The following is a 115,343-nucleotide window of genomic DNA, read 5'->3' on the forward strand; positions in this document are numbered from 1 at the left end:
TCAAGGCTGCTTTTTCGTTTACACCAACTCCGATTGTTTCCTTAACAGTTTATAGGGATGATTCAATAATTATTTTTGAATGAAAAAAGGTGCGAAGCACCCTAGTCCGTCCAGGGGTTCAAATGGTCCGGTGGACCATTGCTCTGAACCGACCGGAGCGGAGCGAAGACCCAGCGGGCCCATAGATGTGTTGTGACACATCGTATTGGGTTATTATCTGTCACGCTTCGCTCAGATATCGTAGCTTTGCTACGAAAAGAAAAATTGAATTTGTGAAGAAATCAGCAAGGGCTGAAAAAAGGAATCGAGAAAATCGGTTCCTTTTTTTATGCCCGGAAAAGGAGAAAATTGAGATGGAAAAGAAAAAAGTGAGAGCAACTAGGACAAATGGTCGCAAAGACAGTAATGGTGTATTCAAGGCAGGTCATAATGACCGGTCATTTAATCTTGAAAATGCAGGGCATGTTGATGCTGACAGGAGCAAATGGAATGTTTACTGGGACTATCTGCAAGGATATAACCTTGTGGATGAAAATGGAGTCCGACCGGAAAGAAAATATTTATTTGATGAAGTTGAATACCTTTATTATCACAAACAATTCGGAGATTCCATAGATGCACAAAATGAGAGGCATGAGAAGTCCAGACATACGGAAAGAATAAGAAATGTCAGGCAGATCATGGAGGATTCACGCACCTGTCCCGAAGAGACGATTTATCAGCTTGGAACCAAAGATGGATATGAAGATCCGGCAGTTTTTGTTAAGGTGGCAGCGGAATTGTTTGAGGTGATACAGGAGAAATATGGATCACATATGCAGATTCTTGATTGGGCTTTGCATATGGATGAAGCAACACCCCATATTCATGAACGTCATGTTTTCTTTGCAGATGATGGTTATGGCATGAACTTCCCCAAGCAGGAGAAAGCATGTGAAGCAATGGGCTTTCATCCTCCAAAACCGGATAAAAAGAAAAATAAGACCAATAATTGCAAAGTAAGTTTTGATGAAGAAGTCAGGCGTCTGTATATTGAAATTGCAGAAAAATATGGTGTGATAATTGAGAAAGATCCATTGACAGGAAAAAAACACTTGGAGAAAAATGATTTTATTATAGCCAGACAAGAAAAGGAAATCGAGAGTCAAAAGAATAAATTAGAGGAACTTACATTAAAACTGAATGATATTGATATTCTGGCACAGGAAGTGGCTGAGAAGGCATATGAACGGGCTTGTGAGGTGGTTACAGATACTGTGAGGACGGAAACAACTCTTGAAGATATTTCGACCATAGAAAATATGAGGGACAGGCTGACCGGCAAAAACTCATCTTTATCATCAGGTCAGAAGAATTTCTCAAAAAATATATTGAATCGTCTGGTTGATCTGATTTCGAAAAAATCAAAGGAAATCACGGTTGCCATTTCACAGAAGCTGTTATCTCCGTCAATTAAGCAGAAAAATGAGAAAGAAATTGCTTCTGTGGCACGCTCCTCAATAAAAATGAGATTGGCTGAGATGAAAAAAAAGGCTGATCAGAAAAATGACGATCACAATCAGAAAAAGCAATCGGAAAGAGAGGTGCGTTGATGGATGTATTCCGTGTTGTTAAAGATAATGTTACCGCCAGACAGGTGGCAGAATATTATGGTATGAAAATCGGTCGAAATGGGATGGCTTGTTGTCCGTTCCATGATGATAAGCATCCCAGTATGAAACTGGATAAAAGATACTATTGCTTTGGATGTGGGGAAAAAGGAGATGCAATTGATTTTGTTGGTAAGTACTTTGGTATGACATCCAAAGACGCTGCCATGAAAATAGCAGATGATTTTGGCTTGGAATATAAATCTGAAAAGTACAAGCCTCCGCAAAAGCCGTTAAAACCAAAGAAAACTTTGGAACAGGAATTTCGTGAGGCACAGGATTATTGTTTTAAAGGTTTGTCGGATTATCTGCATCTATTAAAAGAATGGAAAATTAAATATGCACCTAAGAGTATGGATGAGGAATGGCATCCACTCTTCTGCGAAGCTCTGGACAACATTGACCAGACGGAGTATCTGCTGGATACCCTGTTAAATGGCGATGTTCGTGACAGAGCTTTTTTAGTGCAAAATCAGGGAAGAAAGGTAAAAAGTATTCATGAACGAATTAGAGAATTTAACAACCGCAGAGAGAAATGCATTACAGGAGGCTCTGAAAGAAAACAGAGAGCCCATGAGCGTGAACGAGGTTAAGGAAATGCTGCTTCGGACAGAAAAGGGAGCTGTGAAAAGCACGATTGGAAATTGTCTGATCGTGCTTCAGAATGATCCATATCTGACAGGAGCACTTGCTTATAATCTTCTGGCGGTAAAAACATATATCGTGAAGCCATTATGGTATCAGCGCCCGGAAGGAAGTGCATTGAACGACACGGATCTTGCATATATCCGTTTATATATGGAAAGTAACTATGGACTTACCTGTGAGAAGAAAATCGAAGATGCCGTTACACTGGCGGCACATGAAAATTCATTTCATCCGGTCAGGGAATATCTCAAGGAACTTGTGTGGGATGGAAAGAAACGCATCCGATATTGTCTGCATCATTTTCTGGGAGCCGACATTGATGAGTTCAATTATGAGATATTCAAATTATTTTTGCTGGGTTCTATTCACCGGGCATTTCATCCGGGATGCAAATTTGATGTTATGCTTTGCCTGGTAGGTGGACAAGGTGCTGGGAAAAGTACCTTTTTTCGATTTCTGGCGATTAAGGATGATTGGTTTTCAGATGATCTCCGCAAATTGGATGATGACAGTGTCTTTGAAAAATTACAGGGATATTGGATTATTGAGATGTCAGAAATGATTGCAACTGCAAATGCAAAAAGCATTGAAGAAATAAAGTCATTCCTGAGCAGACAGAAGGAAAATTATCGTATCAGGTATGATAAGTTTGCGTCAGACAGGTTACGGCAATGTGTGTTTGGTGGTACTTCTAATACAATGGATTTTCTGCCTTTGGACAGATCTGGAAACAGACGATTTTTACCGGTTCTTGTCAAGACGGAAGAAGCTGAGGTACATATTCTGGCTGATGAGGCTGAATCAAGAGCCTATATCAAACAGGTATGGGCAGAGGCAATGGAAATCTATCGTAGGGGACAATGGGAATTGAAACTGCCATCGGACATTCAGAAAATGCTCAAGGACAGGCAGCAAAATTTCATGCCGGAAGATACCAAAGCTGGAATGATACAGGCATTTTTGGATGCATATAATGGAAATACGGTTTGCTCTAAGTTATTGTATAAAGAGGCTTTAGATCATCCATATAACGATCCACAGCATTGGGAACTTCGTGAAATATGCGACATCATGAATCAGAGTATTGTTGGGTGGAAATATTTTTCCAATCCAAGAACATTTGCCGGGTATGGTCGTCAGCGTGGATGGGAACGGGATATTTCTGTAACAAAGCCGGACAACAGCGGAGGTATTACACAGGAAAAATTATTTGATGAATTTATTAGTGTAGAAAATCAAGAGGAACTGCCCTTCAAGTAGGCTTTTGTTGTAGGCCGTGTGCATAGTGTGTTGCGGGAATGTTGCCCGGTACAAGCTCTGATTTATCTGGCTTTTCTGTACTTTAACAACAGAAACAACAATAAATATCTAAAAAATATTAGTAGGAAAACAACATATAATTTTGATAAGGAAAGTTTGATGAGCCTTGTTGCAGTATTTTGTTGCAGGGCATTCTCAAACAGACGGTGAAGGAAGAATTGAAGAACAGAGTAAAAGAAAAGGAAATTATACCAGCATTACTGAATATAAAGGAATTTTGTGATTATCTGGGCATTGGAGAGACAAAAGCCCGGGAATTGCTTCATGATCCGGGGAATGGTTTTACTGTGAGGATAGGGAATCGGCTGTACGCTCACAGGGGGAAAGTGGATCAGTGGCTGTTAAAACAACTGTTTATTTGATTTATATGAGAACGTACAGGGTTTAACATATTTTAGGGAATTGAAAATAAAAAGCACTATTTTTATTTGAGGAGAGAATGTATAATAAACTTATCTTATTTGTGAATGATGCTTCATAAGGAGGTGATTTCTTGAATCAGATAGAATATTATATGGGATTACCATGTGATTTGTCTGGTAGCAGATCAAAAAATAGATTTCGATTAGAACTATTGTGGGGCATTAGCAGGATGCTTGAACTTATGGAATCTGCAAATGATTTTACAATTGTTTTTGATTTAGTGTGTGATATTGAAGTACATTTGGATAATGGGTTTGAATTTTACCAGATAAAGACGCACAAAGAGAGCCAACCTAAATATACGGCTAAAAGTTTAGTGAAGGTAAAAGAGGGAGAGCAGGGGTCTATTTTAGGAAAACTGTTTGTGTTAAATACAATAAGTACTGTTCCAGTAAAAACAGTACTTGTTTGTAATGCTCCATTTAAAGCACTTTCTAGTGAGCCGGGAGAAAATTGCCTTGACAGTTTGAGTCAGAGCAATAAATCAGTAATTATAGAAGCTATAAAAAAAGAGTTAGGAACAAAGGATGTGGATTTATCTAACTCATATTATCTTTATACGCCAATGAATTTATTACAGCCTGAGAATGAAATTAAAGGACAGCTTATGGCAACTTTTGAAAAAGTTAAAGGAAGTGAGCCGGTAAATCCTAATGCTTTATATCGGTTGGTGTTCGATGCGGTATCTGAAAAAGCTTGTTATGAATTTGATGCAAATGATTATGAACAAATCAAAAAATTTAAGGGTATTTCTCGTAATGAGTTTGACAGGATGTTAGATGCACATTTATCGAATGAAAAAACAGGAATCAATCAAACGAGAGATTATATTAATCAAATTAAAGGAATTCATGAGAAAAAAAGTTATAAGGATGCCTTAAATTCTTTATTACCTAAGATGGCTCGTTCACGGGTTCTTCAAAATATGGAAATCATGATGGCAAAAACATTGATGGAGTATTCTGAAATATCAGATGTTGAAGAGGCGATAGATATATTAACCGATTCATATCATGATAAATTTCCGGTTGAATATAGTAATGCAGAAAAAACAGTATGTTATATGATAGTAATTCATAAATATGTGGAAGGAGGATATGATAATGAGATTAATATTTAGAGAGTTGTTTATTTTTTCCCCTTCAGAAAAGAAGGCAAAGAAGGTAGAATTTACAGATGGAATAAATATCATTACCTCCAGTCAGGAAGATGGAACGGACAGAGGAAAATCTGTAATAATGAGAAGTCTTTATCATACTATGGGAGCAGAAGGTTGTTTTGAAAAAAATTGGGAAGGCAAGGATAAAGTATATGTATTGAAAATTGATATAGATGGTATAGGGTATTATATTTATAGATCAGCAGAATTATTTAAATTTTTTAGTGAGAATAAAGAAGTATTATTTACATCGGTAAGTAGCAGAGAATTGTCAGAAAAACTTAAGCGTTACACCAATTTTGCAGTACAGCTGCCTAATAGAAGCGAAAAATTAGAAGTGACACCTCCTGCATACAATTATTTACCATTTTATATAGATCAAGATCATTACGAAGGAAATAATTATGCTGCATTTAAAAATTTAGGACAGTATGTGGGTTTTAGAGAAAATGTTTTGTTTTATCATTTAGGTGTATATAACGAAGAATATTTCGAACTAGTACATAGTCGAGATGAGATAAAAGAGAAAAAAGCACAGAGTGAATCGCAGCTTGAAATATTTAAGGCAATGATTGAAGGTCTTGACAAAAAACTTGCAGGAGTATCGGTTTCTTCTAGTTATGAGGCATTGAGAAAAGATGTTGCTATATATCAGAAAGAGTATGCAGAGGTTTTGGATAAGTTGAGTAAGAGCAAAAAGAAGTTAATTGATTTGAGAAATCACTTATACGAAACAGAGCAGATGTTGAAGGAGATTGAGGATGTTTCTAAGGAGAGTGAAAAGAAAATAAAGAAACTTCGTAAGCATATATGCCCGGAATGTAGAACGGAATTGGCAGATACTATTCAGTTAAAAAGCAAAAATTATAATTTAATAGAAGATGCAATTTTGATAAAAAATGATTTGCAAATCTCTCTTCTTGAATATCAGAGGCAAATTGAAAAAGAAGAAAAAATGTATAAAGAACTCTTAGAACAAATGTCTGCATACGAAAAAAAACTAAAGATTAATAATGAGAAAACAGATGATGTCCTTAGACAAAAAGGATTGTCAGAATTAAGGGATGAGGTTGTTTCAGAGCAGATTGAAGTGATTGATGCAATAGAAACTGCTAAGGCAGAACTAAAGGCTGTAGGAACAAAAATCAATGCTTATGGAACAAAAAAGAAGCGGGTAGAAGCGCAGTACTATGAGCATATGATGACAGCGAGAACACAATTTGGTTTAAATGAGTTATCTCCAGATAGCTTTAAAAAGATTACCAATTCCGTAAATGCAAGTGGTAGTAATAAGAATATAGCTACAATAGTATGGTATATTACTATTTTGGAACTCAGAAAAATGTTTAATAAAGAGGCTATAGAGTTTCCAGTGGTGTTTGATAGCCCAAACAATGTAGAAACAGACAATCAAAAAAAGTACGGATTAGTACAGTATATTACTAATAAATGCGATTCGGGACAATTGATTTTATCATTACTGGGATTTAATGAAAAAGATATTGAGCCAGATAAACAAGTACACATTATCACACTTACCAATGATAAGTACAAATTGTTAGATTCAGAGTCATATGAATTATATAAAGATTTATTAGATGAATTGTGTGATGCATCATAGTAGCAAATATGGTGGAATGTGGTTGTGTAGCAAATTATTAAATAAATGCTTGAAAGGCGGTAGGTCGTGGCAGATCTACTGCTTTTTTGTTGCAAAACTATTATCTAAAAAGGCATGGAAAAAGAATAGTAAATGCGTTAAACTTATGGAGATAGAACATACACGTTTTTCCCATGAGTTTTTTTATTGGAGGACAACAAGTGGGAAAGACAAATAAAGGAAAAGAACTGGGAAATGCCATCTATCAGAGAGCAAATGGCACTTACGAAGCGAGATATATTGATCGCTTTGGAAAACAGAGAAGCGTGTATGGCAAAACAATCACAGAGGTGGGAAGAAAACAGAGAGAGAAAATCTTTGAGAATGAAAAGCAGATCAATGTCATAGATACAAAAATGACGTTGGATGAATGGTATGATAAGTGGATCACTGTATGCAAGAAGCATTGTCGTACCACTACCAAAAGAACTTATGAGATACAATATAATCGGTTAAGAGAAAGTCTTGGATGGAGAAAATTGACAAGCCTTAATCTGATCGTATTACAGGATGCTTTCAATGAATTGGGTTCGGATAAATCAAGAAGTGACTGTAAGGCTTTGATTGTGGATATTCTGAATCGTGCCGTAGAAGCTGATCTTCTTCTTAAGAATCCGGCAATAGGTATCAATCCTATCATTGATGGAAAAGTGAAATCAGAAAAGCGTATCTTATCAAGAGAAGAGATGGAGATTCTTCTGGAGAACTCCCAAGGTGGGATGATGTATCCAATTTTTGTAGTGGCACTCGGTACAGGGATGCGTATTGGTGAAATCCTTGGATTAACATGGGATTGCATTGATTTTGATAATCGTGTTATCACAGTCAAACAGACCCTTGCTTATCTGCCGGGGGATGGACACAATGCACAGTATGAGTTTCATCAGCCTAAGACACAGGCAGGATTTCGCAAGATTCCAATGATTAAGAAAGTATATGATGTACTTGTGTATCAACAGACCTACAGGAAAGATATTGATACTCGTTTTTCGCCCAGGGAAGGATTTGAAAATCTGGTATTTACGTCTAAGACAAATAATCCAATCAATGCGGCGAATGTCAAAGATTCAATCAATTATATTGTTGCCCGGATTAACAGAGAGAATCCGGATCAGTTTTTTGAACATCTGACACCTCATGGATTGCGTCATACCTTTGCAACGAACTGTATCGAAAACGGAATGGAGCCTAAGACATTACAGAAAATATTAGGTCATAATTCTTTGCAGATGACGATGGATCTGTATTGCCATGTACGAGAAAGTACGCTGACGGATGAGATGGAACGAATAGCGAATTTTATGTAGCCAAAATATGAGTGGTAAGCGAGTGGTAAGATAAGAAATCGAGTGCCAGAAAACCCAGTAAAATCAAGCATTTATTCAAATAACACTTGAAGTTTTTTATGTTCCAGGTTGTGGATGAGATGTAAAATTTTTTGAAAGTGGCAGGTCCTAAGTGGATTGCCACTTTTTTGTGTGTAAAAACACATTGATTTGTACGGAAAAATGTAATATAATACATTAAAAGACACGATGATATTTTGAAGAAGGGAGAGAGCACACATATGAAGCGTAAAATAACTGCTAAATTATATGAATGGAAAAATATGAAAAAAGGCAGAATGCCGTTACTTATTTATGGTGCAAGACAAGTTGGAAAAACGTTTGAAATGCGTGAATTTGGAGCATTATATTATAAAAATACAGTCTATGTAAATTTTGAAACGGACGAAAGAATTGGGAAGTATTTTGATACAGATATTCATGCAGATTATATCATCGCCATATTAGAAAAATATTATCAGGTAAAGATTGTACCGGAAAATACGCTCATTATTTTTGACGAGATACAGATGTGTGAAAGAGCATTAACTTCTTTAAAATATTTTTCAGAAGAGACACCGGAATACCATGTAATAGCTGCCGGAAGTCTGCTGGGTGTAGCAGTCAACTGTGAAAAATATTCATTTCCGGTAGGAAAAGTTCAGATGGTTACCATGTACCCGATGGATTTGGAAGAGGTATTGTGGGCTAAGGGAAAGCAGATGCTTTCGGATACCATACGGGAACATTATGAAAATAATCAGCCGTTAGATGAGATATTGCACGAGGAAGCTTTGCAGGAATTTTATCATTATTGCATCGTGGGAGGAATGCCGGCAGCAGTAAAGGCAGACCTTGCAAAAGACAGTCCATTGGAGCAGACGGAAATTCGTCAGATGCTGTTAAATTCTTATATTGCAGACATGATAAAATATGCAAATCAGACGGACACCGTGCGTATTTTTGAAGCATATGATTCCCTGCCGGCACAGTTAGCAAAAGATGCAAAAAAATTTCAATACAAGCTGATAAAATCAGGAGCACGGGCATCTCAATATGGAGATGCAATTGATTGGCTGATTCGGGCTGGAATTGTGAATAAATGCATGAAGTGCAGTCAGGGATTTTATCCGGTTGCGGCATATCAGGATGTAAGTGCATTCAAATTATATTACAGTGATATGGGTATTATGTCTGCAAGAATAGGAATGACGTTGGAAGCATTACAAAGCATGGAAACAGAGCATTTTCGTGGCATACTGACAGAAAACTATGTTGCAATTGCTTTGAAAACAAATGGTTATGATCTTCATTATTGGGAGTCTGATAATACGGCGGAAGTGGATTTCCTGATACAAAAAGAAAGTCACGTTATTCCGGTAGAGTGTAAGGCTGGTAACCATGTAAAAGCCAAAAGCATGATGGTTTATATGGAAAAATATAATCCTTCGTATGCAATCCGGATTTCAACAAGAAATTTTGGGATGGCAAAAGGAATAAAATCAGTTCCACTATATAGTGTATTTTGCCTCTAAAGTTTTAGTTGCCTTATCGTACAGCAACAGTAAGTTGCTTTTCTGAAACTGAATTTACCGGTATGATATGGATAAAGGAGGTAGCAACGATGGAGACAAAAAATATTATTCAGGAACTTCGTACACAAAGAGGAATGTCCCAGAATGAGCCGACGGGACATATACCTATAACAATATGGATGAATTAATCGACATATGCGTTAAAAACATGGTAAGCGATGATTTTACAGAGGAGCAGGCGCGCGCATATATGAAAGAAATGCTCCCAAAGTTAGATTATTGGAAAAAATATGATGAACTTAGCGACAATGGAGAGTTTGAGGAGTTTAAGCAACAGCTAATAAAGGAAATAAATGAACTTCACATAGACAGGCTTCCTAAGGTTGAAAAATTAAATGCACTGGTAGGAAAATGGCGAAAATCCGGAATTACTTCTTTACAAAAAGAGATGATTGCAGTTTGACTGAAAAAATTAAATAGTGTGAAATGCTGAAGGAACGTCGGTACAGCCTGTATCGGCGTTTTTGTGTATTTGTAAGAAGCTGCAAGTAGCAGGCTCGGCAGGTGCCATTATTTCGCATTTTATTTTAATTCATTTATGAAAATATTTCTGCAATAACCATAGAAAAAGGCTGCTAAATGCGTTAAACTAAAAAACAGTATAGTATTTGAAAAAATAAGGAACGGTACAGGAAATGAGAAAGCCAGAAGAGAACAATAAATTTAGAAAAAAGGAAAATGCAAAAAAGCAGCATGGTTCAAAATCGGAACGTCCGGAAAAACACATCTGCCCACCGGGAGAATGTGACCTTGCAAAAAAATGCGGCGGCTGCCAGTATCAGGGAATGGATTATGAAAAGCAGCTCAACAAGAAACATCGGGAAGTAAAAGAGCTTTTAGGCAGCTTTGGAAAAGTGGAGCCGGTTATCGGAATGCAGGAGCCATTTCATTATCGGAACAAGGTCAATGCTACATTTCAGCGGTTGAAAAACGGAACAGTGATTTCCGGGGCATATCAGCAGGGAACACATTCAGTGGTAAAGATTGATGAATGTCAGATTGAGGATAAGATTGCAGACAGCATCATTTATGATATTCGTGGAATGCTTCGCTCCTTTAAAATAAAAGTATATGACGAGGACAGCGGGTATGGATTGCTGCGCCATGTTCTGGTAAGAAGAGGTTTCCGTACCGGCGAAGTTATGGTTGTTCTGGTGCTGGCATCCCCAATTCTGCCGTCAAAAAACAATTTTGTAAAAGCACTTCGTGAAAAGCATCCGGAAGTTACAACGGTGGTGGTAAATGTGAATGACCGGCGCACCAGCGTTGTCTTAGGGGAGCGGAATATTACTATTTATGGAAAAGGATTTATCGAGGACGAGCTGTGCGGACTTCGTTTCCGCATTTCTCCATCCTCATTCTATCAGGTGAATCCGGTACAGACAGAAATCCTTTATGGCAAAGCCATTGAGTTTGCCGGACTGACCGGAAAAGAAAAGGTAATTGATGCGTATTGCGGCATTGGTACCATTGGCATGGCAGCAGCAGGCAAAGCCGGCTCTGTCATTGGCGTGGAAGTGAACCGTGATGCGGTGCGTGATGCCGTGACCAATGCGAAGCGCAATAACATGAAAAATATCACATTTTACAATGAGGACGCCGGAGAATTCATGGTCAAGATGGCAGCACAGGGCGAAACTGCCGATGTGGTATTCATGGATCCGCCTCGTGCCGGAAGTGATGAGGCTTTCCTATCTTCACTACTACAGCTTTCTCCAAAGCGTGTGGTCTATATTTCCTGTAATCCAGTCACTCAGGCGCGGGACCTGAAGTATCTTACAAGCCAGGGCTACCGGGTGGAGCGGTGCCAGCCGGTGGATATGTTCCCGTGGACGTATCATATAGAAGTTGTGTGTGTGCTTTCAAAACTTAAATCAGGACATCATATATCGACAGAAGTTAACTAGATGATATGAACATGATTTGTGCAGAGAAAAAAGCAATATATGAAGAGCAGATTTAACGTAATTATTAAAATAAATTTTAGTGAGAGGAAACTTTAAAATTTTGTGGGAGGGATGGAATTATGCCATTTGAAAAAGGTGGAAGAGCAGACAAACAAGGGAATAGATATGAGATAAACTGTATAATTTATGAACTTCTCAAAATTTTGAATGAAACAAATTATAGTGTTATTGTTGAAGCACTTGGTATAGATGAAGTTGGTACTGATATATTAGTAACGACTTTTGATGGAAAGAAAGAGCATCAACAATGTAAAGCACGGAATGCAAGTAAAGAGTATTGGGATATTTCGGATTTAAAAGGGAAAGGTATATTTTTTTCGTGGAAGACTCAGTTAAATAGGGATAACAATAGAAGAGTGTCATTAGTTAGTCCTATGACGTGTTCCTTTTTGTTTGATTTACATAATCGAGCATGCAATACTAGTGGTAATGCAGAAGATTTTTATGATATACAAATCATGAAAAGTAGTAAAGAATTTCGAAAATTCTACAAAAGTTTTTGCAAGGAAATGGATTTGAATAGTGAAAAAGAAGTTGATGTCTTAAAAAGTATTGATTATTTGAAGAGAATTTTTTATAAGCAGATATCAGAATACGAGTTAGAGGAACGTATAAGTCAGAATATACAATATTTGTTTAACAGTGAACAAAAATTAGTTTACAATGCATTACTTTCATTTGCTACAGCAGAGAATATATTAGGAAAAGAAATTACACAATCCCTATTAAGCGACTATTTTATAAAACAGGAAATTATTCTTCGACTAAAAGAGGGAGATAAAAGAATCGCACCGAGAATTGAGGAGATTAATCAAGAGTATAGGGAAAATTTCAGGGCATTGCAAGGTACTTTGATATATAGAGATGAATTTGATGATTGCATAAAATCTATTGAAAATGAAAAATCAACTATTATTTCTGGAGGTGCTGGTTCTGGAAAAAGTGGGTGTACAGAAGCAATTCTAAATTATTGCGAAGAAAGGAAAATTCCACATATTGCGATAAAACTTGATCAGAGAATACCTTATAAAAATTGTGAGATTTGGGGAAAAGGGTTAGGACTTCCCAGTTCAATTGCTCATTCTTTGCACTGCACTTCAAGAAATGAAAATGCAGTAATTATTTTAGATCAATTAGATGCTTTAAGATGGACACAGGCAAATTCTAGCGAAGCACTTGCAGTTTGTTTAGAGTTAATTAGACAGGTAGAATACTTAAATTATGAAAGAAAGAAAAAAATAATTATAATATTTGTCTGCAGAACATATGATCTTGAAAATGATAATAATATAAAATCTCTATTTAAAAAGAAGGAATCTTCAGAGAAGGTTTGGAAAATAATTAAAGTAGGTGATTTTAAAGAAGATGTTGTAAAAGATATTATTGGTAAAAACTATGAACAATTGTCATTTAAATTAAAAAGACTATTAAGAATACCAAGTAATCTTTATATCTGGCAACATTTGGAAAAAAAAGAAATTTATGGGGATGGTTTAACTACCAGTCATTTGATAGATAAATGGTTTGAGCAAATATGTAGAAAAAGTATAACCATGGGATTACAGCAAAGAACTATTACTGAAACGAAAATAAGAATTGTTGATGTTTTGGAGAAAACAGGACGTTTGTATGTTCCTAAACAAATACTGAATGTTGAAGAAGCTGGATTAGATTATCTGATATCATCAGAAATTGTTGTGATTCAAAATGATAGGGTGGGCTTTGTGCATCAATCGATTTTAGATTATTTTATGTCGCAAAGAATGATGGAAAAATATTTTCAGGTGCAAAAGCTGGAAAATATTATAGGCGAAAAATGCAGACAAACGCCCGGAAGACGATATCAGGTACAGATGTTTTTGCAGAATCTTTTGGAATATAATAGTGAAGACTTCATCATATTTGGTAAGGAAATGTTAATTTCAGATAACATAAGATATTATGTCAAATATGTTTTTTATGAGATTTTGGGACAAATTCAAGAACCAGATGATAATATTATTCAATTTATTATAGATAATTGTGAAAATGAGATTTATGGAAATTATTTGCTGAATAATGTTATTTTTACGAGAAAGCAATATATAACTATATTAAGAAATCAAGGTGTTTTAGAACGATGGTATTCGATGGAGGAGAAAAAAAGTATTGTTTTTAATTTGTTGACGAGTATTGCACCAAATTTAGATGTTGAGGATATTTCTTTTATTGAAAGACATGCTTTTAGTGATAAAAGTGATGATGAGCAGTTTATGCGATGTTTTCTTCATGATATAACACAGGAAAGTGATGAAATGTTTGAACTTCGGATGATGTTTTATGAACATTATCCGAAGTACGCAAAAGAAATTTATATAGATGTCAAAACAATGATGAATCAATTTGAAGGGAGAACGATACGGCTTATTTCATTTTTGCTAAAAAATAAAATTAAAAGTCAAGGGAGATATGTATATCGTTACGAGGAAGAATTAGTGGATTCAGATAATTCTTTTTTAGTGGATAACGGGGAATATATACTTAAAGAATTGCTTCAATATATACCAAAGGAGTGTGGGTATGAAGTAAAGTATGGCGATTGGTCAGGAGTACATATGTATAAAAGTAGTATTGAAAGGACTTGTGTGGAGTTAGTTAAAAAGGCGACCATAGCTTTGTGCTACAAATCTCCAGAGTATTTTTGGAAATGCTATGAACCATATATGGGGCAGGGGTATTATGTGTTTAATGAAATTATTCTAACAGGATTGACAGTTGTGTCTCCTGAATATAGTAATCGGATAATGCGTTATCTCTGCAGTGATATGGACAAAAATATTTTTGATTACACGAGTGGAGCAGAAGATGAATTAGGGCTTGTAAAAGAGGTTCTAAAAATTCATGGGAATAGTTGTGATAAAGAAGAATTATTAATGATAGAAAATGCAATTTGCCGATATATTTCTCCAAAGGCGTCTGAATGGTATAAAAGAAGAATTGAGCAGAATGAACGAAAAGAATGTCAACCTGTGTATTGGAGTTTTTGGGGAGATTTGCAGTATGAATTATTACGATATTTACCAGAAGAGAGAATTAGCAAAAAAGCAAAAGAATTATTGCGTATACTAGATAGGCGTTTTCATAAAGAACCGTTGTGCTATTATAATAAGAATGGACATGCGGGATGGAGAAAGTCTCCTGTTTCAGGTAAAAATATTAGTAGGGGTCAGTGGCTTCAAATTATTACAAACAACAAGTTGAAGAATCGAGATGGTCGTAGATGGATTGAAGTAGAAGGCGGATTTATTGAAAGTTCTTATGAAGCCTATGCAAGTGATTTTCAATTGGTGGTAGAACAACATCCACAGGAGATGATAGAACTTGTTTTAAAGAATAAGGAACGAGTGTTGCCTGCTTTTGTAGATTCGCTGTTTTTAGGAGTGGAAGTATCGGAAAAGTTGGATGAGGTTGATTCTGTAGTTATAGAGAGGTTATTGGTTGAATTTCCGTGTGACATGAAAAGTTATAGGGCTTTGTATTTTTGTAAGATAGTTGAAAAAATAAGTAATGTTAATTGGTCACCGGAGGTAATGGAACAATTAATGAATATTGCTTTGAGACATTGCAATCCAGAATTAGATAACCCAATGGTAACAAATTCAGAAGATAAAGAAATGAAGAGTTGCAATATGTTGCATAGCAATGCATTAAACTGTGCGAGAGGCAGTGCAGCAATGGTGATAGGACATTTGCTCTGGGAAGATCAGGAAGCGTTTTTACGATTTAAAGATGTTATTGAAGGATTGATGAAAGATGAAAATCCTGCAGTGCGTTTTGCTTCATTGTATGCTTTATGGCCATCTTATAATATTGATAGAGAATGGGCTGCGGAAAAGATATTGCATTTGTATGAGTCAGACATTCGAATGGCAAGTTTTTGTGATTCGAAAAATATGTTCTTTCTCGTATATCCCCAATATAAAGAAAGAGTTATTCGCATTATCGAGAAATGTTTTGAATCTGAAGATAAGCAACTTGTAGAGTTAGGAGGATATGCTGTCTGCGAATTTTATATACGACATAATGAATTTGAAGCAACTATAATGGCTGTTCAATCTAAAAGTGAAGAGCAAATCAAGGTTATATTAGATATGGCTGTAATTTATTTGAACGTCAATGATTATCGAAATAAAGCCCAAAATATAATACTTACTTATAAGAACGTTGATGCAGATGTAGAATTTCCATTAGCCAAAATGTTTTATGATAAGTATGTTGATGCCGAGCGTGATAAAGTGTTTTTGCAGGAATTTATGAAAACTAAAGTAAGTAGAAGGTTGGTAAGGGCATTTGTTCGTTATTTGGAGGAAAGTGCAGTTTTTGTCGTTGATTATGCAGATATTATAATACAGCTTTGCGAGAATGTTTTAAAGATGGAGATTAAAGAGTTGAGAAAACAATGGGGCATAGAAAATGAGCTTTCAAAGTTGATTATTTCTTTATATGATAAGACCGCTAATTCTAGTAGAATGACAGATAAACAGATCGCTGATAAGTGTTTAAACTTATGGGATATCATGTTTGAAAGACAACTTGGATCAGTAAGAGAAATTAGCAGACAATTGATGGAACGGTAAAGAGAGAGAGGGAGCCAAAGAAAATATAGAAATGCAGGTGATAAAGTTATGTTAAAGTTAAAAGAAGGATATCATGTCCCATTTCCGGAGAAACTTTCGGAAGGATATGAAATGGAAGAAAATAGTATCGTTGCAAATGTGGGAGTTGACAAATTAGAAGAGGTAATACAGCATTTTATTGCAATTAAGGATGAACCATTATTTTTTATTCTTGAATTGCCGGCTTCTGGTGAAAAGGAGTCACCAAAAGCTTCGGGAATTGTGACAGCACTTCATAAAGACATTTATTATATTGATGGATGTAGTGTTGATGCGGCACTTATATTATTTGAAAGAACAAAAGATTTGCTGTTAGCAGATGGAATGTGCCAATTTGGCTTTGGATGCCATGAATCACATGATGAAATAATGGTTGAGAAGTACAATGTTGTTTCTATATATAGTCAGGATATAAAAAAATATAATGATTTTTATGAACCACATAATATTAGAGAAGCAGAAAATTTCATTACAGCCTGGGATACATTTTCACTGGAACATCCGGGTTCATCGGAGAGGATAGAGAAAAATGGAAAAACAGTATACGATTTACCGGAATTGTTAAAAGAGTGGGGAATCTATTTAGCTGAAACTGTCGAAGAGTAGCAACTGAGAAATTTATGGCATGGTTAAAAAATGCTCCATTGACAATCACCCCACCCTGCCGTATACTAACCCTAGATTTAATTTTGAAGGGAGAGTGTCCAATGAGAAAATAATTGACTTTTGAGAGCATGAAGATTTTAACTGCGGTAATCGTACCGCTATTTCGTGTTGCCAAAAGTGGATTATGTTCTCATGACCACTCTTTTTTTGTTGCACTTAATTAGCATATTATAAGAAACTGCTGGTGACAGAACGTAACCACTATTTGGTGACAGATAGGAGGCTATATGTCACAGATTAGAGTAAATCATTTAACATTTGCATATGAGGGAAGCTTTGATAATATTTTCGAAAATGTTTCTTTCTCTATTGATACGGACTGGAAACTTGGATTTATCGGAAGAAATGGAAAAGGAAAATCCACGTTTTTAAATTTACTGATGGGAAAATATGAATATACCGGTTCTATTACTTCGAATGCCGTTTTTGATTATTTCCCATATGATATTTCAGAGGAAAAATGGGAATTTCCGGCGGCGGAATTTGTAGAAGAATTCAAGGCAAATCTTGAATTGTGGAGAGTTTATGCGGAGCTTTCGAAGCTGCAGGCAGATGCAGAAATCATGTATCGGCCATGGAAAACACTAAGCTTTGGAGAGCAGACCAAAGTTATGTTGGCAATCCTGTTTTCGCAAGGAAATGATTTCCTGCTGATAGACGAACCCACCAATCATCTGGATGATGGGAGCCGGGAAATGGTAAAACAGTATCTTGCATCGAAAAAGGGCTTTATCCTTGTTTCCCATGACAGGGATTTACTGGATGCCTGCGTAGACCATGTGCTGGTGCTGAATCGCAGTACCATTGAGGTGCAGGCGGGCAACTTTTCCTCCTGGTGGGAAAATAAAGAGAAGAAAGACAATTTTGCAGTAGCGGAAAATGAAAAGCATAAAAAGGAAATAAGTAAGCTCAACGAAGCAGCAAAGAGAGTGCGCAACTGGTCGGAAAGGAGCGAGAACAGCAAAATCGGTTTTGACCCCATAAAGGAAAATGACCGGAGCATCAGCACCCGGGCATATATCGGTTCGAAAACCAAGAAAATGCAGGCAAGAGTAAAGCAGATGGAGCAGCGGATACAGACTGAGATTGCGGAAAAAGAGGGATTGCTGGTGGATTTAGAACAGCCCATTGATTTGAAACTGAATCCCCTGACACATCATAAAGAAGTACTGGTGTCGGCATATCAGTATGGTTTGCGGTATCAAGATGCCGATAAAATGCTGTTTGAAAACCAGACCTTTGAAATCAGAAACGGAGACCGTTTATTTATCAGTGGAAAAAATGGAAGCGGAAAGACCAGCCTGATAAAAGCAATTTTAGGAGAAAAAGAAAATTTTTTGGAACAGGGAGATTTAAGAATTGCGTCCGGAATAGAGATTTCTTATATCAATCAGGACACTTCGCATCTTAGAGGAACCGTGCACTCTTTTTGCATGGAGCACCAGTTAGAGGAAAGTCTGCTTTGCAGTATTTTGCGGCAGCTTGATATCGGACGGGAACAATTTGTCAAAAAGCTGGAAGAATATTCCGAAGGACAGAAGAAAAAGGTAGTGATTGCAGCCAGCCTTTTGAAACCGGCGCATTTGTATATCTGGGATGAACCGCTGAATTATATTGATGTTTTTTCAAGAATGCAGCTTGAAAATCTGATTCTTAAATATCAGCCAACTATGTTGGTGGTAGACCATGATGTGCGGTTTCGGGAGAAGATTGCAACGAAAACAGTCTGGTTGTAAAATGTAACTATAGTTTAGAAAAGAGGACCCACCATATGACCAAAGAAGAATGGTACCGGCAGCTTTTTGAACATTTATCAGCCTCTAAATTCAGAAGCAGCTTTCATTTAAAACAAAAAGATATTGCATATATAAAGGAAAAAGGACTGGATGTAATCCGGGAGCATGCCAGGGATTTTATTGCCAAAAGGGAGGCATCGGCAGTAATTCCAAACGATGGAAAGCAGACGCCCATGCGGGGGCATCCGGTTTTTATTGCCCAGCATGCAACGGCAACCTGCTGCCGGGAGTGCATTCGAAAGTGGCATAAGATACAGCCGGGGAAAGAACTGAGTCAGGTGCAGCAGGCTTATCTGGTGGATGTGATTATGACCTGGATAGAAAAAGAGTTGTCACATTATGATAGCCAAATGTGAAATTAAATGTTAAAATACCACAATAGGGTTATTACGAAGAGAGAAAGGTATTTTATAATGGTAGTTTCAATTATTGAAAAAGTGTATTCATTTTTATGGGGAGACTGGATTAAAATTCCGCTTCCGGGGGGAGGAAGTCTTGGCATTTCACTGCTGATTATTTTGTTAATTCCAACAGGAATTTATTTTACGATTCGGACAAAGTTTTTACAGATAAGACTGTTCCCGGATATGGTGCGGGCACTGGTAGCAAAGAAGGAGCATAAAGACAGTCTGTCAACTTTTCAGACGCTGATTGTGTCCACGGCAACCCGTGTGGGAATGGGAAATCTGGTAGGTGTAGTTGCAGCAGTGTCGGCGGGTGGAGCCGGAGCAGTATTCTGGATGTGGATTACAGCGCTGATTGGTTCTGCTACAGCGTTTATTGAAGCAACTCTGGCACAGCTGCATAAGGAAAAAGATCCGCTGTATGGCGGTTACCGCGGTGGTCCGGCATATTATATCCATCATTTTTTTGAAGAAAAGTCAGGAAAGAAGAAAAAACATGTGCTGGTGGCAGTGTTATTTGCCATATCCGGTCTGATTTGCTGGTGTGGAATCAGCCAGGTAATCAGTAATTCAGTGGTATCTTCTTTTGAAAATGCATTTCATATTCCACCCTTGTATACAACAATTGTTCTGGTGGCAGTTGCGGCAGTGATTGTATTGCGGAAAAATGCAACGGTAAAAGTACTGGATATGATAGTACCGATTATGGCAGTGTGTTATTTCTTTATTACATTATTTATTATTATCGTAAATTTCCGCAGTATTCCGGGCGTATTTGGCAGGATTTTTGAAGAGGCATTTGGTATCCGGCAGGTAGTATCCGGTGGATTTGGAGCAGTGCTTATGAATGGAGTTAAGAGAGGACTGTTTTCTAATGAAGCAGGTTCCGGTTCAGCACCTTGTGCAGCGGCAGCAGCGGAATGCGATAATCCGGTACGTGCGGGACTGACACAGGCATTGGGCGTATTTATCGATACGATTATCATTTGCAGTTGTACCGCTATGATTATGCTTATTGCACCGGAAAAGATAATTGCAGGAAAAGCTGGTATGGATTTGCTGCAGTCCACCATGCAGTATCATCTGGGCAGATTCGGAGTTATCTTTATTGCACTGACCTTATTTCTGTTCAGCTTTTCCACATTTCTTGGAATATTGTTTTATGCCAGAAGCAATGTGGCATATTTATTTGGAGATAAATGGATCTGGCAGACCCTTTATAAAGTCGTTGCACTGATTATGCTTTTTATCGGCGGAATTGCAACCTATACCTTCGTATGGGATTTAGGCGATGTGGGAATCGGACTGATGACGATATTTAATATCGGAATGCTGTATCTTATGGGGGGACAGGCATTGAAGGCACTGTCGGAGTATGAGAAAGAGAAAAAGACTGAAAGCGACAGTAATCAAAATCCAGCAGCGGGAATTATTTTTTTTGAAGAAGAGAAATAGTAAAAAAGAAGTAGTTATCAAAACCGGTGATTCCATGTTATACTAGGGAGAAAACTACAAAAGGAGAAATTTATAGTTATGGGTCGTGAATCATTTAAGTCCCGTATGGGATTTATACTAGTAAGCGCAGGATGCGCAATCGGAATTGGAAATGTGTGGAGATTTCCGTATGTGGCAGGACAGAATGGCGGAGGAATTTTTGTACTGTTTTATCTGATATTCCTGATTGCCATGGGACTTCCGGTACTGACAATGGAATTAGCAGTCGGAAGAGCCAGCAGAAAAAGTGCAGTTTTAGGATATAAGGCATTGGAGAAGCCAAATAGTAAATGGCATATTCATGGCTGGGTGGCAATTTTCGGCTGTTATATGCTGATGATGTATTATACAACGGTTTCCGGCTGGATGGTAACTTATTTCTATAAGTTTGTAAAAGGTGAATTTACCCCGGGAATGGATGCCGAGCAGACCGGAGCTGTGTTCAGCAATCTTTTAGCAGATCCCAAACAGATGGCATTCTGGATGATACTGACGGTTGTGGTGGGATTCTTTGTATGCAGCCGCGGCTTGCAGAACGGATTGGAAAAAATCAGTAAAGTTATGATGAGTGCATTGCTGATACTGATTATTGTCCTTGCAGTACACAGCCTGACACTTTCCGGAGCCGGCGAGGGATTAAAGTTCTATCTGGTGCCAAATATGGACAGTGTCCGGGAAGTCGGTTTGAAAAATGTAATAACCTCTGCCATGAATCAGGCATTCTTTACTTTGAGCCTTGGCGTGGCAGCAATGGAGATTTTTGGAAGTTACATGGGAAAAGACCATACGCTGGCAGGAGAAGGAGTACGTATCTGTGCACTGGATACCTTTGTGGCGATTATGGCAGGATTGATTATTTTTCCGGCATGCTTCAGCTATGGCGTGGAAGTAGGCGTAGGACCAAGCCTTATCTTTGTGACACTGCCAAATGTCTTTGTAAATATGGGTGGCGGCAGAATCTGGGGCGCACTGTTCTTCCTGTTCATGACATTTGCAAGCTTTTCTACGGTAATTGCCGTATTTGAAAATATCATGTCCTTCTGCATGGATATGTTTGGCTGGAACCGCAACAAAGCGGCACTGGTAAATGGAATCATTATTCTTATTGCCAGTCTGCCATGTGTTTTAGGATACAATGTGTGGAGCAATCTCCACCTGATTGGCGGAAGGGATGTGCTGGACAGCGAGGATTTTATAGTAAGTAACCTGCTGCTGCCAATCGGTTCTCTTGTTTACCTGCTGTTCTGTGTGACGAAGTGGGGCTGGGGATTTGACAACTACTTAGAGGAAGCAAATACCGGAAAAGGCATTAAGATTGCAAGAAGATTAAAACCATATTTCCAGTTTATCCTTCCGATACTGATTCTGTTTATTTTGATTCAGGGATTATTATAAAAGCGGAAAAAGTGTGTAATTGCAGGAAGCATATGCGATTGCATCATTAAAAATAAAGTGTGCACTGCGGCGTATAAGGTAGATGTCGCAAGCGACCGCCGCAGGCGCGAGAATGTGCCAAGGCACATTCTTTTTAATTTTTATTTTACCAGTGCTTCTGCATAATCCAGTGCATCCACAATATTGTGATGGAAATTTTCTTTTCCAACTAATTCAATAAAACCATCTTTTTCCATCACGCGCATTGGCTGCTCATTGACATGGGAGAATACCAGCGTGATATTTTTGCGTTTTGCACGGTTGGCAAGCTCATGGAGAGAACGCATTGCGCTGGCATCAATGGCAGGAACGCTACGCATACGGATGACAACAACCTTCGTATGATGGTTACTGTTGATATTAAGAATCTGGTCTGCTGCGGCGAAAAACATCGGACCGCAGATTTCAAAAACACTGATGGAATGCGGGATGTCACGTAGTTTTTCCGCTTCACCCGGTGTAATGTCAGGAGAATCTGTGTATTTCCATGCTTTGATATCAGCTGTTTCTGCCATACGTTTCATAAAGAGCAGAGCTGCTAATACAACACCGATTTCGATGGCAACCACAAGGTCGAAAAATACCGTTAAGAAAAAGGTTGCAACCAGAACGATGATGTCACTCTTAGGTGCCATCTTACAAAGGCGGAAGAAAGAGGACCAGTCTGCCATGTTAGCGGCAACTACTAAAAGTACGGCAGCCAGTGTTGTCATAGGAATCAGTGCAGCCAGCGGCATCAGCACCAGAAGAATAATGGTTAAAGTGATACAGTGGGTGATTCCGGCAATCGGAGTACGTCCACCGTTTCGGACATTGGCAGCAGTTCTGGCAATGGCTCCGGTGGCAGGAATTCCGCCGAAGAGACCGGAGAAAATATTTCCAAGCCCCTGTCCCACTAACTCAGCATTGGATTTATGGGTATCGCCAATCATACCATCGGAAACAACAGCAGACAGTAAGGACTCAATTCCAGCTAAGATTGCAATGGTAAATGCCGGGGACAACATTTCCTGTACCAGCTTCATGGAAAGGGATGGAACATGAAAACCTGGAAATGCAGAATTTAATTCCCCGTAAACACTTCCGATGGTATTGACCGGAAGCTTGGCAAAATAAACCACTGCTGTTGTTACGATAATCGCAATCAGAGACCCCGGAATCTTATCGGTAACCTTCGGCCAGAGCAGCATAATTGCAACAGCCGCAATGCCAATCAGGGTTGCAGTCAGGTTGATGGAGCGGATATTTTTTGCATATACAATTACTTTATCTAAGAATTCAGAAGGAACAGAGGCAATATCCATACCGAAGAAATCCTTTAACTGTCCTACAAATAAAGTAACTGCGATTCCACAGGTAAATCCGGTGGTAATGGTATAGGGAATGTATTTAATCAGGGAGCCAAAACGGCAGATTCCCATAATCACTAAGATAATACCGGCAAGAATGGTAGCAACAATCAGACCGTCGGTTCCATACTCTGCAACGATGCCATAGATGATAACAACGAAAGCGGCAGTCGGACCGCCAATCTGTACACGGCTTCCGCCAAAGAATGAAATAAAAAATCCTGCGATAATTGCAGTATAAAGCCCCTGTTCCGGACCAACACCGGATGCAATCGCAAGGGCAATCGATAGTGGCAGAGCGATGATGGCAACAATGATACCGGAAATGATATCCTTCATCAGCTGCTCCTTCGTGTAGCCCTTCATCACATCAAAGAGCTTTGGTCGTAGTTCGTTCATAATAAAATCTCCTCATTTGTTCCTTTGTTTATGGTGGAAGATGAAATTTCTGTTTTGTCAGGATATCTGCACAGATATTCTAGAATACAGCGAAAACTTCACCTTCCCCCACTAAACACGCAATTCAAAAGTTTAGCACTCTTATAGTCTTATTTCAATGACAAAATCCAATTTTCAGCCATTTGGTCAACAAATTTGAAAAAATAAAATTTTTTTGGAAATTTTAAAACCTCATCCATTTTTCATCCGTCTAGCAAGTGAAAGGAGGAAGAGCAATGCATGAGATGGAAACTTTTATAATGATGGCAAAAGAGGATATCAAAAATCAGAAGTTTACATAATGGAGTAGACTATAGTATGGTTTTTGATTATAATTATTATATTAGTAACAATGGTGATACAAAGGCAGCTTTTGGGAATGATTTTAAGAGTTACTATATGCATTATATGTCCAATGGAAAAGCAGAAGGAAGAACTGCTAAATAGTGTGCCAGGAACAAAGGAGAATGAAGATGTGGAAAGAGTTTAAGAAGTTTGCAGTAAGAGGAAATATGTTAGACCTTGCAGTCGGTGAGATTATCGGTGGTGCTTTTAATTAACTGGTAAGCTCGCTGGTAGACAATGTAATTATGCCGATTCTTAGTCTTGTAGTTGGAAGACTGGATTTCAGTAACTGGTTTATTGCACTGGAAGCAACACGCTGTCCACATTGTACAAGCATGCTTGAAATCGAAGGGTAAGATAAAAAGCAGAATTTGAAAACAGAATTGAAAAATAAAATAAAAAACAGGATGTACCAATGAAACTATATTTAGCTCCCTTAGAGGGAATTACAGGATATGTATACCGGCAGGCTTACCATGCATGCTATGAAGATGCCGACAAATATTTTACACCATTTTTAGCACCACATACGAAGCGGAGCTTCAATGCCAGAGAAAGAAATGATTTAATCCCGGAGCATAATGCCGGCATGTATACCGTACCACAGGTGCTGTCAAAGAGCGGAGAAGATGTGGCAGCAATTGCAGAAGAGCTGAAAGCATTTGGCTATCAGGAAATTAATATCAACGCCGGATGCCCTTCCGGAACGGTAGTATCGAAGGGAAGAGGTGCCGGACTTTTAGATGATGAAAGAGCCTTGCTTCATTTCCTGGATGAAATGTTTGAAAAGACGGATGCAGAGATTTCCATTAAGACAAGACTTGGCATGGAATATCCGGATGAATTTGAAGGCATTTTAAAAATATACAATCGTTTCCCGATAAAGGAGCTGATTTTACATCCCCGTGTCAGAGAAGATTATTATAAAAATAAGCCGGATTGGACGATGGTAGAGTATGCACTGGAGTACAGCAGGAATCCGCTGGTTTACAATGGAGATATTTTTACAGTGGAAGATTATGAGCGGTTTACAGAACGTTTTCCAACGATAGATGCCATTATGTTAGGGCGTGGTGTTATAAGAGACCCGGCACTCATAGAGAAAATCCGCTCCGGTAGCACAATAGACAGGGCTGCTGAATTAAAGCGGCTTTATACATTTCACAATAAGCTGGTTGCCGGCTATCAGGAAGAAATGTCCGGGGAGAAAAATGTCCTCTTTAAAATGAAAGAATTGTGGTTTTATCTTGGCACACAGTTTACCGGAATTGAAAAACCGTTGAAGAAGATAAAGAAAGCAAACAGCCTGATAGAATATCAGGCTGCTGTTTCAGAGATATTTTCAACTGGTGCTGGAAAATAACCGAAAGAGTCAAATGACATAGAATCATGATGTAATATCAATTGATATGCAATAAAAATTATCACACGATATAAATTGCTATTCGGTATAAATGGGTGAAATAGAAACATCGTCCCCATCCAAAGTCAGAATAGCGATAGTACAGGAGGAACCACTGCGGCTTCGACCGGCACTGCCCGGATTGATGAAAGTAGTGGTTCCCCTTTTGCTTACTTCATAATGGTGGGTATGCCCGGTAATAATAAAATCTGCTTCCGGTTGTGGATAAGGCAAATCGCTTTTCTTATGGATGAGATAGAAAATCTTCCCACCAATGGGAGCCGCCAGAGTCTCCGGCAGATATTTCGTCCATTCGCCCTTGTCACAGTTCCCCTTGATAATATAAAGCGGAACATGCAGTTCTTTTAAAGTTTCATAACATTTGAGACTTCCAATATCTCCTGCGTGCAGAAGATAATCACAGCTTTGCAGCTCGTCTAAAAATGTATCCTTTAATACACCATGTGTATCTGATAAAATTCCAATTTTCATAAAATGTACCTTTTTGTATGTGTCCTATTAAATTGCGAGAGCGGGATTACTGGTTTGGGGTTACTTTTTCATTTTATAACGGTTATAATGAAATAACAAGTGTCCGATGATTGGGAGAGGGGAAAAGACATCGATAAATCATTGGAATAGAAAGAGAATTTGATTTACTTTAAAATGCCGTAGTTCTAAGACACAAGTTTTTCTTTTGACGATAAGAACAGTCTTTCCAATGTTTGACAAAAAACACTGCATTGTTCGCCGGAACGCGGATACCTTATGATGCTTGCTAGGGGCACTTGGAATTTCGTCTGGTAATAGGCAACGCTGGCACAGGGACGTGCCAGCGAGGTGCATTTGAGCATGGATGCGAATATGCACCGGTTGCCGGAAAATATATATAATCATGCCGAAATGCTTAGTGCCCCTTCCAAGCATCATCTGGCATCCGTCTCCGACGGACGATGCAGTGCTTTTGGTCAAAGCAACGGAAAGACAGTTTCCCCATCAAGAAAAACCTGTGTCTAAGAACTACTGGCATTTCAAAGAGAAAAACAAAATTCTCTTTCTATTCCAATATTTAGAAATCCATTTCCCCATTTCCCAATCACCGAACCACGGGATAATTAGAATTTTTAGAGTCATTATAAGGATTATAATTTTTGGAACCCGTGCCAGCGAGGTGCATTTGAGCATGGATGCGAATATGCACCGGTTGCCGGAAAAGCCAATAAGCAGAACAAAATTCATAGTGCCACTTGCAGACGTTGTATCGCATCTGGCTTCAATGGACAGGCTGACACGGATGAAATAACAATAGTTTTATAACCCAAAATTGATTGAACGTAGGAAAAGGAAAAAGGAGAAAAATATGTTTCGAATCGGTTGTCATTTATCATCATCAAAAGGCTTCCTCGCTATGGCAAAGCAGGCAGAGGAAATCGGAGCCAATACATTTCAGTTTTTTACCAGAAATCCAAGAGGCGGCAAAGCAAAGGATTTAGATGTGAAAGATATAGCTGCATATCAGCAGTATGCTGTGGAGCATGGCATCGGGCAGATTCTTGCCCATGCACCCTATACGATAAATGCCTGCGGCAAAGATGAGCGGGTACAGGAGTTTGCCAGAGAGACCATGGCGGATGATTTGCGGCGTTTAGAGGAGATACCGGACTGCAAATATAATTTTCATCCTGGCAGTCATGTGCAGCAGGGAGCGGAAGTCGGAATTGAAAAGATTGCAGGAGTCTTAAATGAAATCATGTGGCAGGAGCAGAAAACAACAGTGCTGCTTGAGACCATGGCTGGAAAAGGAACAGAAGTAGGAAGAAACTTTGAAGAACTGCAGGAGATTTTAAGCCGGGTAAAATATCCTGAGAAAATGGGAGTCTGTCTGGATACCTGCCATGTTTTTGATGGCGGCTATGATATCAGCGGACATTTAGAGGAAGTATTAGAAGAATTTGACCGCATTATCGGACTGGATAAGCTGTGTGCCATTCATTTGAATGATTCGAAAAATGTACTGGGCAGCCATAAAGACCGTCATGAATGTCTGGGTGCAGGCAATCTGACCATGGATGCCATTGTGCGGATAATCAACCATCCGGCATTGAAAAAACTGCCGTTTTACCTTGAAACACCGAATGATTTAGAAGGCTATGCCAGAGAGATTTCCATGTTAAAAGCGGCAAGAAAGGATTAGCTTAAAGGTTAAGTTTTTCGGAAAAAAGAACGATATATCAGGTATAAGACGGCATGGAGGCAATTTTGTCTTAAAATTAGGAGGAGAAACATGATTCGTGTAACAGGAAATAACAGCCTTTTGATGAGTTCACTGAATACGGACACAGACAATGATACAAAAGTGGTGGACCTGTTAAAAAAGAGCAGTGAGACAGAGAAGAGCAGCAAAACAACCGGGAAAAAGAGTGAAGAATATGACAGTGTCAAGAAGTCTGCATCCTCACTCAAAGCAAGTGCAGCAGTATTAAGTGAAACAGGAGAGGATTCCATTTTTGCCAAGGCAGAAGAAAGCGGAGATTATTCCGGTTTGATTTCACTGATAGAGCGTTTTACCGGAGATTATAACAGTCTTTTAGAAAGTCTGTCAGACCTTGATACAGACAAATCTGCAAATTACAGCAAGGAATTAAAAAGCATTATTTCCGGTCAGAGTGAAGCGTTACAGAAGGTCGGTATTACCGTAGACAGTAATGGAAAACTTGTAATAGATGAGGAAACTCTGAAAAATGCAGATAAGAAGGAATTAAAAGACCTGTTCCAGGGAGAAAATTCCGTTGCAGGAAAAGTTGCTGATAAAAGCATTTACATCGGAGCAAATGCTGCGGCTGACCAGTATGTGGACAGTTGTGCCAACTATACAGCAGGTGGTACATCCGCAGAATATGTCCAGATGGCAAATCTGATAGGCAGTTACTTAGACTCTCTTTCTTGAGATTAAAGTGTCACTAAGTCAGAAAGAAGCGGTTCAAAAATAACACCCTGCAAAGTATCATCCGAAAGTGACTGCGAATAGGAAATACAGGAAGCAATAAAATGAGCTGCCTGTGTGGTACATTCTTGTAAGGAGAAGCCCCGTAAGGTAAGTGCAGATACAATACTGACGAAGATGTCGCCGGTTCCGGGATACCCCGGACCGGCTTTTTTCGTGGAAACAGTATCCACATTTCCGCTGCTATCGGAAATATAGTTAAGGAAAGTGTCGCCTTTTGGACAGCCGGTAATAATACATTTTTTCACACCTAGTGCATGAAGCTTTTTGGAAATGGCAGAAAGCTCCGAATCGGTGCAGTCATGCTCCGGATAAGGCGTATCTGTTAAAAGGCAGGCTTCCGTCAGATTTGGTGTGATAATATCACCCCGGGATACAAAGTCTTTCATGTGATTGCAGAATTCCGGCGTAATATGCTGATAGGCTCTGCCGTGGTCACCCATTACCGGGTCTATAATAAAAAGAGGTTTTTCGGTGAGAGAATCATAGTAATCGGAAATGGCATGAAGCTGTTCTTTTGCACCAAGGTAGCCGCAGTAGATGCCGTCCCAGTTCATGGAAAGAATATTCAGTGCAGCAAAATAATCCTTAAGCTGTCCGGTTAAATCAATTTTCAAGTGGGTAGGGAAACCGGTATGATTGCTGAAAACAGAAGTAGGCACAGGGATTCCCTGTACCTTACATGCACTTACCACCGGGAGGGACACGCTCATGGAGCAGCGTCCCACACCGGATATATCATTGATGATCAGAAGCTTTGGTGGTAAAGTATTTAATTTCATGCACATGCGTTTTCCTTTCCAAGACGTGGCAGCATATTAGATTTTGCCAGTACCGGACGCAGTGCCATGTATACAGCAGTCGCTACGATAACGGATAATACTGCATTGATGCTGGTTGCTGCAATGTTAATAGAAAGTGTAACTTCTGCTGCAGGTTTTCCTAAGATAACCAGTTTGTAGAAGTAGCCGAACAGTGGGTCAAATACAACGTTGAATAACAGTCCGCAGATACTTGCGATGACAACCCATTTGAAAATGTGCCTGCTATCTTTGGAAGTGGAAATTTTACCAATTTTGTGAGCAACCAGACCGGTAATCAGGCCGATGCAGAATTTTAAGATAAAAGTCTTTGGTGCGTATACAATGTAAATCGGGTCTAAAAGGTCGCCGATTGTCATACCGATGGCACCGCCGATTCCGCCATAAACACCGCCTAACAGTAATGCACCTAATACACATACCGCGTTTCCGAGGTGGATAGATGTGGCATCTCCGCCAGGAAGTGCGATTTTAATCTGTAAGAATGTGAATACCACATAGGAAAGTGCTGCCATAAGAGCAGTCAGTACAAGTTTGTAGATTCTTTCGTTTTTCATCATAAAGTCCTCTTTTCTTTCTCTTTGTTGCGGTTTATCATAAAACAGAAATGGCATTATAAAAACATCCAATTTTGATAAAAATGACCATGCCAGTTTAAAGATGAAGAGCAAGTTTTTTATGAACGTAATAATAAAAGAGTCCAATGGAAAGGCATATGGTAAGGCGTATAAATAAAAGTCTTTTCAATTTATGTAGAGAAAGGTATAATAAAATTGCTGGTAAAGTTCAAAAATTACAGTTTATATATGTTATATATGGGAGGATGAAAGAATTGACAGAACAAGGAAGAGTAAATAAGACTGCAATGACAGGGCATACAATTATGGGAATCTTATTGGCACTGGTTAATTTTTTGGAAATTTTCAGAACTTCCAAGAATGTAGTTTATGTGGCGGCGCTTATTGTGCTGGCACTTGGACCGGTGGTGGCAGAATGGATTTGCTATAGGAAAAACCAGGAGACAAAAGCAATCAAGCATCTTTTGGGGATTGGATTTGCAGTATATTATACAGTAGCACTGATAGGTGCCGGCAATCAGTTGGTTTTTGTATATGTAATACCGATGTTTATTTTGATTTCTGTATTTTCAGATTCGAAATATGCATTGGAGCTTGGAATTGGAGCAACTATCGTAAATTTTATTTCTATTGCAGTGCATACGATGAAAGGTCAAGGTGAGGGACCTACTTTCTATGGAACAGAGATTATTATACTGATTTTGACAACGGCATTTTCTTATTGCAGTTCTGCTGTTTTGCAGAAATCGTTTTTATCACGGCTGGGTGAAATGAATCAGGCAAAGGGACAGTCTGATACCATGCTTCAGAAAATTTTAGAAGTATCTGATGCCATGACAAAGAAAATTAATGGAATGTCGGATGAAGTAGAGTTACTTGGCAGTGGTGTCAGCGATACCAGAAATGCCATGGAAGAGTTGACCGGTGGAACAACAGATACAGCGGAGGCGGTGCAGAATCAGTTAAGCCAGACAGAAGCGATCCAGGAAAAAGTAATGCAGGTAACCCAGGCTTCTGACAGCATTGCTGAGAGCATGACAGTTACAGCAGAAGCATTGAACGCGGGTAAGAAAAATATTGAACAGCTGGTATCGCAGGTGAGTGTGACTGAGCAGACGAACAGTCAGGTGGCAGCAGAACTTACTTCTTTAAAAGAGTATATGGATAAAATGTATTCCATCATTGAGATTATCAATAATATTACTTCAGAAACCAGCCTGCTTTCATTAAATGCGTCAATTGAAGCAGCCCGTGCAGGTGAAGCAGGAAGAGGTTTTGCTGTAGTAGCATCTGAGATTTCCGGGCTGGCAACCCAGACACAGGAAGCAACGGTCAGTATTGAAGAACTGATAAGAAATGTATCGGAAGAACTGGAAAAAGTAGTGACCATCATCGAAAGCATGATTTCACAGGTTGAACATCAGAATGTAACAGTCAATGAAACTGCCGGCAGCTTCCGTACAATAGAGGATAATTCGGACCGTGTACAGAGCCAGTCGGATGCATTGTCCGGTATTGTGAAAGAATTAGAAAGTGCCAATGCAGGTATCATGGATAGTATCCAGACAATTTCCGCTATTTCAGAAGAAGTAGCAGCTCATACAAATAGTACACTGACAACCTGCGAGAAGAACCAGAAGAGCGTAGAACATCTGATGGCAGAGACTGAAAATTTAATTGAACTGACGCATCAGCTTCAGCAGTAAAGATATTTATTATATGAGCAGGGAGCAGAAAATGGGAGCATATCATAATCTTTCAGAAAAATTACAGCAGAGAATCATAGAAGACAGAAAAGAGCATAGGGCAAATCCATATGCTTTTTCCGAAGAACAGGTTTTGCGTCGGGAGATGAATCATGACAGGGCGAATCTCTGGAGGCCTCCCTTTGTCCGGGACATTGAGAAAATCATGCATCTGCCTTATTATAACCGTTATGGAGACAAGACGCAGGTATTTTCCCTTTACAGAAATGATGATATTTCAAGACGGGCGCAGCATGTGCAGCTCGTTTCAAGGATTGCAAGGAATATTGGAAATGTATTAAATCTCAATCAGGATTTAATAGAAGCAATTTCCCTGGGACATGACATCGGACATGCACCATTCGGACATGCCGGTGAGAGAATTTTAAGTACACTTTTGCGGGGAGAGACCGGACGATATTTTAACCATAATGTGCACAGTGTGCGTGTGCTGGATGTACTGGGACAGAGAAATATCAGTCTGCAGACTCTGGATGGTGTCCTATGTCATAATGGTGAAATGGAACAGCAGGAGTATCAGCCGAAAAAGGCGAAGACCTTTGCAGATCTGGATACAGAAGTAGAAATGTGTTATCAGAAGGAAGATGGAATTAAACATCTTGTGCCGGGAACCCTGGAAGCCTGTGTAATGCGGATTTGTGATATTATAGCCTATCTTGGCAAGGACAGACAGGATGCTGTACGCCTGCATCTTCTGCCGGATGACAGAGGTTTTAACGGAGATACTATAGGCAGCAGCAATGCGGAAATCATCAATAATATGGTAGTTAACATCATTGAAAACAGCTATGGAAAACCATATCTTTCCATGGATGAAGCATATTTTCAACAGTTGAAGCTTGCAAAGACTGAAAATTATGAGTATATCTATCACAATGAGAAAATCGAAAAAGTCATCCGGGAAAATCTGAATCCGATGTTTGAAGAGATGTACTATCAGTTATTGAAAGATGCAAAGGATAAGAATGAAAAATCCTGGCTCTACCGCCACCATATTGCATATGTGGCAGAAAACAATCGGTTCAGCAGAACCTTTTCGAAGGAACAATACATGGAGACAGAACCGAACCAGCTTGTGGTGGATTACATCGCAAGCATGACGGATGACTATTTTGTAGATTTGTACCATGAAATGTTCCCGAAAGGAAAGCATGATGTAAAATACATCGGCTACTTTGATGAAGATTAACTATTTTAATGGCGAGGCTGTTGCCCGGGAAACCATCCGGTCAACAGCCTTCAATTCTTCTAAGAAAAGCTGCTGGTTATAACTGGAAAGAGTATGATAGATACTTAGCAGTTCACCCTCACAGCTGTTGAGATGCGTCAGACTGGCATTGCGGATGTTACTGTGACCGAGCAGATAGTCGGTGGAAGTATGAAAATAGTCGGCTATTCTTACTAAGGTTGCATAGTCAGGTTCTTTCCCCTGATTGATATATCCATTCAGAGCAGAGGGAGAGATATGTAGTGCATCTGCAAGCTGCCGCTGGGTAATGTTAGCTTCTTCAATCAGGTATCGTAACTTAGAACCGATATTCATATACAAACCTCATCTTTCGTAAATAATACCTCTATTTTAAAACATGTTAAAAAACCAGTGGCAAAAATAAACGAAAGATAAATTATATCAACGGAGCACAAACTATTCACATATATAAATTAACACCAACCACCATCTAAGGTAATAATCTGACCGGTGAGATATGGACTTTGTGATACGATAGCATAAGCAAGTTCAGCTGTTTCCACAGGTGTACCATATCTGCCGCAGGGAATTTCGGATTCTAAGTCAGCACGCTCTTCGGCAGAAAAACAGGCGTTCATGGAAGTATCAATGGTGCCGCAGGCAATGGCATTGACAGAGATTCCACTGGGTGCAACCTCTTTGGCAAGTGCCTTTGTAAAGGAATTAACAGCTCCCTTGCTGGCGGAATAAGCAACCTCACAGGAGGCACCTACATTTCCCCAGACAGAAGAAATGTTAAGAATCCGGCCTGATTTTTTGTGCAGCATATCTGGCAGAGCATATTTGCAGCAGGAAAAAACAGAAGAAAGATTGGTGTTTATAACGTGCTGCCATTGTTCATAAGTCATATCCTGCAGCAGGCCGATGTGGGAGATTCCGGCATTGTTGATCAGAACATCAACCGAAAGGGACTGCTGGTGAATTATGGCAAACATATTGGCAACAAAATCCGGATCACTGACATCTCCGATAACCGGAAGAACCGTGACATGATATTTGTCCGAAAGTTCATCAGACAAAGCCTTAAGAGCAGTTTCGGAATGACAGCAATTTAAAATGAGCTGATAACCGTGGCGGGCAAATACTTCTGCAATAGCAGCACCGATGCCCCGGGAAGCTCCGGTAATTAAAACAGTATTCATAAGAAACAAATCCTTTCTGGTTTTTATCTGCCTTAGAAAAATGATAGCACAGATGAAAGCGTTAAAAAATACAGTTATATTTTAGACTTATTTTAGAATACAGGCAATCCCTTTTGAAAAATCCTGCAGATTTCCCGCTTTCAGAAAGATATTCGAAAAATTCTCTAAAAATACAGTAAATATTGCACAAAAAACTTGTAAATATTCGTACAAAATAGTATAATAAAACCATGATATCAGTCTGTATCAAATAAATGGCAAAGGGGTTGGACATCATGCGTATTACTATTTCAGGAAGAAACATCGAATTGACAGACGGTCTTAAGGCAGCAGTTGAGGACAAAATTGGAAAACTGGAGAAGTACTTTACTCCGGACACAGACGTATTTGTAACTTTGAGTGTAGAAAAGGAGAGACAGAAAATCGAGGTTACGATTCCTGTACCTGGACACATTATCCGTTCAGAGCAGGTAAGCAATGATATGTATGTATCGATTGATCTTGTAGAAGAGATTATTGAGAGACAGCTTAAAAAGTATAAGAATAAGATTATTACAAAACAGCAGAGCAACAGCAATTTCCGTAAGGAATATATTGAAAAAGAAGTGGAAGCAGATGATGAAATTAAAATCATCCGTACCAAGAAATTCGATATGAAACCAATGTATCCGGAAGATGCATGTGTTCAGATGGAATTATTAGGACATGATTTCTTTGTATTCGTAAATGCAGAGGATGACAATGTAAACGTTGTATATAAGAGAAAAGGTAACACCTACGGTCTGATTGAACCGGAATTCTAGATATATAACGAAAAAGACTATCACCGGCAGTTCCTTATGGATAACTGGTAATAGACAGCGGTATCGCAGTTAACGTTTTGACAACAGGCTTGACAAAACGCCAATAGCGGTACCGCTATTTTTATGCTACAGTAGTTATAATATATCGATAAGACATTTCTATGGAACAGTCAATACGATGGGTTATGAGAAAAGGGAGGTTAGGAATTGGCTTGTTACAATCTTGGGGATTATATATGTGAATCCCGCAAACAGCTTGGCATTACACAGGAAGAACTTGCTTTTGGCATCTGTTCAACTGGAACTTTATCAAAAATTGAAAACGGATTTGTGGTACCAAAGCGGAAAAATTATGAAGCTATTATGCAGCGTCTTGGAAAGACGATGGGTATATGCAATATTCATGCAACGGCGGAAGAAATGGAATTATATGCCTATATGCGACAGCTGGTGCATGCAGTAGCAAATAATGATATGGAAGGCAGCAGGGAACTCTGGCAGAGACAACCGGAACATAAACAGGAGGATAAACTGACCAGACAGTTCTTTTCATACATAAAGGCGGTGCTGGACAGTAAGGAAGGAGTCCGTCCGGAACTTGTATATGCAAAGCTGGAAGAAGCGTTACATCTGACGCATCCGGCGGGGCTGGCAAATCTGGTGCAGAAGCGGATGTTTACCTTTGAGGAAATCAACATTATCAACAGTATGGCGGTACAGAAACAGCGGCTTGGTGAAAGAAAGCAGGCACTCCGCATCTGGATGCAGTTATCTGATTATCTGGAAGTAAGAAAAGTAGATGATGAAGAAAAAGAAAAGGTATATCCGATGATACTTTACAATGAAGCTAATCTTTTGTATGAGATGGAAATTTACAGAGAGGCGCTGGAATTATGCAATAAGGGTATCGATTATTGCACAAGGAGCAATAAATATATGGTATTGCCATATCTTTTGCTCTGCAAGTCCGGAATTTTAAAATGGATGGAGCAGCCGGAAGAAGCCATGGATGTACAGCAGTGTGCAGAGCATCTTTTTCAGGTGTTTGAAAATCATAATGCAAAGCCCGGAGAACCAATCTTGATTGCTTTGTGAGATTCTCTTGTCATTCTAAGAAAAAAAGGTATAATATACATATTGAAAAAAGAGATGTAATATACATATTTGAATCTGAAAGAAAGAAGGACATTAGAGAATGAATATCGTAGTTTTGGCAGGCGGCTTGAGCACAGAGCGTGATGTGTCTTTTAAAACAGGAGATATGGTAACAAAGGCATTGCGGAAGAATGGACATCAGGTTATTCTTCTGGATGTGTTTATGGGATATGGAGAAGAAGAACAGGATATTACTGGAATTTTTGAACATTCAGAAGAAGCAAGTGTAAAAGTAGCGGATATACCGGAGACGGCTCCAGATCTTGATAAGGTAAGAAAGAGTAGAAAAGACCAGTCTGCCTGCTTCTTTGGACCGAATGTAATCGCAATGTGCCGTATGGCAGATATTGTATTTATGGCATTACATGGAGAAAATGGAGAGAATGGTAAGATTCAGGCAGCCTTTGATTTGTTTGGAATCCGTTATACCGGAAGCGGCTATTTAAGCAGTGCGATTGCCATGAATAAAAATATGGCAAAGCAGTTTTTTGAAGCCAATGGAATCCCATGTCCGAAGGGCATTTATATGAAGAAAAAGGACAGAAAAGACAGTCTGGCTGAAATCGGAATTACGCTGCCTTGCGTGGTAAAGCCATGCTGTGGTGGTTCCAGTATCGGTGTTTCCATTGTAAAAGAAGAAAGCAATTTTACAAAAGCATTGGATGATGCATTCTTTTGGGAAGATGAAATCTTAATTGAAGAATATGTAGAGGGAAGAGAATTTTCAGTAGGTGTCATCAAAGGAAGAGCATTGCCGGTTATCGAGATTGCACCAAAAGAAGGATTTTACGATTATAAAAATAAGTATAAGGCTGGAAGCACAGTGGAAACCTGTCCGGCAGATATTAAAGACAGTGTGGCAAAAGAGATGCAGAAGCATGCAGTAAAAGTTGCGGAAGCGTTAGGCCTGGACACCTATTCCAGAATCGACTTCTTAGTCAATGCAAAAGATGAAGTATACTGCTTAGAGGCAAATACATTGCCTGGTATGACAGCAACCAGCTTACTGCCGCAGGAAGCCAAGGTAGAAGGAGTAAACTTCGAAGAGTTATGCCAGCAGCTGGTTGATATTTCCATGGAGAAATACGGAGCATAAGAAAGGGCAGAGAAGGCAGATATGAAGGAACTGACATTAGCACAGATTGCAGAAGCCTGCGGTGGAACATTAATAGGTGGGAATGAAGCAAAAGAATATACCGTAACCGGAGTAGAGATTGACAGCCGGAGAGTAAAGGCAGGAAATTTATTTGTTGCCATTCCGGGAGAAAAGGTCGATGGTCACAAATTTATTCCGGATGTATTAAAAAAAGGAGCATATGCACTGTCCCAGCAGAGTCTTGATGTAGATGGAGCTTATATTCTGGTGGAAGATACCGTAACTGCCATGAAGCGTCTGGCACGTTTCTATCGGAGTACTCTTGACGTTAAAGTAGTGGGAATTACCGGAAGTGTTGGAAAGACCAGTACCAAAGAAATGATTGCATCTGTACTGGGCACAAAATTCCGGGTACATAAGACACAGGGGAATTTTAATAATGGAATCGGTCTGCCACTGACTATTTTTCAGATTGAAAAAGAGCATCAGGTTGCAGTTCTGGAAATGGGAATTTCTGAATTTGGCGAGATGCATGAACTGGCAGATATGGCGCAGCCGGATATTATGGTTATTACCAATATCGGTTTATGTCATCTGGAGAATTTGAAAACCAGAGATGGAATCTTAAAAGCAAAGACAGAAAGCTTTGCCCATTTGAAACCGGATGGTGTTGTGATATTAAATGGAGATGATGACAAACTTTCAACTGTAGAGCAGGTGGCAGGAAGAAAGCCTGTATTTTATGGAATCAAGGGAAGGAATCTCTGCGAGACTTCTGTCTGTGCAGATGCAGTTACAGAGCATGGCTTAGAAGGAATGACAGCAGAATTCCACACTCCACAGGGAGACATGGAAGTATTTATTCCAATTCCGGGAGAACATAATGTATATAATGCACTGGCAGCAACCTGCGTGGCAGAACAGTTAGGCCTTTCCATGGATGAAATTAAATGTGGAATTGCTGCCGCTTCCACCATCAGCGGAAGAACTAATCTGATTCACACAAAGGGCATGACGGTTATTGATGACTGCTACAATGCGAATCCGGTTTCCATGAAGGCATCTTTGGATGTCCTGTCTAAGGCAGGGGGACGAAAGATAGCGGTTCTTGGAGATATGGGTGAATTAGGCGAGGATGAAAAACAGCTTCATTATGAAGTGGGAACCTATGCCGGAACACTGCCGATTGATTTGTTATTCTGTGTTGGAACATTATCCGGGAAACTGGCAGAAGGAGCGAAGAAACAGAATCCGGCTCTGACCGTAAAACACTATGCAACCCGTGAGGAGATGACAGAAGAACTTCTTGCTACCGTAAAAGAAGGAGATACTGTTTTAGTCAAGGCATCCCATTTTATGGAATTCCCGAAAGTGGTGGCAGCATTAACTGAAGCATAAGAAAATGTTTTTTTTAATGGTAAATACAGGAAGTGTTTGATAATAATATAGAAAAATGAAAAAAGAAACTGTAACTTTGAAGTATAGTCATCAAAGCTACAGTTTCTTTTTTCGTCAATATTTGCTATTTAAAGATATTTCTGGTTATCTGCCAACAGCTCATGCACCGTATTCTGTGTATAGGTAGCAAGATGTTTGCGGTCATCAGCAGAAAGCTGATCTAAATAAATCGGAGTACCATACTGCAGGATAACATGGGTAGGTTTTACCTTTGGAAAATGATTTTCCAGAATATCAGCAGAATTGGTGATTGCCATAGGAACAATCGGACATCCGGTTTTCTCAGAGAGCTTTAGGCTTCCGGCTTTGAAAGGAAGCATTTCGTCCTCAGTCTTGTTTCTGGTACCTTCCGGGAAGATACACATGGAAATGCCGGCTTTAATCTGGTCGATACCGGTCAGGATAGTTTTTAAGCCCTTCTTCATATCGGTACGGTCTAAGAAGAGGCAGTAGAGCCGTTTCATCCAGATGTTTAAAAGAGGAACTTTTCCCATGGTGTCTTTGGCAATGTAACCGGTGAGTCTCGGACATCTGGAATAAGTGATAATAATGTCAAAATAACTTCTATGATTTCCGATATAAAGAACCGGAACATCTTTTGGAACATTTTCTTCCCCGATTACAGTCAGTTTAACGCCACAGATAAACATAATCACACGGAATGCCCACTGCACCATGCGAAGACTGCTGATATCGGCGGCATGGCGGTTGCATTTACGGATAATCCATTCTACAAAGAGAACTGGAATACCAAGAATCAGGTAAAGAACAGCAAATAAAAGTGCAAGAATTGCTCGTATCATAGAGATAGAATTCCTTTCTGGATATAAATTTCAAAAACAAAATACTGATTTCTTTCCCTATTATAGCGGTAAAACTTAAGAATTACAACATGATAATCCGGATTTTGGAATAGAATGAAAAGAATAAAAACAGGGAGAAGAAAGTGAAACAGAAAACAATAGAAGCAAGGAAAGCTGTCCGGAGTGTCATCGGTCTGCTTGCGGTAGCATGGATTGGACTGGCAGCAGCAGGCTGCGGTATCGAAGATACCAATGGCAGTAAAATAGAAGACGTGGAATTTACCGTGTTAGAAGAGGAAGCAGTGCCGGAAGAATTGAAGCAGGAAATTGAAGAACGAAAGGAAATGGATTTCAAGCTGACTTATGAAGATAACGGAAAACTCTATATTGCAAGGGGTTATGGAGAGAAGGAAACGGGAGGCTACAGCATTTCCGTAAAAGATGTTTATCTGACGCAGAATGCCCTCTGTTTTGTTACAACGCTGATTGGTCCGGGGGAGAATGAGACGGTGGCAAAGGCACCAAGTTTCCCATATATTGTGGTTGAGGTGACAAAATGTGACAAGAACGTGGTGTTTGAGTGAAAAAATGGTACTTTTTTCCCTTTGACAGCATTTTAACACGGTGATATACTAAAGGACGTGGATAAAAAGGAGGAACTGGTATATGCAGAGAGCAGATATTAACAGAGTCCGGGCATCCGTGCATCAGCAGTGCGGTAGCAGTGTAATGATTCAACTGGACAGAGGTCGTAATAAAGTAGATGTACAGCGTGGTGTAATACAGAATGCTTATCCGAGTGTATTCACGATTCTTGTAGATGATGAAAGAGAAGGCAATCCGCCACAGTTATTATCTTTCAGTTATACAGATATCATCACAAGAGATATTCGAATGAAATTATGTTAGAAGAATAAAGTCCCTTTTTCCTGAATAAAATGAAATAACATTCAGGAAGGGGATTTTTTTAGTGGAAATAAAGAAACAGAACATACATATGAATTATGAAAAAGCCAGTGCCATGAGTCAGATTACTCTGGATGATGATTACAATCTACCGGATTATCGGCCGGATATTGTAAAAGTACTGAAAGAAAAAGGTGAAATCCGCTTTGATGAGATACAGGTAAAAGAAGGACGTATTTATGTGAAGGGGAATCTTATCTTTCATGTGCTCTACCGTAGCGATATGGAGGAGCATAAATTAGACTGCCTGCGGGGACAGATTCCATTTGAAGAAACCATCAGTATGGATGGAGTGAATGAATTAGATCCGGTGGACGTCACAGCAGAACTGGAAGACATTAATATCGGGATTATTAATTCCAGAAAATTAAGTGTTCGTGCACTGGTGATGCTGAAGGCAGAAATGCGGATGCGCAAGGAGACGGAACTGATTACGGGAGTAGCCATGGAACATCCGTTGGAAATCCTTCAGAACAGGCATAATATTCTGGAATTGGAAACCTGTAAGAAAGATAATTACCGGTTGAAACAGGAAATAGAGTTGCCCCAGAGCAAGCCAGATGTAGAACAGATTTTATGGAAAAGTGTGCAGCTTCGGGGTGTGGAAACGAGGTTACGAGAAGAAAAAATCCAGCTTACCGGAGAAATAAGGCTGTTTTTGCTTTATTATGCCCAGAAAGAAGAACGCCGGTTAGAATGGTTAGAAGAGACGATACCACTGAACGGAGAACTTGCCTGCGAGGGATGCAGTGAGGAAAAAATCTATCGGATTCAGGTAACACCTGCCAGTGTGGAAGTAGAGGTCAGACCGGATTATGATGGAGAAGACCGGAAAATCAGTCTGGATATGACGTTAGAATTAGATATCTGTATCTGGAAGGAAACAGAGGCAGATGTGGTAGAGGACGTATATTCGCTGCGGGAAGAGATGACACCAGCTTATGAAGAAGTTACCATGAGCAGGCTGCTGGCAAAGAATTATGCAAAATGCCGGTTGACAGACCACATGAATTTAAAGAAGAATCAGGAGAATATCCTGCAGATTTGTTCCTGCGAAGGAATGGCATTTATTGACCATGTGGAGCCACAGGCAGACGGTCTTAAAGTGGAAGGAAGCCTGAATGTGGAAATCCTTTATGTAACCACGGACGATGCCATGCCGATTGGAACCTGCCGGGAGACATTTCCTTTTGAACAGCTGATTGAAGTCCCGGAAATGACAGACGATATGAACTATGAACTGGAAGCGGGAATTGAGCAGTTGTCAGCGATTCTTTTAGACAATACCCAGATTGAGGTAAAGGCAGTACTGAATCTGAATCTGATTGCATTTTCACAGGAGAACATCCAGAAAATGGATGAAATCAGAATTACAGAACGGGATATGGAAGAATTACAGAGACAGCCAGGAATTACCGGATATATTGTAAGAGAGGGGGACAGTCTCTGGAAAATTGCCAAGGCAAATCATACGACTATTTCCCAGTTAATGGAAACCAACGACTTAAAGAGTGAAGAAATTCAAAAAGGCGATAAATTGTTAATTGTAAAGATGGTATCATGATGTTATACTAAGATGATAGGAAATACACAAAAGTGGAAGGAGCAGAAATATGCACAGAAAAAAACATATGTGGAAAATGCGGTTGGTTGCAGCAGGACTGGTAGCAATTCTTGGAATTTCATGTTTTCAAAGTGCGTCAGCAAGCGCTCTTTCAAAGGCTAAAAACAAGAAGAGTGAAGCACAGACCGCATTGGATAATGCCAATTCGGATATAGAGAATATACAGAGCCAGCAGCAGGAACTGCAGTCCCAGATTGATGCACTGGATGCAGATCTGGTAAATATTATTATGAACTTAGATATTCTGGAAGGGGAACTTTCGGATAAGCAGACTGAACTGGATAATGTGACAGCACAGCTTGCACAGGCGCAGGAAGATGAACAGAACCAGTACGATGCTATGAAAAAGCGTATCGTATATATGTATGAGAATGGGGATGACAGTTATATTGAGGCACTGGTGGGTGCAACAGATTTCTCTGATTTACTGAATCGTCTGGAATATGCCCAGCAGATTTATGATTATGACAGAAATCTGCTGACGCAGTATCAGGAGACAGTGCAGCAGGTAGCTGACCTTAAGAGTCAGGTGGAGACAGAGAAGGCAGAGTTAGAGGAAGTGCAGCAGTCTTATCAGGAACAGCAGGCTTCTTATGAAAGCATGATTGCAGAGAAACAGTCTCAGATGTCTGATTTTGATACCCAGCTTGCATCAGCCCAGAGTCTTGCAGCCCAGTATAAAGCTACTGTTGATGAGCAGAATGAAATCATAAGACAGGAGCAGGCAGCTGCAGCAGCTGCCGCTGCTCAGAATAATAATAAAGGTAATAATACAACAACTGCTAACAATAATAATGGAAATACAACGGGAAATAATAATGGCAGCAATACCGGAGGTGACAGCACTACTGGTGGCAGTACAGGGGGAGGTGGATTGAATCCTCCTTTTAGTACATCAGTAAGTGGAAGTGATGTCGTATCTTATGCCTGCCAGTTTATTGGAAACCCGTATGTATGGGGCGGCGAGAGTCTCACCAATGGAGCGGACTGTTCCGGATTTATCAAGAGCGTTTATGCCAACTTTGGAATCAGCCTGCCACACAGTTCTGTGGCATTGCAGCGGGCAGGAAGTGAAGTGAGCTATGAGAATGCCCAGCCAGGTGACATTGTCTGCTATGCCGGTCATGTGGCAATTTATATGGGCGGAGGGCAGATTGTCCATGCAAGTTCACCGTCTACCGGCATTAAGACAGGCTCAGCAACTTATCGAAGCATTATATCTGTCCGGCGTGTATTGTAAAAAGTTATCAATAAAGAAGAAAAATGATAAAAATTCCCCGCAGTAAGCAAACTACTGCGGGGTTTTAAGAACTTGTAAAATCTTTCAAGTTGCGTATAATGAAAAAGTAGAAAATATTTTAGGAGGAATAAGAAATGCAGATAGAACAGTTACAAAAAGAAATGATAGCGGCAATGAAAGCAAAAGATAAACCAAGAAAAGATGCAATTTCTTCGCTGGTTTCTGCAGTGAAGAAAACAGCAATTGATGAAGGCTGTCGTGATGACATAAAAGAAGAATTAGTAAACCGTGTGATTTTAAAAGAAATGAAGACCGTAAAAGAACAGATTGATTCCTGTCCGGCAGAAAGAACAGATTTACTTGCGGAATATCAGCAGCGTTATGACATTATGAGCGAATATGCACCGGCAATGCTTTCTGAGGAAGAAGTACGTAAGATTCTGACAGAAAAATTTGCAGATGTCATTGCAACCAAAAATAAAGGTCAGATTATGAAAACAGTTATGCCGGAGTTAAAAGGCAAGGCAGATGGAAAATTAATCGGACAGGTTGTAGCAGAGCTTTGCAAATAGGATAGTGTATGAGTGAAAATAAATCACAGAAGAAGCGCATATGGTTCATTACAATACTGATTCTACTGGTACTGTTATTAATCAGTCTCTTTGCTTCCGAACGAAGGGGGAAGATTGTATACAGGGAGTATCTTTCCGAAGATATCCTGACAGTAGATGGAGAAAAACTGCAGCTTGGGGATCTGGCAATGTATATCGCTTATGAGGAACTGAAGGTAGAAGATGAGGCAGCAGCCTATGATTATTATGATACGAATAAGTATTGGAATCTTCATACCAGTGGAAGGTTTGTAAAAGAAGTAGCAAAGACCCATGTCATCGAAATGGCAGTACATGATGAAATCTTTTACAGGCAGGCAATGGCAGAGAAACTGACGCTGGATGAAAAAGAAGAAGAACAGCTTCGTAGCCGTCAGGAGGATTTCTGGACGGATATGACAGAGGAACAGCAGGAAAGATTGGGCGTTGATAAAGCAGAGATAGATCGTCAGTTAGAGAAAGCTGCATTGGCACAGAAATATCAGAATCAGATAGCAACAGAGAATAACAGTGATTTTGACGGTTACAGTGCCGGGGCAGAGCCATATGAGCAGATTTTAAAAGAACATAAGTATAAACTGAATGAGAAGCTCTGGGACAGAGTGGATTTTGGGAATATCATATTGAATCATTAGAATGGAAGGAAATAGAAATGTCTGTAAAAATAGGTAGAAATGATCCCTGCTGGTGTGGCAGTGGAAGAAAGTATAAGACATGCCATCAGTCATTTGATGAAAAGATTGAAAAGTATCGTGAGGCAGGCTGTATTGTGCCAACCCATGATTTGATTAAGACACCGAAGGATATCGAAGGTATCAGGGAAAGTGCCAAAATTAATGTGGCAGTACTGGATTATGTGGCTGAGCATATCAAAGCTGGCATGAGTACAGAAGAAATTGACCGTATGGTATATGAGAAAACAACAGCCATGGGTGGAATCCCGGCACCGCTTAATTATCAAGGATTTCCGAAGAGCGTCTGTACGTCAATTAATGAAGAAGTATGCCATGGTATTCCATCGGAGGATATTATTTTAAAGGATGGCGATATCATTAATGTGGATGTTTCCACAATATTAGATGGATATTTTTCTGATTCCTCCAGAATGTTTCTGATTGGAGATGTCAGTGAAGAAAAGAAGCGTCTTGTCCAGGTAACGAAAGAATGTGTGGAAGAAGGCTTAAAAGCGGTAAAACCATGGGGCTTTTTAGGAGATATGGGTCAGGCAGTGCATGACCATGCTTATGAAAATGGCTATACTATCGTAAGAGAAATCGGTGGACATGGTGTTGGAAAAGAATTCCACGAAGAGCCATGGGTTGGCTATCACAGCAAGAGAGGAACCGAGATGCTCTTAGTTCCGGGCATGATGTTTACGATTGAGCCAATGGTAAATATGGGAAAAGAAGCTATCTACATAGATGATGAAAATAACTGGACCGTGTATACAGAAGACGGACTTCCAAGTGCCCAGTGGGAGATTCAGGTTCTGGTAACCGAAGAGGGAACCGAAGTTATTTCCTGGTAGGTATCTCTTAAAAAAGCTATTTTTGAAAGAAAAACCGGATGGAAAGTTTCTCATTCTGGTAAGCGCAAAGATGCTTATAGATAACAAGCAGTGCAATTCCAAGGCAGGCAAAGTCAATGGAGAGAACCGGCACAAAGAGAAAGACCAGAAGGCAGAATACGCCAAAGGTAATAATGGACCGGAAAAGATGTGGCCGGATAATTAAGACCACAGAAAAAAGAATATAAGCAGCAGCAAGGAAAAGAACCGGCAGAACAACCGGAAAGATTCCAAGCAGTACACCAAAGGAGACGGCAATGGCTTTGCCGCCTTTTTTGTTACTGTTTTTCGGATGAAACTGCAATGGGAACGCATGTCCGAGAACCGGTGCTATCAGAATCGGAATCATGTATGGAGTGTCAATATCCAATGTCCGTAGGGCGAGTACAACCGGGAAAAAGCCCTTGAAAAGCTCCAAAAGGAGCGCAAGAATACCAGCCCGGAATCCGCCGTACACAAAGGCATTGGCAGTGCCGGGATTTCCATCCGGACTTAATGCACAGATATCTTTCTGGAATAATATCTTTGGAATCCAGTAGGCATAGAGTATGCTGCCGCTGAGATAGCCGGCGATGGAAAAAAAGATGCAGGTGATAATTGACTGGTTCATATAAAGGCTCCTTTTCTTTTCGATAAACAGGTGATTGCGGAAGGAGATAGATTTTGCTGGAAAATATTACGGGATTCGCAGGGGAGTTATCTTTGTGCACTATGAAATGCCAACAGTTCTTAGAATGCGTGTTTTTCTTGCATGTAAACTGTCTTTCCGGTTGCTTTGGCTGAATAGCGGTACTGTCCGTCGAGGGCAGATGCCGCATAATGCCTGCAAGGGGCACTGGGAATTTCGATATAATGCCAAGTTCATCTGGCAACCGGCACAAATTCACATCCTTGTTCAATTGTGCCTCGCTGGTACATCCATGTACCAGCGTTGCCTGTTGCCAGACGAAATTCCCAGTGCCCCTAACAGCCCTTATCAGGCATCTGCACTTCGGCGAACCGTGCCGCTATTCTGACAAACATTGGAAAGACTGTTTTAATCACAAAAAGAAAAACACGCATATTAGAACTGTGGTATTTCGTAGAGAAAGATAACCTCCTGTGAATCAGCGTAATATTATGGGGCAAATCGTCTCCTCACGCTTTCACAATCGCTTGTTCGGTCAAAAGTTACGGTCGTTATTTTTCAGACAGTGATTCTAACAGGTCTACAATGCGTTCTGCTGCATCGAATTTTTGCTCCCGGAGCTGTGCAGTATGCATTTCCTCCTGCAAATCATGGCTTCGCATCAGCAGCTTTCCAAGGCGAATCTGTTCTATCATGTATTTAGAGGCATAGGAAATGCCACGGTCTACGAAAAATGCACTGTTTGCGGTTTCACAGCCTGGAATCGGTGCGGTATGGATAGTTGGGATTCCTTTTACTAAAGTTTCGGTGGAAGTAAGTCCGCCCGGTTTGGTAAAGATGACATCACAGGCATCCATATAAAGGGAAACATGTCTGGTGTAGCCTAAGACATGAACCCGCGGGCAATGTCTGAATTCTTTGGTGAGAACTGACTGTAATTTCTTATTGTTTCCGCAGATAATTACAATGTGTTCGTCATTTTTACACTGCTTATAAAGTGCCATGGCAAAGACTGCAAGCTTTCCAAATCCCATACTTCCACTCATAATGAGAAAGGTCGGGGCATCAGCATCTAGGTGGCATTTGCGGCGGGCAATATCTTTTGGTGTATGATTGGCAAAGGCGTGGCGTACCGGAATACCGTAAGGCAGTAATTTCTCTTTTGGAACACCACGTTTTATATATTCGTCTACTAAATCCTCATGGGGAATAATGTAGTAGTCGCAGTTGGTTTCCTCCCAGAAAGGGATGCAGGTATAATCGGTTCCGATAGCGACTGCTTTTACCGGCAGCATGTTGTGTTTCTTCATATAAGTAATCGTCTCTGCCGGGTAAAGGTGCGGCATCACCACAATGTCATAATTTCCTTCTTCGATGAGGGATGCAAGCGGTTTCGCCAGCTTTGCATTTGCCCAGTAAACCGGAGATTTGAAATGGCGGTTACTGATAAGCATTCCCAGTTTATAAATGAAACCGAAAAACCACGGCAGATGCTTTACAATCCCAATATAAAGTCCGCTGATAAGGCGTGAAGTATGTCTTTTGCCAAGCTGCATGGCATCAACGAAATTTACTTCGTGTCCTCTTGCTAAAGCTGCTTCTTCCACGGCATGACCGGCGGCGTTATGTCCTTCTCCTGTGTTGCAGGATAAAATCAGAATTTTCACAAAAAATCCCCTTTCCGAACTTTTCTTTCGTATAGAACATCTTAATATATTTGCAATAAAATAGCAACTTTTCATAAAATTTTATAACCAAAAACGAAACATTTTATAAAAAATTGCTTGTATTTCTGGCAGTATAAATTTATAATAAAAAAGTGTTTTTTTAAACAGAGGGCAGTAAATAGAAAGAAGGGTATTAAGATGAAAAAAATAGAAGAATATGTAAGAAGTATACCGGATTTTCCAGAGCCGGGAATTATTTTCAGGGATATTACTTCCGTATTGCAGGATGCAGACGGACTTCAGCTTGCAATAGATTCCATGATCAAGCTTTTAGATGGTGTGGAATATGATGTAGTTGCCGGTACAGAATCCAGAGGATTCATTTTCGGAGTACCAATTGCTTACGAAATGCATAAACCGTTTGTACCGGTTCGTAAAAAAGGAAAATTACCATGTGAGACCATTTCACAGTCTTATGATTTAGAGTATGGACAGGCTACCATTGAGATGCACAAGGATTCCATCAAACCGGGGCAGAAGGTTGTTTTAGTAGATGACTTAATCGCAACCGGCGGAACCATTGAAGCTGCTATCAAATTAGTAGAGCAGCTTGGCGGTGAAGTAGTCAAAGTCATTTTCTTAATGGAACTGGCTGGATTAAAGGGAAGAGAACGTTTGAAGGGTTATGATGTTGCTTCTGTAATTACATATGAAGGAAAATAATTTACAGAAGAGAAGTTTACCATGACTTATTGCCAGAGAGGCTGGCTTTAGGTATAAAAAACAATTTGGAGGAAGAAAAATGTTAGAGAAAATGTTCAAATTCAAAGAGAACAACACTAACGTCAAGACAGAAGTAATTGCAGGTCTTACCACATTTATGACAATGGCTTACATCCTGGCAGTTAACCCGAACCTGTTATCTGCTGCTGGCATGGATCCTACTGCAGTTCTGATTGCAACCTGTCTTGCATCCTTTATCGGAACACTTGCAATGGCTTTGATGGCTAACTATCCATTTGCATTAGCTCCTGGTATGGGATTGAATGCATATTTCGCATTTACAGTATGTGGAAATATGGGTTATGACTGGAGAGTCGCATTAATGGCAGTGTTCATTGAAGGTATCATCTTTATCGTACTTTCACTGACCAACGTACGTGAGGCAATTTTCAATGCCATTCCTGCTACACTGAAAAAAGGTGTAAGTGCCGGTATTGGTCTGTTTATCGCTTTCATCGGTTTACAGGGTGCTCACATTGTTGTTGACAACAGCTCTACTTTATTATCTTATGTTAAATTTACAGAGAACTGGCATACAGAAGGAATCTGTGCTTTACTTGCACTGATTGGTTTACTTCTTACCATTATCTTATATGTAAAAAATGTAAAAGGTTCCATCCTTATCGGAATCCTTGCTACATGGATTCTTGGTATGATCTGCCAGGCAGCAGGTATCTATCAGATTGATGCAGAAGCTGGATTCTATTCTTTATATCCTACATTTGCAATGACAGACTTCACCAAAATTGGAGAAACCTTTGGACAGTGTTTCAAAGCTGACTTTACCGGTGTAGGTATTGTTAACTTTATCGTAGTATTATTATCCTTCTTATTTGTAGATATGTTTGATACCATCGGAACCTTAATCGGTGTTTCTGATAAAGCTGGTATGTTAGACAAAGAAGGAAAGCTTCCAAGAGTTAAAAATGCATTATTAGCTGACGCTATCGCAACATCCGCTGGTGCTGTTCTTGGTACTTCTACAACCACAACTTTTGTAGAGAGTTCTGCTGGTGTAGGTGCAGGCGCCAGAACCGGTTTTGCATCTGTTGTAACCGGATTCATGTTCCTGATTGCAATCTTATTTGCACCAATCTTTACAGCAATCCCAGGATTTGCTACCGCTCCTGCATTAATCTTCGTTGGATTCCTTATGGTATCTGCAATCGTTAAGATTGACTTCAACGATATTACAGAAGCAGCTCCTGCATACCTTTGCTTAATCGCTATGCCTCTTATGTACAGCATTGCAGAAGGTATCGCAATCGGTGTTATCTCTTACGTTATCATCAACTTAATCTGTGGTAAAGCTAAGAAGATTACTCCGCTGATGTATATTCTTGCAGTATTATTCATTTGTAAGTATATCTTCCTGTAAGAGGAGATTCAAAATTAAATAAAATAATTATGAAGAGCCAGATATCTTTGTTTTAAGGTATCTGGCTCTTTTACTAATATTTGAGTGTTAAGACATCAGGATGGGGGCAAAATGAAGTAAGTTATGTTGTAATTGAAAAAATATAAATGGTATTTTGCATAGTTGAAATTCCCTTCTCGTCAAAATACACAAATTCAGGAAACCAATTTTGGTAATTCAGTTTCTTGTAACGGAAATCCCAAGGTGTTACAATTAAGGAAACCGAAAAACAAAAAATGGTTTCCACAGAGAACAGGGGTAGTGAAAATGGAATTGAGAGAGAAAATATTGCAGGGCACGATGCAGGCATTTAACCAGAAGGGATTGAAATTTACCATGGATGATATCGCCCGCATTCTTGGTATCAGCAAGAAAACAATTTATCAGGTATTTGCAGATAAAGAGGCGTTATTTCTTGCCATGGTGGATTATCTGTTTGACTGCATCAAGGAAAGTGAACGGGAAGTTATGGCAGACGAAAGCCTTGGCACTTTAGAAAAAATACGGAAAATCCTAGGGGTAATGCCGGAGAGCTATAAGGAAATCGATTTCCGGCAGATGTATTTATTAAAAGATAAATTTCCGGAAATTTATCATCAGGTGGAACTTCGGTTAGAGACCGGCTGGGAGACCACCATTGCGTTATTGGAACAGGGCATGGAGGAAGGCGTAATCCGCCGCATCAACATACCGGTTTTAAAGATGATGCTGGAAGCCTCCCTGGAACAGTTCTTCCAAAGAGACATCCTGATTCAGAGTAAACTTTCCTATGGTGAGGCATTAGAGGAAGTAGTGGATATTCTGGTGGATGGAATTAACACGAGACAATAGACATGTGCGAATAGAGATGCATGAATAGAAATACACCAGCAGAAAGAGCGAGGAAAAGGTATGAGAGAAAAATACTATTTGGACAATGACTGGTATTTCAGTGAGAAATGGGAAGCGGCGCAGGGCAATGCAGAATATGACGAAGCAGCGATGCAGAGTGTACGGATTCCCCATACGGTAAAGGAACTGCCCTTTCACTATTTTGATGAGCATGCGTATCAGATGGTAAGCGGCTATCGCAGACACCTTTTGGCGAAGAAAGAGTGGGAAGGAAAAGTGGTACGGCTGACCTTTGAGGGAGTTGCCCATGACAGTGAAGTCTATGTAAATGGAAAGAAAGCAGGCGCACACCACTGCGGATATACGGCATTTACCATTGATATTTCAGCACAGCTTCACTATGGGGAAGATAATATCATTGCGGTGCGGGTGGACAGCAATGAGAATCTGAATGTTCCGCCCTTTGGATTTGTCATTGATTATATGACCTACGGTGGAATTTACCGGGATGTTTATCTTGAGATAAATGAGGAAAGCTATCTTGCAGATGTATTTTTAAAACCACAGGTGGAGCTGGAGACAAAGAAGGGAACACTGCTATCAGAAATTACGCTGGCAGGAAACGAAGAAAACCTGTTGCTGCGGCAGTACATCCGGAAAAAAGGTGAAGAGGAATACCGGCTGATTGGAGAGGAAACGCTTGCTGAAATTCCTGCACAGGAGGGAAAGAAAACACTTGTATTTCCGGCAGGAATTGTATCTCTATGGGAAGTAGAGAATCCGGCGTTATATGAAGTAAAGACCCAGCTTGTAACCGGAAATAATATAATCGATGAGACCGTAACGACGGTGGGATTCCGCCAGGCAGTATTCCAAAAAGATGGCTTTTACTTAAATGGACGGAAGCTTAAAATCCGGGGTTTGAACCGTCACCAGAGCTATCCATATGTGGGTTATGCCATGCCGGCTTCCATACAGCGGATGGATGCGGAAGTATTAAAGAAAGAGTTAGGGCTGAATGCAGTGCGGACATCCCATTATCCGCAGTCCCAGGAATTTATAAACCGGTGCGATGAGCTTGGGCTTATGGTATTTACCGAGATTCCGGGCTGGCAGCATATCGGTGATGAAGCGTGGAAAGCACAGGCGGTGGAAAATGTAAAAGACATGGTGATGCAGTACCGCAACCATCCATCCATTATTCTCTGGGGTGTGAGGATTAATGAATCACAGGATGATGATGAATTTTACCGCCGCACCAATGCAATGGCACATAAGTTGGATGATACCAGACAGACCGGTGGTGTGCGGGCGCATAAAAAGAGCAGTCTTTTAGAGGATGTATATACCTATAATGATTTTGTGCACAATGGTCTGAACAAAGGCTGTGAGCATAAGAAATATGTGACATCCGATGTAGAAAAACCGTATCTTATCACGGAATATAACGGACATATGTATTCCACCAAATCCTTCGACTGGGAAGAACATCGCATGTGGCATGCTCTCCGCCACGCCAATGTACTGGATGCAGTAGCAGGAGAAGAGGATATTGCCGGAAGCTTCGGATGGTGTATGGCAGATTATAATACACATAAAGATTTCGGTAGTGGAGACAGAATTTGCTATCACGGAGTCTTAGACATGTTCCGTAATCCGAAAATGGCGGCAGATGTGTATGCCTGCCAGCAGGAAGAAAGACCGGTATTAGCCTTAAGTTCAACGATGGATATTGGAGAACATCCAGCCTGCAACCGGGGCGAGACTTATATTTTTACCAATGCAGACAGTGTTAAAATGTACAAAAATGACCGGTTTACAAAGGAATATAAGAAAACGGATTCTCCATATAAGAATCTGAAACATGGTCCGGTTCCAATTGATGATTACATTGGAAATGCCATCGAAGAGGGAGAGGATTTCGCACCGAAACAGGCTGCAATGGTAAAAGAAGTTTTGAATCTGGCGGCACGCTATGGCATGAATCATCTGCCGAAAAGAGCATATTATCTGGCAGCAAAACTGATGCTTTTTTATCATATGAAGATGGAGGATGCGGTTGCACTTTATAACAGGTATGTCGGGGACTGGGGCGGACAATCCGTGGAATATAAGTTAGAAGCCATAAAGGATGGTAAGGTGGTCAAAACTTTAGTAAGAGAACCGGTACAGAAGGTGCAGTATCAGATTACGGTCAGCAGTCAGAAATTAAAAGAAACGCATACCTATGATGTGGCTGCGGTAAGAATACAGGCAGTGGATGAAAATGGAAATCTGTTACCATATTTTCAGGAGCCGGTGCAGCTAAAATGTGAAGGAGCATTAGAACTCATCGGACCGGACATCATCAGCCTGCAGGGCGGTATGGGTGGCACTTATGTAAAGACCATAGGAAAGACCGGAAGCGGAAAACTTATGATAAGCAGCCGCCAGGTAGGAACCAGAGAAATTACATTTGAAATAGAATAAGGGAGTATAACGATAAGGAGGGTATCTATGAAGGAGAAATCAAGGGAAATCTTCGGAAACAAAATGCCGCAGAAGGTGTACCGGAAGGCGGTAAAGAGTAAGAAGAAATTTCAAAAGAAATTTGGGGATGACAGTAAGACAGATTATCCGGTAGTGTTAAAAGAAAATGCACATATCGGTGATGCACTTGGCGTTGTGGATGTGCTGCTGCCAGAGCAGAAAGAGGCTTCAAAACTGGAATTTGACAAAGAAAAAGGCATTATCGTAGGAAATATCCGTATGGGTTTTGGACATTACCGTATTTCCATGGCAATCGCATCAGCAGCAAAATCCATGGGTTATATCCCATACTGGATGGACTTGAATTCCTATAAGCAGACGACCTGCACCAAAGTAATCGGCGCACAGAATGATTTGTATTCTCTGGGTTCTAGACTTTCCGGTAAGAGTAAGCTCTTTAATAAACTGGTGTGGGAGCCAATGAACTATGAGGGATTCCGGAAGCTTTCCTATAATGCCTCCGACCAGAAAAATGCAGAGCTTATGGCTCCGGTTTACCGGAATGTACCAAAGGAAATTCCGGTGGTAGCAACCCATGTGTGGCCGGCACAGGCAGCTATACATGCCGGCATGAAATATGTAGTCAATGCGATTCCGGATAACTGGCCGATGGCATTGCATTTATCCGAAGGAAGCCTTCATACGGTGCAGACTCATTATGCGTATCAGGGTTATCGGATTTTAAATGGCATGCAGGGAAAAGATGTCTTAAATCCAATGCCGGAAAAAGACCTTGTATACACGGGACATTATATTGACCATGAGCTGGTAAGCAACATTGAAGCTGACTGTGAAGCAAGAATCCAAAGAAAGCATGAGAAGAAACCGATGCGTTTTCTTTTGACCATCGGCGGAGCAGGAGCCCAGAGAGAAATTTTTGCAGCTATTATCAAATATCTGCTGCCGGCAATCCGGGAAGGCAAGGCAGCACTTTATGTCAATGTAGGAGATTACCGGAATGTCTGGGAAGAATTATTACAGGAAATTCCGGAACTAAAAAATGCAGCAACGGAGCATTTTGATGACTGGGAGAATACAAAGCAGTTTGCCGAAGCTGCACTGGATGGGGAAGTAATCGGAGTCCATGGCTTCTACCATAAGAATATTTTCGAAGCAGTGTACTGCACGAATCTTTTGATGCGAAGCTGTGATGTGTTGGTGACAAAGCCAAGCGAACTGGCATTTTATCCGGTGCCGAAGCTCTTTATCAAAAGAGTGGGTGGTCATGAACAGTGGGGTGCCATCCATTCCGCAGAGATTGGGGACGGTACCCTGGAATGCCGTGATATTCCACATACCTTGCAGATGTTGGAATTATTCCAAAGCTCAGCCCATCTGCTTACCGATATGTGTGAAGCAATTATGGAAAATAAGAAACAGGGGATTTACGATGGCGCATACAGGGTAGTGGAACTGGCAATGGGCTTACGAAAAGGAGGAGAAGGACAATGAGATTAACAACAAAAGAAAAAGTAGCATATGGCCTTGGTGCAGTTGGCAAAGACATGGTATACATGCTTTCTGCAAGTTACATTTTATATTACTATCAGGATATTTTGAATGTCAGTGCCATTGCGATGGGAATTATCCTGATGGCAGCAAGAGTATTTGATGCATTTAATGATCCGGTTATGGGAATTATCGTAGCCAAGACGAGAACCCGCTGGGGTAAGTTCCGTCCGTGGCTTCTGATTGGAACCATAACCAATGCAGTAATCTTATATCTGATGTTTGCGGCACCACCTGCATTAGATGGCAGCGGACTGGTTGCCTATGCGGCGGTAATCTATGTGTTATGGGGCGTTACCTATACCATGATGGATATTCCATTCTGGTCTATGATTCCGGCATTTACCGAAGGCGGCAAAGAAAGAGAGGGACTTTCTACCCTTGCCCGTTCCTGTGCAGGCGTGGGCTCCGCACTGATTACGATTATCACGGTAAAATGTGTGGTTTTATTAGGTCAGGGCAATGAACGTGCCGGTTTCAAATGGTTTGCATTAATCATTGCAGTGTTATTTGTGATTTTTATCACCATTACCTGTATGAGCATCAAAGAAAAATCCACCGTAAATGTGGACTCTCCGTCAGTGGGACAGATGTTTAAGGCATTGTTACAGAATGACCAGGCAATGACCGTTGTTATTACGATAGTGCTGATTAACTGCTCTCTTTATATTACTTCAAACCTTTTGATTTATTTTTTCAAATATGATTTTGGCGGGGACGCGTGGTATAACAGCTATACTTTATTCAATACCTTTGGTGGTGGAATCCAGATTATTTCCATGATGATATTCTTCCCACTGCTGCGTAAATTCTTAAGTGTCTTGAAGGTATTTTATGTAAGCTTTGTTATGGCAATCGCAGGTTATGGTGTATTATTTATACTGACACTGACAAATATGTCAAACTTATTGTTGCTATTTATTCCGTCATTCTTTATCTTTACAGCCTTTGGAATGCTGACGGTACTTACCACCGTATTTCTTGCAAATACCGTAGACTATGGCGAACTGAAAAATAACCGGAGAGATGAGAGCGTTATCTTTTCCATGCAGACCTTTGTGGTAAAACTGGCATCCGGAGTAGCTGCACTGGCAGCTTCCATCTGCTTAAATCTCTGCCACTTAAGTAATGATACTGCAGAAACAGCAGCCGCAGCTGCTGCGTCCGGCAGCTCCCTTTTAGGACTCCGCATGACGATGGCAGGAATTCCGATTATCGGCTTACTGATTGCAGTGCTGGTATTCCGTAAGAAATTTATCCTGACAGAAGAAAAAGTGCAGGAAATCACAGAGCAGATTAAAGGGAAGGAAAATTATCGATGATTCGTAAGGAAAAGGATTATTTTATTCTGGATACCGACCATACCACCTATTGCTTCCGGGTACTTCCTACCGGACAACTGGAACATCTTTATTATGGCAGAAAGCTTCATATCGAGGACGAAGCAGATATGCAGCCGCTGGTGGAAAAGCATGTCTTTGCACCGGGTAATGTGAATCTGTATAACGAAGAGCAGAAAGCATATTCCTTAGAGGATATGCGCCTTGAAATGTCCTCCTATGGAAAAGGAGATATAAGAGAGCCTTTTGTGGAAGTGGTGAATGCCAATGGAAGCAATACGATAGATTTTGTATACAGGGAAGCAGAGATAACCAAAGGTAAGGAAGCCTTTGCGGAACTGCCGGGTTCCTATGGCAGCGAAGAGGAAGTGGAGCAGCTTTGTATCCGGCTTGCGGACGAAGGAAATGAGCTGGCACTGGAATTGTATTATTATGTCTATCCATCCTGTGACATCATCAGCCGCAGTGCGAAATTCTATAATAACGGAAAGAAAGCTGTGCAGTTGAAACGGCTGATGAGCCTGCAGCTTGACTTTGATGGGCATGATTATGCATTTACTACATTTCATGGAGCCTGGGCAAGAGAAATGAAGCGGAGTGATATGCCGGTAATAGCAGGAAAATTAGTAAATGCTTCCTATACCGGAACCACCTCCAGCCGGGCCAATTCCTTTGTGATGCTAAGCCGGCCGAAGACTACAGAGGATGCCGGGGAATGCTTTGGTTTTCACCTTATCTATTCCGGTAATCACTATGAAGCAACAGAAGTAAACAGCTTTGGCAAAATGCGTCTGGTGACAGGAATCAATCCACAGGCATTTTCCTATGAAGTGGTGCCGGAAGAAAGCTTTCAGGCACCGGAGGCAGTGATGGCATATGCAGAAAACGGATTTAACCAGATGAGCCAGAGGCTGCATCATTTTATCCGGGAGCATATTATCCGTGGAACCTGGCAGAAGAAGGAGCGGCCGATACTGCTTAACAGTTGGGAGGCTTCCTATTTTGACATCAGTGAGAAGAAGTTACTGAAGCTGGCAAAGGAAGCAAAAGAAGTTGGCATAGAATTATTTGTAATGGATGACGGCTGGTTTGGCGAGCGGATGGATGACAGCAGTTCCTTAGGAGACTGGGAAGCAAATACGAAGAAACTGCCGGGCGGTCTTAAGGGCTTATCTGATAAGATTCATGGACTGGGACTGCAGTTTGGAATCTGGGTGGAGCCGGAAATGGTCAATGTGAAAAGCAAACTTTATGTGGCTCATCCGGACTGGACGATTGAGATTCCGGGGCAGCCTCATTCGGAAGGAAGAAACCAGCGGATTTTAGATTTGGGAAGAAGAGAAGTACAGGATTATATTATTGAGAGCATGAGCAAAGTCTTTTCTTCAGCGGACATTTCCTATGTGAAATGGGACATGAACCGGACCTTCAGTGATTATTATTCCACAGCACTTCCACCGGAACGGCAGGGAGAAGTGGCACACCGTTATGTGTTAGGATTATACCGGTGTATGAAGGAACTGACGGAACGGTTTCCGGAGATTTTATTTGAAGGCTGTGCGGCAGGCGGCAACCGTTTTGACCTTGGAATCTTATGTTATTTTCCGCAGATCTGGGGCAGTGATGATACGGATGCATTGTGTCGGGCGGAGATAGAAGAAAATTATAGTTACGGTTATCCGTTGTCGGCGGTCAGCGCTCATGTGTCCGCCTGCCCGAATCACCAGACGCTGCGGAATACGCCATTAGAGACAAGATTTCAGGTGGCATGCTTTGGAAGCTTCGGCTATGAATGCAACCTCTGCGATATGAAAAAAGAAGAAAAGGAAGCCATGAAGGAGCAGATTGCATTATATAAGAAATGGCGGAAGGTGTTGCAGCAGGGAACCTTTTACCGGGGCAGAAGCTTTTATGACGGAACACAGAGTGGAATGGGCGGCAGCGTTTTAGCGGATGAAGCCGGTAATCAGATGGAATGGACCTGCGTATCAGAAGATGGCACGAAGGCAGTGGGTATGCTGATGCAGAAATTGGTGGTGCCGAATATGCAGCAGCAGACCTATTATCCGAAGGGATTGCTGCCGGATGTCCGTTACCATTTCTACAACCGGAAATTAAAATATAATATCAAAGAATTCGGTGATCTGGTAAATACGGTTTCGCCGGTTCATATCAAACAGGATTCCCTGACCCATCAGGTGCTTTCGAAATTGGTAAAAATGGATGGCGAGACGGAAGACTTCCATGCATATGGAGATACCTTAATGTATGGCGGCGTTCATGTCAGTCCGGCATTTGGCGGAACCGGATACAATGATAAGGTAAGGCACTACCCGGATTTTGCATCCCGCTTATATTTTATGGATGGAGAAGTAAAAAAGTAGGGAGACAGAAGTCCATGTTTGTGCTAAGATGAACATATCCATAAACACAAACAGGAGCGGATATGAAGAATAAATCAAAGTTAAAGAAAATAAGAGAAAAGAAAGCAGGCACAGCCACCGTTACCAAAGAGTGGCTTTATATGAATCCAAATTCCATCATAGTAGCAGAGATTGAAGCTGCATTAGAGGGAATGGATGGCATCGAAACAGAAATCTGGAAAGAGGCGGGAGTATTAGAGGTGGAGGTTCCGGAGCATCATTCCATGGATATCGAGGAGATTGCAGTTGATTTAAAGGATGAATATGCCAATGCTTATTTAAAAGAGCATGACATTCATGCTCTTTTTGCTGTCACAATTGACACAGAAAACTATGCATTTATGCAAAAAATCATGCAGAAAATCATCGCCGGTGCAGGAGGCTTCTTCTGCGGTGATACAGAGGATTTTACACCGGTAGTAAAAGAGTAAGAAGTGAAATAAAAATGCGAAAGATAAGATTATATGATGCAACGAAATTAGACCGGGAACATATGATGTTTTCCAATAAGCAACTTATTACGCTGCTTCTGCCGATTATGGTAGAGCAGCTTTTGAATTCCTTTATGGGAATGGCGGATACCATGATGGTAAGCAATGTGGGAAGTGCGGCAATCTCTGCGGTATCACTGGTGGATTCCATCAATGTACTGGTCATACAGGTATTTACGGCATTAGGAGCAGGAGCAGCAATTATCTGTTCCCAGTATCTTGGAAGGGGAGACAGGGAGTCCAGCAATGAGGCTGCAAGACAGGTAACTTTAAGCGTACTGACGATTTCTACGGTATTGTCTATATTCTGTATTATATTTCGTGGACCACTGCTGCATCTGATTTTTGGCCAGGTAGAAGAGGCTGTTATGGATAATTCCATGATTTACTTCCTGCTGACTGCAATTTCATTTCCGTTCATTGCACTTTTTGATGCCGGTGGAGCTTTTTACCGGGCAGCAGGAAACAGTCGTTTTCCAATGATGATTTCTGTCCTTTCCAATGGACTCAACATTGCCGGAAATGCAGTGCTTATCTTTGGATTTCAGATGGGGGTGGAAGGAGCAGCCCTTTCTACATTATTTTCCAGAATCTTTTGTGCAGTAGTCATTTTCTGGAATCTGCGGAAACCGGATCAGGTGATTGTGGTAAATCATTATCTTAAGATCCGTCCCAATTTCCCATTGATTGGAAAAATTCTTTCTATCGGAATTCCATCCGGAATTGAAAACGGAATGTTCCAGTTCGGAAAGCTGGCAATCCAGTCCAGCGTATCAACCCTTGGAACGGCAGCCATTGCCGCGCAGGCAATGACTATTATACTGGAAAATTTAAATGGAATCGGAGCCATTGGAATCGGAATCGGACTGATGACAGTAGTAGGACAATGTATTGGAGCCGGAAAAGTGGAAGAGGCGCGTTATTATATGGTGAAACTCTGCGGCTATGCAGAAATTGTTATTCTGATTTCCTGTGCAGTGGTATTTTTATTGACAAAGCCGGTTACATTTTTAGCTGGAATGGAAGCAGAAAGTGCCTCCCTCTGCATGGAAATGATAATAGCAATTACGATTGTAAAACCGATTGTATGGGTGCTGGCATTTATCCCGGCTTATGGCATGCGTGCCGCCGGAGATGTGAAATTCTCCATGATTTTATCCAGCCTTACCATGTGGTTCTGCCGTGTGGCACTGTGTGTATATCTGATCCGCAGCTGTGGTTTCGGACCAATGGCGGTGTGGATTGGCATGTTTGCCGATTGGACGCTTCGTGCTATCACATTCAGCGTCCGGTATCTAAGCGGCAGGTGGAGCCGGATACATGTCATTTAGAACATGCTAGCGGAAGCAGTACCTGGGTAATAAATTTACTTTTGTCTTTATGCTGTGGCGGTCCCTCTAAATAGCAGTGGCGGAAGATGCCAACCGGTGTAAGCTTTTGCTCTCTGGCATAGGAAAGAAGGATATCATGAACTGCTGGCAATTCTTCATACGCTCCATGATGATAGAGGCAGACTGCTTTCTGGGCAGGGAGATTTAAGATGTGCTCACCCTTGCTTCCTGCCGGGACAACAGCAAAAAAGGACATATCCTTTGCATCCGTAATGGGAGCTTCCGTAAAATAAATCTGCCCGGTATGTGCCGGCCCATAGTTCTGCAGTGCTTCCAAGGCAACCTCTCTTAACAAATTCGTCTTTTCTGCGATGCTGTCACTTTCCGTTTTGCGGCAGTACACCGTCTGTGGTGGAATTGTAATGATTTCCATTGATTCAAATCCCTGATTGATTCTTTCGTATAAGGCTTTGATATTGGCATTTAATTCATCCCGCAAAGCTTCCAGCCTTCGAACCATGGATAAAAGGTCGTTGGAGTTGTCAAAGTAGCCATGGATTTCATCCAGTGACAGGCCAAGATTCTGCAGCGAGCGGATGGTTCGAATCTTCGTCAGTGTATCAATGGTATAGTAACGATTGCCGGATGGGTCTTCTTTTACGTCCGGAAAAACCAGTCCATGAGCTTCATAATTTAAAATAATTCTTCTTGTGATGCCCACAAAGTCTGCGGCATCTCCAATTGAAAACAGTTCTTTCAAAATTTTTCCCCCTTTTTATTTATTCGGTGATTGTGAAAAGAATGGATTTAGAAATTTTGAAGAAATAAAGTCGGCTGCATCACTTCAAAACACCGTAGTTCTAAAATATATGTTTTGCTTTTCTCTATGAAAGCCAGTCTTTCCAATGTTTGACAGTCTGCACCGGTTGTCCGCCTGCATACAGATACATAAACAAGCCTGTTAGGAGGTCTTGGCATTCTGTTATGCAACCGGCAATGCAGGCACAGGGATGTGCCTGCAAGGCGCAGTTGAATATGGATATGAATTTGCGCCGGTTGCCGGAATCATAAACTTATTTGCCAGAATGCCTAGACCTCCTTACGGGTTTGTGAAAGTATCTGTAGCAGACGGACAACCGGGCAGCCGGTCAAAGCAACGGAAAGACAGCTTACAAACAAGCAAAACATACATTTAAGAACTGCTGGTGTTTTGAGGCAAACCAGCCGGTCTTTATTTCACACAAAATTTTCATATCATATATTTTTTCACAATTACTGACAAAATTTGTAAAATGATTGCATCGTACATTGATGTACGGTGTAAAATAACAGTGTAATTGTAACACAGCATTGAGAGTGTGAAAAGTGAAAAGTGAAAAAAGGTAATTTAAGAAGGGAAGGATGTACATGAAACAAAAGAAGAGTTTATTTTCCTTGTTACTTGCGTTGATGATGATGGCAGGTCTTATGCAGGGGATGACAGTTGAGACAAAGGCAGCTACAAATTCGGTTCAGGCAGGACCATTTACGTTGTCAAGGGATTCGGGGACGCTTGTAGAAGGAGTCGATTATACCTATGTAAAATATGGATCTGGAAATAGAAATTCGCTTACCATTTTGACGGATGACATTACGATTGCAATGGATGAAAACGCAGAACCTACATCAGATATTATTGAGCTGGGAGAATTTAATAACCCCCCACTTGACAGTTTTTCTAAGGTAACATTTTCAAATTTAAAAATGAAATCTTATTATAATAATATATACAGTAATGTAGACCATATTCATATTACATTGGTTGGAAGCAATGAACTGGTCAGCATAAAAAGAGACTCTGAAACTTATGGTAGTTTTGCAATTTTTGGACATGGAAGTGTAAGCATTGAGAATAGTCCAAACGGTTCTCTTTATGCAACTGCAGATGGACTCGGCTGGGGTGCCATTTCTGTATCAGAAGGATATGGAAAAAGTGATGCATGCATTACAGTTGGAGATGCCATGTCAATGAAAAGTTCTACAGCTATGATGGCAGATATTTCGGAATTGACAGATACACCGAAGACATGGACAAATTGTATTGCAGTTAATAACAATGAGGACTATAGAGAGCGAGGATTTGCCAAAACACTCCTGATTGGTATGTGGAAGCACAGTCACACATGGAGTTATGCAGTGGATGAAGGCAAAGATGGAAGCCGTATTCTTGCAGCCTGCAGCGGCTTGGGAGATTGTGATGAGAAGGATGCATCTTTATGGTTATCCTTATCAGCTGAGAATACAGACTATGATGGAACAGCAAAAGCTGCCAATATAACAACATCCGAAGACTGGAAGAGACTTAATCTTCCGGTTCCGGAAATCGTATATTATCTGAGTGGAACAGACACAAAGACCAACAGTGACAACAGTGGAGCAGAAGCCGTTGGAGGTGCACCAAAGTTACCGGGCAGTTATAAGGCACAGATTACAGTTGGAACAGATACGAAAGCAACAAAAGAATTTACAATTACATGCAAGCATGGTGAATGGGTGGAAACAGTATCAGATTCCTATCTGAAAACAGCAGCAACCTGTACGGCACCGGCAGTTTACTACAAATCCTGTAAGCTGTGTGGGGCAAAGGGAACAGAGACATTTACCAGCGGAAATCCATTAGGACATGATTTTAGTAACAACGCAGAAACCTGCAGAAGAGAAGGCTGTAACGAGAAGAATCCAGATTATAAACCGGCAACACCTGTTATTATTGAAGGTGCCGGTGGAGAATGGACAAGGGAAAGTGGTGCAACGCTTCGTTTCCGCAGTGACGCCGGTATCAGCAGCTTCCTTCGTGTAGAAGTGGATGGTGTCGTAGTAGATGCGAAAAATTATACGGTAACAGAAGGCTCTACCATTGTTACTTTCACAGCAGAATACTTAGAAAGCCTTGCTACCGGAAAGCATACGGTTGCGATTGTGTCCTCTATCAGTGGGGAAGAAAAGAAAGCAACCGCCGAATTTACCGTTGCGAAGAAAGCTGATACAACAAATGGAAGTAATAATGCAACTGCAGACCAGACCACAGCACAGAAAACAAAAGTATTGAAAACAGGTGATGAATCACCGATTGGATATCTGCTTGCACTCTTGGCATTATGCGGAGCGGCAGTAGTATTCACAGGGAAAAAGGGTTATTTGAAATAGAATATAGATGAAAATTAAGATGCATATAAGGGATGATAGATATAATCTGGAATCTTTTATATGCATCTTTTTATGAAAAAATAAATTTGAAAATACAATACTATAGATAATTATGTTGACGAATTAAACCATTTGTGTTATATATTAAAAAGTAGAAAACCATACTATATGTTATTTGAATACATCATAAAAGATTAATTTTTATAATTAGTGTTATTGGCTTAGAGACATCTTGATTAGTTCAATTCTGATACTGATTAGATATTAAAAGTTTATTTTAGTACCTAATCAGTATCAGAAAGAGTTATCATGAACAGTTAAGGTGTTATTTTTGTACCTAAATATGTGATAGTTTTGCTTGCTCTTTTCTGACTGAGGAAAGGAGGAAGCTTTTTTGTTATTAAGAGATAGTAATAGTAGAAAAAATGCAGGAGCAAATCGGAGACTAATTTAAAAAGTTAAGGAGAAACAAATAATGAGCAATCAAATTCAAAATTTAGGAGACTATAACAAAGTAAGAATTGATTTACAGAAAGCAGGTGGGAGTAGAGAAAAATTATATCAAAGTATTGGAAAGGCAGAAGTAGAAAAAGCAATTTCTGTATGGAAAGAAAAAACGCTATTGGTGGCTGCCTTGGGAGGTGTTATAGGGATGATAGTTGGCATTAGGTATTGTAGGAAAAATGAAGTGAAAGAGAGTGAAGCACAAAATTCTTGTATAAAAAAATTTCAAGAAGTGATAGAAGAGGAGGTTTTGAATAGTTCCAGCTATAAGGCGAAAAATCATAAGGAAATTGGTTTAGTATGTGAAAGACGAAACGAAATAACGGAGGAAGAAAAGAAATTATTATTCAAATTGAATAAAGGAAATTTTGATGGTATGGTAGGTGATAGAGTAGTTACAGCTAGAGGCTCGGCTGTTTTTGTAATGATACAGAATGGTATGCCGATATGTTATGAACGAGGACCGGCTATAAATTTTTTTAATGGCAAAGAGCGTGAACGTCAAGAAGGAAAATTACTTGTTCTAAAAAAATGGGAGACTAATAGTGAAAAAATAGAATTTCTTAGATCATTGGGATGGTTGATAAATGATAAAGAAGCAAAAAAGTACAGCAAAAAATGGAATAGTGAAAGTGAGGAAGAAAAATGATGAGATTAACAAAAAAGAATCGAAAAAAATTATTGGAACAAAATGATGGCTTTTCTAAAACCACCAATTATGATTCGAGAAATAGTAGATATGAAAGAGAATATCATATATCTGATGGAAAACTATATATTCAAGAAAACGGAGAAACATCTTGGGCAGATAGTAGATATGATAGATCTTGGTTTGCTTCGGATGAAGAAGAACATAGATTTCTATATAAATATTTAGAAGAATTGGATAAAGAAGAGCTAGATTAAGGAGAGTAAAAAAAGAGCGAAAGTTTTACTAATATTACTTGGCAGTGTAATATATGAATTTAGCTATATGAAAAATCGGAAAGAGAACGGCTAGTTTGCTGGTAATATTTGCCTTGGACTGTGTAAAAAGCCATACATAAAAGCAAATCCTCTGCATACAATGTAAAAACAAGTATTGCAGGGGATTTTCTTTGAAAAGCTATATAGAAGAAAGAGCCGTAGAAATAGCCAAATACATTATAGATAACAATGCGACAGTGCGTCAGACCGCAAAGCAGTTTGGAATCAGTAAGAGCACGGTACATAAGGACGTAACAGAGCGCTTGTCCCAGGTGAATCCAACCCTGGCGCGGGAAGCAAGGAAAGTACTGGATGTCAATAAGTCAGAGCGTCATATCCGTGGGGGACTGGCAACGAGAGAAAAATATCTTCATCAGCATGTGACAGGTTGATATGTTTGAAACAAAGAAAACGTAATATTGTGCCCGGCGTTGGGAAAAATCAGTGCGGCGGCACAATCAAAAAGAAATGCCAGTATCAGCAGCGTAAGAAAAATGCGTTGCAGTGGTACTGGCATTTTTTTCCATAAATGAGATGCAATCCGTGCAAACACGCAGACCCAGAGCACACCTGCAATGCCAAATCCCAATGCAGAATAAAGACAGATATAACCGCCAAGTTGCAGTGGATAATCGTGATAATCCCAGTAACGCAGGTGGAAAACTTGGGCGAGGAACCATCCGATAAAAAGTTCTACGAAAGAGCCGAGAAGCACTGCAAGAAAAAAGACTTTGACCGGATGCTTCTGAAAGCGTCTTAAAATAAGCAGCATCAGGACAGCCCCCACACCATAGACCGGAAGCCATGGACCATAGAGAAAGCCACGGTTACAGAAAACCCCATCCTGTACATAAAAAAGCAGCACTTCCCACAGGTATCCAAGGAATGCTCCCAGAAAGAAAAAGAAAATATATTGTGTGATTGATTTTATAAGATAATCTTTACGCATACAGGGAGTATTTCCATATAATAAAGAATTATGTGCTGCCCTAAATAACAACTCAGAATATCTTGCGAAAACAAAATAGGGCTTGTCTTTCCAGGGTGGCTCAACTATAATAAAATTTAGACGCTGGGCGAGTCTCAGCAAAAATTAGGAGGAAAAACGTCCATGGATAAGGAAAAAGTTATTGTCATTGATTTTGGCGGACAGTACAACCAGCTGGTTGCAAGACGTGTCCGTGAATGCAATGTATATTGTGAAATATATTCTTACCGCACGGATATCGAGACAATCAAAGCGATGAACCCAAAGGGAATTATCCTGACCGGAGGTCCAAATAGTTGTTATGAGGCAGATTCACCAACTTACAGCAAAGAGCTTTTTGAACTTGGTATTCCGGTTTTAGGACTTTGCTATGGCGCACAGCTCATGATGCATGTGTTGGGCGGCAAGGTAGAAAAAGCACCGGTTCGCGAATATGGTAAGACAGAAGTAATGGTAGATAAGAATTCACCATTATTCCAGAATGTAGAAGAAAAGACCATTTGCTGGATGAGCCATTTTGATTATATTTCAAAGACAGCACCTGGTTTTGAAATCGTAGCACATACTGCAGATTGCCCGGTGGCAGCCGCAGAAAACCGTGAAAAAAATCTCTATGCCATCCAGTTTCACCCGGAGGTACTCCATACCAAAGAGGGAACCAAGATGCTCCACAACTTCGTGCGTGGTGTCTGTGGCTGTGCCGGAACATGGAGAATGGATTCCTTTGTGGAAAATACCATCAAGGAAATCCGTGAAAAAGTCGGCAACGGAAGAGTTCTTCTGGCATTGTCCGGCGGAGTGGATTCTTCTGTGGCAGCAGGTCTTTTATCCAGAGCAATCGGAAAGCAGCTTACCTGCGTATTTGTTGACCATGGCCTTCTTCGTAAAGACGAGGGAGATGAAGTGGAAAATGTATTCGGATCGAATGGTCAGTTTGACTTAAACTTCATCCGTGTAAATGCCCAGGAGCGTTACTATAACAAGCTTGCCGGAGTAACAGAGCCGGAAGCAAAACGTAAAATTATCGGTGAAGAATTTATCCGTGTCTTTGAAGAAGAAGCAAAGAAAATCGGAGCCGTTGATTTCCTGGCACAGGGAACCATTTATCCAGATGTGGTAGAAAGTGGTCTTGGCGGAGAATCCGCTGTCATCAAATCCCACCATAACGTAGGTGGTCTTCCGGAATATGTTGATTTCAAGGAAATCATCGAGCCATTGCGTAACCTCTTCAAAGATGAGGTTCGTAAAGCCGGTCTTGAGCTTGGAATTCCGGAGCATCTGGTATTCCGTCAGCCATTCCCGGGCCCGGGTCTTGGTATCCGAATCATCGGTGAAGTCAATGCTGAGAAAGTCCGCATCGTACAGGATGCCGATGCCATCTACCGGGAAGAAGTGGACAAGGCAGTAGCTGCTTACAAGAAAGAAAATGGCGAAGCTCCATCCTGGATGCCGAACCAGTATTTCGCAGCCCTGACCAATATGCGTTCCGTTGGAGTAATGGGCGACGAGAGAACCTACGACTACGCAGTTGCACTGCGTGCCGTAAATACCGTCGATTTCATGACCGCCGAAAGCGCAGAGATTCCATTTGCAGTACTGCAAACAGTAATGAGCCGAATCATCAACGAGGTACGCGGGGTAAACCGTGTATTCTATGATCTGACGAGTAAGCCACCTGGAACGATTGAGTTTGAATAACGGACATTTGAGCCACGAATCCTTATTTTACTGGGATTGTGGCTCTTTTGTTTTGTTCCGTGATGTTAATGTGATGTTAAGAATGATGTGCCATTACTTTTCCTACTTCAAATGGACATTATTCTGATGATGTGCAGCTTCCTGTCAAATGCAGGGAGTAAATAGAAAGAGCCGCCCCAATCTGGAACGGCTTCTGTGATTTAATTCTTGCGAAACTGGTTCAATCGGTCAGCCAGCTTCTGATCTTTATCCGGATAAAGATGTGAGTATGTGTCGAGAGTGGTCTTTATAGATTCGTGACCTAGCCGCTCCGCAATCTCCAATGGAGTAAAACCGAGTTCTATCAGCATGCTTGCATGAGAGTGCCGCAGGTCATGAACTCTGATCGGCTTCAGACCAACCCTTTCTGATACCCTTTTCATTTCTTTTTCGAGAGCTGTCTTCTGGAAGTAAAATATCCTGTCGCCATTTCCGATACCATATAGCTTGGAAATGTATTCTTGAATATCATCATATAAGAAATCCGGAATGGAAATACATCTTTTTGCCTTTGGTGTCTTAGGCTCCAGGAATAGCTCCTCACCTTTAATTTTTGCATAGTTCTTATTGATATCAATTCTTTTTGATGAAAGAATGTCTGCAGGTGTGAGTGCCAGAAGCTCTCCGGAACGCATACCGGTATAAAAGAGAATATCAAAAGCAAGCTTCATAGACGATTTGCTAATTGCATTTGAAAACCTCTCATATTCTTTCTGCGTCCAGATGTTCATTTCATCCGCTTTGCTCTTTCCCATACTGCCGGCCGCCCTGCATGGATTGACAGGCAGGCGGTAATGAGATACAGCATAATTCATTATTGCTGATAACTGGTTGTTCACAGTTTTTAAATATGTTTGGGAGAATGGCTTTCCATCATCATCCCGATAGGAGATAAGCTCATTCTGCCATTTTCTGACCTTTATTGTATCAATGTCACAAATCTTCTGTTTTCCAAAGTAGGGGAGCAGCTTCGTGTCGATAATAAACCGCTTATTCTCCATTGTCGTAGGCTTCAAGCGGTGTTCCATATCTTCAAGATAATTTGCAACGAGGGAAGAAAAGAGTATGTCGCTTGAACTGCTTTGCTGATCCAGAAAGGACCTCTCATAATCTTTTGCTTCCCTCTGTGTTTTGAACCCTCGTTTACAGATATGCTTCTTTTCTCCAGTCCAGTCGGTGTAATAGAAATTGGCATACCATAGTGTTTTACCACTTTTGAGAGTGTATTTGTATGCTGGCATTAGATGTCCTCGGATGAATTAACCACACGAGCCAATATCTGATAAATATATTCCGGCTGACGGGTTTCCAAAGGATACTGTTGATCGCCGAACTGGAAAGCAATGCCATTCTGATAAGGAGTTACAGCTGACAATGCCGAAATCTTCTTATCGAAAGCTCCTTTGTTTGCTGAAAATACAACTCTCTTATTCGTAATAGAAAGAACTCCCTGTGTACGCTCCTGCACGTCACCACGAATTGGAGCCGCTTTTTTCGCTCCAAGATGTACTGACATTCCCTTTGCAATACGGACACTGGTGCCGCGGCTTCCTCCGGAATATCCTACAACCACATTCTTTGTTTTAACAAAAGTAGCTGGTCCACAGTAATGACACACTTCTCCGTTTGCAAGCATTACATTTGATGGCACAACTGGTAGTGGAGCATCTGCTGAAATCTGCATTGGTCTGTTGCCCTGGATGCGTTCCCCATGAAGTGCGGCCAGCAGGTACCGGATGCAGTCAACAAACCATCCGATACAAAACAATCCGAATGTACATAGGTAAAGGATACCCATGCCAATTTTCTTTTCTCTGAATTTATGAACCCCAAGCCATCCAAACAGGAGGCAGATAACAAAATCGGTCCAAGCTGCAGTCCATACCATAATATTCCTCCAATCGTTCTGTTATTTTTTTTAAGCCCCTTTTCCTTCGGTACCACTCGAAGGAAATGATTTTTTTTCTTCGTCTGCGTATTTGCCATACTCACCAGCTGCAACTGCCGAGATACCCTCTACGCACAAAACACCTGCCTTTGCTAATAAATATTGCTGGCTATCTTCGTCACAGCGGTTGAATTTTTGAAGGAGCGATTCTTCCTGTGAACTTATTCTCTTTCTGCTTGAAATGTTCAAAAGATAGTCCGTCGAAACATTCAAAGCACCAGCTATTTTTATTAAGTCTTCAATAGATGGCATTTTGTTACCATACAAATATGCGTCCTTTTCTTCTTTATGAAATCCTACCCTTTGAGCAAATTCATCCTCCGACATTTTTTGCTCTTCCATTAAATCTCGAATTCTCATTTTGAAATCAAGAACAAACTCTGGAGTATCCATTTTGAAGTTTGCGTAATCAATATTTGGAACTCCATGGTCATACAATTGTGCGACTGACACTCCGAACAATTTGGAAAGTTCAGATAATGTCTCACTATTTGGTTCAGAAACATTATTTTCCCAACTACTGATAGTTTGTTTTACAACACCAAGCTTCTTTCCTAATTCGCCCTGAGTAAGTCCAGCTTCTTTTCTGAGCTGCTTAATTATGTTGCCGTTTACAGCCATATAGCCAACCTCCTTGCGTGTTTATATTTTAGTCCAAAATCATTGGACTTTCAATGGCAAAACAGATAAGTCCAAAAAATATTGACAAAATCTATTGACAATCCAATATCAATGGACTATTATGTAAATGTACATAGAAAATGGACTGAAAGGAGGATACAAAATTGGATACCAGCACAATCAATATTGCAGAAAGAGTAAAAGATGCTCGTAGGGATGCCAAATTAACACAGACCGAGCTCGGAAAGAGAATTGGGAAATCTAAACAGTGGGTATCCGAACTGGAGCGTGGAAATATTAAATTAAGTTTTGAGATGGCTGTAAGTATCTCCAACGCTTGCAATAAGACGACTGAATTTTTTTGCCATTAAAGTCCATAAATAATTGACTTTAATTTCATTATAAATCGTGGAGGTGAAAATCAAAATGGCAAATGTGACAGCTAAGACAAGCTCCAACATCTTTTACAAAGCCCGTTGCGAAGCGGCAACACACAATGAGCAGTTGAGCAGTAGAGAAGGAGCTGCAGATTACATGTCAATTGACAGAGGGAGACTTTATCGAATAGAGAGTGGCATTGCAGTTCCTTATCCGGAGGAAATAAGACTGATGGCAGATTTATACAATGCTCCGGAATTGGAAAATTATTTTTGCAGAATGATGTGTCCGCTCGGATGCGAAATGCCAAAAGCGGAACTGGCGAATTTGGACAGGATCACAGTCAGAACGCTTTCGGTTTTTCGGAAGATAGGGAAAACAAAAGAAATGCTTCTCGACATCACCGCAGATGGTGTGATTGATGAAAGTGAAAAGCCGGAGCTTGATGAGGTGGTAAAAAACTTAGAAGAGGTAGAGGAAATTGCACAAAGCATGAGACTTTGGATTAAGAAGAATATGTAAGAAATAGGCTTGAATGGTCGGCAGTATCATTGGACAGAGCGGAAGCAAGGACAGTCTGGCGGTGCTATTGGCAGAGTAGAGCTTAATAATTTTTTATTTACGTTCTGCGGACATTTGACAGCAAGTGACAACAAATGTGTCCGTAATCCAATCCAATCCGAATCCAAATCCGAATCGGGAAACCAATACAATATTTGCTCGGAGCAACCAGTAGCTCCAAGCCGGCAGGAGGTGACATTTTGTATTTAGCAGAAAACTTAAAGTTTCTTCGGGAGCAGAGAGGGAAGACACAGCAGGAGTTGGCAAAACTTTTTGGAGTTGAACAAAAGACATTGTCTTCGTGGGAATGTGGTAGCCGCACACCGGTAATCGGCATGATTGTTGAAATGGCAAAGTATTACGAGGTATCACTAGATGATTTGGTTCTGACAGATATGAAACCGCCTATACCTGTATATGCACTTAATATTGCATATCTCCGCAAAAAGTACGGAATGACACAACAGGAACTGGTAGAAATCGTTGGACTAAAACATAAAAGCAGTATCTCTTTGATTGAAGCTGGAAAATACGAACCTTCCATTGAAAAACTGGAGAAACTAGCAGATTTCTTTGGTGTAACTATGGACCAGATTGTTAAACAAGATTTATCGCAGGAGGTGAGCGAATGAACGCATTGGCGACAGCACCGGGTGTTATTGCGACACCGGGGAAATATTACATAGGAGCACAAGAAGTAATGGAATATCTTGACTGCAAGGAAAACAAGGCTTATGAGCTGATAAGGCAGCTTCGGGACGAGCTGGTAAAGGCAGGAAAGCTGACACCGGCATATCCAATTGGCAAAGTTCCGAGAAAGTATTTTTTTGAGAGATGCATGATTGAAGAATAGGAGGTGCAAGATGGCATATTACAATGTTTGCCCACATTGCGGTTGCAATCTGGATCCAGGAGAGAAGTGCGATTGCGAAAGCATTAAGGCGAGAGAACAGGAGACGAGCAGGATTTTCTACAGTCAGATTTTGATGACTGATGAAAAAGGAGGCCAGATGGCATTTACGTTCGACCATCCAAAAGGAGGTGCGGTGTCAGCATGAGAAACAAATGTCTTTTTAGTTTAGGGTTGGTGTTTGTGATTTCGCTGACATCAATGGTTGCCTTTGCTTTCAGCTTTGTAGGAACTCCGGCAGATGAGGTGGATAGCAGAGATATTATTGTTCAATCAATGATTTCTGATGAAGCGAATGCGACACCGACTGCAACATCGGTTGCAACAACTGCTCCAGAGCAGGAAACAGAGAAAGCAGAGCGGTCAAAAATCGGCAGTATGGACTGGGATTCGGATGATGCGTACCGACTGGCCAAGATAGCAATGGCTGAAGCTGAATCCGAGGACACAGAGGGAAAGGCTCTTGTAATGCTTGTGGTCCTCAATAGGGTTTGGAGCGATGAATTTCCGGACACAATCGAAGATGTTATTTTCCAGAAGGGGCAGTTTAGCCCAATCAGCAATGGAAGATATGACGAGGTAGAGCCGGACGAGGACTGCTATAGAGCATTGCAGCTTATTCAGACTGGTGGATGGGATGAAAGCCATGGAGCAACTTACTTTGAGAGCAAGAGCGATTCTACATGGCATAGTGAAAATCTTACTTTCCTGTTTAAGCATGGAAAACATTATTTTTACAAGGAGTGAGGACAAATGAGGAAGACGCTGAAAAGAGATTTGATAGCGGTTATCTGGACGCTGCTTGTCACATACGCTATCGGGAAATGGGCTTTTCATCTTGCCTATATTGAGAGAGGATACGAGGCTGTCGGAGGTGAGTATTTGTTGATTCTGGCAGTTTACTGGGGAGCATGGAAAGCAATTAACTGTTTATTTGATTCACTGGAGGAACTGGAAAATGAAAGAAATCGTAGAAAAAAAAGAAGTAGAAGAACTGCTCGGATGTGAAATTACAGATGAACAGTTTGAGGAGGCATTGAAATATGCCAGACACAAGCAGGAGTACATATACCAGCGTGAGCGAAGACAGGTTGTGTTACAGCATTGGTATCTTGTGAAGCTCACAGAGGAATATGTGAGAAGCCTTGCTTTTTCAAAATTCACTATGGATTTATGCAGAACATTGCGTGATATGGAAAAAGAGCACTCGATCAGAAATCAGAGTGCCCCTACGGATAACCATATTGTAGCAGTTCCTGCTTTATAAATCAAGCAAATATTACACAATATGGAGGTTTTATCTATGAACAATTCAAATGCTTTGGCTGAAATTCAGTCCAAATATCCAAACTGCAATCTGCTGTTACCAGCAGCTACATCAGTGCAGATCAACCCATTTTATAAGTGCTCCGTTATGGAAGTGGTGGCGGACACAGCACCAAGCTCAGGAGATATCTTCTCGGTCGGAAAGGTAAAGACTGGAGAGGATGGAAAAGGAAAAGCCATATATGAGGAAGTTTTCTCACCTGCAAAGCCGCTTCTTATGAAGCTTGCAACTGCGGCAGGAATCCAGTTTCACCCTGAGTACACAACAGTCATAAGAGAGAATACGAATACCTATGTCGGAAAGGCATATGGAGCAGTAAGACTTCCGGATGGAAGCTACAAGACACACATGGAAACAAAGCGTATCTGCCTTGATGATGAAGAATCGAAGTACCGCCTTGAATTTATGGATAAGTCAATCATGGGTATTCATGACTGGCGAGCTTCCAAGGCCGCCGCTGAAATGTTCAAGGGGGAATGGAAACAGGAAGCAGAACCAAATCAGTACGGAAAGTATGACAAATACTATGTAATTGCTGACAGCGACAGAGAGAAGTATATAGAGAGATCGATCCTTGTAAATATGACACTCCTTAGAAAGACTGCTTCTGAAAAGGCACAGACAGGAGCAATTCTTAGAGTTATCAGAGCTTTGCTTGGAATCAAGGGAACATATTCAAAAGCAGAGCTGGAAAAACCATTCGTTGTTCCGACAGTTACATTTGCACCAGACTACACGGATCCAACAGTAAGAAATGCAATGCTTCAGCAGGGAATGAACTCTATGGGAAATATGTTCGGAGCTTCATCCACACCACCGGCAATTTCCACAGCGTTTTCCGGAGAAGCGTTTTCAACAGACTTTAATCCGGAAGATGAAGTGGACAATCCGGCATTTGCCTCAGATCAGACAGAGGATGATGCGGTCGCAGGAGAGCAGGAGAAGAACTGGTTCGACCAGGAACAGCAGACACCACCACAACAGGAGCCGGTCGAGAATGAATCGACAGGATATTATTGTGACGGATGTGGGGCGGAAATCAATGCGAGAGTATATGAATACTCGCTAAATAAGTTTGGAAGACCTCTTTGCATGAAGTGTCAGAAAGGAGCTGGGAAGTGATGAATCTGATTAAGATTTCAACGGATTTGGAATTATCCGTACATGAGTTTCCGACAGGAACACATGAGGAACAGAACAATAAGCTTCGAGAGCTGATAGGAAATGACTGCAGATTATATGAGCATGTGATGCCAAAGCGATTATATACAGAATTACACCAAATGGACCATCCGACTAAGGTCAAGGGGCAGTGCGTAAGTATGCTAATTGACGAGGAGGGATTGTTGAAAGAAGTAATCATCCCGAATCTCATAGGCAGTTACCTTTATGAAACTGATAAACACAATATTCCAATAACAGGAAACATACTGATTGTTGGGGAAGAATGGACCGGTGATGGCATTGATTTTTGCGGCATTGAGGAATCGGTATTTAAGGTATTAGAGCTGCAGCTAAATAACATGATTATGGCGATGAAAGCAACAATGGAGGTGTTGAAATGAAGATATTACATACAGCAGACTGGCATCTTGGAACATTCCGAAGCCCAGTTAAGGACGGAGTAAATCTCCGAACAGAGGACACGAAAAGATGTCTGGATGAACTGATCAGAGTGGCAAATGAGGAAAAACCGGATTACTCGATTGTAGCTGGTGACATATTCCATGTTGGCCGCCTGTGGTCCGACAGGTGTTGTGAGGAAATCATAACTGCAATTCATTATATCAGAGAACTTGCGGCAGTATCAAAGCAGGTTGTTGTCATGAGAGGTACTCCAAACCATGATGGATCAGGGCAGTTCAACGTCCTCTCTGAAATGTTTGCAGATGTTCCGAATGTTCATGTGGTGATTACCCCACAGGTAATTTCATTTGATGATGTTGATATTGCGGTGCTCCCGGGATTTGACAGGGGAGTGTTCAGAGCTAATCATCCGGGATTGTCAAGTGATGAAGAAAATGTGGTGTTTACCAATGAATTATCAAATATTGTAACAGGGTTGAAAGCACAATGCTCTCCAGAAAAGAAAAGTATTCTGATGGCACATTACACGGTGCCTGGATGCAATACCGAGAGTGGACAGACAATGATGCTCACACAGTTTGAGCCAATCATTCCGCAGGAGGCTTTATTGGCGGCCAATTACAATCTGGTTGCTTTAGGACATATTCACAGACCACAGAAGATAATGCACAGAGACTGGTATTATTCCGGTGCGATAAATGCCATGAACTTTAATGATGAGGGACAGCAGAGGGGCTTTTGGATTCACAACTGGCACGAGCTGGGAACATGGCAGAGTATTTTCCATGAAACACCTATCAGAGAGTTTGCGACCATTGAACTCAATGATGATGATGTGACACAGATAAATATGCAGGCTATGGATTTTGTTGCTACTGAGAAGTGGAGAGGGCAGATTGATGGAAAGATTGTCCGTGTTCATTATAGTTGCACCGCAGAAAACAGCAAGGCTCTGAACAAGGCAACTTTGGAAAGAGAGCTTCTGGAAGACGGAGCATTTATGGTATGGGAAATCCTTCCAGACAAGATAGATGAATTCGCCAACAGAACACAGCTTGAAAATGCCACGGATCCAGAAGCAAACCTTATTAAGTATCTTGAGGAAAAGCAGGTACCGCAGGAAAGAATACAGGAACTTGTATTAAAGGCAAGACCGATTATTGCTGAAGCTGAGGCAAGTATGACAGCGACAGCAAATAGCGGAACATTTGAACCTGTAGAAATTGCTGTTAAGAATTATCGTAACTACGAAGAGGAAACATTTAATTTCGAGGATATCACTTTCTGCACAATCAACGGTCAGAATGGAGCAGGAAAGAGCAGCTTGTTTATGGATGCGATTATCGACTGCCTTTATGAAGAACCGAGAGAGGGTGTAATCAAGGATGATACAGGAAAGGCACCATGGCTTAGAAATGATGAAAGCGTCCGTTCCGGTTCGATTATGTTTACATTCCGTATCGGAGAGAAAAAGTATCGTGTCACAAGAACCAGAGCCCGTTCCGGAAAAGGAACTTTGAATATCTCTCAGTTTGTTGAGAATGAATGGAAGGATTGCTCAAAGGAAAGATACAACGATACCCAGCAGGAAATCTTAAACATTCTTGGAATGGACAGCTTCACATTCAAGTCCTGTGCTTTGATTATGCAGGATCAGTACGGATTATTCTTACAGGCAAAGCCGGAGGAAAGAGTTGAGGTGCTCGGCACACTCCTTGGGCTTGGGGTATATCAGATAATGGAAAAAATTGCTTCGGACAAGGCAAAGGTGAATGGAGCAAAGAACAGGGAATTGAAGCAGGAAATCACTATTCACAATGTAACAATCGCTGAGTTTGGAAAGCCGGATGAGGAATTGGAAAAATGCAAGACTGAATTGGCGGAGCAGGAAACCAGATTACAGGCAAAAGTGAATGAGAGGGATCAGAAAAAACTTGTCCTGTCGAATCAGCAGGAAGCCGCAGATAGGAGAAAGAGAGCACTTGCAGCTGTTGCAACTTTACAGGCGAAAAAGACTATTGCAGAGCAGAATAAAGCCACACAGCAGGCAATAGCAGATAGTAGTTCCGCAATACTTGAAGGAAAGACCGAGATTGAAGAAAAGATTGCTGAAAGAAATGCTCTGCTGAAGCGAGAACTGGAACTTGCCGGACAATCGGCACTATATACAACAAAGAAACAGGAAGCTGAAACGCTTGCAAGGCAGGCTGAAAGTGAGCAGAAGGCTATCTCGGATTTACAGATTACCTTGAAAACTAAACAGGATGAAATGAATGCAATGATATTGGATTCTGCCAATGACGGAGAGGTTCGAGAAAAAGCGGATAAATACAACCGCAAGAAAGCAGAGCTGGAAGCCATGCAGGAAAAGGCAGTTGCATATCAGAAAGCAAAGACGGAATATTCTGCGGCAGTTTTCCGTGACAACGAGACCAGAGCAAGTTTTGACAGAGAAAAACAGAAAGCGGACGAGCAGAAACATGTACTTGAAAAGAAAGTGGCAATCTTGAATGAATCTGGATGCGTGGATATAGAAAATGCACATTGTAAATTCTTACAGGATGCCATCGAGGCAAAAGAGCAGCTTGCTATGGTTGAGGCTTCTTATGTTGATATATTTGCACGCAGAGATTGTGAAGTTGCGAAGTGCGAATATGAGATGTCTACAAAGAAAGCAGAAATGGAAGCTATAGGATTTGATGCAACTGCTTTGGCAATGCTCCAAAGCGAATGCACAACGCTACTTCCGTATGTGGCTCAGCTTGAAGCAATCTCACAGAGAGAAAACAATTTGGCTTTAATTAAGGCTTCTTTGAAACACTTACAGTCAAATATATCCGAGGCAGAAAACAGGCTTGAAGAGGTCAAATTAAAGGGCACACAGGCAGAAACAGAGCGTGATATATATGCCAAAGCGTTTGAAGAACATGTGCATGTGCTTAGTGCCATTACTGCTCTTGATCCGTGGGTAGAAAAGGAAAAAATGCTCCCAGTAGCAGAGGAAAGAAATGCAACAGCATTGAACAGGGTTCTGGAGTTGACAGCAGAAATTACCGGTATCGATGATGAAATCTCAGAGAGACAGGCAGAGGCTGATAAAGAGATACTTGCTATGGCGGGAATGGAAGAAGCTCAGGCGATTGTAAACGGACTGGATACAGAAGTGAATGCCATTAACAGCATGGTAAAGGAAAAACAGATGCGAATTGGAGCTTTACAGCAGAAATCGGAACAGATTGCAAAGTTGAAGCAGGATATTGCAGCTTTACAGGACAAGCAGGTGGAATATGCCAAGGAGACAGCTGATTACGATACATTGAAAGTCGCATTTAGCCAGAGCGGTGTGCCACATCAGATTATCCGTTCTATTATTCCACAGCTGACAGCTACAGCAAATACCATTCTTGGACAGATGACTGGCGGAAAAATGGGAGTGGAGTTCAGACTGGAGAGACTCCAAAAAAATGGAAAGGAAAAGGTATCTTTGGATATTTACATCGAGGAATATGGTAAGTCGGTGCTTCCATACCTTTCAAAATCCGGTGGAGAGAAAGTCAAGTCTTCATTATCGGTAATTCTTGCATTGGCAGAGATTAAATCATCTTCGGCAGGAATCCAGCTCGGAATGCTCTTTATTGATGAACCTCCATTCTTGGACGGGGACGGAATACAGGCATATTGCGACGCATTGGAGACAATACAGAGCCGATACAGCAACATTAAAATAATGGCTATCACTCATGATCCGACAATGAAAGCCAGATTCCCTCAGAATTTGGATGTAGTCAAAACGGAAAATGGTAGCAAGGTAATTTATTAAGTCAGGAGCTGGAGGGGGGCACTCTCCAGCATCCGAAAGGAGGATGATCGAATGCCAAACAGGATAATCAAGGAGAGCATCTGCAGGAGCGAAGAAATAGATTCTTTATCTTGGTTCGAGGAAGTTCTGTTTTATAGATTGATTGTAACCTGTGACGACTTCGGCAGATACGACGGAAGAGCAAAGATAATCAAGGGAAGCTGCTTTCCTCTGAAAGATATTACGGAAAAAGATATAGATAAGGCGCTTGGTAGGTTGTCGGCGGTGGGCTTGGTCAGAGTGTATGAGGCACAGGGAAGACCGTACCTGCAATTGGTAACTTGGGCGGATCACCAGAGAATTCGTAATCAAAAGAGCAAGTATCCCGGATTTTCAGAGGATTGTGAATTGCTGACATTTGACAGCAAAGGTCAGCAGATAAAAACATCAGACAACAAATGTGTCCGTAATCCAATCCAATCCGAATCCAAATCCGAATCGGAAACCAATACAAATATATGCTCCGAGCAGACAGTAGCTGCGGAGCCGCCAGTAATAGGTATCATGATGAATACTGGTGAAGAATACCCGATTACACAGAGTTATGTTCTTGAACTCGCAGAATTATATCCTGCTGTTGACATTATGCAGGAACTAAGAGCAATGAAAGGCTGGTGTGATGCTAATCCAAGGAAACGGAAAACAGCAGGAGGAATGAAACGATTTATCAATGCTTGGATTTCAAAGGTCCAGAACAGAGGCGGAACACCTGGTTATACGCAATCTTACAATCAGACAGCCGGCGGCTCAAAGGTAGAGCAGTTTGCACAAGGAGCAAGGGAGTGGGCGAATGGATAAACAGCAATTTGCGACATTGGCAATCGGAATTAAATCCGCATATCCAGCTTCAAAAATACTCGAAGATAATGCCTCAATGGATTTTTGGTATATGACACTTAAAGATATTCCGTATGAGATTGCTGAAAATGCTGTTATGGAGCATATTTGCACCAATATTTATCCACCCAACATAGCTGAAATCAGAAAGCTATGCATGGAAAGATGTAAAACACCAATTTTGAGTTTTGACGAAGCATGGGGAGTTGTCCGAAAAGCAATGTCCGATTATGGGTGGTATCATCCGCAGGAGGCTTTTGCAACCATGGATGAGCTCACATTGGCTGTAGTTAAAAATCTTGGGTGGAGCAGGCTGTGCCAGAGCGAAAATCCAACTGCGGATAGGGCAAACTTCCGTGAAGCTTATGAGAAAAAAGCTGCTGAAGCACAAAATACAAATGTACTTCCGGATTTCGTCGCTAAAAACAAAGTGCTGTTGCAAAAGCAGTATGTACCGGCAATTGAGAAGAAAGAGCCTGTAAGGATAGAACAGGAGAAAGAACCAGAACCGAAACCGCTCACAGAGGAACAACGAGAAGAAAGGGCTCGCAAATTTGAAGAAATAAGGAGGAAGATTTTAGGTGGTGAAGCAGAGTGAAGTAATACAGGGAACTGAAAAAGAATTCTTAAATGAATTTCGTAAACTCTGCTATTCACGAAGCTCTTGGCAGGTTTGGGCGGATTTGATGGCAGCTATAGCATGCTCAATAAGTAATGTGGCAGACAGAAGCCCAGAGCATTATGAGAGCAGAGAAAAAGAATATGCACAATGCATAGAGAGACTTGGTTCTGTGGAGATTCCTGCAAAAATGCTTGCAATCATTGTTGAAGCCTTGGAAAGAAATCCAGAACAGGATTTCCTTGGAGAAATGTATATGCAGCTAAATCTTGGAAATCACTGGAAAGGGCAGTTTTTTACACCCTACTGTGTGTGCAAGATGATGTCTGAAATAACCTGTGAGGATGTTGACAGCCATATAGAAAAGCAGGGTTACTTATCCATTTGTGATCCGGCTTGCGGAGCAGGAGCAACATTGATAGCTGCCGCAAATACCATGAAAAAGTGCAAACATAATTTTCAAAATCATGTGGTTTTTGTTGCACAGGACATAGACAGAATAACCGGGATGATGTGTTACATACAGCTTTCACTTTTGGGGTGTGCAGGATATGTGTGTATAGCAAATACGATTACAAATCCTTTGACGGGGCATGTACTGTTCCCTAATGAAAAAGAGGGACAGGAACTCTGGTATATGCCAATGTTTCAAAATCAAATATGGACATGGAGAAGATTGTTCCAGTCAATGGGCGGTCTTGGTGGAACTGCAACCACCGAAAAAACAGTGGGAAAAGAGCACTTTTATATGTTTTTCGATTTCGATAAAAAGGAGGAAGCCTATGGAAACAGGTAGAAATGTAATGCACTACGCATTAGGAGATAATCAAGATTACGAACACGAATGGAGCAAAGCTGTTCTTGAGTATCTGGAAAACGGATATTCTTCGGAGGATAGCAAGAGCGAAGTTGAGGTAGGGAATACTACCTACAAGATATTAAAGAGAGAGAAAGTAACCGCATTCTATGACGCTGACGGTAACACATTGTTTGATATAGAGAACGACAGATTAAAAGAAGAATATGAGGCTATGGATTTTTCGGCATCCGAGCCGCAGTCGGAAATGGGAAAGGTTATTTCAAACATCGAACAGCATGCATTTGAGCAGGCGGTTAATGATGATATAGATGCAGATGATACGGTCCCGATGGGAACAGCAAGTCTTAAAGAAATTGTGGAAGGAATTCCGGCGCCTACACCAGAGGAAGTTGAAACAGCAAAGAAAAATAACAGTACTGTTTATATCGGAGTTGTTGGGGCAGTTACGAAGTTGCAGGAGGAATTGAAAAAGGCTAAGGATAAGTCGTTTGCAGATCCAATAATCAAACATCTGATTGAAAGGTGCAGGGAATCAGAAAGTCTTGCTTCGGATGTATGCCAAGACCATAAGACATGGGAGAAGTGCTACAAATACATTTACGAGCAGGCAAGAAAGCAGGCGAAAGGTAGTAGCTGTGCAGTTCTTGACGATGTGGTTTATGAATGGGCTGAGGACTATTTCCATAAAGATGATAAGGCTGAGGAGGATAAAAAAGCTAAAGAAGCTGCGGAGAGAGAAAAGAAGCAGAAAGCTGATCAGCAGAAGCGTCTGGACGGCATGAAGAAGCGTGCAGAGAAAAAGGCGAAGGCGGTTGAAAAAGATAAGGCAGCCCAAGAAGCTCCAAAGCCGGAAGCAAAGGCGGAAAAAACAAAGAAAGAGCCAGAGAAGAAAGAAACTCCTAAGAAGAGGTCGAATGAACTTGAAGGGCAGATGGATCTGTTCTCAATGATGGGGCTGTAAGGAGGGATGTACGATGGAAAAAAGAAAGCTGTCTGCATTGCCTAGACCAGAGGCAACAGCAGAAATGGTTGAAATAGCAGATAGACTGGACGGAATGGAGCACATTGTGACTGCGGAGCTGGTTGATGATAACAAAATACTGCTTCTGAATTTCTATGAGGTGTCGAAGCTCAAAAAAGGAAAAACGGAAGCAGCATTTAGGACATTTCTGTCGAGTGATGATTATATCACGCAGGACCTGTCACAGTCAAAGGTTAAATGGCTTACAGCTGCATTTGATAATATGCAGGGTTTCCGGCTGTGGGAGTACAAATGGGATCAAAAAACATGGAAAAGCGAACACATTCCAAAGGTGTTTATCTGGACAGCAGAGGACAAGGGCATCATGGAGAGCTTTTTCAAGGTTTACCGCAAAGACACTGACGAGAACGTATGGAATGCTATTGACAGATTCCAGGACAAGGTCAAGGCAGAACGACTGGAAGAGAAACACAGAAAAGTCCTTGCACCGATTGATCTGCGGATGGAGCCGATAGGAGAGCCTTCACAGGATTTTACCGACTGGGTATGGGAACATGGCATGAGTTTCAGTCGGTACGGAATTTATAAAGAGACATCCAAGGGAAGGGCTGAATTTGAGTGTACACACTGCCAGCGGACAGGAATCGTTGACCGGAGTAGGATAAGGCTTCGGAACAATGAAAAGGGGGAATGTCCTTTCTGCGGAAGCAGAGTGACATATAAGGCAAGAGGGAAAATGCCATGCCAGATAGTAGATGAAAGATGGTTCATATATGTGGATCGGCAGGAGGAAGGTTTTTTACTCCGGTACTTCAAAGCATGGAGACACATAAAGAATGACGCAATGATAGCAGGCAGCATATGTAAGAAACGCATTGAAGAAACCATGCATGAGTACAGCCGCTGTTTCTGCACATTCTTCGGCGAAAAGCTTATGAAAGAAAGCTATGAATGGGGAGTGTATCACCAGAAAGGGAATTCTCGCTGGATTCCGGATGAGGGAAATATTGCTTGTATGGAATCTATACTCTATCCGGGAAATCTTCCACAGGCATGGGAGCACACACCGATGAAGTATTCCGCACTGGAAATTCTAGCACAGAACATCCCGACCACAGCTTTCAGATATGAGGATGCCCTTGATGTTTATCTGAAATTCCCGAAGCTAGAGTGGTTCTGCAAAATGGGCTTGAACCAGCTGGCAAAGGATGTGGTAAGAGGCTACAACTACAGCGGGAACATGACGGGGAAGGTCAATTATAAGGCTGACACCATCTACGAAATCTTAGGGCTGAATAAGGTCAATACGAGGACACTACAGGCAATAGACGGCAATCATTACGAACTCCGACTGTTGCAGGTGGCACAGCAGCTTGATATCCAGATGAAGCCGGAGCAGTTAAAGGAATTTTACGAAACCTTTGAATGCAACACAGATCTTCTGAAGGAGAAGAACAGAAGGGTATCGCTCCATAAGCTCTGCCGGTACATAGACAAGGAAAGCGAGAGATACCCGATCGGAGAAAAGAATGCTTGCATGTGGGGCTATTCCTACAACAGGTACAAAGAGAGAACAGATCCACGAATAGAGAGAAAACAGAATATGGCACATGACTGGCTTGAGTATATAGGATGGTGCCGGGAGCTGAAATACGATCTGGATAACAAGTTTATCTACATGCCAAACAATTTCAAAAAGGTACATGATAGAACTGCGGAAGAATATAAGGCATTGCAAGATAAAAAAGCTGCAGCTGAAAAGAAACGCAGAGAGAAACTTGCCGCCAAGAAAATGGCCGAGACAAAAAAAGCGATGGAAGAGATATTTAGCAGAAATGATGGGGTAGATGCTTTCCAGATAAAGGGAAAAGGCTTGATGCTGGTGGTACCTCAGAGCGGAGATGAAATCCGTAAGGAGGGCGAGGCTTTGCATCATTGTGTCGGAGGATATGTCGATAGAGTGGCAAGAGGAGAGACAAATATTTTCTTCATCAGAAAAGCAGATCATCCAGAGAAATCTTATTTCACTATGGAATGGAGAAATAACAAAATTATTCAGTGCAGAGGATTTAAAAACTGCGGAATGCCGGCAGATGTTCAAGCCTTTGTAAAAGTATTTGAAAAGAAAATGAATGAAGCTATACAAGGTGACAACAAGAAGAATGCCAAAAGAAAGGTGGGATGATAAATGGCAGACAATCAGAGACACAGAATAAAGAATTTACTCCAGAAGCTCAATGACGAGGATAGAAATTCCCTCTGTTGCTTATTAGTGAAAGCTGGCTATGCGGTAAGGATTGGAAAAGAGCGGCCGGGAGGAAAAGGACAGACAATGTACTTTGTAGAGTATTGGGTGGAGGGAGATGATACAAATGCTGAAACAGGTAACTAGCTTGATAATACCGAAGTTTATTGCAAGGAAACCCAAAATCAAGCACGGAACATACAACAAGTATGGCTTTGTTATTACGCTTCATCAGTATTGTATCTGTCCTAGATGTAACCATATCCTCAATGCTGGTCCAGATTATCAGCCGGATTATTGTAGTAAGTGCGGACAGCATGTTAATTGTTCAGATGTTCCATGGGAAGAGGAAGTTCAGCTTGGATATGTCAGAAAGGAGGAACGCTGTGAATAAATCAAAAATTGAGTGGTGTGATCACACATGGAATCCTATTACCGGATGCCGGCACAATTGCTCATACTGTTACGCAAAAAGAATGACAGCAAGATTTGCGGGAGATGTAAGACTGAATCTAATGGCGAAGAAAGATTACTCAACAGAGCCTGCGGCAGATAACTCAGAAAATGTATTCATTCTGGATAAACCTATGCTAAATGAAACGGGAAATACATTGGTTTATCCATTTGGATTTGAACCTACATATCACAAGTACCGCATGGATTATCCGGAAAAGCTAAAAATGGGAAATAACATTTTTGTTGGAGCAATGGCTGACATATTTGGGAAATGGGTTCCAGGCGAATGGATCAGAGATGTAATGGAAACCTGTTTGGATAACCCAATTCACAATTACCTATTTCTCACCAAGAATCCGGAGAGATATACGGAAGTTGGAGTGCCGGCGGGACTGGAAAATATGTGGTACGGAACAACCATTACCTGCGATGCGGATGCTGATAGATTTAATTATCTTCCTGCTGGATGTAATACGTTTGTCAGCATTGAACCACTAATGGGGGACATTGTTTCTAAGCATAATGTGATGTTTCGACAGGTTGATTGGATAATCATCGGAGCAGAGACGGGACGTAACAAAAATAAAATAGTGCCAGAACTACAATGGATAAAAGATATTGTTGTAAAAGCTGATTATAATTCTGTGCCAGTTTTCATGAAAGACAGTCTGATTCCGATTGTCGGGGAAGAAAATATGCGCCGAGAATTTCCAAAGCAGCTGCAACATTCGGAGATTAGCCCGAAGCTGAAAGCAAAGTTGTTTGATGGCTGTGCATCATGCAAGGCTCATTTGAGAAAAAGCGAAATGATAACCCTGCTGGCAAGGTCAAAAAGAGGCGAACAGCCCAAACAATTCGGGTTTATGTGCAGGGATTGCTTCAAAGAGTTTTGCAAAGACCTTGGATTAGATATACCGGAGCTTATTGGATTGGCAGAGAGCGTAACGATAGGTCCAGGTGATGAAGATGAGTAAATGGAACGCAAACAGAGAGGGTTATGCTGACAATACCGCCAGCATAGCAATCCAGAGAGTGTCAAAAGAAGAAAGGAAGAACGATATGGCAAAGAGAAGCTGCAGACGAACAACTGACGAGAATGCTATTCACAATAAGGCTGTAAAGATAAGAAAAATGACAGATGAGCAGCTGGTACATTACATTGAGGACAGAGTGGAAAAGGCGAGAAGTGAAGGTTTTAATTGTGGAAAAACACAGGCACCCAAACATAAAACTGTGGATATTACAGGAATTATCGAGGAAATTAGCTCTGTGAAAGGAATTGGAGCAACTAAATTGGCTGATATAAAAGCTATTCTTGAAAAACATCTGGAGGTGAGAGCTGATGCCTGATCCTCGAAGACAGCTTGTTGGCAGGAGAAGCAAAGTATCCGGAGAGACGTTCGAGAGGTGGATTTCAAATGCGTGCGAATTCTATCTGCGAAACGGATGGGCTCACATAGAAAAGACACCAGAGCCATTTCATATCACAGGCAAGGATAGGGATGGAACTGTCAAAGGATATTACGAGAAGAAAGGACAGCCTGATTACAAAGGAATCCTCTGTGATGGAACTGGGATTATGTTTGAAGCGAAGCATACTGACGGTGACAGAATCAGACAAAATGTTGTGACAGATACGCAATGGGAGAGCTTGGACATATACGAGAAGTTCGGTGCTCATTGTTATGTGATGGTATCGCTAGGACTAACAAAATTCTATAGAGTGCCATGGGCGACTTGGAAAAAAATGAAAGAATTGTTTTGCCACAAATTTATGACAGAACAGGAATTGGAACCTTATAGGTTGCAGGAAAAACAATGTACGATTCTTATCTTGGAAGGAGTTGAATTGAAAGATGAAAATACAGAAAACGGAGCTTGCGGCAAAGCTCAATCAGATTAAGGGAGTTGTTCCCAAAAAGACTACAATGCCTATCTTACAGGGTATTTTAGTGAAAGAAGGGTATTTAATCGCCAATAACTTAGAAATGACCGTTAAGGCGAAGTTAGAGGGCACAGAGGATGAATGCTTTATCATTCCGGAGAGAGCATTTGACCTTATTAACAATTTGCCGGACGGAGAGATTGATATCACCATTTCGGGTGGAAACACAATGACCATCAAGGCAGACAAAATCAAAAATAAGTATCAGACAATGGATCCAGGACCATTCCCGGTATCAGATATTGAGGGTGAGGGAAGTGAGTTTACGATTAAAGCAGGACTTTTGTTGGAATCTGTAAGGAGAGTTTCTTATGCGATTCCACAGCAGGGAGGAAATGCCACCATGTCAACCATGTGTCTGCAGGCTAAGGACGGACAGTTGAATTTCGTAGGACTTGATGGACATGTCCTTGCTTGGGACAAGATTGATTATGACGGAGAGTTTGAGCTGCTTATCCCTAAGAATACAATCGATAAGCTGAAAACGCTTGGATTGACCGGGGATATAAGAATCCGACACAGTAATGCAATGGCTGTATTTGCAACAAAGGATTTTGAAATCTGCACAAGGCTTGTGCAGGGGGAGTATTACAAATATCAGAATATGTTCAAAGAGCTGCCGCTACATACCGTTATATCCAGAAAAGAACTTCTGGATGCTATGGTACGAGCAAAGATGTGTACTGCTGAAAAATGCCCGGTTAAATTTGAACTGTCTGGAAGCCAACTGAACCTGAGCATTAAGGACCAGACAACGGATTACCATGAGATTGTTGATTTACAGGAAGATATATCGGAGGAATTAACAATAGGTTTTGATGCCAGATTGGTAATTGAAACACTAAAAGCATTTGATTGTGACAATGTAGGAATTTCTTTGCAGGGTCCTAAAATGCCAATGATTGTAGAAGCGGAGGATAGCGATTTCAAGACAATCGTTCTCCCTGTGGCTATAAAGTAAGCACCATGTAACTATAAACAAAAATTCATATGCGTTATCTGATTGGTCTCGGATAAGGAATATATCACACTAATAAAAGGGGCGGCAGGTGCTTCCGCCCGGAAAGGAGAAACAAATGGTGTTCAAAATAATACTGATAATAATTGCGTTTGTTATGCTTTGCGGAATGGTCGCTGATGAAAGCAGATATAACAAGAGAACATATTGTATCGGATTTGTGGCTTGCATTATTGCAAGCGCAATTTTGGAAGGAGGATTATTTTAGTGAGAGATTATAAGAAAGTTTGTAGATGCAGGGACTGCGGGAAGATATATGATAAGGGCATTCCATATATATGTTCAAAATGTGGGGCAGAGATTGGAAGACCTACACCAACAATTTTACAGATGATGGGAAGCGGAGAAGTTACACTTACAGAAAAATGCGAGAAGGTTGTTGCTAAAAAAGGTTTGTTTGGATGGAAGGTTAGAGAACCGCAGGATCCCGAGGCTATCCAGGAATGACACCAAAGGAGATGTGTAACAGCTGCACCCATGAAAATTACTGCATGGGTGCATATCGCAAAGACCATTGGTGTGGAAATTATACCAGAAAGGACAGAAAAATGCCACGCTGTAAAGACTGTAAAAACAAAAGGTATATAAATAATCGTTACGGAAATGAAAGTATATATGTGCAGTCACCTTGCTTTATGTGTAAATGGAATCCTACAGATAATAGGGTGATAATGTACGAACCAATAAACCGACAAACAAAAAAATAGAGTCTCATATACACACTGCCATAGTGCGAAAATCACACCAAAAAGGAGAGAAAATATGAAGTGTCCAAGATGCGGAAAAGAGGCAAAAAGACTGTTGGCTCTGTCGAGAGCAGACAACAAGACAATGATATGTGATGAGTGCGGAACAAAGGAGGCACTGGATGATGCAGGGCTGACCGAGGGAAGTTCGGTAAGAAAGTCCATACTTGCGTGTGTTGGAAGAGGCTCTACACCACAGGAGAGAATCAGAGCAAAGGTGCAGGCTACAGGAAATAAGTGGGCTATGGAGAATTTTAGAGATACGCATAACTAAGAGTGATGGAGGAAGGACAATGGAATTAAAAGAATTTGCGAATTTAATTGATGGAAGACAATATGACTATCGAATGTTTACCAAAGAAGAATTACAGCTTGCCAAAGATAACAGAATTGTAATTGTTACAGGTGCAAGTGATGACCTGGTTGAATTAGAGGGAGCAATAACAGATGAGGGGGATTGCTGGGAAGGTGGCAAAATATATGTTAAGGCTATTCCTAATGGTGGAATAGTACACAACTGTGAGCGTTCGGATGTATTCGGATTTACTGCAAAATGGTGCGAAGAGAAAGATAAGAACGGAAAGATAATATCATGGACATATGATGTTCCAATAGAACATGAAACATTTGTGATTTATGAAGATGATGAACCTTACTGCAGGGGATTTGTATTTAGGGTTTAGCCTAAAATGAAATTTAGGAGGCATATTATGACAAAAGAACAGATTCACGAAGCACTGTGCAAAGCTCCAGATGAAGATAAAATGAGGCTGGCTATAGCTTGTCAGATGAATGGTATTGACGTTCGGGATATAGAGACAGGGTTGGCAAATGTGCTTACAGGTGTACAAAAAGCTATAAAACCAGCAATCGAATATTATAGATATTTAGGAGGAAAATAGTATGGCAAATTTTGATGAAGATATTAAGAGAATCACAGATGAAATCCTATCGGATGGAACTGTTGACCAGATTATTAGAGAAAAGGTGACGGATGGAATAGAAAAAGCAATAGCTAGTTCATTTAATTATGGAAAGCTTGAAAAGGCGGTCAAAGAAAGAGTTGAGCAGGTTTTAGTTCCGTTTATTGAAAGCTACGACATGAGTGGATACGTTGTAAAATTGGACACACTTCTTACGGAAATGGTCAATAAGTCTGTCCTTACTGACAACAAAAATTTGCTGGAAAATTTTAAGTTTATGATGGAAGAACCGCAGGAAACAGATATAAAGATATCTGATTTGTTCAAGGAATACAAGAAGTTTGTTGCCGGTGATATGGAGGTAGAAGGCCGAGAGATTGTGATAGAGGATAATGCTGAATACGAGGCGATGGATGTACATTTTGAATTCGAAGAAGAGGGTGAGAGAAGCTGGAGCTCATTCAAGTATGCAACTATTGACTTTACAGTGGATGATGAAGAACAGCAGGATGAATTAAACAGAACAGTACGTCTTTCGCACTGGACAGGGGATAGAAAAGCCGGATGGGAAATTAGAACAGACACAAATCCTGACATATATTCACTTAGGCACATGAATAAGTTTGATTTGCTTCTTGCGAAACTGCAGAGAGCGGATGCACGAATTATCATAGACGAGACTGCAGACGAGGATTCTGTTTATTCCGATACAAAGCCAGAGCCGACCTATGAATAGCCATGAACGGTCAGCTAACATTTGATAAATTTATGAATATAACAGAGGAAAAGCCATCGGAACATAAGCAAGAGAGAGTTCCGATGGTGGATCCATGTTACTACTGTTTATGCAGGTCGTGCATCAATAATGCAGAGAGCCTTACTGTCAATCCGGAAGAAGTGCCATACGACTGGCACCCGTGTTTCTTTTGCGATATATGCAATAATTTTGATGGAGAAAGTCCCGAAAATATGGAAAGAGAGGAATGCCATGAATATGTGATAGATGATTATCATGCAAGGCAGAATAGGAAAAAATTTAGAATTGTGAGGTAAAGATTATGAGTATAGAACTTAAAACGTGTCCGTTTTGTGGCGGGAGGGCAGTAATGAAGGCTGTCAATAAGAAATACGGGTTCACTATTTGGTGTCAGTGTAGAAAATGTGGCGCGAGAACCGAGGGATATTGTCCTGATATGAACCATGAAGACAATACTATTACCAGTATTGAAGAGTGCAAAGATAGGGCTGCAAAGATATGGAATAACAGGGCGGAAAGTGCAAATGAAACTGCGGAAGGTGGGGAAGCCTCTTGATGGAAAAACATGAGAAAGAAAATGTGTGCATTGACTGCAAACATTATGAAGCCTGTGGAAAACCAGAACGATTTATGAGGTGCTTGGGATATGAGAAAGCAGTAAATACAGAAAGGAAAGACAATGATAGATGAACTTATGGAAAAGTTGCTGGAAGAGCCGGTAGTAGATAATAACGAAATAGTGTTTACGAGCAGGGCTGTGGAACTGATACATGAAATTTCGGAGAAGTGTAAAGGTATTCAGATTGTAGAGCAAACGAGGGAACAGGCGGAGGAATATGCTAAGGATTTATCTGCAGAGCAGGTGTACGTTGATATGCTATGTAAAATTGTAGATGCTCCAACAACATTGCATATGAAATGCTCGGTCAGAATGCTTATTCCAATCATTGATCGCAAGCTGAGAGAAAGGGGATTGTGATGGATAGAAAGAAAACAACGGAATTTCTTGGAAATCTTCTTGTGTCAGATAAATTCGGAGGATTTGGAAAGTATTGGGCGAGTGAGGTTAGTATTGATCCGTGGGCCGCAAAAGGAAAACCTAAAAGAGTTGACTTTATGCAGTTTATTCCTGCCGGACAATGTTCCATATCTGAAATCGAAAAAGGAATATTTGTTTGCTATGAAATAAAAAGTTGCAAGCAGGATGTTTATTCTGGAAATGGATTAAATTTCATTGGAGAAAAGAATTACATAGTAACAACAATGGAGTGTTATAAGGATTTGTTACCAGATATGAGAGATGGGAAGTTTTATAAACATCTGCATGAGGTTTCTCCAGATTCATCAGGACACTTCGGAATAATGGTAGCGATTCCTTATATGTCGGAATTAACGGATGAGTTTGAAAACCCGACAGAGTTAGATTTTGAAAAAAGCAGATGGAAGCTTGCTGTTATAAGTAACTGCAGACTTGGTTTGAGGAAGAAATCTACTACCGAGTTGCTATTTTGTATGCTTAGAAGTGGAAGATAGGAGAATGACTATGGGAATGTATCATAAAAATCATTTGATAGGACCAAAATCAAAGAGATATGCAAAAAGACAGACTTCAAGAGGTATGAGAAGAGCTGTGAAGAGAAGCTGCACCGACGAGAGCATTACATTGAGAGGCAAATCAAAAAATTTGTATGGATATGATTCGTGGTTGTTTAGCTAAATGAGAGACAAGAAAAGAGGTGATGATAGACATGAAGATAGTTTGCATTTCAGACTATGCAATACATCATCGAATAGGCAGGAGCGAGCCAACAGGAACTACATACATTACACGATTTGGAAATACTAGACAGAAAAATGTGTTCAAGGAATTCTACAAGACCAATATAGGGGAATTTACTCCGGAAAAGTGGTTGGAAGTTACCTTGCAGATAATACAGATACTTATGGAAAATGAACTTCTGGAGGAAATAAAGGAACATGTCGCAGGTCATTGTGTGTGGCTTAAAAATGATAAGGAGATTGAGGAATACTCGGCATCCTGTTTAGCTTCTGGAGCGTATATGTACTGGGAAGATTTTAAGGACAAGAGACTACCGGCACATAAGGTATTTATCTTTGAGGGAGGTGATTTCTGATGGCAGTCTGTATGGAATGCGGAAGAAAATTGAGAAGCCAACAAAGCAAGGAAGTAGGATACGGACCGGTATGTTATAAGAGAGTGTTCGGTACTAGTATGCGGATCCGTGATGGAGATTCAAAAACAGGTACTGCATCAGACGATTTCCCATATTATGAAATACCAGGGCAAATGTCGATTGAGGATTTTATAAAAGCAGATGAAAAGTAAAAGGAGAGTGCTTTCGCAACCCTCCCAACAGACAGTTAGATTATATCATAATTCGTTATGAATTTGAAATAAAAAAGAAGGAGGGCGACAGCATGGACAGCCAGTCAACAGAAGAAAGAGCAGAAAAAGTTATAATAGCTCTTACACCAGAACAATTGAAGGATATTTGTGCAAATGCAGCTGAAATTGGAGCAAAGGAAGCATTAAAAACCTATGAGCAGGAAAGAAAAAAGGAGCAGGGAAAACGGGCAGATAGAAGATTGCGGAATACAAAGCTGCTCCTGCGTAATTATCACATGCTCAAAGAACATGCGGAAAACTCAGTTTTCGGGCGAACACAGATGGAGGAATCGGCTTTGGATATCTTGGAATCAATGATGAATCTTTATGACAATGAGGTGATCATTGAAAGCATCAAGAGAAGTGCAACCAGAACGGCTATTATCGTTTCACATATCGAGACGATGTTTGGTTTGTATGATGCCTATTGTGAAAAATCTCCGAACCAGGATATAGACCGCAGGAGATACGAGGTGGTTTGGGATAAGTACATGGCAGAACCGGTTCTTACTGTAAAAGAGATTGCAGCAAAGCACAATATGTCAAAGGAAAATGTGTATTCCGATTTGAGAGTTGCAGAGGAAAGATTGACCGCTCTTATATTCGGGGTGGACGGATTGAAAGTACGATAAAGCCACCGTCTACAAAATAATTACATTGACATCACAGCTTATAAATGGCAAAATCGTATTTGTAAAATTCTAAATCGAACGTCGGGGAAGTCTGCAGAGTTGTTGCAGGCTTCTTTTTTGATGCAAACTTTCCGAGAAAGGAGAGACGATTGAACAGGAAATGCACCTGCTCCTCCAGAATAATATTGATTGGAGGAAAATAATGAATTACACAATTATGGTGCTGGCTGCTTATGCGGTAATTATGATTGCGGCAACGGTACTTATGACAAACAAAGAGAAAAGCGTCGAAAGGTTTTGTGTTGGAAATAGAAATACAGGATGGTTTATATCTGCATTAAGCATTGCAGCTACATGGATATGGGCTCCTGCACTATTTACATCAACAGAGAATGCTTATACCAAAGGCTTTGCAGGGCTGTTTTGGTTTCTGGTACCTAATGTGCTTTGCTTGATTTTCTTTATTCCGTTCGCAAGAAGGATAAGAAAAGAAATGCCAGAAGGAATCACACTGTCTGGATATATGCACCAGAAATATCAGTCTGAATCGGTAAAAAATATTTACCTGTTCCAGCTTGGAGCATTATCGGCATTATCTACAGGAGTCCAGTTATTGGCAGGAAGCAAAATATTAAGTATGCTGACAGGTATTCCATTCTGGATCATGACAGTAATCATGGCTGTGATTGCTTATTCGTATTCACAGTTCTCTGGAATAAAGGCTTCGATACTGACAGATTCTATACAGATGGTCTTTATGTTGATTGCAAGCGTTTGTTTTGCAGTTTTTGGTATTAAGAATGGTGGAGGCATTCAAAATATGTTCGCAGGAATTGGCGGATATACAGGAGAGTGCAGCTCTCTTTTCTCTGCAAAAGGTATAGAGATATTTCTTGGTTTCGGACTCCCCACAACAGTTGGCCTTATCTCAGGACCATTTGGCGACCAATGTTTTTGGCAGAGAGCATTTTGTGTAAAGAAAAATCGAATAGGAAGGGCTTTCTTTATCGGAGCAATCCTATTTGGCATGGTGCCATTATCAATGGGAATCCTTGGATTTGTCGGAGCTGGGATGGGATATACGGCGATTGATACAGGTGTGATTAACTTTGAACTCATTTCGGAGTTATTTCCAAGCTGGGCGGTAATCCCATTTTTATTTATGATTGTATCTGGATTATTATCTACGATTGACAGTAATCTGTGTGCAATATCATCCCTCACAACAGACATATTCAAAAAGAACACACTCGGAAAGACCAAGATTGCCATGGTTGCACTGTTGGTAATAGGAATTATAGTTGCCAATATCCCAGGGCTTACAGTTACGCATTTGTTTTTAATGTATGGCACACTCAGAGCAGCAACGCTTCTCCCAACAATATTTACATTAAAGGGGGTAAAGCTCAAACCAGAAGGTGTTGTTACTGGCATTGCGACCGCACTGATTATAGGACTTCCTGTATTTGCTTATGGAAATATCACAGGAACTGCAGCTTATAAGACAGCAGGCAGTCTTTTGACAGTCCTGTTATCCGGAACAGTCGCTTTGATTGTAAGCAGAAAGAGGGGTACAGAGAATGGATAGCGTACTCGGAAGAAAGCAGCGAATCAAAAACTCTGACTGGATAGAAACTTTTGACAAAATCGAACAGCTGATAACCAAAAAAGAGTTGGATCAGCTTGTAGATAAGACCATACAGGATATAAAAGCTAAGACGAAAGGAAAGAAAGCTGCCTACGCATGGAGCGGAGGAAAAGATTCCCTTGTGCTTGGAGAAATTTGCCGTCGGGCAGGAATAAGCTCCTGCGTCCTCGTAATCAGCAATTTGGAGTATAAAGCATTTACGCAATGGGTTGAGGATAATAAGCCTCCGGAATTGTCCATTATCAATACAGGACAGGATATTAAGTGGCTTGTTACTCATCCACACATGCTTTTCCCACAGGATAGCAAATATGCAGCTCAATGGTTCCATATTGTTCAACATAGAGGACAGGCAAAATACTACAAAGAAAACAATCTTGATATGCTCCTTCTCGGAAGACGAAGAGCTGATGGGAATTATGTTGGAAAAGGAGATAACATTTATACCAACAGTCAGGGAGTTACAAGATACAGCCCTTTGTCAGATTGGACGCATGAGCAGGTTTTGGCATATATCCATTATTATAATTTGGCTATGCCGCCTATATATGATTGGAAAAATGGCTATCTGTGCGGAACACATCCTTGGCCAGCACGGCAATGGACAGGAAGTACAGAGAATGCCTGGAGCGAAATCTATGAGATTGACAGCTCCATAGTAAATGAGGCGGCAGAATATTTTGAGAGTGCAAAAGCATTCTTGAAGACAATAAAATAAGTTGCTGACATTTGACAGCATTTGCAGACAAAGGATTGCAAGTGCTGTCTTTTGCTATTTGCAGATAGCTTATATATCATACGGATTTGTTCCTCCAATCAAAATACAGGAGGATACAAAGATGGAAATTATCACAATGAAGCTGGTGGACCTTGTGAAGCCAGAAAAGAATGTCAGAATTCATACGGAGCAACAGCTGAAGGAGTTCCAAAGAAGTGTCAAAATGTTCGGACAGATCCGTCCGATTGTTGTTGACGAAAACAATGTAATCTTGGCAGGAAATGGTTTGTATGAAACATTGATTGCCATGGGAAAAGAAACAGCTGATGTTTATAAGTATGACAATCTTACTGAAAATCAGAAAAAGAAGCTGATGATTGCAGACAACAAGATTTTCAGCTTAGGTATTGAAAATCTCGATACACTCAATAGCTTTTTAGAAGACCTGCAGGGCGACCTTGATATCCCGGGCTTTGATGAAGACATATTAAAGCAGATGGTGTCAGAGGCAGAGGATGTTACAGAAAAGCTCTCCGAGTATGGCACTTTGGATGATGAAGAAATCCAGAGTATTAAAGAAAGCGGAGAGAGAAAAGAACAGCAGATTCAAAAAGCGGAGGCGGAGCAGGCAACACCAGCACCGCAGCCAATTGCTCAGCCACAACAGGAAATGCCAGAGGACAGTGAAGATACCACCGAAGTAAAGAAATTTGTTATCTGTCCGAAATGCGGGGAGAAAATATGGCTATAAAGCGGTGCGAATCCAGTATAGATGTTGTAAAGGCCGCCAAAATCCGTATAAGAAATGTATTCCAAAACGGATTGCCGGTGTATATGTCTTTCAGCGGTGGTAAGGACAGCCTTTGTATGGCACAGCTTGTTATGGAGCTTGTGCAGGCAGGGGAAATCAATCCGGCACAGCTTATTGTACAATTTATAGATGAAGAAGCCATTTTCCCTTGCATGGAAGATAAGGTGAGGGAATGGCGAAAAAGATTTATGTTAATTGGAGCAAAGTTTGAGTGGTATTGCCTTGAGGTAAAACACTACAACTGCTTTAATGAACTGTCCAACGATGAAACATTTATTTGTTGGGACAGATATAAAAAAGATGTTTGGGTAAGACAGCCACCATCATTCGCAATCAGAAACCATCCGCTGTTAAGACCTCGCATTGATGCATATCAGGATTTTCTTCCAAGAATATGCAGCGGAGGAATTACGATTACAGGAATCCGAACAGCGGAATCAGTACAGAGACTGCAGAATATTGCAACTATGCTGAGAGCAGGAAAGACCATGACGAATAAACACCAGGTATTTCCGATATATGATTGGACCAATAATGATGTATGGCTTTACCTCCTTCGGGAAAAAGTTGACATACCAGAGATTTACCTGTTCTTGTGGCAGTCAGGAACACGAAAAGGACAATTGAGGGTATCGCAGTTCTTTTCGATTGACACGGCAAAAAGCCTTGTCAAAATGAATGAATATTATCCGGATCTTATGGAACGGATAGTAAGGCGAGAACCGAACGCATATCTGGCCGCCTTGTATTGGGATAGCGAGATGTTCGGTAGAAGCACAGCTGCAAGAAAACAAAACGAGAAGGGGATGACGGAAAAAGATTATAAGGCCGCCCTTTTAGAATTGTTTTCTGATATGGATGGAAATTTCCAAACGAAGCACAAGAGATATGTTGCGGAACGATACAGGAACTTCTTTATGAGTGTTTCTGCTATTGCGGACAATAAGGATTGCAAGGCTATATATGAAGGACTTATTTCTGGTGATCCAAAGCTGCGTTCCTATCGTGCTTTATATCAGAGAATCTATGGTAAATACATTACAGAAGCCAAAAAGAAGGAGGGCATGACAAATGGATAAGAAATTGAGTAGTCCGCTTTCCACTCTCCAATGGGTAGACAGGGACAGAGTAAAACCAAACGATTACAACCCAAATAAAGTATCGAAGCAGAACTTGGAATTGCTGAAGCAATCCATACTAACCAACGGATGGACGCTGCCGATTGTCGTGAGACCAGATTTCACGATTATTGATGGTTTTCATCGTTGGACTGTTGCAGGGGAAGAACCTCTGAAATCAATGCTTGAAGGCAAGGTTCCTGTTGTAATTGTAGAACATAAGGATAAAGCCGGTAATATTTACGGTACTGTAACCCACAACAGGGCAAGAGGTACACATTTGCTTGAACCTATGAAAGCGATTGTTAGAGAGCTTATGGGAGAGGGGAAATCTGTTGAAGAAATCGGTAAGCAGCTTGGTATGAGACCAGAGGAAATATTCCGATTATCGGACTTCTCCAAAGAGGACTTTTTGAATATGATGATTAAACCAAATCAAGGTTATTCAAAAGCAGAGTTTATAACGAAGATTTAATGTTAAAACAATAAATATTCGTGAGAGTGACACACGGGAGGGCATACACCCTCCCTTTTGTGCGTCCACGATTGCAAAACGAACAGGAGAGAGGTGGTGATATGCCGAGAGCACCGAGTGAGAAAGTAACACAAGCTGAAAAGCTATTCAATGATGGTATGGCAATGGTTGAGATTGCTAAGAAACTGGAAGTTTCAGACGGAACAGTCCGCAGCTGGAAGAACCGGTACGGATGGGGAAAAGCCTCAAAAAAAAACAAGTGCAACGTTGCGAAAAAAAATGAGAAGAAAAATGCAACGTTGCAAAAGAAAAAGAGGGGAGGTCAACCCAAAAATCAGAATGCAAAAGGCGGTTCTGGCAATCCAAACCCAAACCCTCCACCAGACAGAACAAAGCATGGTGGTTATGTTCCTGTATTTATGGATGCGTTGGATTCAGATGAGCAGGAACTTCTTGAGTCTATTCCAGAAGATACAGAGCTTCAACTGATGGAACAGATACAGCTTTTTTCGATTAGAGAGCGAAGAATACTTAAAGCAATCAATAAATACCGCGAACAAAAAGGAGAGGTTGCGGTAATGGATGTGAACCGAAGCGAGTCAAAACGCTCGTTTAAAGACCAAGAGGAAGAGGCAGAGTACGATAGGCGCCAGAAGGAGAAGGTTGATAATAAAGAAATTCTTCCGGGTAAGTCCTATAATATAGCAACACACACAGCTAATAAGGATATGATCATAGCGAGGCTGGAACAGGAACTTTCTACTGTGCAGAGCAAAAAGACAAAGGCTATTGAAGCGTTATCCAAGTATCGCATAGAAAAGGCAAGGCTTGAAAGTGAAAGTGCTGGCAACGATGCGGTTGATGATTGGATTGCAGCTGTATTGGGAGAGGAAGTGAGCGAAGATGAATAAGAACTCACGGACATTACGAAGAAAATTCTTCCAGAAGAAAATCCCAATATACAGGAAAAATCCGGTGCTATTTGCACAAGAGGTATTGCTGTTTGAGCCTGATGATTGGCAAAAACAAGCTTTGATGGATTTGGCAGAAAGCCCGAAGGTTGCAATCAAGTCTGGACAGGGTGTTGGAAAAACAGGTATGGAAGCTGTTGCTTTGCTGTGGTTTTTATGCTGTTATCCCTATCCGAGAATTGTTGCAACAGCTCCTACCAAACAGCAGTTGCACGATGTATTGTGGTCCGAAGTCAGCAAGTGGATGAGCAAGTCTCCTTTGCTCTCAGACATCCTCAAATGGACGAAGACCTATATTTATATGGTTGGCAATGAAAAGCGTTGGTTTGCCGTAGCTAGGACCGCTACGAAGCCAGAGAATATGCAAGGTTTCCATGAGGATAACATGCTTTTCATCGTGGACGAGGCTTCCGGTGTTGCAGATCCGATTATGGAGGCGATACTTGGTACTCTTTCCGGTGAAAACAATAAGCTGCTGATGTGCGGGAACCCGACGAGAACATCTGGAACATTCTACGATGCTTTTAATGTAGATAGGTCCATATACAGGTGCCACACGGTATCGTCTGCAGACAGTAAGAGAACCAACAAACAGAATATTGAATCACTCATACGGAAGTATGGAAGGGATAGCAATGTTGTGCTTGTGCGTGTGTTCGGAGAATTCCCAAAGCAAGAAGACGATGTGTTCATAGCCCTATCACTGGTGGAGCATTGCTGCATGTTAGATTTGCCAGACGATGTTCCTAAGCGAATATCATTTGGAGTGGATGTGGCGAGATATGGTTCTGATGAAACAGTTATTGCCAGGAATGTAGGTGGAAAAATAACACTTCCGGTATCGTTTAGAGGGCAAAGCCTCATGACAACAGTTGGAAAAGTTGTGCAGCTTTACAGAAAAGCTATTACAGAGTTTCCGAGATACAAAGGAAAGATATATATCAACATTGATGATTGTGGTCTTGGTGGCGGAGTTACAGACCGTCTGGAAGAGGTTAAGCAGGAAGAAAAGCTTACACGAATGGTGATTGTTCCTGTTAATGCCGCTGGCAAAGTTCCGGAAGAAACTGTTGGCGATGGAAAACAGAAAGCCTGCGACATTTACGATAATATGACAACTTATTTATGGGGCACAGTAAAAGATGCCTTAATGATGGAGGAAGTGAGTTTGGAAAATGACAATGAACTTGTTGCACAGCTCACTTGTAGAAAATACAGGCTGACGAGTAGAGGAAAGATGTTACTTGAAAGCAAAGAGGAAATGAAGAAACGAGGGATTGATTCCCCAGATAGAGCAGATGCGGTTGCACTGTCTTGCTACCAGAAAAAGACATTCAATATCGGAAGTCTCGTAGATTAGGAGGTGAGGAAATGCAGGACAATGAGAAAGAAAGCAGAGCAGATGGATATAAGAATCTGATGAATAAGTATGGTACTCAAGATGATGTGTCAGAGCAGTATCGTTTTGAGAGTGATGATCCTGTAACAGATGTGGAACTCACACTGAACTACGAGGAAAACGGATTGTTCGCTAAGATAATAGATATCCCATCTGATGATGCTGTTAGTAGTGGATTTGAATATGGTGTAAATGATGTTGACCTGGAAACATTTATAAATGATTCACTTGACGAGTTGGACTTTGAGGGTGCAGCTTCTACAGCTATCAAATGGTCGAGACTATATGGCGGTTCGCTTATGGTGATGATAATTGATGATGGGAAACAGATTGATGAGCCTGTGGATTGGGATAATATCAGAGGGATTGATGAACTGCTTGTGTTTGAAAGACCTTTGATTACACCAGATTACAACAGCATATATAATCACGATCCAAAGACCGGTAAATGGTCGAAATTTGGAAAGCCTGAATTCTACGATGTATCTCCAATGTATGGCCAGCAGTTTCGTGTCCACGAAAGCAGGTGCCTATTGTTCAAGAATGGAACATTGCCACAATCCAGCTCGAGGACAGAATATCGTTTCTTTGGCATGCCAGAGTACACGAGGATACATAAAGCCTTGCAGGAAACTGTTACATCGCATGGGAATGGAGTTAAGCTGCTTGATAGGGCGGTACAAGCAATTTATAAGATGAATGACCTTGCCAACCTTCTGGAAACAGACGAGGGCGAGGATATTGTTCTTAGGAGACTGCGTATAATCGATATGGCGAAGGGCATCATCAATTCCATAGCTATTGATGCGAACGGAGAAGATTACGATTATAAGACTGTGACATTTTCCGGAGTAAAGGATATTATCGATGCGACATGCAATATGCTTTCAGCAGTAACAAACATCCCACAGACGAAGCTCTTTGGGAGGTCACCAGCCGGCGAAAACTCCACCGGAGAGGGAGATATGGAGAACTATTACTCCTATGTGAATAAGATTCAGAAGTTGAACCTCAAAAGAAATCTTGGAGTACTGATTGATATTATCTTGATTGCCGGAAAGTATAAGGGAGAGTTTGAGGAAATTCCTGACTATACTCTGAAATTCAAGCCTTTATGGAATTTGAGCGAAGCGGAGCAGGCGGGAGTAGATCAGACAAAGGCTGCAACGGAGCTTACAAAGGCACAGACAGCACAGGTTTATGTGGATATGCAGGCTCTTGACGCTTCGGAAGTCAGAAAGCGTTTAGCTGAAAACGGAGAGTTTACAGTAAACGATATTTTGGATGATGAAGATGATTGGGAAGCAATGGTGGATGATGCTCCAACTAATGCAAATGAATCAGCAGAGACATCGAATACGGCATTGTCTGCAGAAGTGAAAGAGCCGCAGGAACAGGAAGAAACCGAGACTGATTCTGCGTTTGATACAGTTACTCCTACCGGATGCGGTGTCATTGTTGTAAAAGATGGGAAAGTGCTTGTTGGCACAAGGAAAGACAATGGACTTGTGTGTGGACCTGGAGGACATATTGAAATAGGGGAAACACCGGAAGATGCAGCCATAAGAGAAACAAGGGAAGAATTTGGCATCAATATAGCAAATATAATTCCGGTAACTTTGATTTCTGGTATGTCCGAACAATATTGTCCTTCGCAGGTTTTTCTATGCACAGAGTATTATGGAAATCCAATATGCTTTAATACAGAGATGGAAGATGCTCGTTTTGAAGATATAGGAAGTGTTCTTGACATGGACCTATTCCTTCCGTTTAGACTTTCACTTGAGGACTTTCTAAGGCAACTGGATGAAATTCGGTTGACAGCTGAGGTAAGTCAAAGTAATATGGAAGCAGACGGAGGTCCTGGTTCTGGAAGGTACCCGAAGGGTAGTGGAGGAAAGAACAAGAAGAGCAACTCTAAGAGAAAGAAAACCCAGTCCTTACCAATGACTGCAAAGGAAAAGGCAAAGGTCACGCATGACATAAATAATGTGTATCATGCAAAGTACAAGGGAAAGAGAGTGTGCGCAATTCGTACGAGTTCAAATGAGCCAGATAGCCCTACATACTATTATAGATTCAAGAATCATGGATTTGATGATTACGATATATTCATGAAGACAGAGGAGGATTAGACCGATGGATGAATTGAAGAAACTTCTGGAGAATGTAAGTGATACTTATGATGATTTTGTTGGCTGTGTTTTGTGTGCAGTTAAGCATGATGATGAGGATATCCGGAAAGTAAAAGATTACATCAAGGAAGATCCTGCAAGAAAGAGTGATGATATTTTAGAATATCTGGATGAACTTGGAATATAAGATACGAGCCTTGCGAGTGTGAGGCTCTTTTCTTTTGCCCTGTAGTGCCGCTAATCGTGGCATTATGGGGCTTTTTTAGTGTCAGCAGTGAAATAGACGATTGCAAGCATAATTCCAAATAAGAGGCAATGAGAGAAGGTGATAGCTTGGATGAAATGTTACGAAAAGAATTACTTCGGTCTGAATTGAAAGAGAAAAACAAAGGAAAACGGATTATCCCGTGTAAATACAGACCTAAGTATCCGGACAGTGCGGAAAGAGAATATATGCGATTGGTAAATGCATATATGGCTATCGAGAAAGAGGTGCTTATGAAGTATATGCCAGATATAAAGCAAATACTTAATGAGGGCACGCAGCTTCGTGCGGATTCAAAGAAAGATAATGAGCAGAAACGCAGGACAGCACGATTTTCAGCTTTAGACAATACAATAGTTCGCCTCACAATTCTTTTTAAGACAATCCAAAGAGAACTGGATGCCGCTTTTGGACTTTACGACTTGAAAAGACAGATAAATATAATTGCCAACCTAGACCATAAGCTCACCGTTAAAGAGTGGAAGAAAGCGGTAAGCAAGACATTGGGTATTAATTTGCTTGATGATTATTATTCTGGAGAATATTACGCAAAGATGTTGGAAAAATGGGTGTCTGATAATGTGGATTTAATAAAGACTGTTCCGAATCAATCTCTCGATAGAATGAAAGAACTGGTATATGAAAACTACATGAAAGGAACGACTACAACCAATATTGTAAAAGAGATTCAGCGGCAATACGGAATGAGTAAGCGTCATGCAAAGCTGATTGCCAGAGACCAAACGGCAAAGCTTAATGCAGATATTACGGAGAGCCAGCAGAGGGATGCGGGTGTGCCAAAGTATGAATGGTCTGGAGTAATGGATAGACGAGAGCGGAAAAGCCATAGAGAGCTGGAAGGAAAGATAATCAGCTGGGACAATCCGCCAGATGTAGGAAATGGCAGAAAATGCCATCCTGGACAGGATTATCAATGCCGGTGTTGCGCAATTCCGGTGTTTGATATAGATAATCTGGATTTGCCAGTTTGAAAGGAAGTGGTTGCATTGAAAAAGTGACAGAAAGCAGGAGGTGCAGAAAGTGAAGCTGAAACGAATTGACAGCATTTCCATGGATCAGACTTATTACACAGATGAAGGCTATCTTGTAGATCACCCAATTGTGACTACATGTGGCATATTTGAGTATAAGAATGATGATGGAAGCACACGGAGGGAACTCCGATTGCCTGAGAATGTCTTTGACAAGAAATCGTTGGAGAGTTACAAGGGCAAACCAATCATCATTACACATGATGCTGGAGAAGTGGATAAGGAGAATGTCCGCAGAGAACAGATAGGCACAATTATGAGTGAAGGATACAGGGATGGAGATAGCGTTCGCTGTGAGATTATTATTCATGATACAAATGCTTTGAAAAGTTGCGGATTGAAAGAGTTATCCCTTGGATACAGCCTTGATACTGATGATACTCCGGGAGTATATCACGGAGAGAAATACGATTGTATTCAGAAAAATATCGAAATCAATCATCTTGCACTTGTCGGAGAAGCAAGGGCGGGAGAAACTGCTCGCTTGAATATCGATGGCAAGGATGATGATACACAAATCTTAAAAGGAGGCAAAGTAATTATGTACAAACCTAATTCAAAAGGCCGCAGAGCTGATGAGGGCGAAGAGCTTACACCAGAAGAGATGGAAGCTGCTATTGCTTTATTCAAGGCTCAGAAAGCCGCAAATCAGGCAACTGGTGAGGGAGTTGATGGAGAAGATCCAGAGGAAACACCAGCAGACAATCCGGAGGAAAATGGAGAACCGGAAAAGACACCCGTTGAAAAGGTCAAGGAGAATATTGACCGCAGAGATGCCGAGGGTGATGGTATGTCGCCAGAGGATATTATTGCAGAGCAGAAAGCAGATCTTGATACTCTCTTACAGGAGATTGACAAGATGCAGGCTCAGAGCGATATGAATGGTGATGAAGGAGAAGATACTGGAGAGAAAGATGAAACTGCTCCTACAGACGAAAACACAGATTCGGATGATGAGGGAGCGGGTGCAGAATGCGATCCGGAGAAACAGAAAGGAGTAAACATGGATTCTGTGGATAAAATTATTCAGGACCGCCTTGATGTGTGCCGAATGGCTGACCGATTAAACCTTGATGGAGTTGAGGGACTTTCGGTAAGAGAAGGAAGAAAACGCATTATCAAGGCAGTTAATCCGAAGATGAATCTTGATGGAAAGAGTGACAGCTATATCAATGCAGCTTATGACATTGCAAAGCAGTCATTCCATGAGAGAAAGAGCACAAATGATCAGAGAGAGAGAATTGCAGCTGATAAGGTCCGCAAGGATGCAAAAGAGGTTAGTAATTCAACATCTGCTCGTAAGAAAATGATTGCGAATATGACAGGAGGTAGAAAGTAATGAGCACAGCAGTACAGACAAGTTATGGCTTTGGCTTTCCTAAAGGAGTGGCCGGCGGGCTGTTTGATTTATCAGCCCATGATGTTACAACAAGACAGGCAGAAGGTGATGGTGTTGCCTTTGGTCTTGGTGTTGTCGTTGGAACAAATAAAGGCACTGACGTAAAGCTTCCGGCAACAGGTGCAACATCTGATGATTTTGAGGGTGTTGTAGTACACAATTCTGTTATGGTGGAAAAGGATATGGATAATAATGTTTCCATTGACAGTAAACGCACAGTTGGATGCCTCCATTTCGGAAGAATCTGGGTACAGACCGGCGAGAAAGCCAAGCCTGTTTACAAGGATAAGGTTTTCTTGATTACTGATGGAGCAGAAGCAGGCAAGTTTACAACATCTGCTGATTCGTCAGCAACTAAGGTTGAGGTTAATGCAATTTTCCTCGGCGAGACGGATGATGGTATTGCAAACGTAGAATTCAGACCGGGTGCGGTTGTGAAAAATGCAGAATAATTAAGGAGGTAAGCACGAATGAAAGATTTTAACATGGATGATTACAGCGCATTAAAGAGCTCTACCCTTGTGAAGGGGCTTGCAGGAAGTGAGCAGCTCCGTTTTGACAGCGTTGAATCGGCAACAGTATTCTTTGCCAGAGAGCTTGATCAGGTAAAGACAAAGACTTATGACAAGCAGTATCCGGAACTCTCCGCTTTATCTTGTTTCCCTATTACATCAGAGGTTAATGAGGGAGCAGAGACTACGACATATTATAGCTATGACATTACTGGAATGGCTGCAATTATCAATAACTATGCAACAGATCTTCCTAGAGTTGACGTACAGGGCGAATCCCACACTGCCTCTATCAAATCTATTGGAGACAGCTATGGCTATAATGTGCAGGAGATGAGAGCTTCCAGAATGGCAGGCAAATCTCTTGATGCCAGAAAGGGTGCAGCTGCAAGACGAGCATCTGATTACATGGTAAATAAGATTGCGTTCGCAGGAGATAAGAAACACCACCTTGTCGGTATCTTTTCAGAAGGTACAGATATCCCACTTTATACATTATCCGAGGTTGAAGTGGGAGGAAAGAAGTATACGGACTGGGCTCACAAGACAGCGGATCAGATTCTTGAAGATATCAATGGCATGCAGAAGTTTATTGACAAGATTACAATGTCTATCGAGAAGCCTGATACATTAGCTCTCCCTTCATACATCTATATGGACCTTGCAACCAGAAGAATTCCAGACACAGAGACAACTGTTCTCTCTTTCATCAAGGAACATGCTCCATATCTGAAGAACTTTGAGAGCATGGCAGAATTACAGGATACTGCAACCGACATCAACACATCTGGAAAGAGTGTTGCATTTATGTACACGAAGGATCCAGAGAAGTTTAGCTTGGAGATTCCACTCCCGTTCTACCAGTACCCATTGCAGGTACAGAAACTCGAAACAGAGGTTCCTTGTGAAACAAGAACAGCGGGACTTATCATTTACTATCCGTTATCAATGCTTCTTGCATACGGAATTTAAGGAAGGAGAATGACACAATGAAGATTATCAATAAATCGCGAAAGATTATCGGAATCAATGGAGAGCCGCTCCTCCCTGGAGCAGATTTAGAGTTACCGGATGGAATGGAAAACCATCCGGTAATTGCTTACTATCTGGAGAAAGGTATTGTGGTCGATTCACAGAACGCTTCGACAGAGCAAAGGGAAGCTGGTATTAGCGACCTTGAAAGAGCCCACATCGAAGAGGAAGCCATTGCCAGGTATAAGGCAGAGCAAGAGAAAGTGGCAAAAGCCGCAGCTTCTAAAGAAGCTGAAATTAAGGCTGTTAATTCCATGAAGAAAGACGAACTGCTTACTAAGGCTGCTGGTATGGGGCTTGAAGTAAAAGACGATGATAAGGTTGAAACTTTGAAGGAGAAGATCATAGCCGAACTCAGCAAATAGGAGGTGGCTGTTATGGATGCCTTTGAAATTATTCGTAAAACTATGAATGAGTTTGTGGAAGTGCCTGATGATACGATACAAGCTTTCATATCTCTTGCAGAGCCACTAATCAGCAAAAAGAGATTTAGAAAGCTGTATCCGCAGGCTCTGGCTTATTTGGCGGCACATAAAATGAAAATGTCTGGTCTAGGAAAGACAATCGGCACAGGCACGATAGGGGACACCATTGGATTATCTTCTGTTTCAGAAGGTGAAACATCGGTGTCCTTTTCTAATAATCAGGCAGGAAACACTGCGACGGATTCAGAATTTGGATTAACAGTATACGGCATGCAGTATCTCAATTTGAGAAAGCGTTGCATCGTTACTATTGTGTCGGCAGGTGTTGATTATGGCGGTTAAAGTCAGAGAGAAAGTTACTGCTGATGGCAAGAAGTTTCAGAAGATGTTAGAGGACCTTGATAAACTGGAGGTACGAATAGGCATACAGCAGGGAGCTGGTAGCGATAATGGTGTGGATTTGGTTGATATCGCAATGTTCAATGAACTTGGAACCGTCCATATTCCGTCGAGACCATTCCTGCGAGATAGTGTTGACGCTCATTCTTCTGAAATCAATGCCTTTTTGCAGTCAATGAGAACACAACTGGTAAAAGGTGGCTCTGCAGAAGATGTACTAAAGAAAATAGGAGTGTTTCAGAAAGGCTTGATACAGAAAGAGATTGTTAATGGCGATTTTGTTCCGAATTCTCCGGAAACGATTAAAAGAAAAGGTTCTGATAAGCCATTGATTGATACAGGCCGCATGAGGCAGTCAATTAACTATGTAATACAGGAGAAAGGAGGGGCTGACTAATGCCATTCTTTGGAAACACATACACATTGAGAAGATATGGAGAAGACAAGATTATAGATGGTTATCCAACAGCGGGGTATGAAGATATCCAGGTTGTTCTTGATGTGCAGACTTTATCTGATGATGAAGTTATAGAGGCTGGTGGAAGCAGGGATGAGGAAATGTTGAAAACTTTTGGAGATTTCCCTGTTAGAACATCAAAACAGGAAGAATGTGTTAGGTCAGACCAGCTTCTGTATGATGGAAGATGGTTTGAATGTATGTCTTCTCGCCTAAGCAGGAATACAATTTTGAAGCATTGGACATCAACATTTAAGCTGATACCAGTCAGCGAGAACAAAGAGCCGAGTAATTCTGAAATGGAGGAAACAGAATGACATTTTCGGAGGTTAAGAAGTTCATTTACGAACTTGTTAAGCGATATCATCCAGGAGCGATGGTGGTGTGGACGAAAACCAAAGGTGTAACACCTAAACCGCCATATATAACGCTTGGATATAGCAATTTGAATAGGTCAGCCTTTCCTTTGTCAGACGATGAAAGAGAACATAGATATTACAATTATGATTTCACTTTTGAAATCAACTTATATACTGTTGGGAAAGAGGTAAAAGCTGGAAATGGATGCTACTTTGAGAATACAGCAGTAGAAGATTTGGAAGAATTTATCAGATTTCTCGATTCGGATGGAATTACAGAAGAACTGGCTGAAAAGAATGTAACTATTGTTATGAATCCACCAATAAGAGATTTATCAGAACTGATCGGAGATACGAAATTCAACTATCGTTCCATGTGTGAATTTACAGTAACATATGTTGGATTGGCCGATGGAAAGTATGGAGTATCTGGAATTCAAACTATTCCAAATCCAAGTGGTGGAGGAATGAAAGAATTTGTAGAGGCAGAAACCTATGCAATAGAAGAAATAAGAATACAGGAGGAAACAGACAATGGCAATTAGAAATACTCTTGATGATATTGTCAATGTAGACATTGAGATTTCTACTCCGGGTTCAAGTGACGAAAGTTTCAACAATGTATTACTTGTTGTTGAAGGACCTGTTGTTGGAAAGAAATCAACTGACAATATCGGAACAAAAGTCATTAGTGTAGCACAGGCAGGAGAACTTGCGGACTATGGCTTTTCAACAGAATCACAGGCATACATTATGGCGAATGTGGCATTTTCACAATCACCAAAGCCAAGTCTTGTTTATGTTATTGCGAGACAGGTTGTGAGTGATGAAAGCGATCCTGTTACATATGAGAAAATTAGCGTTACTCTTGACAGGGCGAAAGAGGCTGGCGGATGGTATGGAATTGCTTTATCAAAAGCATTTCTTAATAAAACAGATATTGAAGAAACAATCAAATGGACAGAAGCCAATAAAAAACTCTTTGGATTTACATTTGTTGAGCAGACTTTGCCGGTTAGTACAACAAATTATTTCCGCAGTTTTGCTGTCTATGGAGGTGGTGTTCCTGATGTTGAAGAAACACCGGACGAAAATTATTATATTTCGTTGGCAATGATGGCCAAGTGTTTTGGATATGATCCAGGAAGTGAAACATGGGGATTAAAACAACTGGCTGCGGTATATCCGTGCAAGTTATCGACTGATATGAAAAAATATTGTGATGGAAACTATGTCACATATTTTACAACTTATGCTAAAAAGAACGTCACAAGTTCGATGGGCGGCAAGGTGCTGGGAAACGAATGGATTGATACAATTCGATTCAGAGATTGGTTAAAGAATGACATGCAGGAAAGAGTATTTAATCTTCTTGTGTTGAATCAGAAAGTGCCTTTTACTGATGAAGGTATTACTGCGGTTGAAGGCAAGATGGAGGAGTCGTTAAAAGTGGGGCAGAAAGTAGGGGGCGTTGCTCCGACTGAGTATGACGACGATGATAACGAGATTCCGGGATATACAATTATCGTACCTTCGTCTGCAGGTATGAGTGATGCAGAAAAGGCATCCAGACAGTTAACAGGCTGCAAATTTACAGCTAAATTAGCTGGAGCAATCCAGGTTGTAAATATCAATGGAAATCTTGTGTACGCATAGAAGGAGGTGAAGGTAAATGCCAAGAGTAACAACTTATAATCCGAAAAAAGTAACACTTGCACTTGGAAATCATATTGCGAGCGGCTTTGCAGACGATAGTTTTATCGTAATTGAGCCTGCCGGCGATGGCAATAGCTATGTAGCTGGAGCGGATGGAGAGGTGTGTGTGAGTGTAGATCCATCATCTATCTATACCGTAAAGGTATCTGTTCTTCAGAACTCTAAAACAAATGCATATTGCAAGAAGATGTATGAGAAGATGAAGAAAAATGGTAAGGGATTTTTCCCTGTTACTGTTAAGGACCTTGTTGGAAACGAGAAATTCAGTGCTTCTACCGGTTGGATCACTAAACTTGCAAGCAAAACTTACGGAAAAGCACAGAACAATCGTGAGTGGGAGATTGTAGTGGCTGATGGTGTAGAAAATTAGGAGGTGTAATATGGCAAGATTGAAACAGCTTGAACCAAAGAAAGAAACTATCGGAGGTCTGAATTTCTATATCAGACCTTTCCCGGCTATGATTGCCGCAAATTTAACGGGAGATTTAGCTTCGTTGCTTACTCCTGTCCTTGCGGCGCTTATGCCACTTGTTGGAAATGGTGGTAATGAAGATGAGGGCAACGGAGAAGATGGCGGTCTGCTGGATGTTGATGTAAATGATGCCGCAGCTTCTATTTCAAAGAGCATGGAAGGGTTTTCTGGGAAGAAAGTGGAATCCATGATGAAGAAATTGCTTATTGCATATAAGAATGTCACAGTTGAGCTTCCTGTTGAGGATGAAGATGGTGTAGAAACCGGAGAATATGAGCAGGAAATCCTTGATATGGATATTGTAAATGAGATTTTTTGCGGGGATGTACAGGATATGTTCATTCTCGCTTTTTACGTTATTCGTTTGAATTTTAATGGTTTTTTCAAGAGACTCGCCGGCCCATCTGGGAAAGCAGGCGAGGCTTTAGTGAAGAAGATGAGGACGATATTGTAAAATACGGAAAACTTGACACCTCACAATTTTCCGAACTGGAGTTAAGAATGTACATACTGATTAAAGCAAAAATAGCTTCAATGTTTGAATTAAAAGAGTATTACACCTTAGATGAGGCATTGAAGCTATATGCTTTATATCGTATGGATATGGATATTCAGAATGGAAAGGCGGAGGAAATGAGAGAAAGGAGGGAATAACATTGACGATAAGAGATATTGCGGTTGCATTTGGCATTGAAGTTGATCAGAAAAGCGTTAGTGCTGCGGAGAGTGCCATTAAGGGAGTAAAAAATATGGCCTCAAAGCTTTTAGGTGCTATTGGCATAGGCTTTTCAATTGCCGGTATTGCAAATTTAGCAGAAGCGGCGGCAGATGCAGAGGCATTAAAGTCACAGTTTTCTCAGGTGTTCGGAGACTTGGAACAGGATGCCTCGGATAAATTGGATAAGATTGCTGATGAAACAGGAGTAACCGTAAATAGAATGAAAGGTAGTTTTACCCAGATTGCCGCATTTGCAAAGACAACCGGAATGGAACAGGCTGACGCATTAGATATCGCAGACCGATCCATGAAAGCTGTTGCGGATTCTGCCGCATTCTATGATAGAAGCATAGAGGATGTAACCAATTCCCTCCAGTCTTTCTTGAAAGGTAATTTTGAAAACGACGCTGCTCTCGGTCTTTCATGTACTGAGACAACGAGAAATACAGCTGCAAATGCATTGTATGGGAAGTCATTTAAAGATTTATCAGAAGCGGAAAAACAGCTGACACTTTTACAGATGGTAGAGGATGCAAACAAAGCCTCTGGTGCAATAGGACAGGCGGCAAGAGAATCTGATACTTGGACCAATCAGCTTGGCAATTTGAAACAGAATGTGCAGGATTTGAAAGCGGCTGCTGGAAATGCGTTCTTAAAGCCGGCAGTAATGGTGTTAAAACTGCTTAATTCTTTGGTATCAAAGGCAACTGTAGGGATGAAAAAACTGACATCGGAAACAGGAATCCTAACCAAAGCATTCAATGGTATGCATGCTTTAGTAAAAAGATTGAAACCGGCTATTGATCGAATGATGCAGACTTTGCAAATAGGTGCAAAGAAGGGCATGGGAATGGTGAAGAATGTTATAGATAAACTTGGTGGAGTTGATAACGCTCTGAAGCTCTTGGCTATTATTGCAGGAGCTTTTTTTATTGTAATGAATTGGAGCAAAATCATATCTGGAGCAAAGGCATTTATTACATTACTTACAAAAATGAAAGGCTTATTCAGCTTGGCAAATTTGAAGACTTTAGCTATTGTGGCAGCGGTAGTGCTGTTGGCACTGATTGTTGAAGATTTTATAAATTTCCTCATGGGAAATGATTCGGTTATTGGAACAATATTTGACAAGGCAGGTATTGGTGCAGACAATGCCAGGGAAGCTATTTTCAAAGCATGGCAGAAAGTTAAAGAATTTCTGCTTAATGTATGGGATTTCCTCAAGCAAGCTGCCGGAATGTGGGTTGATACTGTTAAAGGGTTCTTCGAGAGGCATGGAGAAAGTATAAAGGCTAACTTCATGAGAGTTTGGGGAATCATAAAAACATTCCTGAGTGGGGTATGGACATTTATCTCCCAGCTGGCGGCAACGATATTTGGAGGAACGGAAGATAGCATAGATGGTTCTACAACAAGTACGAAGGACAAACTTTTAGCTGTATGGCAAGCTATTCTCGATGCTTTGTCAGCGGTTTGGGATGCTTTGTATGAAGCTGGGAGTGCTGTATTCAATGCTATTGCGACTGTAATAGAAACTGTATTTGGATGGATCCAGACATTTTGGAATGCGTGGGGTTCTACGATACTTGCATGGTTTAAAGGACTGTGGGACAACTGCGGACAGTTTATAAATGGATTCCTCGAAGTAATAAAAGGACTTGCGAATTTTATAAGCTCTGTATTCACAGGAAACTGGTCTGGAGCATGGGAGGCTATCAAACAGATATTCTCTGGAATATGGGATATGATTGTAGCTTTCTTACAGCAGGCATGGAACACAATATCAACAGTTCTGACTATTGGATTAGGTGCTCTGCAGGCACTTTGGAACGCAATTTGGGGTGCAATAAGTGCATTTTTCTCTGGAATATGGAATGGAATAGTTTCTTTCTTGACAGGAATATGGAACACAATAACAAGCACTATTTCAAATGCAATCAATTCTGCTTATAACACGATAGTTTCAGTATTGCAGTCCATATACAACTTTTTCAGTAGTATTTTTTCAAACATAGCTAATTCCGTAAGTTCCACATTCAATAATATAGTGAGTGGAATTAAAGGTGCTGTGGGGAATATCAAATCTGCGATTGTTGATGGATTCAATGCGGCAATCAGCTTTATAACAAGCCTTCCGTCGAAGGCGGTCCAATGGGGTGCTGATTTCATCGGGGGCTTAAAAAACGGAATTATGTCTGGTGTGCAGGGGATTGTAAATGCTGTAAAAGGTATTGGAGATAAGATCAAATCATTTCTGCATTTCTCAGTTCCGGATGAAGGACCATTAACTGATTATGAAAGTTGGATGCCTGATTTTATGGGCGGACTGGCCGAAGGTATCAGCTCAAATGAAGACACTGTCCTTGATAAAGTTAAGGGGCTTGCTGGTGGCATATCAACTCTTATGAAGGGGGCAACTGCCTCAGCCGCAACAGCAACTGGAAGCGCAGTAAGCAACACAAGTAATACAACAAATGTAACTCAGAATAACACCTTCAATAACTCTTATTCTGGTAGTGATGTTCAGGCACAACAGAATGTATCGAAGGGCATGAAACAGTCGGCACAGGATGCCACAAGCTATATGGCTAAAGGGCTGGCATATGCAAGGTAGGTGAAAAGGAATGGCAAGAAATCTAAAACCGGTTAGCATTGCCGGAATAGAAGGGGATGCTCTAATCAGCGAGGATATTAGTTATTCTGCTGACATTCCCGAGTATCCTGTTGAGAATGGGTACAATGTATCTGACACAATTATATTAAAGCCTATTCAGTTAAGCATCACATTATATATAAGTGATAGCCCCGCTACATGGCGGAATCGCAAAGGACATAGCCCATCGGCGGGCAGAACCAAGAAGATATGTGAGAAGTTTGAGAAATTGTATTTTCGGAGAAAATTGGTAAAGGTTGTCACTACAGACAAGATATATACCAATATGGGAATTACATCAATGTCAATTTCTCATAGTTCGGAAATTGGGTACGCACGACAGATACAGTTTTCATTAAAGAAAGTGTATGTAACCAAAAGAAAAACGGTTTACATACCTAAATATATTTTGCAGAGTGGAGAATCAAAGAAGAGTGCAGGAACAGCGACAACATCATCCAGCAGTTCAAATTCTTCAAGTTCTTCGTCGAGCAAATCTGGAAGCTCTGGAGGATCAGGAAACAAATCCGGTAGCGGAAAGAAAGGTTCAATACTTTATAACATTGGAAAGAAAACCGGTTTCTTATAGGAGGTGGATAGATGCTTTATATTACAGTTCCGGATATGAACGATAGTGTATCGTCGGTGACGATTGCTGAAAAAGAGTATCTTATCCGCTTTACATACAATGGAACAGAAGATTTTTGGAGCTTTGGATTATCAGACACAGACGAAAATCCTATTATTTCTCCGACCAAGATTGTGCCTAATTTCCCACTGACACATTTTATGAATTTCACATCATTGCCAGATGGAATATTCGGTGCAATTAGTGAAGAAACAAGACTTACAAGGGAATCTTTCAATAATGGAACCGCAGAATTTGTTTTTATACCTTGGGATGAATGGGAGGATTAAAATGGCACAGGAGAATTTTATCAGAAGATATCTTATGAAGGCTGGAAAAATGGGGCATAACGGATTCCAAATCGGTCAAACTTCAACCGAGAATCCGCATGCATTGCATATAAGTTTTAGCATTGAAAAATCGACATCAGAAACTGCCAATACAGCCAAGGTACAAATATG

122 protein-coding genes (1 of these 122 running past the window's edge) are annotated in these 115,343 nt (G+C 40.9%); 108 read left to right on the forward strand and 14 right to left on the reverse strand.

The window, feature by feature from the left end; translation table 11 throughout:
* Window positions 1–353 precede the first annotated feature (353 nt).
* From DWY37_RS03180 to DWY37_RS03255, 16 genes are all read left to right on the forward strand, one after another.
* Window positions 354–1,592 (forward strand): serine/arginine repetitive matrix protein 2, encoded by a 1,239-nt coding sequence (locus tag DWY37_RS03180; RefSeq protein ID WP_118542322.1) that lies wholly within the window; start codon window positions 354–356, stop codon window positions 1,590–1,592.
* A complete protein-coding gene (locus tag DWY37_RS03185; protein ID WP_118542320.1) occupies window positions 1,592–2,242 on the forward strand; it encodes a CHC2 zinc finger domain-containing protein in 651 nt (216 codons plus the stop codon). The genes DWY37_RS03180 and DWY37_RS03185 overlap by 1 nt, the downstream gene beginning before the upstream one ends.
* Window positions 2,202–3,557, forward strand: a complete 1,356-nt coding sequence (locus DWY37_RS03190) for a virulence-associated E family protein (RefSeq protein WP_118542324.1) — start codon at window positions 2,202–2,204, stop codon at window positions 3,555–3,557. The genes DWY37_RS03185 and DWY37_RS03190 overlap by 41 nt, the downstream gene beginning before the upstream one ends.
* A 218-nt stretch (window positions 3,558–3,775) precedes the next feature.
* Window positions 3,776–3,979, forward strand: coding sequence for an excisionase (locus DWY37_RS03195; RefSeq protein WP_243093017.1), 204 nt, complete (start codon window positions 3,776–3,778; stop codon window positions 3,977–3,979).
* A gap of 131 nt (window positions 3,980–4,110) precedes the next feature.
* A complete protein-coding gene (locus DWY37_RS03200; RefSeq protein ID WP_118542318.1) occupies window positions 4,111–5,160 on the forward strand; it encodes a dsDNA nuclease domain-containing protein in 1,050 nt (349 codons plus the stop codon).
* Complete coding sequence (locus tag DWY37_RS03205) at window positions 5,144–6,820, forward strand: hypothetical protein (RefSeq protein WP_118544461.1); 1,677 nt, start codon at window positions 5,144–5,146, stop codon at window positions 6,818–6,820. Before DWY37_RS03200 ends, DWY37_RS03205 begins: the two co-directional genes overlap by 17 nt.
* 200 nt (window positions 6,821–7,020) lie before the next feature.
* Complete coding sequence (locus tag DWY37_RS03210; RefSeq protein WP_118542310.1) at window positions 7,021–8,166, forward strand: tyrosine-type recombinase/integrase; 1,146 nt, start codon at window positions 7,021–7,023, stop codon at window positions 8,164–8,166.
* Between the two features lie 260 nt (window positions 8,167–8,426).
* A complete protein-coding gene (locus DWY37_RS03215) occupies window positions 8,427–9,719 on the forward strand; it encodes an ATP-binding protein (RefSeq protein ID WP_118542308.1) in 1,293 nt (430 codons plus the stop codon).
* 208 nt (window positions 9,720–9,927) lie between these two features.
* Window positions 9,928–10,182 carry a zinc ribbon domain-containing protein gene (locus tag DWY37_RS16235; protein ID WP_256385701.1) on the forward strand — a complete coding sequence of 85 codons (255 nt, stop codon included), beginning with the start codon at window positions 9,928–9,930 and terminating at the stop codon, window positions 10,180–10,182.
* Between the two features lie 232 nt (window positions 10,183–10,414).
* Entirely contained in the window at window positions 10,415–11,686 is a 1,272-nt protein-coding gene (gene rlmD / locus DWY37_RS03225) for a 23S rRNA (uracil(1939)-C(5))-methyltransferase RlmD (RefSeq protein ID WP_118542306.1), read from the forward strand.
* Between the two features lie 119 nt (window positions 11,687–11,805).
* A complete protein-coding gene (locus DWY37_RS03230) occupies window positions 11,806–16,362 on the forward strand; it encodes a hypothetical protein (protein WP_118173090.1) in 4,557 nt (1,518 codons plus the stop codon).
* Between the two features lie 48 nt (window positions 16,363–16,410).
* Window positions 16,411–17,007, forward strand: a complete 597-nt coding sequence (locus tag DWY37_RS03235) for a hypothetical protein (RefSeq protein ID WP_117699065.1) — start codon at window positions 16,411–16,413, stop codon at window positions 17,005–17,007.
* 287 nt (window positions 17,008–17,294) lie between these two features.
* Window positions 17,295–18,803: a ribosomal protection-like ABC-F family protein gene (abc-f, locus tag DWY37_RS03240; RefSeq protein WP_118544460.1), complete on the forward strand. Its 1,509-nt coding sequence runs from the start codon at window positions 17,295–17,297 to the stop codon at window positions 18,801–18,803.
* A 35-nt stretch (window positions 18,804–18,838) separates the two neighbouring features.
* Window positions 18,839–19,219: a DUF4186 domain-containing protein gene (locus DWY37_RS03245; protein ID WP_117699064.1), complete on the forward strand. Its 381-nt coding sequence runs from the start codon at window positions 18,839–18,841 to the stop codon at window positions 19,217–19,219.
* Window positions 19,220–19,276: 57 nt separating this feature from the next.
* Window positions 19,277–20,722, forward strand: coding sequence for an alanine/glycine:cation symporter family protein (locus DWY37_RS03250; protein WP_117699063.1), 1,446 nt, complete (start codon window positions 19,277–19,279; stop codon window positions 20,720–20,722).
* Between the two features lie 78 nt (window positions 20,723–20,800).
* Entirely contained in the window at window positions 20,801–22,156 is a 1,356-nt protein-coding gene (locus DWY37_RS03255; protein ID WP_117699062.1) for a sodium-dependent transporter, read from the forward strand.
* Window positions 22,157–22,296: 140 nt separating this feature from the next.
* Here DWY37_RS03255 and DWY37_RS03260 read toward each other — a convergent pair whose 3' ends face one another.
* Window positions 22,297–23,943: a SulP family inorganic anion transporter gene (locus tag DWY37_RS03260; protein ID WP_117699061.1), complete on the reverse strand. Its 1,647-nt coding sequence runs from the start codon at window positions 23,941–23,943 to the stop codon at window positions 22,297–22,299.
* Between the two features lie 357 nt (window positions 23,944–24,300).
* Here DWY37_RS03260 and DWY37_RS16240 point away from each other — a divergent pair, with 357 nt between their 5' ends.
* The 3 genes from DWY37_RS16240 to DWY37_RS03270 all read left to right on the forward strand — a co-directional run bounded on the left by DWY37_RS16240 (window position 24,301) and on the right by DWY37_RS03270 (window position 25,690).
* Window positions 24,301–24,429 carry a hypothetical protein gene (locus tag DWY37_RS16240; RefSeq protein ID WP_256385520.1) on the forward strand — a complete coding sequence of 43 codons (129 nt, stop codon included), beginning with the start codon at window positions 24,301–24,303 and terminating at the stop codon, window positions 24,427–24,429.
* A 20-nt stretch (window positions 24,430–24,449) separates the two neighbouring features.
* Window positions 24,450–24,542 (forward strand): MscL family protein, encoded by a 93-nt coding sequence (locus DWY37_RS16330; protein WP_330408422.1) that lies wholly within the window; start codon window positions 24,450–24,452, stop codon window positions 24,540–24,542.
* Window positions 24,543–24,742: 200 nt separating this feature from the next.
* On the forward strand, window positions 24,743–25,690 hold the full coding sequence (locus DWY37_RS03270; RefSeq protein ID WP_118056588.1) for a tRNA dihydrouridine synthase: 948 nt from the start codon (window positions 24,743–24,745) through the stop codon (window positions 25,688–25,690).
* A gap of 78 nt (window positions 25,691–25,768) precedes the next feature.
* Here the strand turns inward: DWY37_RS03270 and DWY37_RS03275 are convergent, their stop codons facing one another.
* Entirely contained in the window at window positions 25,769–26,221 is a 453-nt protein-coding gene (locus tag DWY37_RS03275) for a metallophosphoesterase family protein (RefSeq protein WP_117699060.1), read from the reverse strand.
* 868 nt (window positions 26,222–27,089) lie between these two features.
* Between DWY37_RS03275 and DWY37_RS03285 the strand changes: the two genes are divergently transcribed.
* Both DWY37_RS03285 and DWY37_RS03290 read left to right on the forward strand, forming a co-directional pair.
* Window positions 27,090–27,923, forward strand: coding sequence for a deoxyribonuclease IV (locus DWY37_RS03285; RefSeq protein ID WP_118541861.1), 834 nt, complete (start codon window positions 27,090–27,092; stop codon window positions 27,921–27,923).
* A gap of 90 nt (window positions 27,924–28,013) precedes the next feature.
* On the forward strand, window positions 28,014–28,676 hold the full coding sequence (locus DWY37_RS03290) for a flagellar filament capping protein FliD (protein ID WP_118541859.1): 663 nt from the start codon (window positions 28,014–28,016) through the stop codon (window positions 28,674–28,676).
* 2 nt (window positions 28,677–28,678) lie between these two features.
* Here DWY37_RS03290 and DWY37_RS03295 read toward each other — a convergent pair whose 3' ends face one another.
* Both DWY37_RS03295 and DWY37_RS03300 read right to left on the reverse strand, forming a co-directional pair.
* Complete coding sequence (locus tag DWY37_RS03295) at window positions 28,679–29,515, reverse strand: pyridoxamine kinase (RefSeq protein ID WP_158561804.1); 837 nt, start codon at window positions 29,513–29,515, stop codon at window positions 28,679–28,681.
* Window positions 29,512–30,111 (reverse strand): ECF transporter S component, encoded by a 600-nt coding sequence (locus DWY37_RS03300; protein ID WP_117699055.1) that lies wholly within the window; start codon window positions 30,109–30,111, stop codon window positions 29,512–29,514. The genes DWY37_RS03295 and DWY37_RS03300 overlap by 4 nt, the downstream gene beginning before the upstream one ends.
* Window positions 30,112–30,386: 275 nt before the next feature.
* Here DWY37_RS03300 and DWY37_RS03305 point away from each other — a divergent pair, with 275 nt between their 5' ends.
* The gene (locus DWY37_RS03305; protein ID WP_158575660.1) at window positions 30,387–31,838 is read left to right on the forward strand and encodes a methyl-accepting chemotaxis protein; all 1,452 of its coding nucleotides are present in this window, start codon (window positions 30,387–30,389) and stop codon (window positions 31,836–31,838) included.
* A 31-nt stretch (window positions 31,839–31,869) separates the two neighbouring features.
* Window positions 31,870–33,087: a deoxyguanosinetriphosphate triphosphohydrolase family protein gene (locus tag DWY37_RS03310; protein ID WP_118088136.1), complete on the forward strand. Its 1,218-nt coding sequence runs from the start codon at window positions 31,870–31,872 to the stop codon at window positions 33,085–33,087.
* Here the strand turns inward: DWY37_RS03310 and DWY37_RS03315 are convergent, their stop codons facing one another.
* The gene (locus tag DWY37_RS03315; protein WP_022244205.1) at window positions 33,088–33,441 is read right to left on the reverse strand and encodes a helix-turn-helix domain-containing protein; all 354 of its coding nucleotides are present in this window, start codon (window positions 33,439–33,441) and stop codon (window positions 33,088–33,090) included. It lies immediately after the preceding gene.
* Window positions 33,442–33,560: 119 nt separating this feature from the next.
* Window positions 33,561–34,289: an elongation factor P 5-aminopentanone reductase gene (ymfI, locus tag DWY37_RS03320; protein ID WP_118056583.1), complete on the reverse strand. Its 729-nt coding sequence runs from the start codon at window positions 34,287–34,289 to the stop codon at window positions 33,561–33,563.
* 275 nt (window positions 34,290–34,564) lie between these two features.
* On the opposite strand from ymfI, the gene hpf reads away from it, so the two are divergent.
* The 4 genes from hpf (at window position 34,565) to DWY37_RS03340 (ending at window position 38,741) form a co-directional block, all read left to right on the forward strand.
* Window positions 34,565–35,092 carry a ribosome hibernation-promoting factor, HPF/YfiA family gene (hpf, locus tag DWY37_RS03325; RefSeq protein WP_117698857.1) on the forward strand — a complete coding sequence of 176 codons (528 nt, stop codon included), beginning with the start codon at window positions 34,565–34,567 and terminating at the stop codon, window positions 35,090–35,092.
* Between the two features lie 207 nt (window positions 35,093–35,299).
* Window positions 35,300–36,187: a helix-turn-helix domain-containing protein gene (locus DWY37_RS03330; protein WP_118056582.1), complete on the forward strand. Its 888-nt coding sequence runs from the start codon at window positions 35,300–35,302 to the stop codon at window positions 36,185–36,187.
* A 100-nt stretch (window positions 36,188–36,287) separates the two neighbouring features.
* On the forward strand, window positions 36,288–37,343 hold the full coding sequence (locus DWY37_RS03335) for a D-alanine--D-alanine ligase family protein (RefSeq protein ID WP_118056581.1): 1,056 nt from the start codon (window positions 36,288–36,290) through the stop codon (window positions 37,341–37,343).
* Window positions 37,344–37,364: 21 nt separating this feature from the next.
* Window positions 37,365–38,741, forward strand: coding sequence for a UDP-N-acetylmuramoyl-tripeptide--D-alanyl-D-alanine ligase (locus DWY37_RS03340; RefSeq protein ID WP_118056580.1), 1,377 nt, complete (start codon window positions 37,365–37,367; stop codon window positions 38,739–38,741).
* A 128-nt stretch (window positions 38,742–38,869) separates the two neighbouring features.
* Here DWY37_RS03340 and DWY37_RS03345 read toward each other — a convergent pair whose 3' ends face one another.
* Window positions 38,870–39,604, reverse strand: coding sequence for a lysophospholipid acyltransferase family protein (locus DWY37_RS03345; RefSeq protein ID WP_118541853.1), 735 nt, complete (start codon window positions 39,602–39,604; stop codon window positions 38,870–38,872).
* Window positions 39,605–39,747: 143 nt separating this feature from the next.
* On the opposite strand from DWY37_RS03345, the gene DWY37_RS03350 reads away from it, so the two are divergent.
* From DWY37_RS03350 to DWY37_RS03380, 7 genes are all read left to right on the forward strand, one after another.
* Window positions 39,748–40,188 carry a protease complex subunit PrcB family protein gene (locus DWY37_RS03350; RefSeq protein WP_242994299.1) on the forward strand — a complete coding sequence of 147 codons (441 nt, stop codon included), beginning with the start codon at window positions 39,748–39,750 and terminating at the stop codon, window positions 40,186–40,188.
* Window positions 40,189–40,270: 82 nt separating this feature from the next.
* Entirely contained in the window at window positions 40,271–40,513 is a 243-nt protein-coding gene (locus DWY37_RS03355) for a Veg family protein (RefSeq protein ID WP_022244197.1), read from the forward strand.
* A 61-nt stretch (window positions 40,514–40,574) separates the two neighbouring features.
* A complete protein-coding gene (locus DWY37_RS03360; protein ID WP_117698852.1) occupies window positions 40,575–42,134 on the forward strand; it encodes a DUF3794 and LysM peptidoglycan-binding domain-containing protein in 1,560 nt (519 codons plus the stop codon).
* Between the two features lie 49 nt (window positions 42,135–42,183).
* The gene (locus DWY37_RS03365) at window positions 42,184–43,434 is read left to right on the forward strand and encodes a C40 family peptidase (RefSeq protein ID WP_118541851.1); all 1,251 of its coding nucleotides are present in this window, start codon (window positions 42,184–42,186) and stop codon (window positions 43,432–43,434) included.
* A 134-nt stretch (window positions 43,435–43,568) separates the two neighbouring features.
* Complete coding sequence (locus DWY37_RS03370; protein WP_022244194.1) at window positions 43,569–44,006, forward strand: GatB/YqeY domain-containing protein; 438 nt, start codon at window positions 43,569–43,571, stop codon at window positions 44,004–44,006.
* A gap of 8 nt (window positions 44,007–44,014) precedes the next feature.
* Complete coding sequence (locus DWY37_RS03375) at window positions 44,015–44,680, forward strand: hypothetical protein (protein WP_117841327.1); 666 nt, start codon at window positions 44,015–44,017, stop codon at window positions 44,678–44,680.
* 17 nt (window positions 44,681–44,697) lie between these two features.
* Entirely contained in the window at window positions 44,698–45,573 is an 876-nt protein-coding gene (locus tag DWY37_RS03380) for a methionyl aminopeptidase (protein ID WP_022244192.1), read from the forward strand.
* Between the two features lie 16 nt (window positions 45,574–45,589).
* Here the strand turns inward: DWY37_RS03380 and DWY37_RS03385 are convergent, their stop codons facing one another.
* Both DWY37_RS03385 and DWY37_RS03390 read right to left on the reverse strand, forming a co-directional pair.
* The gene (locus tag DWY37_RS03385; RefSeq protein WP_117841326.1) at window positions 45,590–46,222 is read right to left on the reverse strand and encodes a glycerol-3-phosphate acyltransferase; all 633 of its coding nucleotides are present in this window, start codon (window positions 46,220–46,222) and stop codon (window positions 45,590–45,592) included.
* A gap of 569 nt (window positions 46,223–46,791) precedes the next feature.
* Window positions 46,792–47,907: an MGDG synthase family glycosyltransferase gene (locus DWY37_RS03390; protein ID WP_118177084.1), complete on the reverse strand. Its 1,116-nt coding sequence runs from the start codon at window positions 47,905–47,907 to the stop codon at window positions 46,792–46,794.
* Between the two features lie 198 nt (window positions 47,908–48,105).
* Here DWY37_RS03390 and DWY37_RS03395 point away from each other — a divergent pair, with 198 nt between their 5' ends.
* The 9 genes from DWY37_RS03395 (at window position 48,106) to DWY37_RS03435 (ending at window position 60,561) form a co-directional block, all read left to right on the forward strand.
* On the forward strand, window positions 48,106–48,630 hold the full coding sequence (locus tag DWY37_RS03395; protein WP_117841324.1) for an adenine phosphoribosyltransferase: 525 nt from the start codon (window positions 48,106–48,108) through the stop codon (window positions 48,628–48,630).
* 79 nt (window positions 48,631–48,709) lie between these two features.
* Window positions 48,710–50,068, forward strand: coding sequence for an NCS2 family permease (locus DWY37_RS03400; RefSeq protein ID WP_117841323.1), 1,359 nt, complete (start codon window positions 48,710–48,712; stop codon window positions 50,066–50,068).
* A gap of 306 nt (window positions 50,069–50,374) precedes the next feature.
* Window positions 50,375–50,938 carry a TetR/AcrR family transcriptional regulator gene (locus DWY37_RS03405; RefSeq protein WP_118177085.1) on the forward strand — a complete coding sequence of 188 codons (564 nt, stop codon included), beginning with the start codon at window positions 50,375–50,377 and terminating at the stop codon, window positions 50,936–50,938.
* A gap of 60 nt (window positions 50,939–50,998) precedes the next feature.
* Window positions 50,999–53,407 (forward strand): glycoside hydrolase family 2 protein, encoded by a 2,409-nt coding sequence (locus tag DWY37_RS03410; RefSeq protein WP_118541849.1) that lies wholly within the window; start codon window positions 50,999–51,001, stop codon window positions 53,405–53,407.
* A gap of 27 nt (window positions 53,408–53,434) precedes the next feature.
* Window positions 53,435–54,919 (forward strand): DUF6937 domain-containing protein, encoded by a 1,485-nt coding sequence (locus DWY37_RS03415; protein ID WP_118541847.1) that lies wholly within the window; start codon window positions 53,435–53,437, stop codon window positions 54,917–54,919.
* Complete coding sequence (locus DWY37_RS03420; protein WP_118541845.1) at window positions 54,916–56,298, forward strand: glycoside-pentoside-hexuronide (GPH):cation symporter; 1,383 nt, start codon at window positions 54,916–54,918, stop codon at window positions 56,296–56,298. Before DWY37_RS03415 ends, DWY37_RS03420 begins: the two co-directional genes overlap by 4 nt.
* Window positions 56,295–58,700, forward strand: coding sequence for an alpha-galactosidase (locus DWY37_RS03425; protein WP_118541843.1), 2,406 nt, complete (start codon window positions 56,295–56,297; stop codon window positions 58,698–58,700). The genes DWY37_RS03420 and DWY37_RS03425 overlap by 4 nt, the downstream gene beginning before the upstream one ends.
* Before the next feature lie 62 nt (window positions 58,701–58,762).
* Window positions 58,763–59,170 carry a hypothetical protein gene (locus tag DWY37_RS03430; protein ID WP_118541841.1) on the forward strand — a complete coding sequence of 136 codons (408 nt, stop codon included), beginning with the start codon at window positions 58,763–58,765 and terminating at the stop codon, window positions 59,168–59,170.
* 14 nt (window positions 59,171–59,184) lie between these two features.
* Window positions 59,185–60,561, forward strand: a complete 1,377-nt coding sequence (locus DWY37_RS03435) for an MATE family efflux transporter (RefSeq protein ID WP_243092084.1) — start codon at window positions 59,185–59,187, stop codon at window positions 60,559–60,561.
* On the opposite strand, the gene DWY37_RS03440 is transcribed toward DWY37_RS03435, so the two are convergent.
* Entirely contained in the window at window positions 60,554–61,321 is a 768-nt protein-coding gene (locus DWY37_RS03440) for a MerR family transcriptional regulator (RefSeq protein WP_118541839.1), read from the reverse strand. The genes DWY37_RS03435 and DWY37_RS03440 overlap by 8 nt on opposite strands.
* 647 nt (window positions 61,322–61,968) lie before the next feature.
* On the opposite strand from DWY37_RS03440, the gene DWY37_RS03450 reads away from it, so the two are divergent.
* From DWY37_RS03450 to spoIIID, 4 genes are all read left to right on the forward strand, one after another.
* A complete protein-coding gene (locus DWY37_RS03450) occupies window positions 61,969–63,747 on the forward strand; it encodes a hypothetical protein (protein ID WP_147403573.1) in 1,779 nt (592 codons plus the stop codon).
* Window positions 63,748–64,222: 475 nt separating this feature from the next.
* Complete coding sequence (locus DWY37_RS03455; protein WP_117699396.1) at window positions 64,223–64,900, forward strand: hypothetical protein; 678 nt, start codon at window positions 64,223–64,225, stop codon at window positions 64,898–64,900.
* Window positions 64,897–65,157: a hypothetical protein gene (locus DWY37_RS03460; protein ID WP_147403574.1), complete on the forward strand. Its 261-nt coding sequence runs from the start codon at window positions 64,897–64,899 to the stop codon at window positions 65,155–65,157. The genes DWY37_RS03455 and DWY37_RS03460 overlap by 4 nt, the downstream gene beginning before the upstream one ends.
* A gap of 191 nt (window positions 65,158–65,348) precedes the next feature.
* Window positions 65,349–65,609: a sporulation transcriptional regulator SpoIIID gene (gene spoIIID / locus DWY37_RS03465; RefSeq protein ID WP_022242357.1), complete on the forward strand. Its 261-nt coding sequence runs from the start codon at window positions 65,349–65,351 to the stop codon at window positions 65,607–65,609.
* Here spoIIID and DWY37_RS03470 read toward each other — a convergent pair.
* Window positions 65,591–66,166: a putative ABC transporter permease gene (locus DWY37_RS03470; protein WP_118542424.1), complete on the reverse strand. Its 576-nt coding sequence runs from the start codon at window positions 66,164–66,166 to the stop codon at window positions 65,591–65,593. The genes spoIIID and DWY37_RS03470 overlap by 19 nt on opposite strands.
* A 162-nt stretch (window positions 66,167–66,328) precedes the next feature.
* On the opposite strand from DWY37_RS03470, the gene guaA reads away from it, so the two are divergent.
* Complete coding sequence (guaA, locus tag DWY37_RS03475; RefSeq protein ID WP_118542422.1) at window positions 66,329–67,903, forward strand: glutamine-hydrolyzing GMP synthase; 1,575 nt, start codon at window positions 66,329–66,331, stop codon at window positions 67,901–67,903.
* A gap of 200 nt (window positions 67,904–68,103) precedes the next feature.
* On the opposite strand, the gene DWY37_RS03480 is transcribed toward guaA, so the two are convergent.
* From DWY37_RS03480 to DWY37_RS03490, 3 genes are read right to left on the reverse strand one after another with little or no spacing between them, the layout of a single operon-like run.
* Entirely contained in the window at window positions 68,104–69,183 is a 1,080-nt protein-coding gene (locus DWY37_RS03480) for a site-specific integrase (protein WP_118592552.1), read from the reverse strand.
* Window positions 69,183–69,830: a TM2 domain-containing protein gene (locus tag DWY37_RS03485; RefSeq protein WP_118343890.1), complete on the reverse strand. Its 648-nt coding sequence runs from the start codon at window positions 69,828–69,830 to the stop codon at window positions 69,183–69,185. Before DWY37_RS03485 ends, DWY37_RS03480 begins: the two co-directional genes overlap by 1 nt.
* Before the next feature lie 30 nt (window positions 69,831–69,860).
* Window positions 69,861–70,511 (reverse strand): helix-turn-helix transcriptional regulator, encoded by a 651-nt coding sequence (locus tag DWY37_RS03490; protein ID WP_003502182.1) that lies wholly within the window; start codon window positions 70,509–70,511, stop codon window positions 69,861–69,863.
* Between the two features lie 164 nt (window positions 70,512–70,675).
* On the opposite strand from DWY37_RS03490, the gene DWY37_RS03495 reads away from it, so the two are divergent.
* The 60 genes from DWY37_RS03495 to DWY37_RS03785 form a co-directional block, all read left to right on the forward strand.
* On the forward strand, window positions 70,676–70,882 hold the full coding sequence (locus DWY37_RS03495) for a helix-turn-helix domain-containing protein (protein WP_022464041.1): 207 nt from the start codon (window positions 70,676–70,678) through the stop codon (window positions 70,880–70,882).
* Between the two features lie 55 nt (window positions 70,883–70,937).
* Window positions 70,938–71,411: a helix-turn-helix domain-containing protein gene (locus DWY37_RS03500; protein WP_055274205.1), complete on the forward strand. Its 474-nt coding sequence runs from the start codon at window positions 70,938–70,940 to the stop codon at window positions 71,409–71,411.
* A 239-nt stretch (window positions 71,412–71,650) separates the two neighbouring features.
* Window positions 71,651–72,082, forward strand: coding sequence for a helix-turn-helix domain-containing protein (locus DWY37_RS03505; RefSeq protein ID WP_147403575.1), 432 nt, complete (start codon window positions 71,651–71,653; stop codon window positions 72,080–72,082).
* Window positions 72,079–72,303 carry a hypothetical protein gene (locus tag DWY37_RS03510; RefSeq protein WP_055274203.1) on the forward strand — a complete coding sequence of 75 codons (225 nt, stop codon included), beginning with the start codon at window positions 72,079–72,081 and terminating at the stop codon, window positions 72,301–72,303. The genes DWY37_RS03505 and DWY37_RS03510 overlap by 4 nt, the downstream gene beginning before the upstream one ends.
* Before the next feature lie 10 nt (window positions 72,304–72,313).
* Entirely contained in the window at window positions 72,314–72,508 is a 195-nt protein-coding gene (locus DWY37_RS03515) for a hypothetical protein (protein WP_055274202.1), read from the forward strand.
* A complete protein-coding gene (locus DWY37_RS03520) occupies window positions 72,505–73,107 on the forward strand; it encodes a cell wall hydrolase (protein WP_118592554.1) in 603 nt (200 codons plus the stop codon). The genes DWY37_RS03515 and DWY37_RS03520 overlap by 4 nt, the downstream gene beginning before the upstream one ends.
* A 6-nt stretch (window positions 73,108–73,113) precedes the next feature.
* Window positions 73,114–73,368, forward strand: coding sequence for a hypothetical protein (locus tag DWY37_RS03525; RefSeq protein WP_055274200.1), 255 nt, complete (start codon window positions 73,114–73,116; stop codon window positions 73,366–73,368).
* Window positions 73,319–73,627, forward strand: a complete 309-nt coding sequence (locus DWY37_RS03530) for a hypothetical protein (protein WP_055274199.1) — start codon at window positions 73,319–73,321, stop codon at window positions 73,625–73,627. The genes DWY37_RS03525 and DWY37_RS03530 overlap by 50 nt, the downstream gene beginning before the upstream one ends.
* Before the next feature lie 36 nt (window positions 73,628–73,663).
* Window positions 73,664–74,809 (forward strand): hypothetical protein, encoded by a 1,146-nt coding sequence (locus DWY37_RS03535; RefSeq protein ID WP_055274198.1) that lies wholly within the window; start codon window positions 73,664–73,666, stop codon window positions 74,807–74,809.
* Entirely contained in the window at window positions 74,809–75,252 is a 444-nt protein-coding gene (locus DWY37_RS03540; RefSeq protein ID WP_118343895.1) for a hypothetical protein, read from the forward strand. The genes DWY37_RS03535 and DWY37_RS03540 overlap by 1 nt, the downstream gene beginning before the upstream one ends.
* The gene (locus tag DWY37_RS03545) at window positions 75,249–79,094 is read left to right on the forward strand and encodes a metallophosphoesterase (RefSeq protein ID WP_118592555.1); all 3,846 of its coding nucleotides are present in this window, start codon (window positions 75,249–75,251) and stop codon (window positions 79,092–79,094) included. The genes DWY37_RS03540 and DWY37_RS03545 overlap by 4 nt, the downstream gene beginning before the upstream one ends.
* 51 nt (window positions 79,095–79,145) lie before the next feature.
* The gene (locus tag DWY37_RS03550; RefSeq protein ID WP_118343897.1) at window positions 79,146–79,931 is read left to right on the forward strand and encodes a hypothetical protein; all 786 of its coding nucleotides are present in this window, start codon (window positions 79,146–79,148) and stop codon (window positions 79,929–79,931) included.
* Window positions 79,924–80,568, forward strand: coding sequence for a replicative helicase loader/inhibitor (locus tag DWY37_RS03555; RefSeq protein WP_118592556.1), 645 nt, complete (start codon window positions 79,924–79,926; stop codon window positions 80,566–80,568). Before DWY37_RS03550 ends, DWY37_RS03555 begins: the two co-directional genes overlap by 8 nt.
* A complete protein-coding gene (locus DWY37_RS03560; RefSeq protein WP_118592557.1) occupies window positions 80,552–81,385 on the forward strand; it encodes an N-6 DNA methylase in 834 nt (277 codons plus the stop codon). The genes DWY37_RS03555 and DWY37_RS03560 overlap by 17 nt, the downstream gene beginning before the upstream one ends.
* Window positions 81,372–82,370 (forward strand): PcfK-like family protein, encoded by a 999-nt coding sequence (locus DWY37_RS03565; protein ID WP_118592558.1) that lies wholly within the window; start codon window positions 81,372–81,374, stop codon window positions 82,368–82,370. Before DWY37_RS03560 ends, DWY37_RS03565 begins: the two co-directional genes overlap by 14 nt.
* A 13-nt stretch (window positions 82,371–82,383) precedes the next feature.
* Window positions 82,384–84,576: a PcfJ domain-containing protein gene (locus DWY37_RS03570; protein ID WP_118592559.1), complete on the forward strand. Its 2,193-nt coding sequence runs from the start codon at window positions 82,384–82,386 to the stop codon at window positions 84,574–84,576.
* A gap of 3 nt (window positions 84,577–84,579) precedes the next feature.
* Entirely contained in the window at window positions 84,580–84,783 is a 204-nt protein-coding gene (locus tag DWY37_RS03575) for a hypothetical protein (protein ID WP_022464055.1), read from the forward strand.
* Window positions 84,764–85,030, forward strand: coding sequence for a hypothetical protein (locus DWY37_RS03580; RefSeq protein WP_022464056.1), 267 nt, complete (start codon window positions 84,764–84,766; stop codon window positions 85,028–85,030). The genes DWY37_RS03575 and DWY37_RS03580 overlap by 20 nt, the downstream gene beginning before the upstream one ends.
* Window positions 85,023–86,066, forward strand: a complete 1,044-nt coding sequence (locus tag DWY37_RS03585; RefSeq protein ID WP_243093188.1) for a DUF5131 family protein — start codon at window positions 85,023–85,025, stop codon at window positions 86,064–86,066. Before DWY37_RS03580 ends, DWY37_RS03585 begins: the two co-directional genes overlap by 8 nt.
* Complete coding sequence (locus DWY37_RS03590) at window positions 86,059–86,442, forward strand: hypothetical protein (RefSeq protein ID WP_243093189.1); 384 nt, start codon at window positions 86,059–86,061, stop codon at window positions 86,440–86,442. Before DWY37_RS03585 ends, DWY37_RS03590 begins: the two co-directional genes overlap by 8 nt.
* Window positions 86,435–86,995 (forward strand): Holliday junction resolvase RecU, encoded by a 561-nt coding sequence (locus tag DWY37_RS03595; RefSeq protein WP_118592561.1) that lies wholly within the window; start codon window positions 86,435–86,437, stop codon window positions 86,993–86,995. Before DWY37_RS03590 ends, DWY37_RS03595 begins: the two co-directional genes overlap by 8 nt.
* On the forward strand, window positions 86,949–87,998 hold the full coding sequence (locus DWY37_RS03600) for a DNA polymerase III subunit beta (protein ID WP_118592562.1): 1,050 nt from the start codon (window positions 86,949–86,951) through the stop codon (window positions 87,996–87,998). The genes DWY37_RS03595 and DWY37_RS03600 overlap by 47 nt, the downstream gene beginning before the upstream one ends.
* A 264-nt stretch (window positions 87,999–88,262) precedes the next feature.
* Window positions 88,263–88,502, forward strand: a complete 240-nt coding sequence (locus DWY37_RS03605; protein ID WP_118592563.1) for a hypothetical protein — start codon at window positions 88,263–88,265, stop codon at window positions 88,500–88,502.
* Between the two features lie 315 nt (window positions 88,503–88,817).
* On the forward strand, window positions 88,818–89,075 hold the full coding sequence (locus DWY37_RS03610; RefSeq protein ID WP_118343905.1) for a hypothetical protein: 258 nt from the start codon (window positions 88,818–88,820) through the stop codon (window positions 89,073–89,075).
* A gap of 19 nt (window positions 89,076–89,094) precedes the next feature.
* On the forward strand, window positions 89,095–89,484 hold the full coding sequence (locus DWY37_RS03615) for a hypothetical protein (RefSeq protein ID WP_022464063.1): 390 nt from the start codon (window positions 89,095–89,097) through the stop codon (window positions 89,482–89,484).
* A 27-nt stretch (window positions 89,485–89,511) separates the two neighbouring features.
* Entirely contained in the window at window positions 89,512–89,703 is a 192-nt protein-coding gene (locus DWY37_RS03620) for a hypothetical protein (protein WP_044911393.1), read from the forward strand.
* Window position 89,704: 1 nt separating this feature from the next.
* Window positions 89,705–90,460, forward strand: coding sequence for a hypothetical protein (locus tag DWY37_RS03625; protein ID WP_118592564.1), 756 nt, complete (start codon window positions 89,705–89,707; stop codon window positions 90,458–90,460).
* A 322-nt stretch (window positions 90,461–90,782) separates the two neighbouring features.
* The gene (locus tag DWY37_RS03635) at window positions 90,783–91,037 is read left to right on the forward strand and encodes a Lar family restriction alleviation protein (protein ID WP_118592566.1); all 255 of its coding nucleotides are present in this window, start codon (window positions 90,783–90,785) and stop codon (window positions 91,035–91,037) included.
* Window positions 91,037–91,171, forward strand: coding sequence for a hypothetical protein (locus DWY37_RS16245; protein ID WP_256385702.1), 135 nt, complete (start codon window positions 91,037–91,039; stop codon window positions 91,169–91,171). Before DWY37_RS03635 ends, DWY37_RS16245 begins: the two co-directional genes overlap by 1 nt.
* Window positions 91,161–91,460, forward strand: a complete 300-nt coding sequence (locus DWY37_RS03640; protein ID WP_118592567.1) for a hypothetical protein — start codon at window positions 91,161–91,163, stop codon at window positions 91,458–91,460. The genes DWY37_RS16245 and DWY37_RS03640 overlap by 11 nt, the downstream gene beginning before the upstream one ends.
* Complete coding sequence (locus tag DWY37_RS03645) at window positions 91,460–92,014, forward strand: hypothetical protein (protein ID WP_118592568.1); 555 nt, start codon at window positions 91,460–91,462, stop codon at window positions 92,012–92,014. The genes DWY37_RS03640 and DWY37_RS03645 overlap by 1 nt, the downstream gene beginning before the upstream one ends.
* 206 nt (window positions 92,015–92,220) lie before the next feature.
* Window positions 92,221–92,616, forward strand: coding sequence for a hypothetical protein (locus DWY37_RS03650; RefSeq protein WP_147403576.1), 396 nt, complete (start codon window positions 92,221–92,223; stop codon window positions 92,614–92,616).
* On the forward strand, window positions 92,616–92,828 hold the full coding sequence (locus DWY37_RS03655) for a DUF6011 domain-containing protein (RefSeq protein WP_022464072.1): 213 nt from the start codon (window positions 92,616–92,618) through the stop codon (window positions 92,826–92,828). The genes DWY37_RS03650 and DWY37_RS03655 overlap by 1 nt, the downstream gene beginning before the upstream one ends.
* A 92-nt stretch (window positions 92,829–92,920) precedes the next feature.
* Window positions 92,921–93,520 (forward strand): hypothetical protein, encoded by a 600-nt coding sequence (locus tag DWY37_RS03660; RefSeq protein WP_118592570.1) that lies wholly within the window; start codon window positions 92,921–92,923, stop codon window positions 93,518–93,520.
* A gap of 202 nt (window positions 93,521–93,722) precedes the next feature.
* Window positions 93,723–95,108, forward strand: coding sequence for a sodium:solute symporter family transporter (locus DWY37_RS03665; RefSeq protein ID WP_118592571.1), 1,386 nt, complete (start codon window positions 93,723–93,725; stop codon window positions 95,106–95,108).
* Window positions 95,101–95,886, forward strand: coding sequence for a phosphoadenosine phosphosulfate reductase domain-containing protein (locus tag DWY37_RS03670; protein WP_118592572.1), 786 nt, complete (start codon window positions 95,101–95,103; stop codon window positions 95,884–95,886). Before DWY37_RS03665 ends, DWY37_RS03670 begins: the two co-directional genes overlap by 8 nt.
* Before the next feature lie 121 nt (window positions 95,887–96,007).
* A complete protein-coding gene (locus tag DWY37_RS03675; RefSeq protein WP_055274213.1) occupies window positions 96,008–96,637 on the forward strand; it encodes a ParB/Srx family N-terminal domain-containing protein in 630 nt (209 codons plus the stop codon).
* Window positions 96,628–97,776, forward strand: a complete 1,149-nt coding sequence (locus DWY37_RS03680) for a phosphoadenosine phosphosulfate reductase domain-containing protein (RefSeq protein ID WP_003502241.1) — start codon at window positions 96,628–96,630, stop codon at window positions 97,774–97,776. Before DWY37_RS03675 ends, DWY37_RS03680 begins: the two co-directional genes overlap by 10 nt.
* Window positions 97,769–98,290 (forward strand): ParB N-terminal domain-containing protein, encoded by a 522-nt coding sequence (locus tag DWY37_RS03685; RefSeq protein ID WP_003502242.1) that lies wholly within the window; start codon window positions 97,769–97,771, stop codon window positions 98,288–98,290. Before DWY37_RS03680 ends, DWY37_RS03685 begins: the two co-directional genes overlap by 8 nt.
* A 71-nt stretch (window positions 98,291–98,361) precedes the next feature.
* Window positions 98,362–99,201 (forward strand): terminase gpP N-terminus-related DNA-binding protein, encoded by an 840-nt coding sequence (locus DWY37_RS03690; protein ID WP_243093190.1) that lies wholly within the window; start codon window positions 98,362–98,364, stop codon window positions 99,199–99,201.
* Entirely contained in the window at window positions 99,194–100,621 is a 1,428-nt protein-coding gene (locus tag DWY37_RS03695; RefSeq protein ID WP_118592573.1) for a DEAD/DEAH box helicase family protein, read from the forward strand. Before DWY37_RS03690 ends, DWY37_RS03695 begins: the two co-directional genes overlap by 8 nt.
* A gap of 11 nt (window positions 100,622–100,632) precedes the next feature.
* Complete coding sequence (locus DWY37_RS03700) at window positions 100,633–102,795, forward strand: phage portal protein (RefSeq protein ID WP_118592574.1); 2,163 nt, start codon at window positions 100,633–100,635, stop codon at window positions 102,793–102,795.
* A gap of 4 nt (window positions 102,796–102,799) precedes the next feature.
* The gene (locus tag DWY37_RS03705; RefSeq protein ID WP_118343918.1) at window positions 102,800–102,982 is read left to right on the forward strand and encodes a hypothetical protein; all 183 of its coding nucleotides are present in this window, start codon (window positions 102,800–102,802) and stop codon (window positions 102,980–102,982) included.
* 128 nt (window positions 102,983–103,110) lie between these two features.
* Window positions 103,111–104,052, forward strand: coding sequence for a phage head morphogenesis protein (locus DWY37_RS03710; protein ID WP_118592575.1), 942 nt, complete (start codon window positions 103,111–103,113; stop codon window positions 104,050–104,052).
* A gap of 49 nt (window positions 104,053–104,101) precedes the next feature.
* A complete protein-coding gene (locus tag DWY37_RS03715) occupies window positions 104,102–105,451 on the forward strand; it encodes a DUF2213 domain-containing protein (protein ID WP_118592576.1) in 1,350 nt (449 codons plus the stop codon).
* Entirely contained in the window at window positions 105,451–105,963 is a 513-nt protein-coding gene (locus DWY37_RS03720) for a structural cement protein Gp24 (protein ID WP_118592577.1), read from the forward strand. Before DWY37_RS03715 ends, DWY37_RS03720 begins: the two co-directional genes overlap by 1 nt.
* Window positions 105,964–105,981: 18 nt before the next feature.
* Complete coding sequence (locus tag DWY37_RS03725; protein WP_118592578.1) at window positions 105,982–106,995, forward strand: DUF2184 domain-containing protein; 1,014 nt, start codon at window positions 105,982–105,984, stop codon at window positions 106,993–106,995.
* Between the two features lie 17 nt (window positions 106,996–107,012).
* A complete protein-coding gene (locus tag DWY37_RS03730) occupies window positions 107,013–107,420 on the forward strand; it encodes a hypothetical protein (RefSeq protein ID WP_118592579.1) in 408 nt (135 codons plus the stop codon).
* Between the two features lie 12 nt (window positions 107,421–107,432).
* Complete coding sequence (locus tag DWY37_RS03735) at window positions 107,433–107,822, forward strand: DUF4054 domain-containing protein (protein ID WP_118592580.1); 390 nt, start codon at window positions 107,433–107,435, stop codon at window positions 107,820–107,822.
* Window positions 107,812–108,276, forward strand: coding sequence for a hypothetical protein (locus DWY37_RS03740; protein WP_243093191.1), 465 nt, complete (start codon window positions 107,812–107,814; stop codon window positions 108,274–108,276). The genes DWY37_RS03735 and DWY37_RS03740 overlap by 11 nt, the downstream gene beginning before the upstream one ends.
* Entirely contained in the window at window positions 108,276–108,653 is a 378-nt protein-coding gene (locus tag DWY37_RS03745; RefSeq protein WP_118592582.1) for a hypothetical protein, read from the forward strand. Before DWY37_RS03740 ends, DWY37_RS03745 begins: the two co-directional genes overlap by 1 nt.
* On the forward strand, window positions 108,650–109,240 hold the full coding sequence (locus tag DWY37_RS03750) for a phage neck terminator protein (protein WP_118592583.1): 591 nt from the start codon (window positions 108,650–108,652) through the stop codon (window positions 109,238–109,240). Before DWY37_RS03745 ends, DWY37_RS03750 begins: the two co-directional genes overlap by 4 nt.
* On the forward strand, window positions 109,230–110,351 hold the full coding sequence (locus tag DWY37_RS03755) for a DUF3383 family protein (protein WP_118592584.1): 1,122 nt from the start codon (window positions 109,230–109,232) through the stop codon (window positions 110,349–110,351). The genes DWY37_RS03750 and DWY37_RS03755 overlap by 11 nt, the downstream gene beginning before the upstream one ends.
* Before the next feature lie 16 nt (window positions 110,352–110,367).
* Window positions 110,368–110,781, forward strand: coding sequence for a phage structural protein (locus DWY37_RS03760; RefSeq protein WP_118592585.1), 414 nt, complete (start codon window positions 110,368–110,370; stop codon window positions 110,779–110,781).
* 10 nt (window positions 110,782–110,791) lie between these two features.
* Window positions 110,792–111,337, forward strand: a complete 546-nt coding sequence (locus tag DWY37_RS03765) for a phage tail assembly chaperone (RefSeq protein WP_118592586.1) — start codon at window positions 110,792–110,794, stop codon at window positions 111,335–111,337.
* Between the two features lie 47 nt (window positions 111,338–111,384).
* The gene (locus tag DWY37_RS15775; RefSeq protein ID WP_158570349.1) at window positions 111,385–111,537 is read left to right on the forward strand and encodes a hypothetical protein; all 153 of its coding nucleotides are present in this window, start codon (window positions 111,385–111,387) and stop codon (window positions 111,535–111,537) included.
* 2 nt (window positions 111,538–111,539) lie between these two features.
* Window positions 111,540–114,215, forward strand: a complete 2,676-nt coding sequence (locus DWY37_RS03770) for a phage tail protein (RefSeq protein ID WP_118592587.1) — start codon at window positions 111,540–111,542, stop codon at window positions 114,213–114,215.
* Window positions 114,216–114,225: 10 nt separating this feature from the next.
* On the forward strand, window positions 114,226–114,843 hold the full coding sequence (locus tag DWY37_RS03775) for a phage baseplate protein (RefSeq protein WP_118592588.1): 618 nt from the start codon (window positions 114,226–114,228) through the stop codon (window positions 114,841–114,843).
* Between the two features lie 11 nt (window positions 114,844–114,854).
* Window positions 114,855–115,172: a phage baseplate plug family protein gene (locus DWY37_RS03780; protein ID WP_118592589.1), complete on the forward strand. Its 318-nt coding sequence runs from the start codon at window positions 114,855–114,857 to the stop codon at window positions 115,170–115,172.
* A 1-nt stretch (window position 115,173) separates the two neighbouring features.
* Window positions 115,174–115,343 carry the beginning of a phage protein gene (locus DWY37_RS03785; protein WP_118592590.1) on the forward strand. The gene runs 709 nt beyond the window's last position, so 170 of the gene's 879 nt are visible here — the first part of the coding sequence; it begins with the start codon at window positions 115,174–115,176; the stop codon falls past the right edge of the window.

The organism is Roseburia sp. AF25-13LB (assembly GCF_003478915.1).
Lineage (GTDB): Bacteria > Bacillota > Clostridia > Lachnospirales > Lachnospiraceae > Roseburia_C > Roseburia_C amylophila.

What these genes read in the sequence shown, in the direction of transcription:
- DWY37_RS03245 (WP_117699064.1), top strand. Translation starts at nt 18,839, where the DNA reads ATGACCAAAGAAGAATGGTACCGGCAGCTTTTTGAACATTTATCAGCC.
- DWY37_RS03410 (WP_118541849.1), top strand. Translation starts at nt 50,999, where the DNA reads ATGAGAGAAAAATACTATTTGGACAATGACTGGTATTTCAGTGAGAAA.
- DWY37_RS03380 (WP_022244192.1), top strand. Translation starts at nt 44,698, where the DNA reads ATGTCTGTAAAAATAGGTAGAAATGATCCCTGCTGGTGTGGCAGTGGA.
- DWY37_RS03355 (WP_022244197.1), top strand. Translation starts at nt 40,271, where the DNA reads ATGCAGAGAGCAGATATTAACAGAGTCCGGGCATCCGTGCATCAGCAG.
- DWY37_RS03775 (WP_118592588.1), top strand. Translation starts at nt 114,226, where the DNA reads ATGGCAAGAAATCTAAAACCGGTTAGCATTGCCGGAATAGAAGGGGAT.
- DWY37_RS16240 (WP_256385520.1), top strand. Translation starts at nt 24,301, where the DNA reads ATGGTTTTTGATTATAATTATTATATTAGTAACAATGGTGATACAAAG.
- DWY37_RS03580 (WP_022464056.1), top strand. Translation starts at nt 84,764, where the DNA reads ATGCTGAAACAGGTAACTAGCTTGATAATACCGAAGTTTATTGCAAGG.
- DWY37_RS03730 (WP_118592579.1), top strand. Translation starts at nt 107,013, where the DNA reads ATGAAGATTATCAATAAATCGCGAAAGATTATCGGAATCAATGGAGAG.
- DWY37_RS03335 (WP_118056581.1), top strand. Translation starts at nt 36,288, where the DNA reads ATGAATATCGTAGTTTTGGCAGGCGGCTTGAGCACAGAGCGTGATGTG.
- abc-f (WP_118544460.1), top strand. Translation starts at nt 17,295, where the DNA reads ATGTCACAGATTAGAGTAAATCATTTAACATTTGCATATGAGGGAAGC.
- DWY37_RS03485 (WP_118343890.1), bottom strand. Translation starts at nt 69,830, where the DNA reads ATGGTATGGACTGCAGCTTGGACCGATTTTGTTATCTGCCTCCTGTTT.
- hpf (WP_117698857.1), top strand. Translation starts at nt 34,565, where the DNA reads ATGCGTATTACTATTTCAGGAAGAAACATCGAATTGACAGACGGTCTT.
- DWY37_RS03725 (WP_118592578.1), top strand. Translation starts at nt 105,982, where the DNA reads ATGAAAGATTTTAACATGGATGATTACAGCGCATTAAAGAGCTCTACC.
- DWY37_RS03740 (WP_243093191.1), top strand. Translation starts at nt 107,812, where the DNA reads ATGGCGGTTAAAGTCAGAGAGAAAGTTACTGCTGATGGCAAGAAGTTT.
- DWY37_RS03645 (WP_118592568.1), top strand. Translation starts at nt 91,460, where the DNA reads ATGGATAGAAAGAAAACAACGGAATTTCTTGGAAATCTTCTTGTGTCA.
- DWY37_RS03755 (WP_118592584.1), top strand. Translation starts at nt 109,230, where the DNA reads ATGGCAATTAGAAATACTCTTGATGATATTGTCAATGTAGACATTGAG.
- DWY37_RS03590 (WP_243093189.1), top strand. Translation starts at nt 86,059, where the DNA reads ATGAGTAAATGGAACGCAAACAGAGAGGGTTATGCTGACAATACCGCC.
- DWY37_RS03710 (WP_118592575.1), top strand. Translation starts at nt 103,111, where the DNA reads ATGAGAGAAGGTGATAGCTTGGATGAAATGTTACGAAAAGAATTACTT.
- DWY37_RS03720 (WP_118592577.1), top strand. Translation starts at nt 105,451, where the DNA reads ATGAGCACAGCAGTACAGACAAGTTATGGCTTTGGCTTTCCTAAAGGA.
- DWY37_RS03455 (WP_117699396.1), top strand. Translation starts at nt 64,223, where the DNA reads ATGAGCAATCAAATTCAAAATTTAGGAGACTATAACAAAGTAAGAATT.
- DWY37_RS03695 (WP_118592573.1), top strand. Translation starts at nt 99,194, where the DNA reads ATGAATAAGAACTCACGGACATTACGAAGAAAATTCTTCCAGAAGAAA.
- DWY37_RS03745 (WP_118592582.1), top strand. Translation starts at nt 108,276, where the DNA reads ATGCCATTCTTTGGAAACACATACACATTGAGAAGATATGGAGAAGAC.
- DWY37_RS03340 (WP_118056580.1), top strand. Translation starts at nt 37,365, where the DNA reads ATGAAGGAACTGACATTAGCACAGATTGCAGAAGCCTGCGGTGGAACA.
- DWY37_RS03345 (WP_118541853.1), bottom strand. Translation starts at nt 39,604, where the DNA reads ATGATACGAGCAATTCTTGCACTTTTATTTGCTGTTCTTTACCTGATT.
- DWY37_RS03640 (WP_118592567.1), top strand. Translation starts at nt 91,161, where the DNA reads ATGATAGATGAACTTATGGAAAAGTTGCTGGAAGAGCCGGTAGTAGAT.
- DWY37_RS03650 (WP_147403576.1), top strand. Translation starts at nt 92,221, where the DNA reads ATGATAGACATGAAGATAGTTTGCATTTCAGACTATGCAATACATCAT.
- DWY37_RS03430 (WP_118541841.1), top strand. Translation starts at nt 58,763, where the DNA reads ATGAAGAATAAATCAAAGTTAAAGAAAATAAGAGAAAAGAAAGCAGGC.
- DWY37_RS03735 (WP_118592580.1), top strand. Translation starts at nt 107,433, where the DNA reads ATGGATGCCTTTGAAATTATTCGTAAAACTATGAATGAGTTTGTGGAA.
- DWY37_RS03470 (WP_118542424.1), bottom strand. Translation starts at nt 66,166, where the DNA reads ATGCGTAAAGATTATCTTATAAAATCAATCACACAATATATTTTCTTT.
- DWY37_RS03385 (WP_117841326.1), bottom strand. Translation starts at nt 46,222, where the DNA reads ATGAACCAGTCAATTATCACCTGCATCTTTTTTTCCATCGCCGGCTAT.
- DWY37_RS03625 (WP_118592564.1), top strand. Translation starts at nt 89,705, where the DNA reads ATGGCAAATTTTGATGAAGATATTAAGAGAATCACAGATGAAATCCTA.
- DWY37_RS03450 (WP_147403573.1), top strand. Translation starts at nt 61,969, where the DNA reads ATGAAACAAAAGAAGAGTTTATTTTCCTTGTTACTTGCGTTGATGATG.
- DWY37_RS03540 (WP_118343895.1), top strand. Translation starts at nt 74,809, where the DNA reads ATGAATCTGATTAAGATTTCAACGGATTTGGAATTATCCGTACATGAG.
- DWY37_RS03685 (WP_003502242.1), top strand. Translation starts at nt 97,769, where the DNA reads ATGGATAAGAAATTGAGTAGTCCGCTTTCCACTCTCCAATGGGTAGAC.
- DWY37_RS03760 (WP_118592585.1), top strand. Translation starts at nt 110,368, where the DNA reads ATGCCAAGAGTAACAACTTATAATCCGAAAAAAGTAACACTTGCACTT.
- DWY37_RS16330 (WP_330408422.1), top strand. Translation starts at nt 24,450, where the DNA reads ATGAAGATGTGGAAAGAGTTTAAGAAGTTTGCAGTAAGAGGAAATATG.
- DWY37_RS03420 (WP_118541845.1), top strand. Translation starts at nt 54,916, where the DNA reads ATGAGATTAACAACAAAAGAAAAAGTAGCATATGGCCTTGGTGCAGTT.
- DWY37_RS03285 (WP_118541861.1), top strand. Translation starts at nt 27,090, where the DNA reads ATGTTTCGAATCGGTTGTCATTTATCATCATCAAAAGGCTTCCTCGCT.
- DWY37_RS03520 (WP_118592554.1), top strand. Translation starts at nt 72,505, where the DNA reads ATGAGAAACAAATGTCTTTTTAGTTTAGGGTTGGTGTTTGTGATTTCG.
- DWY37_RS03480 (WP_118592552.1), bottom strand. Translation starts at nt 69,183, where the DNA reads ATGCCAGCATACAAATACACTCTCAAAAGTGGTAAAACACTATGGTAT.
- DWY37_RS03680 (WP_003502241.1), top strand. Translation starts at nt 96,628, where the DNA reads ATGGCTATAAAGCGGTGCGAATCCAGTATAGATGTTGTAAAGGCCGCC.
- DWY37_RS03600 (WP_118592562.1), top strand. Translation starts at nt 86,949, where the DNA reads ATGAAAATACAGAAAACGGAGCTTGCGGCAAAGCTCAATCAGATTAAG.
- DWY37_RS03665 (WP_118592571.1), top strand. Translation starts at nt 93,723, where the DNA reads ATGAATTACACAATTATGGTGCTGGCTGCTTATGCGGTAATTATGATT.
- DWY37_RS03510 (WP_055274203.1), top strand. Translation starts at nt 72,079, where the DNA reads ATGAACGCATTGGCGACAGCACCGGGTGTTATTGCGACACCGGGGAAA.
- DWY37_RS03295 (WP_158561804.1), bottom strand. Translation starts at nt 29,515, where the DNA reads ATGAAATTAAATACTTTACCACCAAAGCTTCTGATCATCAATGATATA.
- DWY37_RS03400 (WP_117841323.1), top strand. Translation starts at nt 48,710, where the DNA reads ATGTTAGAGAAAATGTTCAAATTCAAAGAGAACAACACTAACGTCAAG.
- DWY37_RS03395 (WP_117841324.1), top strand. Translation starts at nt 48,106, where the DNA reads ATGAAAAAAATAGAAGAATATGTAAGAAGTATACCGGATTTTCCAGAG.
- DWY37_RS03275 (WP_117699060.1), bottom strand. Translation starts at nt 26,221, where the DNA reads ATGAAAATTGGAATTTTATCAGATACACATGGTGTATTAAAGGATACA.
- DWY37_RS03610 (WP_118343905.1), top strand. Translation starts at nt 88,818, where the DNA reads ATGAAGTGTCCAAGATGCGGAAAAGAGGCAAAAAGACTGTTGGCTCTG.
- DWY37_RS16245 (WP_256385702.1), top strand. Translation starts at nt 91,037, where the DNA reads ATGGAAAAACATGAGAAAGAAAATGTGTGCATTGACTGCAAACATTAT.
- DWY37_RS03310 (WP_118088136.1), top strand. Translation starts at nt 31,870, where the DNA reads ATGGGAGCATATCATAATCTTTCAGAAAAATTACAGCAGAGAATCATA.
- DWY37_RS03315 (WP_022244205.1), bottom strand. Translation starts at nt 33,441, where the DNA reads ATGAATATCGGTTCTAAGTTACGATACCTGATTGAAGAAGCTAACATT.
- DWY37_RS03620 (WP_044911393.1), top strand. Translation starts at nt 89,512, where the DNA reads ATGACAAAAGAACAGATTCACGAAGCACTGTGCAAAGCTCCAGATGAA.
- DWY37_RS03750 (WP_118592583.1), top strand. Translation starts at nt 108,650, where the DNA reads ATGACATTTTCGGAGGTTAAGAAGTTCATTTACGAACTTGTTAAGCGA.
- DWY37_RS03500 (WP_055274205.1), top strand. Translation starts at nt 70,938, where the DNA reads ATGGCAAATGTGACAGCTAAGACAAGCTCCAACATCTTTTACAAAGCC.
- DWY37_RS03595 (WP_118592561.1), top strand. Translation starts at nt 86,435, where the DNA reads ATGCCTGATCCTCGAAGACAGCTTGTTGGCAGGAGAAGCAAAGTATCC.
- rlmD (WP_118542306.1), top strand. Translation starts at nt 10,415, where the DNA reads ATGAGAAAGCCAGAAGAGAACAATAAATTTAGAAAAAAGGAAAATGCA.
- DWY37_RS03205 (WP_118544461.1), top strand. Translation starts at nt 5,144, where the DNA reads ATGAGATTAATATTTAGAGAGTTGTTTATTTTTTCCCCTTCAGAAAAG.
- DWY37_RS03260 (WP_117699061.1), bottom strand. Translation starts at nt 23,943, where the DNA reads ATGAACGAACTACGACCAAAGCTCTTTGATGTGATGAAGGGCTACACG.
- DWY37_RS03405 (WP_118177085.1), top strand. Translation starts at nt 50,375, where the DNA reads ATGGAATTGAGAGAGAAAATATTGCAGGGCACGATGCAGGCATTTAAC.
- DWY37_RS03570 (WP_118592559.1), top strand. Translation starts at nt 82,384, where the DNA reads ATGGAAAAAAGAAAGCTGTCTGCATTGCCTAGACCAGAGGCAACAGCA.
- DWY37_RS03300 (WP_117699055.1), bottom strand. Translation starts at nt 30,111, where the DNA reads ATGAAAAACGAAAGAATCTACAAACTTGTACTGACTGCTCTTATGGCA.
- DWY37_RS03460 (WP_147403574.1), top strand. Translation starts at nt 64,897, where the DNA reads ATGATGAGATTAACAAAAAAGAATCGAAAAAAATTATTGGAACAAAAT.
- DWY37_RS03215 (WP_118542308.1), top strand. Translation starts at nt 8,427, where the DNA reads ATGAAGCGTAAAATAACTGCTAAATTATATGAATGGAAAAATATGAAA.
- DWY37_RS03415 (WP_118541847.1), top strand. Translation starts at nt 53,435, where the DNA reads ATGAAGGAGAAATCAAGGGAAATCTTCGGAAACAAAATGCCGCAGAAG.
- DWY37_RS03365 (WP_118541851.1), top strand. Translation starts at nt 42,184, where the DNA reads ATGCACAGAAAAAAACATATGTGGAAAATGCGGTTGGTTGCAGCAGGA.
- DWY37_RS03670 (WP_118592572.1), top strand. Translation starts at nt 95,101, where the DNA reads ATGGATAGCGTACTCGGAAGAAAGCAGCGAATCAAAAACTCTGACTGG.
- DWY37_RS03615 (WP_022464063.1), top strand. Translation starts at nt 89,095, where the DNA reads ATGGAATTAAAAGAATTTGCGAATTTAATTGATGGAAGACAATATGAC.
- DWY37_RS03180 (WP_118542322.1), top strand. Translation starts at nt 354, where the DNA reads ATGGAAAAGAAAAAAGTGAGAGCAACTAGGACAAATGGTCGCAAAGAC.
- DWY37_RS03780 (WP_118592589.1), top strand. Translation starts at nt 114,855, where the DNA reads ATGCTTTATATTACAGTTCCGGATATGAACGATAGTGTATCGTCGGTG.
- DWY37_RS03370 (WP_022244194.1), top strand. Translation starts at nt 43,569, where the DNA reads ATGCAGATAGAACAGTTACAAAAAGAAATGATAGCGGCAATGAAAGCA.
- DWY37_RS03235 (WP_117699065.1), top strand. Translation starts at nt 16,411, where the DNA reads ATGTTAAAGTTAAAAGAAGGATATCATGTCCCATTTCCGGAGAAACTT.
- DWY37_RS03375 (WP_117841327.1), top strand. Translation starts at nt 44,015, where the DNA reads ATGAGTGAAAATAAATCACAGAAGAAGCGCATATGGTTCATTACAATA.
- DWY37_RS03290 (WP_118541859.1), top strand. Translation starts at nt 28,014, where the DNA reads ATGATTCGTGTAACAGGAAATAACAGCCTTTTGATGAGTTCACTGAAT.
- DWY37_RS03535 (WP_055274198.1), top strand. Translation starts at nt 73,664, where the DNA reads ATGAACAATTCAAATGCTTTGGCTGAAATTCAGTCCAAATATCCAAAC.
- DWY37_RS03270 (WP_118056588.1), top strand. Translation starts at nt 24,743, where the DNA reads ATGAAACTATATTTAGCTCCCTTAGAGGGAATTACAGGATATGTATAC.
- DWY37_RS03545 (WP_118592555.1), top strand. Translation starts at nt 75,249, where the DNA reads ATGAAGATATTACATACAGCAGACTGGCATCTTGGAACATTCCGAAGC.
- guaA (WP_118542422.1), top strand. Translation starts at nt 66,329, where the DNA reads ATGGATAAGGAAAAAGTTATTGTCATTGATTTTGGCGGACAGTACAAC.
- DWY37_RS03555 (WP_118592556.1), top strand. Translation starts at nt 79,924, where the DNA reads ATGGATAAACAGCAATTTGCGACATTGGCAATCGGAATTAAATCCGCA.
- DWY37_RS15775 (WP_158570349.1), top strand. Translation starts at nt 111,385, where the DNA reads ATGTACATACTGATTAAAGCAAAAATAGCTTCAATGTTTGAATTAAAA.
- DWY37_RS16235 (WP_256385701.1), top strand. Translation starts at nt 9,928, where the DNA reads ATGGTAAGCGATGATTTTACAGAGGAGCAGGCGCGCGCATATATGAAA.
- DWY37_RS03700 (WP_118592574.1), top strand. Translation starts at nt 100,633, where the DNA reads ATGCAGGACAATGAGAAAGAAAGCAGAGCAGATGGATATAAGAATCTG.
- DWY37_RS03655 (WP_022464072.1), top strand. Translation starts at nt 92,616, where the DNA reads ATGGCAGTCTGTATGGAATGCGGAAGAAAATTGAGAAGCCAACAAAGC.
- DWY37_RS03705 (WP_118343918.1), top strand. Translation starts at nt 102,800, where the DNA reads ATGGATGAATTGAAGAAACTTCTGGAGAATGTAAGTGATACTTATGAT.
- DWY37_RS03675 (WP_055274213.1), top strand. Translation starts at nt 96,008, where the DNA reads ATGGAAATTATCACAATGAAGCTGGTGGACCTTGTGAAGCCAGAAAAG.
- DWY37_RS03490 (WP_003502182.1), bottom strand. Translation starts at nt 70,511, where the DNA reads ATGGCTGTAAACGGCAACATAATTAAGCAGCTCAGAAAAGAAGCTGGA.
- DWY37_RS03515 (WP_055274202.1), top strand. Translation starts at nt 72,314, where the DNA reads ATGGCATATTACAATGTTTGCCCACATTGCGGTTGCAATCTGGATCCA.
- DWY37_RS03565 (WP_118592558.1), top strand. Translation starts at nt 81,372, where the DNA reads ATGGAAACAGGTAGAAATGTAATGCACTACGCATTAGGAGATAATCAA.
- DWY37_RS03230 (WP_118173090.1), top strand. Translation starts at nt 11,806, where the DNA reads ATGCCATTTGAAAAAGGTGGAAGAGCAGACAAACAAGGGAATAGATAT.
- DWY37_RS03660 (WP_118592570.1), top strand. Translation starts at nt 92,921, where the DNA reads ATGGACAGCCAGTCAACAGAAGAAAGAGCAGAAAAAGTTATAATAGCT.
- DWY37_RS03550 (WP_118343897.1), top strand. Translation starts at nt 79,146, where the DNA reads ATGCCAAACAGGATAATCAAGGAGAGCATCTGCAGGAGCGAAGAAATA.
- DWY37_RS03255 (WP_117699062.1), top strand. Translation starts at nt 20,801, where the DNA reads ATGGGTCGTGAATCATTTAAGTCCCGTATGGGATTTATACTAGTAAGC.
- DWY37_RS03765 (WP_118592586.1), top strand. Translation starts at nt 110,792, where the DNA reads ATGGCAAGATTGAAACAGCTTGAACCAAAGAAAGAAACTATCGGAGGT.
- DWY37_RS03435 (WP_243092084.1), top strand. Translation starts at nt 59,185, where the DNA reads ATGCGAAAGATAAGATTATATGATGCAACGAAATTAGACCGGGAACAT.
- DWY37_RS03575 (WP_022464055.1), top strand. Translation starts at nt 84,580, where the DNA reads ATGGCAGACAATCAGAGACACAGAATAAAGAATTTACTCCAGAAGCTC.
- DWY37_RS03635 (WP_118592566.1), top strand. Translation starts at nt 90,783, where the DNA reads ATGAGTATAGAACTTAAAACGTGTCCGTTTTGTGGCGGGAGGGCAGTA.
- DWY37_RS03525 (WP_055274200.1), top strand. Translation starts at nt 73,114, where the DNA reads ATGAGGAAGACGCTGAAAAGAGATTTGATAGCGGTTATCTGGACGCTG.
- DWY37_RS03425 (WP_118541843.1), top strand. Translation starts at nt 56,295, where the DNA reads ATGATTCGTAAGGAAAAGGATTATTTTATTCTGGATACCGACCATACC.
- ymfI (WP_118056583.1), bottom strand. Translation starts at nt 34,289, where the DNA reads ATGAATACTGTTTTAATTACCGGAGCTTCCCGGGGCATCGGTGCTGCT.
- DWY37_RS03185 (WP_118542320.1), top strand. Translation starts at nt 1,592, where the DNA reads ATGGATGTATTCCGTGTTGTTAAAGATAATGTTACCGCCAGACAGGTG.
- DWY37_RS03530 (WP_055274199.1), top strand. Translation starts at nt 73,319, where the DNA reads ATGAAAGAAATCGTAGAAAAAAAAGAAGTAGAAGAACTGCTCGGATGT.
- DWY37_RS03250 (WP_117699063.1), top strand. Translation starts at nt 19,277, where the DNA reads ATGGTAGTTTCAATTATTGAAAAAGTGTATTCATTTTTATGGGGAGAC.